The sequence below is a fragment of the Maribacter litoralis genome (assembly GCF_003075045.1).
GTDB classification, from domain to species: domain Bacteria; phylum Bacteroidota; class Bacteroidia; order Flavobacteriales; family Flavobacteriaceae; genus Maribacter; species Maribacter litoralis.
The window spans coordinates 1,262,638-1,377,980 of sequence record NZ_QCZD01000001.1 but is presented as its reverse complement, the minus strand read 5'-3'; the positions used below and the strand labels follow the sequence as shown (position 1 = coordinate 1,377,980).

104 protein-coding genes (2 of these 104 only partly in view) are annotated in these 115,343 nt (G+C 36.1%); 57 read left to right on the top strand and 47 right to left on the bottom strand.

Annotated features, from left to right (window positions below; all coding sequences use genetic code 11):
* The 7 genes from DCS95_RS06220 to DCS95_RS06190 all read left to right on the top strand — a co-directional run.
* Positions 1 to 4,158 carry the 3' portion of a hypothetical protein gene (locus DCS95_RS06220; RefSeq protein WP_116769908.1) on the top strand. It extends 2,655 nt beyond the left edge of the window, so the window shows 4,158 of its 6,813 coding nt (coding positions 2,656-6,813); the start codon falls outside the window, past its left edge; the stop codon is at positions 4,156 to 4,158.
* Positions 4,159 to 4,190: 32 nt separating this feature from the next.
* The gene (locus tag DCS95_RS06215; protein ID WP_244178397.1) at positions 4,191 to 6,212 is read left to right on the top strand and encodes a T9SS type B sorting domain-containing protein; all 2,022 of its coding nucleotides are present in this window, start codon (positions 4,191 to 4,193) and stop codon (positions 6,210 to 6,212) included.
* 5 nt (positions 6,213 to 6,217) lie between these two features.
* On the top strand, positions 6,218 to 7,171 hold the full coding sequence (locus DCS95_RS06210; RefSeq protein WP_116769907.1) for a PorP/SprF family type IX secretion system membrane protein: 954 nt from the start codon (positions 6,218 to 6,220) through the stop codon (positions 7,169 to 7,171).
* Between the two features lie 58 nt (positions 7,172 to 7,229).
* Complete coding sequence (idi, locus tag DCS95_RS06205; protein ID WP_116769906.1) at positions 7,230 to 7,757, top strand: isopentenyl-diphosphate Delta-isomerase; 528 nt, start codon at positions 7,230 to 7,232, stop codon at positions 7,755 to 7,757.
* A gap of 2 nt (positions 7,758 to 7,759) precedes the next feature.
* On the top strand, positions 7,760 to 8,167 hold the full coding sequence (locus tag DCS95_RS06200; RefSeq protein ID WP_116769905.1) for a 6-pyruvoyl trahydropterin synthase family protein: 408 nt from the start codon (positions 7,760 to 7,762) through the stop codon (positions 8,165 to 8,167).
* 74 nt (positions 8,168 to 8,241) lie between these two features.
* The gene (locus DCS95_RS06195; RefSeq protein WP_116770181.1) at positions 8,242 to 9,204 is read left to right on the top strand and encodes a type I phosphomannose isomerase catalytic subunit; all 963 of its coding nucleotides are present in this window, start codon (positions 8,242 to 8,244) and stop codon (positions 9,202 to 9,204) included.
* A gap of 57 nt (positions 9,205 to 9,261) precedes the next feature.
* Positions 9,262 to 9,534, top strand: coding sequence for a hypothetical protein (locus DCS95_RS06190; RefSeq protein ID WP_116769904.1), 273 nt, complete (start codon positions 9,262 to 9,264; stop codon positions 9,532 to 9,534).
* Positions 9,535 to 9,615: 81 nt separating this feature from the next.
* Here DCS95_RS06190 and DCS95_RS06185 read toward each other — a convergent pair whose 3' ends face one another.
* From DCS95_RS06185 to DCS95_RS06165, 5 genes are all read right to left on the bottom strand, one after another.
* Positions 9,616 to 10,311: a DUF4369 domain-containing protein gene (locus DCS95_RS06185; RefSeq protein WP_116769903.1), complete on the bottom strand. Its 696-nt coding sequence runs from the start codon at positions 10,309 to 10,311 to the stop codon at positions 9,616 to 9,618.
* 83 nt (positions 10,312 to 10,394) lie between these two features.
* Positions 10,395 to 11,669 carry a DUF819 family protein gene (locus DCS95_RS06180; RefSeq protein WP_116769902.1) on the bottom strand — a complete coding sequence of 425 codons (1,275 nt, stop codon included), beginning with the start codon at positions 11,667 to 11,669 and terminating at the stop codon, positions 10,395 to 10,397.
* A 27-nt stretch (positions 11,670 to 11,696) separates the two neighbouring features.
* Complete coding sequence (locus DCS95_RS06175) at positions 11,697 to 12,500, bottom strand: Cof-type HAD-IIB family hydrolase (RefSeq protein WP_116769901.1); 804 nt, start codon at positions 12,498 to 12,500, stop codon at positions 11,697 to 11,699.
* A gap of 1 nt (position 12,501) precedes the next feature.
* Positions 12,502 to 14,700: a DUF5916 domain-containing protein gene (locus tag DCS95_RS06170; protein WP_116770180.1), complete on the bottom strand. Its 2,199-nt coding sequence runs from the start codon at positions 14,698 to 14,700 to the stop codon at positions 12,502 to 12,504.
* Positions 14,701 to 14,817: 117 nt separating this feature from the next.
* Positions 14,818 to 17,079 (bottom strand): transglycosylase domain-containing protein, encoded by a 2,262-nt coding sequence (locus DCS95_RS06165; RefSeq protein ID WP_116770179.1) that lies wholly within the window; start codon positions 17,077 to 17,079, stop codon positions 14,818 to 14,820.
* Positions 17,080 to 17,167: 88 nt separating this feature from the next.
* Here DCS95_RS06165 and DCS95_RS06160 point away from each other — a divergent pair, with 88 nt between their 5' ends.
* Positions 17,168 to 17,941 carry a S1/P1 nuclease gene (locus tag DCS95_RS06160; protein ID WP_116769900.1) on the top strand — a complete coding sequence of 258 codons (774 nt, stop codon included), beginning with the start codon at positions 17,168 to 17,170 and terminating at the stop codon, positions 17,939 to 17,941.
* Positions 17,942 to 17,948: 7 nt separating this feature from the next.
* On the opposite strand, the gene DCS95_RS06155 is transcribed toward DCS95_RS06160, so the two are convergent.
* Entirely contained in the window at positions 17,949 to 18,227 is a 279-nt protein-coding gene (locus tag DCS95_RS06155) for a TIGR03643 family protein (RefSeq protein WP_116769899.1), read from the bottom strand.
* Positions 18,228 to 18,391: 164 nt separating this feature from the next.
* Complete coding sequence (locus DCS95_RS06150) at positions 18,392 to 19,264, bottom strand: AraC family transcriptional regulator (protein ID WP_058105794.1); 873 nt, start codon at positions 19,262 to 19,264, stop codon at positions 18,392 to 18,394.
* Positions 19,265 to 19,478: 214 nt separating this feature from the next.
* Between DCS95_RS06150 and DCS95_RS06145 the strand changes: the two genes are divergently transcribed.
* Complete coding sequence (locus DCS95_RS06145; protein WP_116769898.1) at positions 19,479 to 20,063, top strand: T9SS type A sorting domain-containing protein; 585 nt, start codon at positions 19,479 to 19,481, stop codon at positions 20,061 to 20,063.
* Between the two features lie 51 nt (positions 20,064 to 20,114).
* Here DCS95_RS06145 and DCS95_RS06140 read toward each other — a convergent pair whose 3' ends face one another.
* The 4 genes from DCS95_RS06140 to htpG all read right to left on the bottom strand — a co-directional run bounded on the left by DCS95_RS06140 (position 20,115) and on the right by htpG (position 25,044).
* Positions 20,115 to 20,474, bottom strand: a complete 360-nt coding sequence (locus tag DCS95_RS06140) for a DoxX family protein (RefSeq protein WP_116769897.1) — start codon at positions 20,472 to 20,474, stop codon at positions 20,115 to 20,117.
* Positions 20,475 to 20,476: 2 nt separating this feature from the next.
* Positions 20,477 to 22,270 (bottom strand): DUF885 domain-containing protein, encoded by a 1,794-nt coding sequence (locus DCS95_RS06135; protein ID WP_116769896.1) that lies wholly within the window; start codon positions 22,268 to 22,270, stop codon positions 20,477 to 20,479.
* Between the two features lie 16 nt (positions 22,271 to 22,286).
* Complete coding sequence (locus tag DCS95_RS06130; protein WP_116769895.1) at positions 22,287 to 22,922, bottom strand: MOSC domain-containing protein; 636 nt, start codon at positions 22,920 to 22,922, stop codon at positions 22,287 to 22,289.
* 232 nt (positions 22,923 to 23,154) lie between these two features.
* Entirely contained in the window at positions 23,155 to 25,044 is a 1,890-nt protein-coding gene (htpG, locus tag DCS95_RS06125; RefSeq protein ID WP_116769894.1) for a molecular chaperone HtpG, read from the bottom strand.
* A gap of 369 nt (positions 25,045 to 25,413) precedes the next feature.
* Between htpG and DCS95_RS06120 the strand changes: the two genes are divergently transcribed.
* The 4 genes from DCS95_RS06120 to DCS95_RS06105 all read left to right on the top strand — a co-directional run bounded on the left by DCS95_RS06120 (position 25,414) and on the right by DCS95_RS06105 (position 29,275).
* The gene (locus DCS95_RS06120; protein ID WP_116769893.1) at positions 25,414 to 26,067 is read left to right on the top strand and encodes a TetR family transcriptional regulator C-terminal domain-containing protein; all 654 of its coding nucleotides are present in this window, start codon (positions 25,414 to 25,416) and stop codon (positions 26,065 to 26,067) included.
* A gap of 15 nt (positions 26,068 to 26,082) precedes the next feature.
* The gene (locus tag DCS95_RS06115; RefSeq protein ID WP_116769892.1) at positions 26,083 to 27,393 is read left to right on the top strand and encodes an ABC1 kinase family protein; all 1,311 of its coding nucleotides are present in this window, start codon (positions 26,083 to 26,085) and stop codon (positions 27,391 to 27,393) included.
* Positions 27,394 to 27,505: 112 nt separating this feature from the next.
* A complete protein-coding gene (locus DCS95_RS06110) occupies positions 27,506 to 28,516 on the top strand; it encodes a 3-oxoacyl-ACP synthase III family protein (RefSeq protein WP_116769891.1) in 1,011 nt (336 codons plus the stop codon).
* Positions 28,517 to 28,915: 399 nt separating this feature from the next.
* Positions 28,916 to 29,275 (top strand): CoA-binding protein, encoded by a 360-nt coding sequence (locus tag DCS95_RS06105; RefSeq protein WP_116769890.1) that lies wholly within the window; start codon positions 28,916 to 28,918, stop codon positions 29,273 to 29,275.
* Here the strand turns inward: DCS95_RS06105 and DCS95_RS06100 are convergent.
* Positions 29,272 to 30,759 carry a sodium:solute symporter gene (locus tag DCS95_RS06100; protein ID WP_116769889.1) on the bottom strand — a complete coding sequence of 496 codons (1,488 nt, stop codon included), beginning with the start codon at positions 30,757 to 30,759 and terminating at the stop codon, positions 29,272 to 29,274. The genes DCS95_RS06105 and DCS95_RS06100 overlap by 4 nt on opposite strands.
* A 196-nt stretch (positions 30,760 to 30,955) precedes the next feature.
* On the opposite strand from DCS95_RS06100, the gene recR reads away from it, so the two are divergent.
* The 14 genes from recR to DCS95_RS06030 all read left to right on the top strand — a co-directional run bounded on the left by recR (position 30,956) and on the right by DCS95_RS06030 (position 42,352).
* The gene (gene recR, locus DCS95_RS06095; RefSeq protein ID WP_116769888.1) at positions 30,956 to 31,576 is read left to right on the top strand and encodes a recombination mediator RecR; all 621 of its coding nucleotides are present in this window, start codon (positions 30,956 to 30,958) and stop codon (positions 31,574 to 31,576) included.
* A 90-nt stretch (positions 31,577 to 31,666) separates the two neighbouring features.
* Positions 31,667 to 33,109 carry a dihydrolipoamide acetyltransferase family protein gene (locus DCS95_RS06090; protein WP_116769887.1) on the top strand — a complete coding sequence of 481 codons (1,443 nt, stop codon included), beginning with the start codon at positions 31,667 to 31,669 and terminating at the stop codon, positions 33,107 to 33,109.
* A 168-nt stretch (positions 33,110 to 33,277) separates the two neighbouring features.
* A complete protein-coding gene (locus tag DCS95_RS06085; protein WP_116769886.1) occupies positions 33,278 to 34,054 on the top strand; it encodes a 3'-5' exonuclease in 777 nt (258 codons plus the stop codon).
* Position 34,055: 1 nt separating this feature from the next.
* Positions 34,056 to 34,970 (top strand): carboxypeptidase-like regulatory domain-containing protein, encoded by a 915-nt coding sequence (locus DCS95_RS06080; RefSeq protein ID WP_116769885.1) that lies wholly within the window; start codon positions 34,056 to 34,058, stop codon positions 34,968 to 34,970.
* A gap of 6 nt (positions 34,971 to 34,976) precedes the next feature.
* Entirely contained in the window at positions 34,977 to 35,588 is a 612-nt protein-coding gene (locus tag DCS95_RS06075; protein WP_116769884.1) for a fumarylacetoacetate hydrolase family protein, read from the top strand.
* Positions 35,588 to 35,926, top strand: coding sequence for an Hpt domain-containing protein (locus DCS95_RS06070; RefSeq protein ID WP_116769883.1), 339 nt, complete (start codon positions 35,588 to 35,590; stop codon positions 35,924 to 35,926). The genes DCS95_RS06075 and DCS95_RS06070 overlap by 1 nt, the downstream gene beginning before the upstream one ends.
* Positions 35,926 to 37,176 (top strand): competence/damage-inducible protein A, encoded by a 1,251-nt coding sequence (locus DCS95_RS06065; RefSeq protein WP_116769882.1) that lies wholly within the window; start codon positions 35,926 to 35,928, stop codon positions 37,174 to 37,176. Before DCS95_RS06070 ends, DCS95_RS06065 begins: the two co-directional genes overlap by 1 nt.
* 69 nt (positions 37,177 to 37,245) lie before the next feature.
* Positions 37,246 to 37,485 carry a 50S ribosomal protein L28 gene (gene rpmB / locus DCS95_RS06060; RefSeq protein ID WP_036155860.1) on the top strand — a complete coding sequence of 80 codons (240 nt, stop codon included), beginning with the start codon at positions 37,246 to 37,248 and terminating at the stop codon, positions 37,483 to 37,485.
* 21 nt (positions 37,486 to 37,506) lie between these two features.
* Positions 37,507 to 37,689, top strand: a complete 183-nt coding sequence (gene rpmG / locus DCS95_RS06055; RefSeq protein ID WP_058105695.1) for a 50S ribosomal protein L33 — start codon at positions 37,507 to 37,509, stop codon at positions 37,687 to 37,689.
* A 36-nt stretch (positions 37,690 to 37,725) separates the two neighbouring features.
* Complete coding sequence (locus tag DCS95_RS06050; protein WP_071340023.1) at positions 37,726 to 37,878, top strand: DUF4295 domain-containing protein; 153 nt, start codon at positions 37,726 to 37,728, stop codon at positions 37,876 to 37,878.
* 86 nt (positions 37,879 to 37,964) lie between these two features.
* A complete protein-coding gene (ftsY, locus tag DCS95_RS06045; protein WP_116769881.1) occupies positions 37,965 to 38,921 on the top strand; it encodes a signal recognition particle-docking protein FtsY in 957 nt (318 codons plus the stop codon).
* 59 nt (positions 38,922 to 38,980) lie between these two features.
* Positions 38,981 to 39,805, top strand: coding sequence for a DUF2911 domain-containing protein (locus DCS95_RS06040; RefSeq protein ID WP_116769880.1), 825 nt, complete (start codon positions 38,981 to 38,983; stop codon positions 39,803 to 39,805).
* Positions 39,806 to 39,809: 4 nt separating this feature from the next.
* Positions 39,810 to 41,492, top strand: coding sequence for an amidase family protein (locus DCS95_RS06035; RefSeq protein WP_116769879.1), 1,683 nt, complete (start codon positions 39,810 to 39,812; stop codon positions 41,490 to 41,492).
* A 14-nt stretch (positions 41,493 to 41,506) separates the two neighbouring features.
* Positions 41,507 to 42,352: a metallophosphoesterase gene (locus tag DCS95_RS06030; RefSeq protein ID WP_116769878.1), complete on the top strand. Its 846-nt coding sequence runs from the start codon at positions 41,507 to 41,509 to the stop codon at positions 42,350 to 42,352.
* Positions 42,353 to 42,362: 10 nt separating this feature from the next.
* Here the strand turns inward: DCS95_RS06030 and DCS95_RS06025 are convergent, their stop codons facing one another.
* Positions 42,363 to 42,965 (bottom strand): nitroreductase family protein, encoded by a 603-nt coding sequence (locus DCS95_RS06025; protein ID WP_116769877.1) that lies wholly within the window; start codon positions 42,963 to 42,965, stop codon positions 42,363 to 42,365.
* Positions 42,966 to 43,043: 78 nt separating this feature from the next.
* Positions 43,044 to 44,165, bottom strand: a complete 1,122-nt coding sequence (locus DCS95_RS06020) for a serine hydrolase domain-containing protein (RefSeq protein ID WP_116769876.1) — start codon at positions 44,163 to 44,165, stop codon at positions 43,044 to 43,046.
* 117 nt (positions 44,166 to 44,282) lie between these two features.
* Between DCS95_RS06020 and rimO the strand changes: the two genes are divergently transcribed.
* Positions 44,283 to 45,584 carry a 30S ribosomal protein S12 methylthiotransferase RimO gene (gene rimO, locus DCS95_RS06015; protein WP_116769875.1) on the top strand — a complete coding sequence of 434 codons (1,302 nt, stop codon included), beginning with the start codon at positions 44,283 to 44,285 and terminating at the stop codon, positions 45,582 to 45,584.
* A gap of 7 nt (positions 45,585 to 45,591) precedes the next feature.
* On the opposite strand, the gene DCS95_RS06010 is transcribed toward rimO, so the two are convergent.
* The 4 genes from DCS95_RS06010 to DCS95_RS05995 form a co-directional block, all read right to left on the bottom strand.
* The gene (locus tag DCS95_RS06010) at positions 45,592 to 46,815 is read right to left on the bottom strand and encodes a DUF3999 family protein (protein ID WP_116769874.1); all 1,224 of its coding nucleotides are present in this window, start codon (positions 46,813 to 46,815) and stop codon (positions 45,592 to 45,594) included.
* Entirely contained in the window at positions 46,799 to 49,168 is a 2,370-nt protein-coding gene (locus DCS95_RS06005; RefSeq protein ID WP_116769873.1) for a DUF2339 domain-containing protein, read from the bottom strand. Before DCS95_RS06005 ends, DCS95_RS06010 begins: the two co-directional genes overlap by 17 nt.
* Before the next feature lie 154 nt (positions 49,169 to 49,322).
* Positions 49,323 to 49,517 carry a DUF4177 domain-containing protein gene (locus DCS95_RS06000; protein WP_116769872.1) on the bottom strand — a complete coding sequence of 65 codons (195 nt, stop codon included), beginning with the start codon at positions 49,515 to 49,517 and terminating at the stop codon, positions 49,323 to 49,325.
* An 8-nt stretch (positions 49,518 to 49,525) separates the two neighbouring features.
* Positions 49,526 to 51,979 (bottom strand): M14 family metallopeptidase, encoded by a 2,454-nt coding sequence (locus DCS95_RS05995; protein ID WP_116769871.1) that lies wholly within the window; start codon positions 51,977 to 51,979, stop codon positions 49,526 to 49,528.
* 173 nt (positions 51,980 to 52,152) lie between these two features.
* Between DCS95_RS05995 and bshC the strand changes: the two genes are divergently transcribed.
* Positions 52,153 to 53,757, top strand: a complete 1,605-nt coding sequence (gene bshC / locus DCS95_RS05990; protein WP_116769870.1) for a bacillithiol biosynthesis cysteine-adding enzyme BshC — start codon at positions 52,153 to 52,155, stop codon at positions 53,755 to 53,757.
* A 3-nt stretch (positions 53,758 to 53,760) separates the two neighbouring features.
* Positions 53,761 to 55,134, top strand: a complete 1,374-nt coding sequence (locus DCS95_RS05985; RefSeq protein WP_116769869.1) for an ArnT family glycosyltransferase — start codon at positions 53,761 to 53,763, stop codon at positions 55,132 to 55,134.
* On the opposite strand, the gene DCS95_RS05980 is transcribed toward DCS95_RS05985, so the two are convergent.
* Positions 55,131 to 55,676 (bottom strand): pyridoxamine 5'-phosphate oxidase family protein, encoded by a 546-nt coding sequence (locus DCS95_RS05980; RefSeq protein WP_116770178.1) that lies wholly within the window; start codon positions 55,674 to 55,676, stop codon positions 55,131 to 55,133. The two genes, DCS95_RS05985 and DCS95_RS05980, sit on opposite strands and share 4 nt — an antisense overlap.
* Before the next feature lie 373 nt (positions 55,677 to 56,049).
* On the bottom strand, positions 56,050 to 56,775 hold the full coding sequence (locus DCS95_RS05975) for an SIMPL domain-containing protein (RefSeq protein WP_116769868.1): 726 nt from the start codon (positions 56,773 to 56,775) through the stop codon (positions 56,050 to 56,052).
* 73 nt (positions 56,776 to 56,848) lie between these two features.
* Here DCS95_RS05975 and guaA point away from each other — a divergent pair, with 73 nt between their 5' ends.
* From guaA to DCS95_RS05955, 4 genes are read left to right on the top strand one after another with little or no spacing between them, the layout of a single operon-like run.
* On the top strand, positions 56,849 to 58,381 hold the full coding sequence (gene guaA, locus DCS95_RS05970) for a glutamine-hydrolyzing GMP synthase (RefSeq protein WP_116769867.1): 1,533 nt from the start codon (positions 56,849 to 56,851) through the stop codon (positions 58,379 to 58,381).
* Between the two features lies 1 nt (position 58,382).
* A complete protein-coding gene (locus tag DCS95_RS05965; protein ID WP_116769866.1) occupies positions 58,383 to 60,569 on the top strand; it encodes a LysM peptidoglycan-binding domain-containing protein in 2,187 nt (728 codons plus the stop codon).
* A 1-nt stretch (position 60,570) separates the two neighbouring features.
* Entirely contained in the window at positions 60,571 to 60,975 is a 405-nt protein-coding gene (locus DCS95_RS05960; RefSeq protein ID WP_116769865.1) for an OsmC family protein, read from the top strand.
* Entirely contained in the window at positions 60,963 to 61,496 is a 534-nt protein-coding gene (locus DCS95_RS05955) for a DUF922 domain-containing protein (RefSeq protein WP_244178396.1), read from the top strand. Before DCS95_RS05960 ends, DCS95_RS05955 begins: the two co-directional genes overlap by 13 nt.
* A gap of 62 nt (positions 61,497 to 61,558) precedes the next feature.
* Here the strand turns inward: DCS95_RS05955 and DCS95_RS05950 are convergent, their stop codons facing one another.
* The gene (locus DCS95_RS05950) at positions 61,559 to 62,428 is read right to left on the bottom strand and encodes a hydroxypyruvate isomerase family protein (RefSeq protein WP_116769864.1); all 870 of its coding nucleotides are present in this window, start codon (positions 62,426 to 62,428) and stop codon (positions 61,559 to 61,561) included.
* Positions 62,429 to 62,478: 50 nt separating this feature from the next.
* On the opposite strand from DCS95_RS05950, the gene DCS95_RS05945 reads away from it, so the two are divergent.
* From DCS95_RS05945 to yidC, 3 genes are all read left to right on the top strand, one after another.
* A complete protein-coding gene (locus DCS95_RS05945; protein WP_116769863.1) occupies positions 62,479 to 62,721 on the top strand; it encodes a DUF3820 family protein in 243 nt (80 codons plus the stop codon).
* A 50-nt stretch (positions 62,722 to 62,771) separates the two neighbouring features.
* Positions 62,772 to 64,388: a CTP synthase gene (locus DCS95_RS05940; RefSeq protein WP_116769862.1), complete on the top strand. Its 1,617-nt coding sequence runs from the start codon at positions 62,772 to 62,774 to the stop codon at positions 64,386 to 64,388.
* A gap of 90 nt (positions 64,389 to 64,478) precedes the next feature.
* Entirely contained in the window at positions 64,479 to 66,332 is a 1,854-nt protein-coding gene (yidC, locus tag DCS95_RS05935; RefSeq protein WP_116769861.1) for a membrane protein insertase YidC, read from the top strand.
* Between the two features lie 245 nt (positions 66,333 to 66,577).
* On the opposite strand, the gene DCS95_RS05930 is transcribed toward yidC, so the two are convergent.
* A complete protein-coding gene (locus tag DCS95_RS05930; protein WP_116769860.1) occupies positions 66,578 to 68,605 on the bottom strand; it encodes a fasciclin domain-containing protein in 2,028 nt (675 codons plus the stop codon).
* Between the two features lie 289 nt (positions 68,606 to 68,894).
* Between DCS95_RS05930 and mnmA the strand changes: the two genes are divergently transcribed.
* Positions 68,895 to 70,085: a tRNA 2-thiouridine(34) synthase MnmA gene (gene mnmA, locus DCS95_RS05925; protein ID WP_116769859.1), complete on the top strand. Its 1,191-nt coding sequence runs from the start codon at positions 68,895 to 68,897 to the stop codon at positions 70,083 to 70,085.
* Positions 70,086 to 70,241: 156 nt separating this feature from the next.
* Positions 70,242 to 71,183, top strand: coding sequence for an NAD(P)H-dependent flavin oxidoreductase (locus DCS95_RS05920; RefSeq protein WP_116769858.1), 942 nt, complete (start codon positions 70,242 to 70,244; stop codon positions 71,181 to 71,183).
* A gap of 1 nt (position 71,184) precedes the next feature.
* Here the strand turns inward: DCS95_RS05920 and DCS95_RS05915 are convergent, their stop codons facing one another.
* On the bottom strand, positions 71,185 to 74,616 hold the full coding sequence (locus tag DCS95_RS05915) for a HEAT repeat domain-containing protein (RefSeq protein ID WP_116769857.1): 3,432 nt from the start codon (positions 74,614 to 74,616) through the stop codon (positions 71,185 to 71,187).
* A 196-nt stretch (positions 74,617 to 74,812) separates the two neighbouring features.
* Between DCS95_RS05915 and DCS95_RS05910 the strand changes: the two genes are divergently transcribed.
* A complete protein-coding gene (locus tag DCS95_RS05910; RefSeq protein WP_116769856.1) occupies positions 74,813 to 75,748 on the top strand; it encodes a 3-keto-disaccharide hydrolase in 936 nt (311 codons plus the stop codon).
* Between the two features lie 52 nt (positions 75,749 to 75,800).
* On the opposite strand, the gene DCS95_RS05905 is transcribed toward DCS95_RS05910, so the two are convergent.
* The 4 genes from DCS95_RS05905 to DCS95_RS05890 all read right to left on the bottom strand — a co-directional run bounded on the left by DCS95_RS05905 (position 75,801) and on the right by DCS95_RS05890 (position 79,438).
* Positions 75,801 to 76,022, bottom strand: coding sequence for a putative signal transducing protein (locus DCS95_RS05905; RefSeq protein ID WP_116769855.1), 222 nt, complete (start codon positions 76,020 to 76,022; stop codon positions 75,801 to 75,803).
* A 7-nt stretch (positions 76,023 to 76,029) separates the two neighbouring features.
* The gene (locus DCS95_RS05900; RefSeq protein ID WP_116769854.1) at positions 76,030 to 77,124 is read right to left on the bottom strand and encodes a Gfo/Idh/MocA family protein; all 1,095 of its coding nucleotides are present in this window, start codon (positions 77,122 to 77,124) and stop codon (positions 76,030 to 76,032) included.
* Positions 77,125 to 77,133: 9 nt separating this feature from the next.
* Positions 77,134 to 78,507: a sensor histidine kinase gene (locus DCS95_RS05895; protein WP_116769853.1), complete on the bottom strand. Its 1,374-nt coding sequence runs from the start codon at positions 78,505 to 78,507 to the stop codon at positions 77,134 to 77,136.
* A 220-nt stretch (positions 78,508 to 78,727) separates the two neighbouring features.
* The gene (locus tag DCS95_RS05890; RefSeq protein WP_116769852.1) at positions 78,728 to 79,438 is read right to left on the bottom strand and encodes a pirin family protein; all 711 of its coding nucleotides are present in this window, start codon (positions 79,436 to 79,438) and stop codon (positions 78,728 to 78,730) included.
* 196 nt (positions 79,439 to 79,634) lie between these two features.
* Between DCS95_RS05890 and DCS95_RS05885 the strand changes: the two genes are divergently transcribed.
* Positions 79,635 to 80,093, top strand: coding sequence for a hypothetical protein (locus DCS95_RS05885; RefSeq protein WP_116769851.1), 459 nt, complete (start codon positions 79,635 to 79,637; stop codon positions 80,091 to 80,093).
* Between the two features lies 1 nt (position 80,094).
* Here DCS95_RS05885 and DCS95_RS05880 read toward each other — a convergent pair whose 3' ends face one another.
* Genes DCS95_RS05880 through DCS95_RS05855 form a run of 6 tightly spaced genes read right to left on the bottom strand, consistent with a single transcriptional unit; the run spans position 80,095 to position 86,257 of the window.
* Positions 80,095 to 81,429: a DUF58 domain-containing protein gene (locus tag DCS95_RS05880; RefSeq protein ID WP_116769850.1), complete on the bottom strand. Its 1,335-nt coding sequence runs from the start codon at positions 81,427 to 81,429 to the stop codon at positions 80,095 to 80,097.
* Between the two features lie 6 nt (positions 81,430 to 81,435).
* Positions 81,436 to 82,434: an AAA family ATPase gene (locus tag DCS95_RS05875; RefSeq protein ID WP_116769849.1), complete on the bottom strand. Its 999-nt coding sequence runs from the start codon at positions 82,432 to 82,434 to the stop codon at positions 81,436 to 81,438.
* On the bottom strand, positions 82,424 to 83,644 hold the full coding sequence (locus DCS95_RS05870) for a DUF4350 domain-containing protein (protein WP_116769848.1): 1,221 nt from the start codon (positions 83,642 to 83,644) through the stop codon (positions 82,424 to 82,426). The genes DCS95_RS05875 and DCS95_RS05870 overlap by 11 nt, the downstream gene beginning before the upstream one ends.
* Before the next feature lies 1 nt (position 83,645).
* Positions 83,646 to 84,368 (bottom strand): hypothetical protein, encoded by a 723-nt coding sequence (locus DCS95_RS05865; protein WP_164674130.1) that lies wholly within the window; start codon positions 84,366 to 84,368, stop codon positions 83,646 to 83,648.
* 1 nt (position 84,369) lies between these two features.
* The gene (locus tag DCS95_RS05860; RefSeq protein ID WP_116769846.1) at positions 84,370 to 85,308 is read right to left on the bottom strand and encodes a hypothetical protein; all 939 of its coding nucleotides are present in this window, start codon (positions 85,306 to 85,308) and stop codon (positions 84,370 to 84,372) included.
* Positions 85,271 to 86,257 carry a stage II sporulation protein M gene (locus DCS95_RS05855; protein ID WP_116769845.1) on the bottom strand — a complete coding sequence of 329 codons (987 nt, stop codon included), beginning with the start codon at positions 86,255 to 86,257 and terminating at the stop codon, positions 85,271 to 85,273. Before DCS95_RS05855 ends, DCS95_RS05860 begins: the two co-directional genes overlap by 38 nt.
* Before the next feature lie 33 nt (positions 86,258 to 86,290).
* Between DCS95_RS05855 and DCS95_RS05850 the strand changes: the two genes are divergently transcribed.
* Both DCS95_RS05850 and DCS95_RS05845 read left to right on the top strand, forming a co-directional pair.
* Positions 86,291 to 87,016, top strand: coding sequence for an RDD family protein (locus DCS95_RS05850; RefSeq protein ID WP_116769844.1), 726 nt, complete (start codon positions 86,291 to 86,293; stop codon positions 87,014 to 87,016).
* Positions 87,017 to 87,019: 3 nt separating this feature from the next.
* Positions 87,020 to 87,631, top strand: a complete 612-nt coding sequence (locus tag DCS95_RS05845) for a trimeric intracellular cation channel family protein (RefSeq protein WP_116769843.1) — start codon at positions 87,020 to 87,022, stop codon at positions 87,629 to 87,631.
* 18 nt (positions 87,632 to 87,649) lie between these two features.
* Here the strand turns inward: DCS95_RS05845 and DCS95_RS05840 are convergent, their stop codons facing one another.
* A complete protein-coding gene (locus DCS95_RS05840) occupies positions 87,650 to 88,369 on the bottom strand; it encodes a peptidylprolyl isomerase (protein WP_116769842.1) in 720 nt (239 codons plus the stop codon).
* Between DCS95_RS05840 and DCS95_RS05835 the strand changes: the two genes are divergently transcribed.
* Both DCS95_RS05835 and DCS95_RS05830 read left to right on the top strand, forming a co-directional pair.
* Positions 88,368 to 89,009 (top strand): NUDIX hydrolase, encoded by a 642-nt coding sequence (locus DCS95_RS05835; RefSeq protein WP_116769841.1) that lies wholly within the window; start codon positions 88,368 to 88,370, stop codon positions 89,007 to 89,009. The genes DCS95_RS05840 and DCS95_RS05835 overlap by 2 nt on opposite strands.
* A 26-nt stretch (positions 89,010 to 89,035) precedes the next feature.
* Positions 89,036 to 89,842, top strand: coding sequence for a lysophospholipid acyltransferase family protein (locus DCS95_RS05830; protein ID WP_116769840.1), 807 nt, complete (start codon positions 89,036 to 89,038; stop codon positions 89,840 to 89,842).
* On the opposite strand, the gene DCS95_RS05825 is transcribed toward DCS95_RS05830, so the two are convergent.
* The 3 genes from DCS95_RS05825 to DCS95_RS05815 form a co-directional block, all read right to left on the bottom strand.
* Positions 89,839 to 90,489 (bottom strand): hypothetical protein, encoded by a 651-nt coding sequence (locus DCS95_RS05825; protein ID WP_116769839.1) that lies wholly within the window; start codon positions 90,487 to 90,489, stop codon positions 89,839 to 89,841. The two genes, DCS95_RS05830 and DCS95_RS05825, sit on opposite strands and share 4 nt — an antisense overlap.
* A gap of 4 nt (positions 90,490 to 90,493) precedes the next feature.
* The gene (locus tag DCS95_RS05820) at positions 90,494 to 90,988 is read right to left on the bottom strand and encodes an RNA polymerase sigma factor (RefSeq protein WP_058105740.1); all 495 of its coding nucleotides are present in this window, start codon (positions 90,986 to 90,988) and stop codon (positions 90,494 to 90,496) included.
* A 124-nt stretch (positions 90,989 to 91,112) separates the two neighbouring features.
* A complete protein-coding gene (locus tag DCS95_RS05815; protein WP_425269154.1) occupies positions 91,113 to 92,489 on the bottom strand; it encodes an amidohydrolase in 1,377 nt (458 codons plus the stop codon).
* Positions 92,490 to 92,639: 150 nt separating this feature from the next.
* Here DCS95_RS05815 and DCS95_RS05810 point away from each other — a divergent pair, with 150 nt between their 5' ends.
* Positions 92,640 to 93,932, top strand: coding sequence for an NAD(P)/FAD-dependent oxidoreductase (locus tag DCS95_RS05810; protein WP_116769837.1), 1,293 nt, complete (start codon positions 92,640 to 92,642; stop codon positions 93,930 to 93,932).
* Between the two features lie 63 nt (positions 93,933 to 93,995).
* Here DCS95_RS05810 and xerD read toward each other — a convergent pair whose 3' ends face one another.
* Positions 93,996 to 94,898, bottom strand: a complete 903-nt coding sequence (gene xerD / locus DCS95_RS05805) for a site-specific tyrosine recombinase XerD (protein WP_116769836.1) — start codon at positions 94,896 to 94,898, stop codon at positions 93,996 to 93,998.
* 193 nt (positions 94,899 to 95,091) lie between these two features.
* Between xerD and DCS95_RS05800 the strand changes: the two genes are divergently transcribed.
* The 4 genes from DCS95_RS05800 (at position 95,092) to DCS95_RS05785 (ending at position 98,010) form a co-directional block, all read left to right on the top strand.
* Entirely contained in the window at positions 95,092 to 95,553 is a 462-nt protein-coding gene (locus DCS95_RS05800; RefSeq protein ID WP_116769835.1) for a hypothetical protein, read from the top strand.
* A 197-nt stretch (positions 95,554 to 95,750) separates the two neighbouring features.
* Positions 95,751 to 96,269 carry an outer membrane beta-barrel protein gene (locus tag DCS95_RS05795; RefSeq protein WP_116769834.1) on the top strand — a complete coding sequence of 173 codons (519 nt, stop codon included), beginning with the start codon at positions 95,751 to 95,753 and terminating at the stop codon, positions 96,267 to 96,269.
* 78 nt (positions 96,270 to 96,347) lie between these two features.
* Positions 96,348 to 96,764: a type II 3-dehydroquinate dehydratase gene (gene aroQ / locus DCS95_RS05790; protein ID WP_116769833.1), complete on the top strand. Its 417-nt coding sequence runs from the start codon at positions 96,348 to 96,350 to the stop codon at positions 96,762 to 96,764.
* A gap of 64 nt (positions 96,765 to 96,828) precedes the next feature.
* Positions 96,829 to 98,010 carry a PQQ-dependent sugar dehydrogenase gene (locus DCS95_RS05785; protein WP_116769832.1) on the top strand — a complete coding sequence of 394 codons (1,182 nt, stop codon included), beginning with the start codon at positions 96,829 to 96,831 and terminating at the stop codon, positions 98,008 to 98,010.
* Between the two features lie 2 nt (positions 98,011 to 98,012).
* Here the strand turns inward: DCS95_RS05785 and DCS95_RS05780 are convergent, their stop codons facing one another.
* From DCS95_RS05780 to DCS95_RS05765, 4 genes are all read right to left on the bottom strand, one after another.
* A complete protein-coding gene (locus DCS95_RS05780; RefSeq protein ID WP_116769831.1) occupies positions 98,013 to 98,300 on the bottom strand; it encodes a DUF3817 domain-containing protein in 288 nt (95 codons plus the stop codon).
* A 22-nt stretch (positions 98,301 to 98,322) separates the two neighbouring features.
* The gene (lpdA, locus tag DCS95_RS05775; protein WP_116769830.1) at positions 98,323 to 99,714 is read right to left on the bottom strand and encodes a dihydrolipoyl dehydrogenase; all 1,392 of its coding nucleotides are present in this window, start codon (positions 99,712 to 99,714) and stop codon (positions 98,323 to 98,325) included.
* A 200-nt stretch (positions 99,715 to 99,914) separates the two neighbouring features.
* Complete coding sequence (gene msrB, locus DCS95_RS05770; protein ID WP_116769829.1) at positions 99,915 to 100,412, bottom strand: peptide-methionine (R)-S-oxide reductase MsrB; 498 nt, start codon at positions 100,410 to 100,412, stop codon at positions 99,915 to 99,917.
* Positions 100,413 to 100,566: 154 nt separating this feature from the next.
* Positions 100,567 to 101,130 (bottom strand): collagen-like triple helix repeat-containing protein, encoded by a 564-nt coding sequence (locus DCS95_RS05765; protein ID WP_116769828.1) that lies wholly within the window; start codon positions 101,128 to 101,130, stop codon positions 100,567 to 100,569.
* Between the two features lie 172 nt (positions 101,131 to 101,302).
* Here DCS95_RS05765 and glgB point away from each other — a divergent pair, with 172 nt between their 5' ends.
* From glgB to DCS95_RS05745, 4 genes are all read left to right on the top strand, one after another.
* Positions 101,303 to 103,198, top strand: coding sequence for a 1,4-alpha-glucan branching protein GlgB (gene glgB / locus DCS95_RS05760; RefSeq protein ID WP_116769827.1), 1,896 nt, complete (start codon positions 101,303 to 101,305; stop codon positions 103,196 to 103,198).
* An 80-nt stretch (positions 103,199 to 103,278) separates the two neighbouring features.
* Complete coding sequence (locus DCS95_RS05755; protein WP_116769826.1) at positions 103,279 to 105,681, top strand: glycoside hydrolase family 31 protein; 2,403 nt, start codon at positions 103,279 to 103,281, stop codon at positions 105,679 to 105,681.
* Positions 105,682 to 105,718: 37 nt separating this feature from the next.
* Positions 105,719 to 106,528, top strand: a complete 810-nt coding sequence (locus tag DCS95_RS05750) for a M48 family metallopeptidase (RefSeq protein ID WP_116769825.1) — start codon at positions 105,719 to 105,721, stop codon at positions 106,526 to 106,528.
* A 59-nt stretch (positions 106,529 to 106,587) separates the two neighbouring features.
* The gene (locus tag DCS95_RS05745) at positions 106,588 to 107,919 is read left to right on the top strand and encodes an MFS transporter (protein WP_116769824.1); all 1,332 of its coding nucleotides are present in this window, start codon (positions 106,588 to 106,590) and stop codon (positions 107,917 to 107,919) included.
* A 46-nt stretch (positions 107,920 to 107,965) separates the two neighbouring features.
* Here the strand turns inward: DCS95_RS05745 and DCS95_RS05740 are convergent, their stop codons facing one another.
* From DCS95_RS05740 to DCS95_RS05725, 4 genes are read right to left on the bottom strand one after another with little or no spacing between them, the layout of a single operon-like run.
* Positions 107,966 to 108,691: a head GIN domain-containing protein gene (locus DCS95_RS05740; protein ID WP_116770176.1), complete on the bottom strand. Its 726-nt coding sequence runs from the start codon at positions 108,689 to 108,691 to the stop codon at positions 107,966 to 107,968.
* Positions 108,692 to 108,714: 23 nt separating this feature from the next.
* Complete coding sequence (locus DCS95_RS05735) at positions 108,715 to 109,806, bottom strand: DUF4097 family beta strand repeat-containing protein (protein WP_116769823.1); 1,092 nt, start codon at positions 109,804 to 109,806, stop codon at positions 108,715 to 108,717.
* The gene (locus DCS95_RS05730; RefSeq protein ID WP_116769822.1) at positions 109,787 to 110,350 is read right to left on the bottom strand and encodes a hypothetical protein; all 564 of its coding nucleotides are present in this window, start codon (positions 110,348 to 110,350) and stop codon (positions 109,787 to 109,789) included. The genes DCS95_RS05735 and DCS95_RS05730 overlap by 20 nt, the downstream gene beginning before the upstream one ends.
* Complete coding sequence (locus DCS95_RS05725) at positions 110,350 to 110,904, bottom strand: RNA polymerase sigma factor (RefSeq protein ID WP_116769821.1); 555 nt, start codon at positions 110,902 to 110,904, stop codon at positions 110,350 to 110,352. The genes DCS95_RS05730 and DCS95_RS05725 overlap by 1 nt, the downstream gene beginning before the upstream one ends.
* Before the next feature lie 263 nt (positions 110,905 to 111,167).
* Here DCS95_RS05725 and lon point away from each other — a divergent pair, with 263 nt between their 5' ends.
* Together lon and cmk are read left to right on the top strand one after the other, a co-directional pair.
* A complete protein-coding gene (gene lon, locus DCS95_RS05720; protein ID WP_116769820.1) occupies positions 111,168 to 113,618 on the top strand; it encodes an endopeptidase La in 2,451 nt (816 codons plus the stop codon).
* Positions 113,619 to 113,646: 28 nt separating this feature from the next.
* A complete protein-coding gene (gene cmk / locus DCS95_RS05715) occupies positions 113,647 to 114,342 on the top strand; it encodes a (d)CMP kinase (RefSeq protein WP_099192558.1) in 696 nt (231 codons plus the stop codon).
* Between the two features lie 48 nt (positions 114,343 to 114,390).
* Here the strand turns inward: cmk and DCS95_RS05710 are convergent, their stop codons facing one another.
* Positions 114,391 to 114,771, bottom strand: coding sequence for a LysM peptidoglycan-binding domain-containing protein (locus tag DCS95_RS05710; RefSeq protein ID WP_116769819.1), 381 nt, complete (start codon positions 114,769 to 114,771; stop codon positions 114,391 to 114,393).
* A gap of 264 nt (positions 114,772 to 115,035) precedes the next feature.
* Here DCS95_RS05710 and rpsA point away from each other — a divergent pair, with 264 nt between their 5' ends.
* Positions 115,036 to 115,343, top strand: the 5' portion of a protein-coding gene (gene rpsA / locus DCS95_RS05705; RefSeq protein ID WP_116769818.1) for a 30S ribosomal protein S1. It continues 1,528 nt past the right edge of the window; the window shows 308 of its 1,836 coding nt (coding positions 1-308); the start codon lies at positions 115,036 to 115,038; its stop codon lies off the right edge, out of view.

Here is a 115,343-nt window from a genome sequence, read left to right as displayed (position 1 = left end):
GATGTTGTAGGAGGTGCAAACGCAACTTTGAACGATGTTAGTTTAACAATTACCGATGATGCTGTCGATGCAGCAACGATAAATGCAGATGTAGCCGGTTCTGGTTTAGCCCAGAATGCAACAACGGGCGCATTGGAAGTAGATGAAGCGGCAATCGCCGATGGAACAATTTCATCTACGAATAGCACGATAGACATTACAGGTGGCGATGATTCGGTATTCAAGAATGTTACTTTGGATGTGGCCGATGATGCTATAACAAACGCAAAGATGGCAGATGATGCTATCACGACCACAGAAATATTAGATGGTACAATAGCAAGTTCAGATATTGCAGCGGATGCAGTAAATGCAGCGACCATAAATGCAGATATAGCCGGTTCTGGCTTAGCCCAGAATGCAACAACGGGCGCATTAGAAGTAGATGAAGCGGCAATCGCCGATGGAACAATTTCATCTACAAATAGCACGATAGATATTACAGGTGGCGATGATTCGGTATTCAAGGATGTAACCTTAGATGTAGCCGATGATGCCATCACTACGAATAAAATAGCTGCGGGTGCAGTGGAGACTTCCGATATTTCAGATGATGCCGTAGCCTTAGAAAAATTAGCTAATGGTACTGCCAACGGTCAAGTAATGCAATGGAACGGTACCGATTGGACCTTGGTAGACCTAGGTTCGGTAACGGTAACGGAAAATGATGGTATAATAGGAAATGAGGTGGTTGGTCCATCAAACGGAACATTGACATTATCAGGAGCAGGTTCTACTGTCGATCCATTAAGGTTAGCTGTTTCAGAGGATGGAATCACAACTAATGAAATCGCTCCAGGTGCAGTAGAAACAACAGATTTAGCTGATGCTGCAGTTAGTTTAGGTAAATTAGCAGACGGTAGTAATACTGGAGATTTAATCCAATGGAATGGAACAAGTTGGGAGTATGTAGCACCAAGTAGTTTAATACCAGCAACTACAGTGTCTAATGCAAGTACAGGTAATACAATATCAACAACAGTTGATGGCGTGACAGGAGCAGGAGTTCCAATAATTAATAGTAACGACCTTAGCTTAGATACTAATAATGATTTAATAAGCACGGTAAACGGAGAAGCATCAACAGCTTTAGATTTAACTCCGGCAATTCAAGCAAATCAAACAACCACTACTGTGGAAGCGGGTAGTGGTATTTCAGTTTCTTCTAGTATAACTGGTAATAATACAGCATATACAGTTACGAATGACGCCCCAGACCAAACAGTAAGTTTAGCAGATGGTGGAAATGGCAATGTAACAATAGGCGGAACATATCCGAACTTTACGATTGACGTACCAGATGCTACTGTCGATACCGATGATCAAGATTTAGGTTTAGGTACTAATGGAGTAGTGAATCAGAGTGTGGAAGTGACTATTACTGATGGTGCTGCAGCTTTGATCGATATCCGTGATGCGGATAATGACCCCAATAATGAAGACCAAACCGTAAGTGCCGGAACAGGCATCAGTGTAAACCAAGTGGGCGATGACTTTGCAGTAACGAATACGGCACCAGACCAAACAGTAAGTTTAGCAGATGGTGGAAACGGTAATGTAACAATAGGCGGAACATATCCGAACTTTACGATTGACGTACCAGATGCTACTGTCGATACCGATGATCAAGATTTAGGTTTAGGTACTAATGGAGTAGCGAATCAGAGTGTAGAGGTAACCATTACCGATGGTGCTGCAGCTTTGATCGATATCCGTGATGCGGATAATGACCCCAATAATGAAGACCAAACCGTAAGTGCCGGAACAGGCATTTCAGTTAGCCAAACTGGCGATGACTTTGCAGTAACGAATACGGCACCAGACCAAACGGTAAGTTTAGCAGATGGTGGAAACGGTAATGTAACAATAGGTGGAACTTATCCGAACTTTACGATCGACGTACCAGATGCAACGGTGGATACGAATACGGAATACACCGCAGGCGATGGCTTGAATTTAACTGGCACGGAGTTTAGCGCAGAAGTTAGTAGCACGGCGGGCAACGCCTTAAGTATAGATGCGAACGGACTTTATGTTTCCAATGTGGATAACGTTGATGATGCGGATAACGATCCAAACAATGAAGATCAGACGGTAAGTGCCGGTACAGGCATTTCAGTTAGTCAAAGTGGTGATGACTTTGCAGTAACCAATACGGCACCAGACCAAACAGTAAGTTTAGCAGATGGTGGAAACGGTAATGTAACAATAGGCGGAACATATCCGAACTTTACGATCGACGTACCAGATGCAACGGTGGATACGAATACGGAATACACCGCAGGCGATGGCTTGAATTTAACGGGCACGGAGTTTAGCGCAGAAGTTAGTAGCACGGCGGGCAATGCCTTAAGTATAGATGCGAACGGACTTTACGTTTCCAATGTGGATAACGTTGATGATGCGGATAACGATCCAAATAATGAAGATCAGACGGTAAGTGCCGGTACAGGCATTTCAGTTAGCCAAACTGGTGATGACTTTGCAGTAACCAATACGGCACCAGACCAAACAGTAAGTTTAGCAGATGGTGGAAACGGTAATGTAACAATAGGTGGAACATATCCGAACTTTACGATCGACGTACCAGATGCAACGGTAGATACGAATACGGAATACACCGCAGGCGATGGCTTGAATTTAACGGGCACGGAGTTTAGCGCAGAAGTTAGTAGCACGGCGGGCAATGCCTTAAGTATAGATGCGAACGGACTTTATGTTTCCAATGTGGATAACGTTGATGATGCTGATAATGATCCAAACAATGAAGATCAGACGGTAAGTGCCGGTACAGGCATTTCAGTTAGCCAAACTGGTGATGACTTTGCAGTAACCAATACGGCACCAGATCAAACGGTAGTGATATCGGATGGTGGAAACGGTAATGTAACAATAGGCGGAACATATCCGAACTTTACTATCGATGTACCAGATGCAACTGTTGATACGAATACGGAATATACCGCAGGCGATGGTTTAAATTTAACGGGAACGGAGTTTTCCGCGGACATCAGTACTACTGCAGGAAATGCGTTGAGTATAGATGCGAACGGACTTTATGTTTCTGACGTGGATAATGTTAACGATGCGGATTCAAGTGTAACGAACGAAATCAATACGGCATTCAATGTAGCCAGTGGTAACTTGAATATTACGGATAGCAACGGTACATTGTCGGTTCCGTTAAGTTCAATAGATACAGATACCGATGACCAGGATTTATCGAATACTGTTTTGACGGCGAATGAAAGTGTACGTATAGATATTACCGACGGTAACAGTACTACATTGGATATTCGTGATGCGGATTCAAGCGTAACAAATGAAATTAACACTGCTTTCAATGTAGCTAGTGGCAATTTGAACATAACAGACAGTAACGGAACATTGTCCGTACCGTTGAGTTCGATAGATACGGATACGGATGACCAGAACTTAACAAGTGCAGTAGTAACTGCAAATGAGAGTGTAGAGATTCAGATTAACGATGGTACGAATACAACGATAGACATTCGTGATGCCGATTCAAATGCATCGAACGAACTTCAGACAATAAGTAGGTCTGGAACCAATGTAATATTATCTAATGGAGGTGGTACAGTTTCTATAGCTGATAATGATAATAATCCAAATAATGAAATACAGACAATAACATCAACAGATGGTTCGGTAACAGTAACACAAACGGATATTAATTATAACTTATCTGTACCAACAGCAAATGGTGCAGAAACGATTGTTGAAGCTGCGCCAGACACTGACATTAGTGTAAGTGGTACAGGTACATCAGCTGATCCATATTTGATTGCCAATACAAGACCTGATATATTTTATCCGCCTTCTATAGAGGTAGATGTATCAACAACGGGTACTGGTAGAACAATAGATTTACATGCTGAGTATTTAGCACAATATGGTACTCCTGACGTACGTAGTGCAGGTGCTCCAGCAGCAATACCTACATATGCAAATACTGAATTATACTACTATGTTACTTATTTTGATGACACTGTTTTTGCCAATGTATCGGTTAGTGCAACGGGTATAATGACTTACGATGTCATAGCTGCACCAACTGATTATAACACATTGATTAACGTAGTATTCGTAGCACAATAATTAGCTAATTGAAGCTTAGATTCCAAATCGATTTGAAAAAAACACATATATATAAAACCATATTTCTCAGTATCGTTACTACGATACTGGGAGTGTTGGTATCTAACGCCCAGTTCTTACTGCAGGCACCTACCGATAGTGATCAAAATAACTTTCGTTGGTATGAAGCTTCAGACACGGCAACCGTACTCGGTACCGATTCTTTTTACGAAGTAACCCAACCGGGTATTTACTTTGCAACCTATGACGGTACCTTATGTGGCTCAAATGCAACAGGGTATTTTATTGTAACAGATTGTAATAATCCAGACAATGAAGTAACTATGGATATCACTTCTAACGTACCAAGCACAGCTTCGGTAAGTTGGAGTCCGCCATTACCAGGTGATCAATTAAGTCCCATGGTCATTGCTACCGATGCTGTCGTAAGATATACTGCACTGGTAACCAAAGCAGGTAACACGTTTAGTCTACCAAATTTTACAGTGGTTTGCTTACCACAGGCGGCAGATTTGGAAGATGACTTGGTAACTACAGATGAAGAAGTACCGGTTGTTGTTGATATTTATGCTAATGACGCAGATTTACCTGATGTTGGTGCTTTAACCATAACTGATCCTGCAAATGGTTCGGTATCAATTGACGATGCTGGTACACCTAACAATCCTATGGATGATATAGTAACCTATACTCCAGATCTAGATTTCAATGGTACGGACACTTTTGATTATACGATTTGTAATGCTTACGGAGATTGCAGTACGGCAACCGTAACTGTAGAAGTATTACCAATTTTAGATACTGATGATGATTCCATTGCAATTGATATCAATGCAATCACTGCAATAGATACATGGCAATTGAATGATAACGATTTACCTACAGATGGTACATTCAGTGTAACGCAACCAACCAATGGTTCGGTAACTGTTGATGATAATGGTACACCAAATGACCCATCTGATGATATTCCGACATACTTCCCGAATAATAATTATTTAGGAACAGATACTTTTGACTATACGGTTTGTGATACTGTAGGTAACTGTAGTACATCGACCATTACAATTATGGTAAACCCGTTAGGAGTAGATATGGATAGTGATGATGATGGTATCGTTGATAGCTTTGAAGATTTGAATTTAGATGGCGATAATGATCCTTCTACTGATCCAACGGATTCTGATGGTGACGGCTTCCCAGATTATTTAGATATCGATGCAGATGGTGACGGTATACCCGATAATGTTGAAGCTCAGGTAACTGCTGAGTATATACCGCCATCAGGGATCGATGCGAATACCAATGGTTTAGACGATGCGTATGAAGCTAATGGTTTAACTGGGTTGTTCCCAGTGGATACTGACGGAGATAACTTACCTGATTATCTAGATGAGGATAGTGATAATGATAATGTTCTTGATGCAATTGAAGCTCACGACCATGATCATGATGGTATTGCAGATGTTGTAGCCATTGGGTCAGATAAGGACAATGATGGATTAGATGATGGGTATGAAGGTGCAATTTCGGTTGATGTGGACGTCAATGATGAAATCGATGACCCTTACGTACAATTGCCAAATACCGATAGTGATGATGAATCTGATTATAGGGATACCGATGATGACGATGATGGTATTGAAACGCGCGATGAAGATTTAAATCTAAACGGGGATTATGTAGATGATGATACCGATGGTGATGGAATACCGAATTATTTAGATTCAGATTTAGGTCAATTAGAAGAAGAAATAGAAGTTTTCAACGTTATTACACCTAACGGTGATGGAATTCATGATGTTCTAAGAATAAACGGATTGGAAAACTATCCGAACAATACCTTGAAAATCTATAATAGATGGGGTGTGTCGGTTTACATGACCAAGGCATATAATACAGAAGGTAATGTCTTTGATGGTACATCGGAAGGTAGGGTAACCGTAGATGTTGATCGTAAATTACCGGTAGGTACATACTTCTATATTCTGGATTATGAACTGCCAAATGGAGAAATGGAAACACTTTCTGGTTACATATATATAAATAGATAATAACAATGCTTAAAGAATATATATACATAAATAAAGTACAATTGTTAAAGCAAGTGGTCACTTTTGTGGCACTTAGCTTTGGGGTATTTTGTTATGGCCAGCAAGACGCTCAATATACACAGTATATGTATAACACTATTAGTGTAAATCCTGCATATGCCGGTTCAAGAGGGCATATAAGTATTGGTGCATTGCATAGGTCTCAATGGGTAGGTCTAGATGGTGCACCTACCACGCAGACTTTTAATGCTCATTCGCCAATTGGTTATAGAGGTGTAGGCTTAGGTTTATCAATAGTTAATGATGAAATTGGTCCAACTTCCGAAACAAATTTTGATATCGATTTTTCTTATACTGTTTGGACATCTACCGAGGGTAGATTAAGTTTTGGTTTAAAAGCTAGTGCTAACTTATTGGATATTAGGTTTTTAGAATTAAATCAATATACAACAGATCCAACATTGCAGCAAGATATCGATAATAGGCTTTCACCTAATATTGGTGCTGGGGTCTACTATCATACGAACAAGTTTTATGTAGGCTTGTCCGTTCCTAGGTTCTTGGAGACCACACATTTTCAAGGGTCTAATTTATCTACTGCGAAAGAACAGATGAACCTTTATTTGATAACAGGTTATGTTTGGGATTTAAATGAGTTTTTGAAATTTAAACCCGCATTACTTACCAAAGTGGTTCAGGGAGCACCCTTACAGGTAGATTTATCAGCAAATTTTATGTTGAACGACAAATTTATTTTAGGTGCGGCCTACAGGTGGGATGCTGCTTTCAGTGGTATGGCAGGGTTCAATGTCTCCAATAAATTCTTGATTGGAATAGCCTACGATAAAGAAACGACCGAACTGGGTAATACAGCTTTTAACGATGGATCGTTCGAAGTTATTTTTAGGTATGATTTCATCTCTACTAAGAACAATTTAAAATCTCCACGTTTCTTCTAGACTTTTCTTTTTATATACATCATTACGTTAAATAAGTTAAACGCCTTATTTTTACGTTATGAAGGAAGAACAGGTAATTCTCGTAAATGAAAATAATGAGCAAATAGGTACAATGCCTAAAATGGAAGCCCATGAAAAGGCGCTTCTACATAGAGCTTTTTCTGTATTTATTGCGAATGATAACGGCGATATTATGTTGCAGCAACGTGCGGCATCTAAATATCACTCTCCCTTATTATGGACCAATACATGCTGTAGCCATCAACGTGTTGGGGAGTCTAATATTGAAGCCGGTAAAAGACGACTACAAGAAGAAATGGGGTTTCAAACAGAATTAAAAGAATTGTTTTCTTTTATCTACAAAGCACCTTTTGATAACGGATTAACCGAGCATGAGTATGATCATGTAATGTTAGGCACTTATAATGCCGAACCTAACATTAATAAAGATGAAGTAGAAGCATGGAAATGGATGTCTCCAGAAGCTGTAAAAGAGGATATTTCTAATAATCCGAATGCATATACAGCTTGGTTCAAAATAATCTTTGATAAATTTTACGAACATCTTTTTAATATGCCTGCATAGTTATGAAAGTAAAAGTAAGTAGAAAGGCGCATTTTAATGCAGCACATAGGTTATATAGAAAAGATTGGGAAGATTCTAAAAACAACGAAATTTTTGGAAAATGCAATAACCCCAATTTTCATGGACACAATTATGAGATGATAGTAAGTGTAACTGGAGAAATTGATCCAGAGACCGGTTTTGTCATGGATATGAAGGTGTTAAAAGATTTGATCAAAGTAGAGATTGAAGTTTATTTAGACCATAAGAACCTGAATATAGAGGTAGATGAATTTAAAAGTCTAAATCCTACTGCAGAAAATATTGCGGTCGTTATTTGGAAGAGACTACGACCACATATTCATAAAACAAATGAACTAGAAGTAGTGCTATATGAAACACCTAGAAATTATGTGACATTCTCTGGGTAGTCAAGTATTTATTTGTAAGAAAAATCTTTAAATTACGTTATTAATTCAATAGACCAACAAAAAAACAAGCAATGATACATCCATTAAAATTTAAACCCATTTTAAAAGAAAGACTTTGGGGAGGTACTAAATTAAAAGAGGTTTTTGGTAAACCTATTGAGAGTGATATTACCGGTGAAAGCTGGGAGTTATCTACTGTACCTGGCGATATTTCTGTGGTTGCCAATGGTAGTTTAGAGGGTAAATCTCTACAAGAGCTTATAGACTCCAATGCAGAAGAATTATTGGGGAAAAGTGTAGTTGAGCGCTTCGGAAAGGAATTTCCTATTTTAATAAAATTCATAGACGCCAAGCAAGATCTATCTATTCAGTTACACCCAAATGATGCATTGGCAAAAGAACGTCATAATTCGTTTGGTAAGACAGAGATGTGGTATATAATGGATGCAGACCCTAAGGCTGAGCTTATTGTAGGTTTCAATAAAGATGTTACCAAAGAAGAATATGCTGAAAGTGTTGCTAATGATACCCTGCTTGATCTTCTTAATTATGAGCAAGTTAAAGAAGGTGATACATTCTTTATTAACACCGGTAAAATACATGCGATTGGAGCAGGGGTGATGTTGGCGGAAATTCAACAAACTTCTGATGTTACTTATCGTGTTTTCGATTTCAATAGAAAAGACAAAGAAGGTAATTTGCGCGAGTTACATACAGATCTGGCCCTTGATGCCGTTGATTATGAAAAGAAAGATGATTTCATAGTTTCTTATGACAAAACTAAGAATGAAGTAAATACAATGGTAGATTGCCCGTATTTTAAAACCAACTTCATAGAGTTAACCGAAAATTTAGATTTAGATACGGCGCAAAGAGATTCTTTTACCATTTACATGTGTGTTGGTGGTGAAGCTAAGATTAGTACTGCTGAAGGAGAAGTGTCAATAAAAAGTGGAGAAACAGCATTATTGCCGGCATCTACACAAAAAATATCTTTACAATCAACAGGAGCTAAATTACTTGAGGTTACTATTTAGGCTGTAATTAACAATACGGCAAATCAAAAATTGTACTTTTGTAAAAAATAATTAGAAATGGCAAGTATTAAAAATTTAAAGAAAGACATAAATAATGTTCTTGGTGGTATAATAGAAGGTGTTGATATAGTTGAAGCAGCTAACGGTACAGCTACATATTCAAAAGAGGGTTTGGCAATTATTGACGAAGTTTTTGTAACCTTTGATGAGCTTATCGCTAAAATCAACAAAAATGATGTTGAGAATAAAAAAGCGCATTTCAAAGAAGTTAGAAATGATTTGGAAACCAAAGCAACTAAATTGGTAGAAGACTTAAACAATTTAGCTTAAGTCAAGATTTCTTTAAAAAAATAAAAAGCATCCTAAATATTTAGGATGCTTTTTTAGTTGTACCAATTTGGTAAGTTTTAATTAATCCTTCCCAAGAAGCGAAGCTAGTTCTTTACCATATTTAGATGCTGCAACCTCTGGCGATAATACACTGTAAATAGAATCTAAATACTTTGTATTGGCGTCTGGTATTTCCTTTAACGCAACATAAGGCGCTATATAAGAAGATTTGTTGTTTAGAGCATAATTGATGGCAAATGCATAACCACGTTGTAAATTTCTATTACTGATATTTTCTAAGGAGTCAATACTAATTTGACTGACGTCACCATTGGCTTGTGCGGCCTTCATCATAATCTCAATATTCCTCTTATTGATGCCAGACATGGTTTCTCTGTATTCCTCAAGTTTTTCTTGGGTTTCTGAACCCGAAATTTTTGCAGTGGTATCAAACGTGTTCCAATCTGAATTTATGGTCATGGTACCTGGTTCTGCAAAAAAGGTAATGCGATCATTGATATCGTTGTTATCTTTCTTATCTAAATACAGATAAAATATCTCGGGACTCGTTAATTTGGTTTTGAAAGAAAAATTGCCGTCTCCGTTTATAGCAACGGAATCTACAGTAATCAAAACCGAATCAGGTACATGCTGTAAGTAAAGCGTTCCTTTTTTTAGACCCTTTATTTTACCATTTACAATTAACGTCTCCTCAGCGTTATCTCCACATGAACTCAATGCCAATAATGCGGCAACAACTAATAATATTTTCTTCATTCTTATAATTTAGGGCGCAAATATCTATAAAATTTGATAATTAAGAACGCCCACTTTTTAATTTGTTAGTAACTATAATCGAATTATAAACTTGATGCCACTTCCATTAAATATGCACAGAGCAATGCACCGCCTGTACCCACTACGTAGCCTAATACTGCCAATAGCACACCAACAGAGGTCAGCGAAGGGTGAAATTCAGCAGCAACTACCGGAGCAGAAGCAGCACCGCCAACATTGGCTTGGCTACCTACCGCTAAAAAGAAGTACGGAGCTTTTATGAGTTTGGCAACCAATATCATTAACCCGGCATGTATGGTGATCCAAATAAAGCCAACCGCAATTAATCCGGGATTTTCAAGCACTTTTCCTAAATCCATTTTCATACCTATGGTTGCAACCAGTATATAAATGAACATTCCTCCAATTTTACTGGCTCCCGCTCCCTCATAATTTTTCGCTTTCGTAAAAGACAGGGCTATGCCTAAACCGGTAGCAATGACCACCATCCAGAAAAACCCGGAACCTAGGAAAGATAGAAAGCTCTTTTGATCACTTACAGCATCAAAACTACTCGTTAAATATGTACTCATGTAATCCCCAAAGAAATGTGCGATCCCCACTGCGGTGAACGCTAATGCGAGCATGATCATATAATCGTTCAAAGTGGGTACACGGGTTATTTTCTCTGTAAACTCCGTCACCTTTACTTTTAAGGTTTCAATGGCTGAAGTATCTGCTTTTAACCAGGCATCTATTTTTTTTGTTTTGCCCACTCCCAATAATACAATGGCCATCCATACATTGGCAACTACGATATCGATCAATACCATACCACCATATTTTTCTGGGTTGTATTGAAAAATTTCTAGCATAGCTGCTTGGTTCGCCCCGCCACCGATCCAACTTCCGGCAATTGTAGATAAGCCTCTCCAAATGGCATCGAAATCATTTCCGCCAACGGTATCGGGTGAAAATATAGAAACGATAAGAATAGCAATGGGTCCACCAATAATAATACCTGCACTCCCTGTCAAAAACATAACAATAGCTTTGGAGCCGAGGTTTGATATTGCCTTTATATCAATACTTAAGGTCATAAGCACCAAGGCTGCTGGCAGTAGATATCTACTTGCCATAAAGTATAGGTTAGAGATTTCATCAGAAACGATACCTGTACTTGTCAATATAGCTGGTAGTAAGTAACACATAAGTACAGCTGGGACAATGGAGTAAAATTTGCTCCAGAATCCTGTTTTAATGCTAGAGGTGTAAAAGATGAAACCTAAACAAAGTGCCAATAGTCCAAAAACTACGGTGTCATTTGTTATTAAGGGTTGTACAAATAGATAGGGCATAGAATTATAGGTAAGATTCAAATATAGTTAATTCACCAAGTTTTCTGCAATGAAATGGGCTACGCCATCGTCGGTATTTTTTAAGGTAATATAATTTGAGATGGCTTTTACTTCGTCTCTTGCATTGGCAACGGCTACACCACAACCAACATTTGCAAGCATATCAATATCATTATAATTATCGCCAAAGGCTATTACCTCTTCTAAGGTGGTATCATTTTGCAATAGAAGTTGAATGGCAGACAGTTTTGAAACCTCTTTTGGAGCAATTTCAATAAGGGTATCGTTGGAACGGTATAGGTTGAGCACATCATCAAATTTATCCTTAAGAACTGGCATTAATGTATCTGCACTTTCTTTTGTGCACATGAGCATAATTTTGTGTGCACCTACTTCTCTTTTCTCCCAATTGGCTAAGGTACTTTCGGCATCTTGAAATATGGGTGTTGACTTAGTATATTTCATCTCTTTCTCTACACGTAAGCTTGATTTGGGTACATACCATTCATTATTAAAATATAAACCCAGGTCAGCTTCTAAGCCTTTGCATAGGCTATAACATTCTTTTAATATAGGAACAGGGATGAATACCGATGTAAGTTCGGTGTCACCGGATAAAACCAAAGCTCCATTATAGCATATTATAGGCTGATCGGTAATACCTAAACTTTCTTGTATATAACGCATACCACTCGGCATTCTTGCCGATACAAGAATAACCTTGGTTTCATTTTTTATTTTATTGATTTGTTCGATCGCAAATTTTGAAACATCGCTTTTAGAAGATAACAAGGTACCGTCTAAATCTGAACAGAGAATTTTATACTTCATTTTAAATATTTAACCAGTAGGTTAGTTTTAAGTTTATAGATCGATATTTGGGTTCAAACGAATTAACAAAGTAATTGTCATTGTATACTATAAACAAATCGGACAATGGGGCAAAACGCCACTGCAGTCTTGAATTAAAACCTAAATTATCTCTCTGATTGCTATATTGTACCAGTGTTGACCAAAATATAGATTTGCTAAAGGTAACATCTATTTTAGGACTTATCAGCCAAATATCTGTACTGGAATATGGTTGTGGCAGTGAAATTTTATCATAATTCATAGCTAAGGATAAGAAGACTTTTGGTTGAAACCTCAAGAACATTTCTGCACCTAAAGAAAATCTATCTCCATTAAAGAAGCTGCCAATGGTAGGTTCGATACTAAAGGCAAATCTTTTTCTACTATCAGATTGATATTCCAATGAAACAAAATTATAATGGTAGCCCAGCAGGCCCGGTAATGGTAGTGCATCATCTAAATTAGTCGGGTCGAATTCTTCAAATAGATAGGTGTATGAGTGTGTAAAAGATACATTGATTTCCGATTGGTCGTTGAATTTAGATTCCCACGCACCCATTAAATCATAGTCTGTATGTAAAAAATCATTTTGAGGGCTCCAGGTAAGAACAGGGAAAAATTGAAAGCTATGACTTTGTAAAGCGCTATCCTCTGGCCAGAAAACACGCTCAACCATTGTCGCGGTCTTAAAAATATCCGTTCTTCGAATAAAACCAAGGTCTGATCTAAAATCTTCACCTATATAGACTACGTCTTCAAAAAAGTTCCAGTTTCTAGAATTATATTGCATAAATGCCCCGGAAGAAAGATTTGCTTTACCTGCATTGTGCGCAAAAGATTTATGAAGATAAAATTTACCGTTCCAAATGTTATTGTCCGATATTAAATTGTAGTCAATACCGGCAACCCTATTGTAGCGATCTTCCGCATCTTGAAACTCGTAATCTTTAAATGTTTGTCTGTTGATAAAGAACATACCAATATTTGAACGCCCAAAAATATTTTGCTGCAAGGCCAGCATGGTGTTGTTGTTAGAGGCTATATTTTCATCGAGGTCTTCAGCAGTCTGTAGGTTTAGAAACCCCAATCTAAGGTCATTGGTTACTTTTCCACTTAACCGTACTCCGCCAATAATTTTATTTTCAATGGTATTATCGGCTGTGTCCTTAGCTATACCTATGCGTCTAGAGAAAAACGGATTAGCATCTCTGCCACCACCAAAACTGCCAAATAAATCGCTATTGTCAATGAAGAACTGTCTTTTTTCAGGGAGGGAAACTTCAAAACGCGTTAGGTTCGTAATCTGGTCATCGACTTCTACTTGAGAAAAATCTGGGTTTATGGTGACATCTAAATTCATACTATTGCCAATAGCAATTTTGGCATCACCGCCAACGTTTACTTTAGTATTTGAATCATCAAGTTCAAAATCTTTTTGAGATCCCATATTTACGTATGGTATTACAGTGAGCGGAGTTCTGTATTTACCCAATGGCTGTTCAAATATCATGTCGCCCATAAAAGTAAGCCCGTAAATATTCTGATTTTGAGGAATGTTTATCCAGGTGCTGTTCTCATTAGATTGGGTATCAAACCTATAACTGTTGAATCGCCATTTTGTCTCACCTTCTTTAAACTTAAAAGCAGTTAGGGGAATAACCATTTCAGAAGTATAGTAATCGTCGTAAATTTTAGAATCTCCTCGCCACTTAACGTCCCAAGAAATGGTAAATCCGTTAAGGTTTAGACCACCTCCCGAAACAAGACCTTCACGACGCACACCATAAGGATTGATACCAAATAAAAATGCATTGTTACCGTCATTGAACGTATCGAAAAGTAAGGTAATGTTATCACTGTTTCCAGCTCTAAAATCGCGCTTTAAAGATTGAATGGAATAGTCTTTACCAGCAGTGTAAATGGTTATGCCTATATATAAGTTCTTGTCGTCATAGAGCATTTTAATTTCTGACTGCTTTTTAGATTGTACGGTATCTAAGGGGAAGTATTGCCAAAATTTATCTGCTTTATCCGCATCGGTCCAAATAGGTTCGTCAAGAATACCATCTGGCACTATGGCTGTAGTTATTTTTTTTACAACAAAAGATTTATTGATGGTTTGGGCATTTAAAACAATGCAAAAAAGCATAAGTACAAGAGTACTTAGATATTTGGTCATTTTGGTAAAAGTTTGGTAGTCAACCAAATTTAGGTTTTTGTTTGTTAAAAAAGTTGTACTTCTGGAATAAAAACACAAAATATTTAACTAAAAAGGAATTTAAAAACCGTAATTATTTTACCCTTTAAACTTTTTACTCTTCTTTTTATTTGGATTTTTAAAGAGACGTTTAAAGAATCCGTCACGTTTTACAGGCTCACAATTTAAGGCTTCTTGTACTGCTGCAGATGGTGTTGAAAAGGTAGCTTTTGTGTAGCTATCAAACTGTTTATCTTTATTCAGTTCTTTCATCCATAGTCCAAATAGGGGAAGGGCGGCGTTGGCTCCTTGTCCTATGCTTGTATTGCTAAATCCAATTTCATGTTGATCAAGACCTACCCAGGTTATATGTACCAGTTTAGGATTAAGTGCTACAAACCAAGCATCTTTATTATTTTGGGTAGTACCGGTTTTACCCGCAATATCATTTTTGAGTCCGTATGTATTTCTAAGTCTCGCAGCTGTACCACTGTTCACGGTAGATTTCATCATTTCAATCATTATTTGAGCAGTTTCTTTTGAAAATGCCTCTTTCTCGTTCAATTTGGATTCAAACTCCACTAAAACCGAGTCTTTATGATTGGAAATACTTTTTATCAAATTTGGTTTTATATGCTTACCATAATTGGCATAACTGGTGTAAGCCTGTGCTAAATCAATAATATTTAATTCGCCCGTACCAAGTGCAATAGAAGCTTCTTTAGGTAACTCACCTTCAATGCCCATTTTTTTCGCCATTTGAAGAACGTTATCAATACCTGCCTTTTCTAAAACTTTTACGGCAATGGTATTGATCGAGTTGCTAAGCCCTTCTTCCATAGAATAGTTGAGGTAGGCTTCATCCTTATCACCAGAATTAGATGGCGACCACCCTTTTAAATTATCGTATTCTATTTCTTCTGCAGAGAAATAGGTGCAGGGAGAAACGCCCTGATCTACGGCAGTAGTATAAACTATGGGTTTAAAGGTAGAACCAACTTGACGTTTACTTTGAGAAATGTGATCGTATTTGTATTGTTCAAAATTGATGCCGCCTACCCAAACTAAGATATTCCCGTTTGTTGGGTCTACAGCTAAGGAACCCGTATTTAAAAATTTGGTATAGTGCCGAATACTGTCCATGGTACTTGCCATTTGTTCTTCGTCACCTTCCCAAGATTTTAAAGTTCTTAACTGTTTGTCATTAGTAAGGCTATCAATAATTTGTTTGTGCGATAGCCCTGCTTTTTGTAATCTTTTATATAACGGAGTTCGCTTGGCTATTTTCTCCATTAATTTTTTATCCTTTAACCAAGGAGCGTTGTTACCATAACTTTTTTCAAAAGAGCCTTGAAGCTTTGTCATGTGATCGATCATAACTTCTTCGGCCAATTGCTGCATCTTATAGTTTAGGGTAGTGTAAATTTTGAGTCCCGAGGTGTAAATATTGTAGTCCGTATCTCCGTCATTTTGCTCAGCGATCCATCTTAACATCTCCTTTCTAACCTCTTCCCTAAAATAAGGGGCTATACCAGCATTGTAATCAAATTCTCGATAGTCAAGATTTAGACCTTCTTGAGAAAATTTAGTTACCTGTTCTTCAGTAATAAAGTCATTGTTGTACATGGCTCGTAAAACCAAATTACGTCTGCCTAAACTTTTTTCTGGGAATATTCTTGGGTTATACCCATACGTAGCTTTTAACATACCTACCAAAGTGGCGGCTTGCGGTGCAGAAATATCTTTGGTTCTGGTATTGAAAAATTTTAGTGCGGCACTCTCTATGCCAAAGGTATTATCGCCAAATGAAACCGTATTAAGGTAGTTGGTTATAATTTCATCTTTGGTAAAAATTTTTTCCAACCTTTTGGCAATGATCATTTCTTTGATCTTATTGACAACTATATTGGTTTTATTTCTTTCTTTTCTTGGGTACAGGTTTTTAGCCAACTGCTGTGTTAGTGTACTACCACCGCCCGAAGAGTTATCTCCTAAAAGTATGGTTTTAAAACCTACACGAACAAGACTTCTAATGTCAATACCAGAGTGTTCGTAGAATCGTTCGTCTTCAATGGCGACTAAGGCATGAATTAAATGCTCAGGAAAATCCTCGTAAGCCACCGGTTGCCTATCATATAAATAATATTTACCGATCAGTACACTATCTGCGGTAAAAACTTCTGATGCCATTTGATACTGAAAGTTGGAAAGCTCCTTTTTAGAAGGAATTTTTCCCCATAGTCCAATATTAACACTACCGATAAATAGTATAAACAGCGCAAAAAGACCCAGAATACCCAAACCTATTTTTTTAAGTATTCCTTTTTTTCTGAATGTTTTACTAGACTTCTTTTTCATCATTGTTGCAAGTTCTAATATAAATTTAATCTTACCAAGTTTTAACAATACCTTAAATTTCGATGTGCTATTTTTGGGCAAAATTTCAACAATGAAGAACATTCTTTTTTTATTGGTATTGGCTACAAATATCACATTTGCCAACGATATGTTTTGGTCTAAAACTGGTCATAGGGTAGTGGGTGAAGTTGCCGAGCAACATTTGACCAAGAAAGCAAAAAAAGCGATCAACGATTTATTGGGAGGCGAAAGTTTAGCTGCCGTTGCCAATTTTGGAGATGAAATAAAATCTGACCGTACCTATCGTAAATTTAGCGCTTGGCATTACGTAAATATTCCTTTCGGTAAAACTTATGATGAAATAGAGAAAAGTGAGTACGGAGATCTTGTACAAGGGGTAAATACATGTATAGAAGTAATAAAAGATAAAAATAGTAGCAAAGAGGATAAAGCTTTTTACCTTAAATTTTTGGTGCACTTAATAGGTGATTTACACCAGCCAATGCATGTTGGTAGGGCAGAAGATAAAGGAGGTAATGATATACAGTTGCAGTGGTTTGGTAACGGAACCAATTTGCATAGGGTATGGGATTCTAATATGATAGATGAAAACGGAATGAGTTTTACCGAGCTGGCGACCGAGTATCCTAAAATGTCTAAGGAGCAAGTAAAATTTCTACAGAGCGGTACTTTGCTTGATTGGGTCGAGGAATCTCATATGTTGGCAGAGAAAGTATATGCCTCAGTTGAGGTTGGTGAAAAATTAAGCTACCGTTATAGTTATGATTGGTGGCATACTGTAGAAGATCAGTTACAGAAGGGCGGCGTAAGGTTGGCTGCGGTTTTGAACGATACTTTTAAGTAATTTACAATTATCGCTTAGATATTTTATTGCCGGTAATTTGTCGCTGTCTTGAACATCTAAATCGGTCTGTGTCACCTGATCGCAGTTTGGCATGTTTTGTAGCACGGCCTTGTACAGGTTTACGCCACATTCTAAAACTGCTGGGTTTTATTTCTCGACGCATAACTTCAATGGTTTCTTGTTCGCTAATACCAAATTGAAAAGTAATGGCCTCAAAGGGTGTTCGATCTTCCCATGCCATTTCGATTATACGGTCTAACTCTCTTTCTGTAAATTCTTTATTCATAGCTTGATAAAGGTACTACATGATATTATAAAGTAGAAATTTGTTCGTATTTTATTGTAGCTCAAACAAAGTGATAGGACAGGATAAAAAAACAAATCCGGATAATGTATGAAAACACCATCCGGAAGCTGTAAAATTTTGATACTATATATAAGGTATAAAACTTACACCAAAACATTCTTTAATTCATTTCTATATTCAGACGGATTTTGCCCCGTAAATGCTTTGAACGATTTATTAAAATGAGAAAAGTTATTGAATCCGCATTCAAAACACACTTCGGTTATACTTAAAGGCTTTTCGGCCAAAAGTTTAGAAGCATGCACCAATCGATATTCATTTACAAATTGTACAAAGGTTTTATTGGTGATCTTCTTAAAGTATCTACAGAAAGATGGTATGGTCATACTGACCATTGAAGAAATTTGCTCTAGGGTAATTTCTTCCCTAAAGTTATTCTTTACAAAATTGAAAACGATATTTATACGGTCGTTGTCCTTAACATCTGTTGCAAAAGAGAATCCTTCTGCGTTCAACAAACGCATATCGTCAGAATTTCCGAGGTCGTTCAATATATTAAGAATGGATAGTAAGCGTTGAAAGTCTGTTTGATATTCTAGTACTTCCATTTTATCACCAATCTTTCTTTTTGTTTTACCAGAGAAGGCAATACCACCACTTGCGCTGTTGAATAGTTTTTCAATTTTCTTCATTTCTGGAATCTTAAAAAAATCTGTTCCAAGAAAATCGGTTTTCATTTGTACAACGGTTTCACTGGTATTACCGGTAAGGGCATCGGTAAACCCGCAATGTGGCAAATTACTACCTATTAATATAAGGTCTCCATTTGTATAATAAGATACATGACTACCAATTTGTCTTTTTCCAGAACCGCCATTAACGTATACCAGTTCTAGTTCTGGGTGGTAATGCCACAGGTTATTGCGGTTAATTCTATTCTCATCAAACTTTTGGTAAGTAAATGAATGGCCAAAATCGGGCTTTATGGCTTCAAATGTAGGTTTATGTTTTACCATGATAACTAGTGTTTGTAATATAAAATTAAACATCAAGATTTAGATGTTCTTTGCAAAATTAACTAAAATATGTGTAATCTTAACATAGGGGTAATAACGAGTATGTAAGTAGGTTAAAATAGAACATAAATTGGGAAAATATGATGTAGTAAGAGCTTTATAACGGCTGTATGTTTGTAGTGTAAATTATAATGAACCCGTAAAATAATTTATTATGAAAAACCTAGTAAAATTCACAACAGTTGTTGCCTTTATGTTCGCTACAGTAGCAGGCATGGCAAGAGAGCCAAAGTTAAACCTATTATCTGCAGGAAAAGCCAAGAGTGTGGTTTTAACGATGGATGCATCTTCTAACGGTGTACAGGTTAAGTTAATGGATTCTGATTTAAATGTAATTTATTCAGAGAAAATGGCACAGGGTCATTTTAGCAAGAAGTTAAATTTAAAAGATTTGACAGATGGTGTATACTTTCTATCTGCCGATGATAACATGACAAAATATTCATATACTATTGTTTTAGATAACAATGATGTGAAAATCGTAGAGTCTGATGAAGATATCAAGCCTTTCTTTAGAAAGACCGATAACATGATCTTCATGAACTATTTAAACTTAGACAAGTCTAAATTATCTATAAAGATATACGATACAGAAAGTAGAACAGTATTTACACAAGAAGTAGCAGACGAAATGATCGTTGAAAAAGCTTTCAATTTCGCAGATGCTTTCCCAGGTACTTACACGGTAACAGTGAAGTCAGGTGGTAAAACATATACTGAAGAGTTTGTTGTTAATTAAGTTGATTTAAGTTGATTAAGAAGGGGACGGGAGCGTCCCCTTTTTTGTTTTCTATAATTTCAAATAGGAATATGCCCAGTACATAAGGGCAAATTGTAGCGGTAATCTTAGTAGCAATAGCCACTTAGGGAAACCCGCACTTGCTTTTTCACTTGACAACATGTAAAAGTGTACTAATAAAAACACTGCCAACATAGCTATAATACCATAAATAGATAAGTTTTTCGTCTCTTTGAAAAACAACCCGACACCTAAGGCAACTTCGGCAATACCACTAAGTAGAACCAATGGCTTATGAAAAGGTAGGTAGCGTGGCATTATCCTTAAATAAACCTTAGGTTTTAAAAAATGCATAAAGCCGGCAAAAATGTAGATTGCCCCCATTACATATAAATGCCAAGGATATATCATGGTTATGCCTTAGTATTTGCTGAAATCCAATTCATGATTTTCTCTTCAAGAAGCGCTAACGGAACACAGCCAACTTCTAAAACCTTTTCATGAAAAACCTTTATGTCAAAATCTTTGCCCAAGTTAGCTTCCGCTTTAGCTCTAAGCTCCATAATTTTAAGTTGCCCTATTTTATAGGATAAGGCTTGACCAGGGTTTGCCATATATCTCTCTATTTCAGCTGTAATACTAGCTTCAGATTCTGCCTCGTTATCTAAGGAATACTGAATTGCTTTTTCCCTAGACCATCCTTTTGAGTGTAAACCGGTATCAACAACCAAACGAACCGCACGATGCATTTCTGCACCAAGCATACCAAAATATTGATATGGGTCGGTGTAAAGTCCTAATTCTTTACCTAAAGATTCGGTATATAATGCCCAACCTTCACCATAGGCACTATACCAAAGGGTCTTTCTAAACTGTGGTAAACTTTCATTTTCTTGTGTTAATGAAATTTGAAAGTGGTGACCTGGTATGGCTTCATGTAAAAACAGATCTTCATCGGAGTAAGTGTTGTACGACGTTACGTCTGGTATAGGCACATAAAAAATACCAGGTCTTGTACCGTCTAAAGAGCCAGGGTTGTATTCTGCACTGGCAGAGGCTTCCCTAAATGCTTCGGTACGTCTAACCTCAAACGGAGTTTTAGGCTGTTTGCTGAACAAGGCGTTTACCTTTGGCATCATTTTTTTATGGATGTCGTTAAAATTTTCAATAACCTGTTGCGGTTCAGTAAAAGGCATTAATTCTTTTTTAGTACGTACTTCGTTGAAAAAAGCTTTTAAATCGCCTTTAAAGCCTACCTCTTTTTTAACGCTTTCCATTTCTGCACTAATTCTGGCAACTTCTTTTAAACCAATTTCATGAATTTCATCGGCTGTTAAGTTTGTTGTTGTGTACAGTTTAATCTGATGTGCATAAAATGCATCACCATCAGGTATTCCTTGTATACCACTAGTTTCTCTACCCGCATTCATATATTCGGTAGCCATGAAATCATGTAATTCTTTATAGGCAGGTATTATTTTGTTATTGATGATGTCGGTATAAACTTCAGTAAGCCTTAGTTTGTCAGATTCAGAAAAATCTGCTGGAAAGTTTTTAATTGGAGAATAAAATAAGTTGTTTTCTAACTTGGCATCTGCAACACTGGCCAACTGTGGTAAAACTTTTTTGATCAGTGATTTGGGTAATACATTTTTTGCCTTTATACCTGCTTGCATTTTGGTTTTAGCAGTACGAAGCCAAACGACATAATCTTCTAAACGCTTGCTCCAATTAACATAATCGTCGGTGGTTTTAAATGGTTGAGCACTGGTTCCGCCAGCTAATTGCCCCATCATTAAATTCATCGACCACATTTGATCTACAGGAGTGTAATTTTCAAAAGCAAGACCCTCTAAATTTATTTCACATTCCCATTTTAGAATAGCTTTTGACATTTGCTCACTTTCAGAAAGTTTTGCGTTATCAAATTTTTCTGCTCTCTCTAAATACATTTCATAATAGTTGACCAATTCTTTTTTATAAGCTTCCGATAAAAAATTGGGCAAAGTGTCATTGTACCTGTTATCTCCTTGAAAAGTAGCAGCTAGCGGATTCAATTTTAATCCGTCATCATAATAATGAGCCAATAGGGTTATAAACCCTACATTATGAATGGTTGGGTTCGTAGAAACCTCTCCGTTCGTTTTCAATTGTGCTTGGGTATGTAGCCCAGTAATCAAGGCAAATGCTATAAATATCTTTTTCATTAAAAGTGTATTAAAATTAAGATAGGTATTTCTTGAACCTGTCCTTTTTATATTGAGGTACAGCTTCGTTGGTCATGAACAGTTCAAGCAAATCTTGTGATTTATTTTTTGCGAACATTAGTTCATAAAATTGTTGTGTGGTAAAGGTATTTTGAGATTGTTCTACTAGTGTTATGTTATCACCCGAAACAACATGACCTTCTTCCAGTATTTTGACATAAGTACCGGGGTGATTATGATCAATAAATTCTTTTAATATTTTTTGTGTTCCAAATCTTATACCAAGTTTATAGCAAGGCTCACGTGGTTGAGAAACTTGTACAAGGGCTTTTCCAATTTTGTAAATGTCCCCAACTCGTATTTTAGATTCATCAAGTCCTTCTACGGTTAAATTTTCACCGAACATGCCCCAATCCCATTTCAAATCTGGATAAAGATTTTTCCAGTAATCATAGTAATCGGCAGAAAAAAGGTAGCATGCTTTATTGGTTCCTCCATGATGAACACGGTCTATGATGGTATCATCTTTTACATCATTTTCGGTTAAAAATAAACCTGTTGATGTAGGGTATTTAAAGATACCGGTTTGCTCTTCAGCACCGTTCCATTCAAAAGTAACCGGGTCTCCTAAATTCGTAGAAATCACCTTCATGCGGTGAAGATAAAAAAAGCACTAGTATTTATAGTAAAAGGTTTACCTAAAGTTGACCAAACTGTTATTAAATTGGTTGAAATTAGGTTGTATAAATGGGGTACTAGTGATTTTCTTTCAAATTATTGACAAATTCTTAAAAGGTTGTTGGTATTATGATGTTGGTATTAATAAAAGAAGAACCACTACATTTTTTGAAGTGGCTCTTCTAAAAAATTATAGGAAAAGGAACTTACTTCACCATCTCGTAGCTACGCTTAATAAACTCGGTTAACGCTTTACCTTTAAGTAAGCCTTTAGATAACTTCGCCAAATCTAATGACTGATTGATCAATCGCTCTTTTTTCTTTGCTGTCTTTGTGTTTAGAAACTCACTAACCAATGGGTGGTTTGTATTAACGATTAGGTTGTACATTTCTGGCATAGCACCCATACCGAACATACCACCGCCACCGCCGGTCTGTTGCATTTCTTTCATACGACGCATAAACTCAGGCTCGGTAATGGTAAACGGAGAAGAGTCGCTGTCCATTGCTTCTAACTGAACGGTGAAGCTTTTATCTGTAATAGCTTCTTCCAATTCTTTTTTCAAAGTCTCTTTTTCTTCATCAGATAGTTTAGAAATTTGGGTTTCCTCTTTCTGTATCAACTTATCTATATGGTCTGCATCTACACGAGCAAATGATATGTTCTCTTTAGAGCCTTCCAACTTTTGCATTAAGTGACCAATAATTGGTGAGTCTAATAACAGCACTTCATAACCTTTAGCCTTGGCTGTTTCAATGTAGCTGTGCTGTGCCTCTTTATCAGATGCATAGAGAATTATAGTTTTTCCGTCTTTATCTGTCTGCGTTTCCTTAATTTTTTCCAGTAACTCGTCATAAGTAAAGTAAGCACCGTCTACGGTAGGGTATAGTGCAAACTTATCTGCTTTGTCAAAGAATTTATCTTCAGAAAGCATACCGTACTCGATCACGATTTTAATATCGTTCCATTTAGCTTCAAAATCTTCTCTGTTGTTCTTGAATAAAGAATTTAGTTTATCGGCAACTTTTCTGGTGATATAAGACGAAATTTTCTTTACCGCACCATCTGCCTGTAAGTACGAACGAGAAACGTTCAAAGGAATATCTGGTGAATCTATAACACCACGTAACATAGTCAAGAATTCTGGTACAATACCTTCAACGTTATCTGTTACGAAAACTTGATTTTGGTATAATTGAATCTTGTCTTTTTGAACATTTAAGTCGTTCGTTAACTTAGGGAAATACAAAATACCCGTTAAGTTAAAAGGATAGTCAACATTTAAATGAATGTTGAATAATGGCTCTTCAAACTGCATTGGGTAAAGTTCTCTATAGAATTCTTGGTAATCCTTAGCTTCTAATTCGGCAGGTTGCTTTGTCCACGCCGGGTTAGGGTTGTTGATGATGTTGTCTACCTCTTTTGTAGGAGCAGGATCCTCTTCTTTAGCATCTTCTGGTTTAGGCAAAGTTTCAGTCTTCATTCCAAATTTGATCGGAATAGGCATGAACTTGTTATACTTACTTAATAACTCGTTTATTTTACCATCTTCTAAAAATTCGGTAGAATCATCTGCGATATGTAGTATAATTTCGGTTCCTCGCGTTTCTTTTTCCGCTGGCTCCATAACAAACTCAGGAGAACCGTCACAAGACCAATGTACCGCTGGTTCATCTTTATAACTCTTTGTAATGATCTCTACTTTATGGGCAACCATAAATGCAGAATAGAAACCTAGACCAAAATGACCAATGATACCAGAGTCTTTTGCAGAGTCTTCATATTTGTTCAAAAACTCTTCAGCCCCTGAAAAGGCTACCTCATTAATATATTTTTTTACTTCTTCCTCTGTCATACCAAGACCTTGGTCAATGATATGTAGTTTCTTACCTTCCTTATCTGTTTTAACTTCTATGATAGGGTTGCCATACTCAACTTTGGCTTCACCTATTGTGGTAAGGTGCTTTAATTTTAGGGTTGCATCTGTTGCGTTAGAAATTAATTCTCTAAGAAAAATTTCATGATCACTGTATAAAAATTTCTTGATCAGTGGAAAAATGTTGTCTACCGACACATTAATTTTACCTGTTGCCATTTTTTATATGTTTTATGCCACATTCAGTGTGGCCATTGTTAATTATTAGTTGTCTGCGTAAAAACAAAAAAAATACCATAGTAGGTTAGAGTGACAAACTGACAGTAATATAGGCGTAAAAGTTTAACAAATATTTTTGTTTAATAATAATGATAAAAAGTTAAACATAATGTATATTTGTATTGTGATTATGAAGAATTGCTATGAAAAAGAATTTCAAGCATAATCACTTGTTGATTATTTATTGGTTAGGTTGTTTAGAAACGTGCTATCGCCCGATAGCACGTTTTTATTAAATAAAAGCTAATGTTTTATAAAAACTTCTAACTATTATATCTGCATCGTACCTTTTAATAAAATATATTAGATATGCCTGCTAAAGCTAAAAAAGTAACTAAAGATTCTATTATTACCATGTTTATGGATTATGTGTTAGAGCATGAGCAGTTTCCTAAAACGGTATATAAATTCTGTAAGGAAAATGCTATTAAAGAGTCCGATTTTTATTTGTACTTCGGTTCTATCGAAACTTTAAAAAAGGGAATATGGAATGTCTTTTATGAGAATACAGTCAATGTTATTCATAAAAATGCAGAATACAACGGCTTTACCAATAGAGATAAAATGCTCACATTCTTTTATACTTTTTTTGAGGTTTTGACTTTAAATAGAAGTTATGTATTGTTCGTAATGGAATATTCAAATAGTCCATTAAAGAATTTAGAACAGTTAAAAGGACTTAGAAAAAATGTGAAGGATTTTGCCAAAGGTTTAATCTCTGACGGTAATCAGGAAAAGAATTTAAAGATAACAAAACATAATCCGCAATTGTTTTCAGAAGGGGCTTGGTTGCAGACGTTGTTTTTATTGAATTTTTGGAAGTCAGATGAGTCTGCTTCATTTGAAAAAACAGATGTAGCCATTGAAAAATCGGTCAATACCATTTTTGATGTATTTGATAATACGCCATTAGAAAATATTTTAGATTTCGGAAAGTTTCTGTACAAAGAAAAATTTGCCTAACCTAAGCTAAAGGCTATGAAGACCCTTGATAAAATACCTACAGGAAAAATAGAACGTGCCAGTAAATTGGTGAAAACCGGTGCTAAAATAGGAGGTAATTATGCCAAATATTTCGGCAAAAAAATTATCAATCCAGAAACTACAAAAGACGAACTGAACGAAGATAATGCCGCAGATATTTATGACGGCTTAAAATCTTTGAAAGGTAGTGCATTGAAAGTAGCTCAAATGTTGAGCATGGAAAAGAACCTGCTACCCAATGCCTATGTAGAGAAGTTTTCGTTATCACAATTTTCAGTTCCCCCTTTATCTGCACCCTTGGTAAGAAAAACATTTAAGAAATACCTAGATAAATACCCTGAAGAAGTTTTTGATACTTTCGATAAAGACTCCATAAATGCAGCAAGTATTGGGCAGGTACATAGGGCTACAAAAAATGGAAAAACGTTAGCGGTTAAAATTCAATACCCAGGTGTGGCGCAAAGTATAAGTAGCGATTTGGCTATAGTGAAGCCAATTGCTATTCGAATGTTCAATCTACAAGGAAAGGATTCTGACAAATATTTTAAAGAAGTTGAGAATAAACTCGTAGAAGAGACAGATTATGTTTTGGAGGTTGCGCAAAGTAAAGAAATTACAGAAGCGTGCAGGGTGATACCTAATATTAATTTTCCCCAGTATTATACAGACTTGTCCAGCGAAAGTATTATTACCATGGATTGGATGTCAGGTAAGCACCTTAGTGAGTTTACCAAGACCAACTTTTCACAAGAAACCGGAAATAAGCTGGGGCAAGCCTTATGGGATTTTTATATGTTTCAAATCCATGGACTTAAAAAAGTACACGCAGATCCACATCCGGGCAATTTTTTGGTAAATGATGCCGATGAGCTTATTGCCATTGATTTTGGATGTATAAAAGAAGTGCCCGATAGTTTCTATGTGCCTTATTTTGAATTGGCAAAACCTGAAAATATTTCCAACGATAAAATATTTACCGAAAAGTTATATCAATTGGAAATATTAATGCCAACGGATAGTGCTGAAGAAATTTTATTTTTTAAAACGATATTTCACCAATTGTTAAGTTTGTTTACATCACCTTTTCACAAAGAGGAATTCAATTTTGGTGATGAGGTTTTCTGGGGTAAAATTGCAGATTTGGGAGAACAGTTTTCTTCAGATAAGCAAATAAGAAAAATGAACGGTAACAGGGGGTCGAAGCATTTTTTATATATGAACCGTACCTTTTTTGGACTATACAATCTACTACACGATCTAAGGGCAAATATAAAAGTCAATAATTTCAAGCAATACCTAAGCTGATTACTAACTATCTTATTGTCAGTGTTTGTTACATTTTTAAGGTGAATTCTTAATTGTTGTTTATATTGCAACACTAATTCTTCCTGAAGTTTATCAGGATTAAAAAATTACTATGTATAATTCAAAAATAATTGGCTTAGGTCATTATGTACCTGAAAATGTGGTGACGAATGACGATTTGTCTAAGGTTATGGATACAAACGATGCTTGGATCCAAGAAAGAACCGGTATCAAAGAAAGAAGACATGTAGTTAAGGGAGATGGTGATACTACAACTACAATGGGTGTAAAGGCGGCGAAGGTTGCCATAGAAAGAGCGGGTATAGATAAAGATGATATTGATTTTATCGTCTTTGCCACTTTAAGTCCTGATTACTATTTTCCTGGTCCGGGTGTTTTAGTGCAAAGAGATTTAGGAATTAAGACCGTAGGAGCATTAGACGTACGTAACCAGTGTTCAGGTTTCGTATATGCAGTATCAATAGCAGACCAATATATAAAAACTGGCATGTACAAAAATGTACTGGTCATTGGTTCAGAACTGCACTCTCATGGTTTGGATATGACAACGAGGGGTAGAAGCGTATCTGTAATTTTCGGAGATGGTGCAGGTGCAGCCGTACTTACCAGAGAAGAAGACACAACTAAAGGTATTTTGTCTACACATTTACATTCAGAAGGTCAGCATGCAGAAGAACTTTCGTTGATAGCGCCAGGTATGGGTAATAGATGGGTTACCGATATTATGGAAGATAACGATCCTAATGATGAGTCTTACTTTCCGTACATGAACGGACAGTTTGTGTTCAAGAATGCTGTGGTGCGTTTCAGTGAGGTTATAGTAGAAGGTCTAGAAAAGAATAAATTGAATGCAACAGATATTGATCTTTTAGTGCCGCACCAAGCTAACTTGAGAATATCTCAGTTTATTCAAAAGAAATTTCAGTTAAACGATGACCAAGTTTTCAATAATATTATGAAATATGGTAATACTACTGCTGCATCTATTCCTATTGCACTTACAGAGGCATGGGAAGCAGGTAAGGTGAAAAGTGGCGATTTAGTAGTATTGGCTGCATTTGGTAGTGGTTTTACCTGGGGCAGTGTCATCATAAGATGGTAAAATAAAGCACCCATAGATTATTGCTATGGGTGCTATATAGTTTTACCTAATAAGAAAAAACCAACCAATCTTCAATATTAAATATCACTATACATAGTAATAGACGTATTTAACTTTCAATTGTTACTAAAGGTGAGCAATTCTATTGGGCTAAATTATAGGTTAGGATAAAAATAAATTTTTTAGAGGTAAGCTTTAAAAGAAGAAACCCGGACATTCCAAAATAAATTGGAAGCCGGGCTTCAAATGCTGATAGGCTATACTAAACACTAACCATTAACTATAAACATATAGCGTTACCAACAATATTTTTATACTCGTAAGAGTATTTAACTTTACTAATAGACGAAATATTGCCTAAATAGTTACATATATGTATACTTTTAACATTTTTTTATTATGAAAAAGACCCTGGTATTCGGTGCCTCCTTAAAACCAAATCGATATAGCAATTTAGCAATACATAGACTGGTAGATTCGGGGGTGGAAACCTTAGCTTTTGGATTAAGAGAAGGAAAGGTTTCAGGAGTCAATATCAGTAATAAGTTAGACAAAATTAATGATATTCATACAATAACCCTATATATTAACCCAAAAAGACAAGAAGAATATTATAATAAAATTGTTTCCCTAGCTCCTAAAAGGGTCATTTTTAACCCGGGAACAGAAAACCCTGAGTTATATAATATATTGAAAAACAATAACATAGATGTTGAAGTTGCTTGTACGCTAGTCCTTTTGAGTACCGGTCAATATTAAGCAATGTCACCAATACTTGGTGATGTATTTTTCTTACGAATTAACCATAATCCTACAAAGGTTAGTAGTCCGTTTAATGGTAAAAGTTCGTAGCCAAATACGTAGCCACCTAAATATTCAACCGGTAATTTTGCCAAAAGTAAAATAATGGACACGCAAACCAGGGCAACTACCCAAACGTATTTGTCTTTTACTTGATGTTTTGTGAAAATCCCGAAAGAGAACAGACCTAATAATGGCCCATAAGTATAAGATGCTACGGTAAGTAAGCCGTCTATAACATTTCTATCCAGAATATATTTAAATGATATTACCACAATTATTAGCAGTACGCTCATGCCAATATGTGTAAATCTACGAGTCTTTTTGGCAACTGATTCCGGTTTCTTTTCGGTGTTCAGAAAATCTACACAAAAAGAGGTGGTCAGTGAGGTAAGTGCGCTATCTGCGCTACTATACGCCGCTGCAATTAGCCCTAACATAAAAGTAACGGCAACCGTAATGCCCAAACCGCTGTTTAATGCAATTTCAGGGAACAATAAATCAGACTTTGGCGTACCGTCCATAAGCGGTATGGCAATATTATAGGCATCTGCATAGATAAAAAGTAATGCTCCTAGAAGCATGAATACGAAAGTTACAATAACTAGAACAATGCTAAAACTGACCATGTTCTTTTGCGCTTCACCCAAGTTTCTGCAGGTAAGATTTTTTTGCATCATATCTTGATCAAGTCCGGTCATACAAATAGTAATGAACATACCGCCGAGAAAAGATTTTAATAAATGATTTTTAGAAGATAAATCGTCAGTAAAAAAGGTCTTGCTGTATTGCCCTAATTCCGGGGAATTTAAAAACTCGATAAATGTCCAATCCATTTTATCCAGAATAAAGTAAATGGAAAGACCTACCGAAATCAACATAAATAGCGTTTGTAAGGTATCTGTCCAAACGATTGTTTTTATTCCTCCTTTAAAAGTATAGATCCAAATAAGCAGTATAGAAAGAATAACCGTTATTTCAAAAGGAACGTTCCAAGCATCAAAAACAAACTGTTGAAGTACAATTGCTACCAAGAATAACCTAAAAGCAGCGCCAAGAACTCTAGAGATGAAAAATGAAACAGCACCTACCTTGTAACTCACAAAGCCGAATCTATTATCTAAGTATTCATAAATAGAAGTTACATTATGTTTGTAGTATATAGGAAGAAGTATAAAAGCGGTAACCAAGTATCCCAGAAAATATCCAAAAACCACCTGCAGATAGCTAAACTGTGAAGTTTCTACCCAGCCAGGCACAGAGATAAAGGTTACACCAGATAGTGAAGCGCCTATCATACCAAAAGCCACCAAGTACCATGGAGATTGCTTTCCGGCTTTAAAAAAATCTTCGTTAGAATCGTTTCTCCCTGTAAAATAAGAAATGATCAAGAGTAATACGAAATAACCCGAAATAAGCAATAGAATGTGCGAGGCGTTCATGAATTCTAATTTGCCGGCAAATTACAAAAAGTTAAAAGACGAATTATCAAGAGGTGCTATCTTAAAGCGAATGGGCTATCTTAAAATTTTTAAAAGCAGACCATTGATAAGGTATATATGGTAGTATGTTAAATTTTAAGAAAACTATACCATACCCTTAATAAGTTTAATCGTAAATTTATGGCCATATTTAACTATGGATTTTTCGTCTAAATTATTGGAAAATGCAGTATACGAGGTCTCGCAATTACCGGGTATTGGTAAGCGTACGGCTTTACGTTTGGTGCTTCATTTATTAAAACAGCCAGAACAGCGAACCAATAATTTGGCTACATCACTAGTAGATTTAAGAAGTAAAATACAGTTTTGTGAAAACTGTCATAATATATCCGATACGGCACTGTGCGAAATTTGCGCCAATGCGAAAAGAGATGATTCTCTGGTATGTGTTGTAGAGGATATTAGAGATGTAATGGCTATAGAAAATACCGGGCAATTTAGAGGTAAGTATCATGTACTTGGCGGTAAAATATCACCAATGGAAGGTGTAGGGCCTCAAAATTTGAAAATTGGAAGCTTGGTAGATAAAGTAAAGAGCGGCGTAATAAAGGAGCTTATTTTTGCGTTGAGTTCTACCATGGAGGGTGATACCACTAATTTTTATATTTTTAGACAGATAGAAGGTCTTGATGTTAAAACTTCTACAATTGCAAGAGGTATAGCGGTTGGTGATGAACTGGAATATGCAGATGAGGTAACCTTGGGGAGGAGTATTTTGAACAGAGTGCCTTTTGAAGGTTCGCTACGGCAAGATTAACTCTTGATTTTTAGTTAAGTATCAATAAAAAGGTATTTATTTTATTATTTTTGTAAATATTGCAAACAAAACAAGCATTAAATTATCGATATGTCAAAATTTGAATTGAAACTACCACGAATGGGAGAGAGTGTTGCAGAAGCAACATTAACGTCATGGTTGAAAGAGGTAGGTGATACGATTGAGATGGACGAGCCCATTTTCGAAATTGCAACAGATAAGGTTGACAGTGAAGTGCCTAGCGAGGTAGATGGCGTTTTAATTGAAAAATGTTTTAATGTTGATGATGTTGTAGAAGTTGGGCAAACCGTAGCTATAATTCAGGTTGGTGATGATGTTGATGTTACTGAACCTGAGCAAACGGTAAAAGATGTTGAAGAAGAGGAAGAACCTGTACTGCAAGAAATGGTCTCTGCTGCTGAATCTGCAGTTATGCATGCCAGAGCACAAACATCGGTAGCGCAATTGAACGGAACTTCGGATCGCTTTTATTCTCCATTGGTAAAGAATATAGCGAGACAAGAAGGTATTTCTTTTGATGAATTGGAGACGATTACAGGAACCGGAAAGGACGGAAGGGTTACAAAAGATGATATTTTAAACTATGTAAAAAAAGGAGGTAGTACCTCGGTAGAAAAAACCACGGCACCAGAAACTGCGGCTGTTCAAGAACGTGAAGCCGTATCGAAAAAAGTGGCTACACCAGAAAAGGTAGCTGCCCCTGTAAAAGAAGAAGCACCGGCACCTTCTGTTTCTGCAAAGGCGGCACCTGCTGCTGCAAAAGAAGCGCCAGTTCAAGAAAAACCTAAAACACAGATTACTCGTGGAGATGAAGTAATACCAATGACGAGAATGGGCAAGCTAATTGCCAAGCATATGACGGATAGTGTTTCAACATCTGCACATGTACAAAGTTTTATTGAGGTAGACGTAACAAATATTGTTACTTGGAGAAATAAAATAAAAGACGTTTTCTTCAAAAGGGAAGGTGAGAAATTTACGTACACGCCAATTTTTATGGAAGCTGTTGCCAAGGCTTTGAAGAAATATCCTATGATGAATATATCGGTAGACGGTGATAGCGTAATTAAAAAGAAAAATATTAATATAGGTATGGCAGCTGCCTTACCAGATGGTAATTTAATTGTTCCGGTGATAAAAAACGCAGATCAATTGAACCTTACCGGGTTGGCTAAGGTCGTAAATGATTTAGCTGATCGCTCTAGAAATAATGCTTTAAAGCCCGATGAGGTTCAAGGTGGTACATATACGGTTACTAACGTAGGTACATTTGGTAGTGTTTTTGGAACTCCAATAATCAACCAGCCTCAAGTAGGTATTTTAGCATTGGGCGCAATTAGAAAAATACCGTCGGTAATAGAAACGGCAGAAGGAGATGTAATAGCCGTTCGTAGTAAAATGTATTTGTCCCATAGTTATGACCATAGGGTGGTTAACGGTGCGCTAGGTAGCATGTTCGCTAAAGCGGTAGCTGATTATCTAGAGAATTGGGATGTGAATAGAGAAGTATAAGTATTTAAATTTTAAAATTAATAGCGCCCCGTTATACTCTTATAGCGGGGCGTTTTGTTATTTAGAATGTTGACTTATATAGAGTTATGTCTTTAAATAAAAATTTATCAATGCTAACTTTATGTGCCTAAAAAACGAAAAGGTATATTTGTTAAAAGTAGAACTCGTATGGAATTAAAGCTTACCAGACCCATTTGTTTCTTTGACTTGGAGACAACAGGTGTAAATGTGGCAAAAGATCGTATTGTTGAAATTGCAATATTAAAAGTATACCCTAATGGAAATAAGGAGAGTAAAACATGGCTGGTTAATCCGGAAATGACAATTCCCGAAGAGGTTATTGCCGTTCATGGTATTACAAATGAAAAAGTGGCTAATGAGCCAACATTTAAAGAGCTATCCAAAGAAATATATAAAATGATCAAGGATAGCGACCTTGGTGGTTTTAATTCAGATAGGTTTGATATTCCTTTGCTTGCAGAAGAGCTATTGCGGGCAGGCATTGATTTTGATATGAAAAACACGGTATCCGTTGATGTGCAGACCATTTTTCATAAAATGGAAAAACGTACCCTAGAAGCTGCTTATAAGTTCTATTGTGATAAAGACCTTACCGATGCACATAGTGCGGCAGCAGATACCAATGCTACATATGAAGTATTGCTCTCGCAATTGGACAGGTATCCCGATTTAGAGAATAATATTAAAAAATTATCGGAGTTTTCAAGAAGAAAGCAATCGGTAGATTTCGCAGGTTTTATTGCGTTAGATGAAAATGGGGAAGAAATATTTGCATTTGGTAAGCATAAGGGCAAAAAAGTACATGACGTATTAGAAAATGAACCGGGCTATTTTGGTTGGATGTTGAATGCAGATTTTCCGTTATATACCAAAAAAATACTCACGCAAATCAAGTTAAGTAAGCTAAATAACAAGCTGAGTTGATATGCGTACCCTTGTCGTAATTTTTTTATTTGTCTTTTGTGCTGGTCACGCTCAAGAGGTGTTGGTTGAAGGACATGTATTGGACGAAAAATCAAAAACCCCAGTACCTTATGCTAATGTTAGTTTTTTAAAAACCCTAAAGGGAACATCTAGTGATGAAGAGGGGTATTTTTATATTGATGTTCCAGAATCTTATTTAGAACGGCAAGTACATATTTCTGCACTAGGTTTTAAAGACACTATTGTACCAGCTAAGATTATTTCTCAAAAGAAAAAAATACATCTTAAAGAAGAAACTTTTGAACTAGAGGAAGTAGTTGTGTCACAAAGCTTAGGAGACTCACAGGTATTGAACCCGGTAAGTTCTTATAGTATAAAAAGTGGATTTTCATCGGCTGAGACACCTTGGGTGTTGGCATTGTATTTTCCTAATCTGGGTGCGGCCAAAAAATTTATAGAGAAAATAACCATACATGTTCAGCAGAATAGTAAATTTAAAAGAGCATCGTCCAAGTTTAGGCTACGTGTATATGATGTGGATAAGGAAACACGAAAACCAACCCACGATCTAATTCGCAAAAGTATTATTTTAGAGAGTTCTGCAACAGAGGATTTTGTTTCAATTGATCTCTCTAGTATGAATATTAAAATGCCAAATGAAGGAGTCTATATTGGTTTAGAGTGGTTGTTTTTACCATATAATTGGTATACAAATACCTACAAACATGCTATTACGAATAAAAAAGTGATTGAAGATAGGTTTGCGCCTACATTTGCTGCAGTATATCAAAAGAACCAAAATTTTAAAACAATGGTTTATGGTATGGGGGAATGGAGTGATTTTGCGATTAAAGCTCCAGGTAACAATGAGAATTTAATACCGGCGGTAAGTTTAAAATTGTCTAAGAAAAGATAAATTGATATGAAGATTATATGCATAGGCAGAAATTATACTGCACATATTAATGAACTTGAAAATGAAAAACCAGAAGAACCGGTTGTTTTTATAAAACCAGATTCATCGGTATTGCCAAAACAACAGGATTTTTATATTCCAGAATTTTCAAATGATGTGCATTATGAAGTTGAGGTTTTGGTGAAAATAAAGAAAGTAGGGAAGCATATCAGTAAAGAGTTTGCTCCAACATACTACGATGAAGTTGGGTTGGGTATTGATTTTACGGCAAGAGATTTACAATCTAAACTAAAGGAAAAAGGTTTGCCTTGGGAAAAAGCTAAAGGTTTTGATGGCGCTGCCGTTATAGGTGAGTGGTTACCAAAAAAGGATTTTAAAGATATTAATGACTTGAATTTTAAGTTGGTAAAAAATAATGAGATAGTTCAAGAAGGTAATACTAGTTTAATGCTTTGGAAGATTGATGAAATTATTGCCTATGTTTCAACATTCTTTATGTTGAAAAAAGGCGATATTATTTTTACAGGAACTCCTGCCGGTGTTGGCAAAATAAGTCCAAATGACTATCTTTCGGGGAGTTTGGAAGATAAAGAACTTTTTACCTTAAAAATTAAATAATGATTTATAACCTTGATAAGATTAATGAGATGGCAGAAGGAGATCAGGATTTTATAAATTCTGTTATTTCTGTTTTTTTGGAAGAAGTACCCGAGGATTTAGAAGCCTTAGAAAATGCATTGCAAGCCAAAGACCACGACCAAGTATACAAACTTGCCCATAAAATTAAACCTAATGTAGATTTATTGGGTATGGAGCAAACACGAGCTATAGCTTTAGAAATTGAGACATTAGGTAAGCAAGAGGCAAATATGACAGAGATAGAAACAAAGTTTCCTTTGCTAAAGACCGACATCAATCAAGTTGTGGCAGAATTAAAAAATGACTTCCATTTATAATGCTTGCAGAAATTATTACTATTGGCGATGAGATTCTCATTGGTCAAGTTATTGATACCAATTCGGCATTTATAGGAAAAGAGCTTAATAAAATTGGTATTTCGGTATATCAAATAACATCGATACAAGATGAGCGTGTTCATATGTTGAACGCATTTAAAGAAGCATCTGAGCGTGTGGATGTTGTAATAATCACCGGTGGACTTGGTCCAACAAAAGATGATATCACCAAACATACATTATGTGAGTTTTTCAATGATGAACTTATTGAGAACAAACAAGTTTTGGCGCATGTTGAAGAGCTTTTTGCAAAATATATAAGTAATACACCAATTTCCGATATTAATAGAATGCAAGCTTTGGTGCCTAGTAAGGCCGAGGTTTTGCATAATGCCAACGGTACCGCACCCGGTATGTTGATGAGAAAAGGAGAGGTAACATTTGTGTCGTTGCCGGGAGTACCTTTTGAGATGAAGTATTTATTGAAATCATCGGTAATACCCAAGTTGGTAAACTATTACAAGCGACCACATATAATGCATAGAACAATTGTAACCTATGGTATGGGTGAAAGTGCTATTGCAAAACGAATAGAAGCATGGGAAAATGCATTGCCTTCTAATATAAAGTTGGCATATTTACCCAGTTTAGGTAAAGTTAGGCTTCGTTTATCTGGTAAATCGGTCGACTATGACGAGTTGGTCACCGCAATGAATCTACAGAGCGAAAAGCTGTTTCCGTTGATTGAGGATATTGTATATGGTTTAGAAGATGATCAAAGTCTAGAAGAAATAGTAGCTAAATTGTTGATCGATAAAAATTTGACGCTTTCTACGGCTGAAAGTTTTACAGGTGGTATGATCGCAGAGAAACTAACTTCGTTACCTGGGGCATCTGGCTATTTTAAGGGGAGTGTGGTCAGTTATGCTACAGAAGCCAAAATAAATGTATTAAAAGTTCCGGCAGAATTGGTCGATAAACATTCAGTCGTAAGTGCAGAAGTTGCGACCGCAATGGCAAAAGGAGCCAAAAAACTAATGAAAACCGATTTCGCAATTGCAACTACTGGTAATGCCGGACCAACAAAAGGAGACTCAAATGCAGAGGTGGGAACGGTATTTATTGCAGTGGAAGGACCAACATCACAATTTGTACAAGAATTTCAAATGGGAAGCACAAGAGAACGCGTTGTGGAAAAGTCTGTAAATAAGGCATTTGAGCTGCTTCAAAAAGAAATTTTAAAAATGTGAACTTTATTGTTGTTGGAACGATAAAAAAGATATAAATTTGCACCCTGTTTAAAAGAAAAAGTCAGCACGATGTCAAAAGTTTGTGAAATTACGGGAAAGAAGGCGATGTTTGGAAACAATGTTTCGTTTTCAATTAATAAGACAAGAAGAAGATTTGATGTAAATCTTTCTAAGAAGCGTTTTTACATTCCAGAAGAAGACCGTTGGATAACACTTAAAGTTTCTACAAGAGCTTTAAAGAGTATCAATAAGAAAGGTATATCTGCTGTTTTAAAAGAAGCAAAAGCAAAAGGATTCGTAATTAAGTAATCTGGAAAATAGAGCGTTAAGATGGCAAAGAAAGGCAATAGAATACAAGTTATATTAGAGTGTACTGAGCACAAAGAATCTGGTCAACCAGGTACTTCAAGATACATCACTACTAAGAACAAGAAGAATACTCCTGAGAGATTGGAAATTAAAAAATTCAATCCTATTCTTAAGAGAATGACCGTTCATAAAGAAATTAAATAGATTTTCATTTTAGAGGATCACAAAAAAATATAAGTCATGGCTAAGAAGACCGTAGCAAGTTTACAGACAAGTTCTAAAAGATTGACAAAAGCTATAAAAATGGTTAAGTCACCAAAATCGGGTGCTTACGTTTTTGTTGAGCAAGTAATGCCACCAGAATTGGTAGATGCTTGGATAGCTAAGAAATAAGAATTATAACTTTTAGTAGTTATTGAGCCCCTTTCCTACGAAAGGGGCTTTTTAATTTTTATATTTGAACAACTATTTGATGAACAATGAGCTTATTTAAAAAAATATTTTCTTCCCAGAAAAAAGAAACCTTGGATAAAGGTTTGGAAAAAACCAAAACCAGCTTTTTTTCTAAATTAGGTAAAGCGGTAGCCGGTAAGTCAAAAGTAGATGATGATGTATTGGATAATCTTGAAGAAGTACTGGTGTCTTCAGATGTAGGTGTAGATACTACTTTAAAGATTATAGAAAGAATAGAAGCTAGGGTAGCACGTGATAAATATGTTGGTACAGATGAATTAAATGCAATTCTAAGAGCTGAAATTGCAGGGCTTTTATCTGAAACCAATGATGGTGATGTTTCCGATATTCAAATACCAAAAGATAAAAAGCCGTATGTAATTATGGTTGTAGGGGTAAACGGTGTAGGTAAGACTACTACTATTGGTAAGTTGGCACATCGTTTCAAAAATCAAGGATTAAAAGTTGTTCTTGGTGCAGCAGATACTTTTAGAGCTGCAGCAATTGATCAATTGCAGGTTTGGGCAGACCGCGTAGATGTTCCTATTGTAAAACAACAAATGGGCAGTGATCCAGCTTCTGTCGCCTTTGATACCCTTAGTTCTGCCGTAACTCAAGATGCAGACGTTGTAATTATAGATACTGCTGGGCGTTTGCATAACAAGGTGAATCTAATGAACGAATTGACCAAGGTTAAACGTGTTATGCAAAAAGTAGTGGAAGAAACTCCGCATGAGGTATTATTGGTTTTAGATGGTTCTACCGGTCAAAATGCCTTTGAACAAGCTAAACAGTTTACTAAAGCCACTGAGGTAACAGCTTTGGCGATTACCAAATTAGATGGTACGGCAAAAGGTGGTGTGGTAATCGGTATTTCCGATCAATTTAAAATTCCGGTAAAGTATATAGGTGTAGGTGAAGGTATTGAAGATTTACAGGCGTTTAATAAACACGAGTTTGTAGATTCATTCTTTAAAATCTAAAGTTGAGATATTTATACTGCATACTTTCTTTTTTTATATGTAGTTTGAGTTGGGGGCAAATGCTGCACCCAAAAGCTAGTCCTTTTTCTAAGTTAGAGCAAGATGTAGGGCTTTCAAAAATAACGGTTGAGTATTCAAGACCATCTGCAAAAGGTCGTACATTGTTCGGTAATCTACCCAATGGAGAACCTGGCTTAGTGCCTTATGGTCGTATTTGGCGCGTTGGTGCAAACGAATCTACCAAAATTACATTTAGTAACGATGTATTGGTTGGTGGGTATCCCTTAGCAAAAGGTACTTATGCGCTTTATGCGTTTCCAGAAGAGAAGTTATGGGTAATTGTATTTCATAAAAACACCTCGCATTGGGGAGATGGTAGGGATAATTATAATGCAGACGAAGATGCACTTCGAATTACTGTTGAACCTTCAACAATATCTGGTTTTCAAGAAAGTTTTATGATATCGTTCGATGATATAGACCATAACGGAACATATATGAAATGGAACTGGGGTACTACTCAAATTTCTATTCCCATTCATTTTGATACCAAAGCAATTATGGCCGTTCAAATAGCTGAAAAACTTTCAACTTCCCCTACGGCACAAACATATTATGAGATTGCTAGATATTATCAAGAGCAGAATATAAACCGTGCAGAGGCATTAACGTTCGTTGATAAAGCTATTGAATTAGGTGGAGATACATATTACTTTCATAGAGTTCGTTCTTTAATTTTAGCGGATTTAAAAAATTATGAAGAAGCAATACGTGCGGCTAAAATTTCTATGAAGTTAGCGGAGAAGGAGGGTAAAGATGAATTTGTACGTCTAAACAAAAATAATATTGATCGTTGGATAACAACTATAACAATTAAAAACTAGGGTTATGAAAAAGCTTCTTTTGTTATTGGCACTTGTAATGTTGGGTGCTTGTAAGACCGATCAAGATGTAAAAAAGAAAGATGAAGTTATTCTTTGGACTTCCTATAACGATTCCTTGGAAGTAGCAGGTAATGCTGACCATAGTAATAGTCGTATGCGGTACAAATTGATTCAATCTAAAGTACTTGATAAAAATGAAGTTTTTAGACCGTTATATGATGAAGTTTCTAAAATGACCGAATCTGAATATCAGAAATTGCTACCAATGATTTTGGAGCAAGATATCTTTGTTATTAGAAATCATATCAAAGAAGGTAGGCTAACTTATGAGAATCTGGTATTGTTTTATTTATATCGTATTTATAAGTATGAACTCAATAATTCTACCACCTTAAATACCGTAATTGCCCTAAATAAAGAGGTGTTGAAGCAAGCACGTGTATTGGATGAGCAAAATGAAATGGGTGTAGCTACGCAAATGCAACATCCAATTTATGGAATGCCAATATTATTGAAAGATAATATAAATGCTATGGGCATGAAAACAACAGCAGGGTCAATTGCTCTAAAGGATAATAAAACTGAAGATTCATTTATAGTACAGCAGCTAAAAAAGAATGGAGCCTTAATATTGGGCAAAGTGAATTTAAGCGAATGGGCATATTTTTTATGTTCAGGATGCCCGGTAGGTTATAGTGCGTATGGTGGGCAGACACTTAATCCATATGGTCGAAGAATTTTTGAGACAGGTGGTTCCAGTTCTGGCAGTGGTACGGCGGTTACGGCTAATTATGCGGTTGCGGCAGTTGGTACGGAAACATCAGGGTCTATTTTATCACCTAGCAGCCAGAATTCGGTTGTGGGCTTAAAGCCTACCATAGGGCTGTTGAGTAGATCGGGGATTGTACCGATATCGAGTACTTTAGATACACCGGGACCTATGACTAAAAATGTAAAGGACAATGCAATACTACTGTCGGCTATGTTGGGTTATGATGAATTTGATAATGCTTCATTGAAAGAAAACTACCCGGGTATTTTATCCGCTGGTTTACATCCAGAACCTTTTAATGAAATAAGATTAGGAGCTATTAAGGAGCTTATAGATTCCGATAGTATTTATAGAAATACCGTAAAAAGCCTTCAAGAACAAGGTGCTACCATAATAGAAATAGTGCCACCTGAGGTTCGTATGGAAGGATTCTTGAGTATTCTAAATATTGATATGCTCAACGATTTACCGGTGTATTTGAAGCAGAATACAGATACTAATTTTGTAAAGATTGCATCAATTGAGGATGCAGTGGCATTTAACTCTGCAGATTCATTAATTAGAATTCCGTACGGTCAAGCCTTGTTCAATGGAATACTTTCAGATACTACGACTGCAGCAGAGCTGAATGAAATAAAGTCAAATCTAGAAAAAAATGGCCGTGCTTTCTTTGATACAGCAATGGACAAGCATAAACTAGATGCCGTATTGTCCATAAATAATTATCATGCAGGTTATGCCGCGGTCGCCAAATATCCAGCACTTACCATACCTATGGGATATAAATTATCTGGAGAGCCAATTAGTCTTACCTTTATAGGAAAGCAATTCTCAGAAGCCAAATTATTGAGAATAGGTAAGGCATATGAGGAAAAATTTCCGAATAGGGTTATGCCCGAAGACTATGCAAACTAAAGTAATCTTGTAGTATGAAAAGAAGAGGTTTTATAAAAAGAACTTTTCGTTGGGGTGCAGGATTCGGTTTATTGGTCGGTTTATATAGTTGGCAAATAGAACCTTTTTGGTTGAGGTTTGTTCAGATTAAAATGCCTTTGAAAAATTTGCCAGATGCTCTAGTAGGTAAAACATTAATGCAGATCAGTGATGTTCATATAGGTAATGCTTTCGACTATCAATATATTATAGAATCGTTTCAAGAAGCACAAAAGTTGAATCCAGATTTTGTAGTGTATACTGGTGACTATGTAACGTATGAAAATGATGAGCAGATCGTTCAGTTAAAAGAGGTGCTGCAATATGTGGTTAAGGGTACTCTGGGTACTGTAGGTATTCTTGGAAATCATGATTACGGTATTGACTTTGTTGAAGAGCCTGTGGCTAAGATAATTACCGAATGTTTGGAAGATGTTGGGGTTACCATGCTAAGAAACGATGCAGTAGAAATACACGGACTTAATTTTTTAGGGATGGATGATTTTTGGGGAAGTAATTTTTATCCCTTGAAAGCTACTGAACAGTATAAGCCAGAGATGGCAAACATAACCTTATGTCATAATCCGGATGTTTGCGATCTTCCCGTATGGAACAATTTTGAAGGGTGGATACTGTCTGGACATACACATGGCGGACAAGTTAAGCCTCCTTTTTTACCTGCCCCGTTACTGCCTGTAAAAAATAAAAATTACGATGCAGGTATTAAGAAATTGGATGAGGGAAGAACACTTTATATTAATAGTGCTTTAGGGTGCCTACGTCAGGTACGTTTAAATGTAAGACCGGAAATTACATTATTTGAGCTAACGAAAGAGGTGTAATTAACTTTTACTAGTCAATGGATTGAATTATAGTATCAATAGGTAATCTAGATTTTCCAATTAAACTAGGTTGATTGCTATCTTCATTGTCTCGGTACCCAATGGCGACAGAAAATAGAACTTTGTGGTCTTTAATTTTTAGAATGTCCTTATACTTTTCAGGTTCAATACCTTCCATAGGTGTAGAATCTATTTCCATAGATGCACAAGCAGCTAAAAAGAATCCCAGCGTTATGTATACTTGGTGTGTTAGCCAAGTAATGGTTTTTTCTTTAGGTTGTTCTTTAATGAATTGTCGGTAAAAATTAACTGAACCTTGGGGTAAATTTGCTTCTACATGACGTTCAAATTCTTCTAGATTTTCTTGAACACTAAATACTATAAGATGACTGGCATCCTTAATTTTAGGAGCATTGAAAAAAGAGGCATCTGCCAATGCATCTTTCGTTTCTTTATTTGAAACAAATGTAAACAGCCAAGGTTGACTGTTTATAGAAGAAGGACTTAATTTTAAAATTTGTTTTAAATCTTCAATTTGCTTTTGCGAAATTCGCTTTGTAGCATCAAACTTTTTAGTTGTATACCTATTCTCTGCGATGCTTCTAAAATCCATCCTGTAATTTTATACAAAAATAAGCATAGTAATTGCTAAGTCTAAAGAAGAAACCAATTTGTAAGTGAAAAAGTATGGTTATTCTATAATAATATTAATTAACTCCCATAATTCGTTATCAAAACTTGAAGGTCCTAAAAGTTCTTCATTACTGGCTCCGCCCATTCGAACAACAACCAAATCTAGACTGGGCACCATGTAAAGTTTTTGGTCGTTTAATCCAAGTCCGGCATAAAGGTCATCCGGGGCATTTGGTATAAGGCTACCTGTGTATTCTGTTTCAGAACTTGGTAGTCTATAAGTGTTCTTTCCGTTTAACCAATAAAGGTATCCGTATGCCGGATTAAGATTTTGAGAGGTATTGGTCATGGCGTTAAAATAACTTTGGTCAGAAAGAATTGATGTTCCATTCCAATTACCTTCGTTCAAATTAAGAATGCCAAAGCGTGCCATACTTCTTGCAGTACTAAAAAATACATTATTGTAACCAATTTTTATGAACAAGCCTTGCATACCAATTGGTTCTTTGATTTTTTCAGAAAAGTAAGCGTTAAAATCTGTTTCGGTAGCATTTGCAATTACATCATCTAATAATGTATATGGTCCGTTATGATAGTACCAAAATGTACTAGGGTCATTTAGGTATGTTAGACACTCTGGATCAGTGCAAAAAATATCATCAACCGTATAATCCAAACCAGTTGTCATCGTCAACTGATTTTCAATAGTAATATTCAATTCTTGTTCAATGGGCATAGTAGACCATCCTTCACCTAAATAAGAAGAAGTAGGGTCGGTAATATTCAAATAATTTTCCTCTTGAGCAATACCCGTTAACATAGATGTCAAATTTTTTCCTGCAGAATTCCATGCATGATTGTCATCTGACTTAAAATCACCAAAATATTTTTCAATTACAATTCTGCCATCTTTTAAAATGATAAAGGCATCGGTGTTATTATTTTCCAAAAAGAAGTACAAATTGCTAACTTCATCTTCGTTCCAACCTAAACTTTCCATAGTTAGTGTTTTCCATTCGTCAGTTCTTGAAATAGGAGGGAAATAAGTTTCGGTGGGTATCGGTGATACTGCCGGTGGTGTTTCACTTTTATCAGTTTCTGATGAAGGTTCAGAATCGCTCGAACATGAAACTAAAATTGTAGAAAGTATTATTAGGCTGAAATATTGGGAGAATTTCATGATTAATTTAAGATTTGGGTATTGATAAACCGCAATCCATTAAAGATTACAAGTAAATTTGTCCATATCTAACGTTTTTAAATACCCAAATCGTATTTTTGCACCCCAATTTATATTATGAGGACAAAATCCCTTAAGAAGAACAAAATCAACGTAGTAACACTAGGTTGTTCAAAGAATGTTTATGATTCTGAAGTACTCATGGGCCAGTTGAAGGCAAATGACAAAGAAGTTGTGCATGAAGAAGAAGGAAACATCGTAGTAATTAATACATGTGGCTTTATTGCAAATGCAAAAGAAGAGAGTGTTAATACCATTTTAGAATATGTTCAAAAGAAAGAAGTAGGAGCGGTAGATAAGGTTTTTGTTACCGGTTGTTTAAGTGAGCGTTATAAGCCAGATCTGCAAAAGGAGATTCCTAATGTAGACGAATATTTTGGTACAAGTGAATTGCCCGGACTTTTAAAAGCTTTGGGAGCAGATTATAAGCATGAGTTGATAGGGGAGCGATTGACCACTACACCAAAAAATTATGCTTACTTAAAAATTGCCGAAGGTTGTGATAGACCGTGTTCATTCTGTGCAATTCCTTTAATGAGAGGTAAGCATAAGAGTACTCCGATTGAAGAATTGGTTACCGAGGCAGAAAAACTTGCCGGTAAAGGGGTTAAAGAATTAATTTTAATTGCCCAAGATCTTACATATTATGGTTTAGATCTTTATAAGAAAAGAAATCTTGCCGAGCTTTTAGAAGCTTTGGTAAAAGTGGAGGGTATTGAATGGATTCGTTTACATTATGCATTTCCAACAGGTTTCCCAATGGATGTATTGGATGTTATGAACAAGGAGCCAAAGGTTTGTAACTATTTAGATATTCCGCTACAACATATATCCGACAGAATATTAAAAAGTATGCGACGTGGTACTACAGAAGCTAAAACGACCAAACTAATTAAAGAGTTTAGGGCCGCTGTACCAGAAATGACGATAAGAACAACATTGATTGTTGGATACCCTGGTGAAACTGAAGAAGATTTCGAAATTCTTAAGAACTGGGTAATAGCAATGCGTTTTGAGCGTTTGGGATGTTTTACATACAGTCATGAAGAAAATACACATGCCTATACCTTGGTCGACGATGTACCTGAAGAGGTGAAACAAGAGCGTGCAAATATCATCATGGAAATTCAGTCCCAAATTTCTTGGGAATTAAACCAACATAAAGTAGGAGAAACGTTTAGGTGTATAATTGATCGTAAAGAGGGCAATTACTTTATTGGAAGAACTGAATTTGATTCGCCCGATGTTGATAATGAGGTTCTAATAGATGCTACAAAGCATTATGTAAAGCAAGGGGAGTTTGTAAATGTAAAGATTACAGAAGCCGCAGATTTTGATTTATACGGTGAACCGGTATAACTTTTTATTAAAGTTCTTTTTTCATCATACCGATAGTAAAGTATCCTAAAGTTGCAATAACAATGGCGATAATAACCCACAACCACCATTTGTTTTCAAATAGAGGGCTAGTATTTTCGATTTGGGGTTGAGGTATTTCAACTACATTTCCAAAATCTAACTTAGTGATATGTTTAGGTAATGAAATTGTGGTTTTTGAGATATCGTAATCGGGGAAATTGGCATTTGGTTTATCGTATACTAGAAAATAACTAGCCGGTTCTGTAATACGTGTTGTCAACGTATGTATATAGCCCTTCAGTTTTACATCGGAAATTTTTAGGGGTTGATTGTCATTATTTAAGATGATTACACGTAGCTTCTGGGCAAGTGTACCAGGTAATTGAAAGCAAGCTTCTTCCCTTGAAGAAAGGGTCTTTGTCGCTAAAGGTTTGTAATTATAAAAGTAACCTTTATCGGTCTTTACACTGTCTGCCATATACTGAATGGAGATAGGTCTGTAATAATCAATTTTATTATTTACGGTTAATTCTAACAAGTTTATAGGTACTCGATTTTCTAAATCTATATCTATAATGGTCTTTTTGTCTTCTTTGGATATACTAAAATCGCGTACACCATAATCTCTATAGGTTGCGGCCTTATTTGCTTTTTTTAAAATGTTTACTGATGTGAGATTCGGTTTTTCAGTGCTTTTAATCAATACCCTGTAATATTTATAATTGGTATCAGGGAATTTTAATGTGGTAAACGAATAGTCGGTTTGGTCATTATTAATGGACAGAATACGATAATCTTCTAAAATGGTAAACCACTGTTTTAAGTATTGACTTCCTTCTAATGTAACCATCCAATTAAAGTTTGGATCCTCAATGTTTAAGAAAATCTCATTGATAGTTTCTTTTTTAGGTAATTCATAAGTATAGAAATAACCTTTAGCATTATTTACGCTGTTAAATAGGTTAAATGAAATTTTAGAATTTGCATTTTTGGCCTTTGACACTTTATGAAGATATGGTGCTTCAATGGTATCGGAAGCAGTAATTCCATACACACGAATATCACTCATGTTTCTATTTACATCTTTAAATACAATGTTCGGTATTTCAATATTGTGCCATAGACTATCTATACCTTTCAATTCTATTTTTTTTGAATAAGTATCCATCTGTCCAAAACAGAAAGAGGTTATCAAAATAAAAAGTATGTATAAGCTATTCTTTGGTTTCATCTGAAATAATGTTTTTGTATTTGTTATACAGGAATGAGATAATCAATAATAATATTCCAAGAGAAACGAATACGATTGTTTTAGAGATAGTGTTTAATGAAGAAATATCATAGAAGAACAACTTAATGAGGGTAAGTGAGAAAAGAATAATAGCACCAATACGTAAGTATTTCTTCTTTTTCCAAATACCCAATGCGATAAGTAGCAAAGCATATACGCCCCAAAGAATACTGAGTCCTAATTTGTATGATTGATTTGATCCTGCAATATCCATCAAATTGAGCAATTCGCTACTTGTTACCCAAATGATAGAGATATGCAATAAAATTTCAAAGGGAATTTTGTAATTGATTTTTAGTTGCTGATTCTGTGCTATTTTGTAAATAGTGAATAGCAAGAATGAAAAAACGGCAAATGAAATATAGCGGATGTATATGTTATAAGCTCCTACGTTATAATATTCCGCTAGCTCTTGTGAGATATAATTTTCACGTAATTCACTTAATATATAAAGTCCGTTCGTTAAAAAAATAAATGTGGCTAATAGTGCTGCGGTTATCGTAACAATACCTAAAGTCTTATTTTTTATTTTAAATCTGTTGATAAGACCTAAGGAGCCTATAAATATCATTGTATATAATATGAGCCAAATAGATTCAAAATCCTTAATGTTATAATTGTATTCTGGATAATTACCAGCCGAGCTATCAATATCAACTTTTGATGCTTGGTAGGTATTGCTCCAGTACTGTTCTATTTCAAGATATATAGAAAAGTATAATGTGCTTAAGAACAAAACAGGAATACCGATTGACATTATTTTTTGTACTACAGATTTTTGGTCCAGACCAAATTTTACCTGAATCCAATTCATAAAGCCAAATGCCGAGGCACATAGTATTGAAGTTAAAAAAGTGGTGTTTGCAATAACGCTCCATTCATTCGACGACATACGCCAAGAGTAACTTTCTCCCCAATCCATCGTTAGACTAAAAAATGCCAACCCGGCCATGATATACGAAAGGTATTCGTAAAAGCCTACCTTTTTAGTGCGACCTATCCAAAAAAGAAGTGCGGCTTCAAAGGCCCAGATCAAGGTTACCCAATTACCGTCTAATTGTACGGGTACGGCTATGGTGATAAAAGTAAGCACAAAACCAGCGGTTAAGAAGAACAGCTTTCTGTCTGCCAATTTTCTTTTAAAAATAATGACGGTAATTGCAAAATGAATCAATGCATTAAATACCGTAAAAAGACCTAAGTAATTTTCTCCCCCTTCATACTCGTATAGCCAGGCGATTCCAAAACCATAAAAAATAAAGGAGTTCAGCATAATCAAAACAATATCCCCAACTTGAAATTTGTCGGTTTTAATCAGTTTGAACGCCAAGAATGTTGCGTAAAATATTGTAAAAAAGAGTGCTAAAAAGGTAACTCCTATATTCAGTTTTGGAGCGCTGAACGAGTAACTATTTTCAACATACCAAAAGCTATAAATAAGCCAAGTGAATGCGAAAGAAACATAGTACAGCGATTTCCAATATTTCTTGAGGGATATCACTAATATTCCAATATTGATCAATGCGATATAACCGAACAAGATGGTAACATTTCCAGAATTGTTACTTAATAAAAATGGCACCGCGTAAGCTCCAACTAAACCTATATGGGCAATTACCGATTTATTATAATTGAGTGCTGCTACTACCCCAAAAACAGTACATAAGAGCATAATTCCAAACGCAACCAACTGCGGAAAAAGTGCATAGAGGTCATAAGCTGCAAATGTTATAAAATATAATATCGCCAAAGCCCCACTAACGAGAACGGCACTATAGCTTTCATATTTGGCTTTTAGTTTAAATCCGAATCCTAACAAACCTAAACCTACCAAATACCCTAGTATAATTCTGGTAAGCGGACTAATTAAATTATTTTCAATGGAGTATTTAGCACCTATAACAACTCCTATTACCGTAATTAAAATTCCAATTTTATTGATAAGGTTTTCACCAATAAATTTCTCAAGATTGGATTTGCCCTTTGGCTTGATTATGTTCTTTTCAATAGTAGTTTTAGCTTCCTCTTTAGCTATTGTAGGTTCAGCAATTGAAGAAATTGATTTTTTTATGGTATCCGTTGTTGGGGCATTTGCAAGTTCTTTATTAGAACTTTCTTTATGTTCTGTACTTGGCTCGGTAAGAGGTTCATTGAATTTTATTGACTGGGTGTTTCTAAGAATTTGAATATCCCTACGTAATTCATTTACCTCAATATTGAAATCCTGCTGCTTTTTCAGCAAGATATCAAGTTTTTGCACTAATGCATTTATTTGGTCTTGGTCGTTAGCCATATGCGTTGGTTTTTGCCTTAAATATTAAGGTCTTCTATTTAAACGTAAAAGAAGCGAATTTGTTGGCAACTGTACGGGAGTGCAATTAAATGAATATCCCTAAAACAAATTTAATCGTTTTAGGGATATTTAAATGTGATGGTTTTGCTATGCGTTACTTTTCAAAATATAAATAAATATACATGGCGGCACCAAAATTAGAGGTATCGGTAGAGGTTAATCTCCAGCCATCTTTGGCATATGCATCTAACTTTTCTTGAATTTCTTTGTTAGATGATTTTGCGATATGATACTTATCGAATGTAAGTTTAGAGTAGTAAATAAGAGTTTCAACTTTATATTGCTTCATAATATCTTCTATTTAACCATGAATAAAGCGTTTGCAAAAAATAGTTTTCCATTTTCCCAGAAACCTCTAAATAAAGGGTTGTCTACCATGTAAATAACCTGACCACGACCCATTTGCTCAGTACCGTAAATTAGGGTTTCGGCAATTTTTTTCTTTGCTTCGCTACCTGCGAATCCAGATACCGGTTCGTTATTGCCTTTGCTTAAATACACTGCGCTACCACTTTCTAAGTAATTATAAGAACGTGCTCCTAGTTTTAATGTGAAATAGGTGTCGTCGTAACCATAAGCTAACGGATTTGTATTATCGACAGTTGCTTTAAAAATAGCACCGGTTATAGCAGATTTAATTTGTTCTCTTTCAGAAACTTCAAAAGACTCGATCGTAGTAGAAGAATCTTTTTCCATTTCTTTTTCAGAAAGTTTAAAATCTTCGTCTTTAGCTGTAATGCCATCAATGGCACCACCCATGGCAATTAACTTTCCGCCTCGCTTTACCCAGTCTTTTATTTTCTCTTTAGTATAAGAATTTAAAAAGCTGTTGTAACCACGGCCATCTGGTAATATTAAAATATCATATTTAGAAAGGTCTACACGCCCAAAATAACCTTCATCAAGCACAGAAATGGGGTAATCTAATTGTTGTTCAAAAAAGTTCCATATTTCTCCAAAACGTAAGGTTGAGGTTGGTTCTCCAGAAAGTACGGCAATTTTTAATTTTTGAATGACATCTACATAACCAGAGCCAAAATCCTTTCCGCTTTCTACAAACCCTGTATTGGTTGAAATTACATTTTTAGAATTATTGATCGATGCATTTTTAAGAATGTCATTGAAATCTTTTAAATGCTTATTATCACTTTTGGTTATGATCAGTGTACCACGTTCATGAGAAATACCGTCTAAGGTAAAAGGCTTATGGGCGTAACGTACCCGTACATTGTTTCTTAATAGCTCTGCCAAGAATTTGGCATCTTTCATACTGTTCCAGTCCGCTAAATAGGCATAGCTATTCTCCATCAAAACTCCGTATTCAGTTCCGTTGTGAGGGGGATAGGTTTTACTGACAGTACTTTCAGAAGCAAGAGCATCTAAACCGTATGCATAAGGTAAAGACCATGCGGTGATATCGTAAGTAACCGAATCGCTTAATTTCGCAGAAGGCTCAAATAGAACTTTAACCAATGTACTTTTTGGCTGGTTGGTAGAAATTACCAAACTTTTTTCGGTACTTTTTATTGTTCCAGTTTTACCTGTGTTATAGTTGTACCCTTTAACCGTTGCGTTCGTACCTGCTTGGAATTCAATTTCATGCTTGTTCAATAAATCTGCCAAGGCTTCAATTTTATCAGGATTACCATTTAGAACATAGCTATTGTACTTGTAGTCTTTGTTCAAATAGAATTTCTTGAATTCGTCGTTAAGTTTAGCAACGTTATTAGCGGCTACTTCAACGGTAGATAAACCTGTAGTGTGGTGATGTGCAATTCTATCTTTTAGTGTAAGGGTATCGCCAATGCTGGTAATTATGCCTAAACCGGCACGACCACTGCCACCTTGTTCGTAAGTCATACCTATTCCTCCATTATAGGTTGGGTACGTGTCACCATAACTTGGGTATAAAAGATCAAATACTTCTTTTGTAAAATAGAACCATCCGTTTTCATCAAAATATTTAGCATGATTCTTTCCAATGGTTTCTTGAAATTCTCTTTGAAAATCGGTAATTACCTCATGAAAAGGTTCCGCAGCCGGAGCAAAGAAATATGGATTATCAACTCCTTGCTCATGAAAATCTACATGTACGTGAGGCAGCCATTTATTAAATTGCTTTAAGCGTTGCTGACTTTCTACTTGTGTTAACCACGCCCAATCTCTGTTTAAGTCGAACATATAATGGTTGCTACGACCGCTCCACCAATTTTCATGATGTTCCTTGCTTTGAGGGTCAACTTGGTTGGGAGCGTTTTTAAATTGGTTATACCAGTTTACATAACGATCTCGCCCATCAGGGTTGATACATGGGTCTATTAAAACCACAATGTCTTCTAAATATTCACTTTTACTAGTGAACAAGTCGTAAATTGTTTGCATTGAAGCTTCGGTACTTACGCTTTCATTACCATGTACGTTATAGCTAAGCCAAACAATAGCTTTATTTGGAGACCCTTCGCCGTTTAAACCTTTCATATGCTCTTCCCTAATTTGCTTTAGGTTTTGCATGTTTTCCTCTGTAGAAATGGTTGCCAAAATCAATGGTCTACGTTCGTTGGTCTTACCGTATTCAATAAGATTCATACGGTTTGGTTCGGCTTCTGCCAAATATTGATAGTAATCTACGACTTCATGGTGTCTAGTAAATTGTGTGCCTAATTCATAGCCTAAAAACTCTGAAGGTGATTTTAATTGCGCCAAGCCCAAAATCGGAATAAGGAGCAAAGCAATGCGTAAAGTTAGTTTCATATAGGTTTGTTTGTATTCTGAGTCAGCCAAATCTATTAAATTAAATGCAATTTGTATCTGATCTCATCTGTAATTCGCCGAGTAAATAGGTATTTAGCGGTATCGGTAATTAACTTATATTTAGGAAATGTAAAACGAAAGGGTTTTATATTTACCAAGATTTTACTTTTTATATGGATATTGACTGTTTGCCCATAGCAAAAACGGGCTATTTTTCGAAACTGATTTGCGATTATATTGCCGCTGATAACGATCTTAAACCATTGTATAATCGATTTCCCGATGTAGAAGGTTTTAAAGGTCAAATAGAAGAAAAGGGTAAATATTTTACTCAAGCACAAAGAGATGTACTGTACAATGCTTTGACCGTTCAGTATCAGAAAACAGATACCTCTAAAAAAACTACGGCAAACATTGAGCTATTAAAAGAGGAAAATACCTTTACCATAGTTACGGGCCATCAATTGAACTTATTTACTGGTCCGTTATATTTTCTGTACAAGATTATCTCCACGATCAATTTGACCGAACAATTAAAGAAAGAATATCCAGAAAATAACTTTGTGCCTATTTATTGGATGGCAACCGAAGACCATGATTTTGAGGAGATCAATTATTTTAATTTCAAGGGATTAAAATTTCAATGGAATAAGGATGCTTCAGGTGCTGTAGGGCATTTACCTACGGAAGGATTAGATGAAGTTTTTAACTTGTTTTCGAAAACAATAGGGGACAGTAAAAACGCAAATGTTTTAAAGCGACTTTTTGAAAGTGCCTATTTAAAACATGATAACCTTACGGAAGCTACCCGTTACTTGGCTAATGAGATCTTTAAAGATTATGGGTTGGTCATTGTTGATGGAGATGATGTTAACTTGAAAAAGTTGTTAGTACCGTACATGAAGAAAGACATTTTTGAACAAACGGCGTTCGAAAAAGTGTCGGATACTATTCAAAAAATAGAGCAAATATCTTCTGATTATCCGGTACAGGTAAACCCTAGAGAAATAAATTACTTCTATTTAAAAGAAGGAATTCGCGAGCGTATAATAGAGAGTAAGGGTGCCTACGTGGTAAATGATACTTTAATTTCTTTTGCGAAAGATGAGTTGATCGATGAGATGGAAAATTTTCCTGAAAGATTTTCTCCGAATGTAATTGCCAGACCTTTATACCAAGAGGTTATTTTACCCAATCTTTGCTATATAGGCGGTGGTGGTGAAATTGCATATTGGCTAGAATTGAAGTCGGCTTTTGAAGCTATGGATGTTCCTTTTCCAATATTATTGGTAAGAAATTCTGCTGTGATCATCACTGAAAAGCAAGCCGACAAATTAGAGCGAATGAATATATCTAAGACTGATATGTTTTTAAAGCAGAACAGCTTGATCAATAAAAAAATTAGAGAGATTTCTAATATCGATATAGATTTTTCTCCGCAGAAAAAATTACTGGAAGAGCAGTTTAAAGAGATGTATGTGCTTGCTGAAAAGACAGACAAATCTTTTTTAGGTGCCGTTAAGGCTCAGGAAGTAAAACAGAAAAAAGGATTGGATGCCTTGGAGAAAAGATTGCTACAGGCACAAAAAAGAAAGCTGAAAGACCATGTAGTTCGTATGACCGAGCTTCAAAATGAAATTTTTCCGAACCAATCGTTACAAGAACGCCAGTTGAATTTTTCCGAGTTTTATTTAGCATACGGCGAAGATTTGATTCCCATGCTTTTTGAAGCTTTACAACCTTTAGAATTAAGTTTTACCGTTATTACCCAAAAGTAGATTATGGGCAAGACCGTATCTCTAAATAAGATTACCGTACTTGCCATTGTATCTTTTTTAGCCATTTCCCTAATAACTTTTTTTAAAAGTGCTTTAGAACTTGAGGATGCAGAACAGGCGTATTATTCACAGTGGTTACGTTGGGGTTATGACGATCAACCTCCACTTTATACGTGGTTTCAGTACATCTTAAATATTATTTTTGGTACGGCTAAGCTATCTTTTTCGCTGTTAAGAGGGGCGCTGTTCGCTAGTACTTTGCTCTTGATATATCGGTTTTCAAAAGAAAGGATTAAAGACATTGATAAAGCTAATCTATCGGTGTTAATATTGGTTTTGGTGCCCGTATATATCGATTTTACATTCCGTAGATTATCGCATACCAGTTTATTGTGTTTGTGTATTGTTGCTTCATATTATTGTATCCAACTTTTATTACAACGTAAGTCGCTATTAAACTATTTGCTATTTGGTGTAGTAGTAAGTATTGGCATTATGTCTAAATACAACTATGCATTTTTTTTGGTGACATTTGCTCTTGTTTTCTTATGGGATAAAGAATTGCGAAATGTGGTGTTAAATATGAAAATGCTGATTTCGTTCTTACCAACCATAGTGATTGTTAGCCCACATTTGTATTGGTTGTTAGGACCAGACGGATTTCAATCTTTTTTAGAATCGAGTATTCAAGAAAAAATTGGGGCAGAGACAGAAAGCAAAGAATTTTCATTACTAACAATAGCTATTTATTTGAAAGGGGTTTTTGCATTGTCTTTTCCTATTGTTGCGTTGCTCATATTAGGTGTGCTTTTGAAGAAAATATCCTTCAATAAAAATAAATTGCATTGGTTCTCTAAAATGTTCTTCATGCAATTATTGGTGTTGGGTATATTTTTTCTTGTATTTCAAAGTCAGAAAGTTGAAACAAGGTGGTTGCTTCCATTGTTTATTCCGTTTGTTGTTTTGCTTTTCGAAACAGTGAGTTTTAAGAATAACCGAAAGATGGTTAACGTTGGGTATATCGTTTTTTTAGCCGTTATTCTATTGCAAACATTGAGAACACCGGCAGAGAAATTATTGAATATACAATCATCTGTACATTTCGGATTTGAGCCAATTGCAAATAAGCTGGTTAGGGATTATGAGGAGTATCAATGGGTATTGCCAAATGTGACTTATGCAGGTAATGTACGATTGTTACATTCAGATAGAACGATATTTTCGGCGGACGATTATTCCTTGAAAGATTCAGAATCGATTTCTAAAAAGCGCATTGAAGTAACCATTCATCCATCCGAAGAAAACAATAGAACTCCTGTTGATAGTCTAATTAATTTTGGTAAGGATATGGAAAACCTATATTTCTATACAGATTAAGGAACCAGAAATTCCCCATTCCAAGAATTGTCTATTTTTTCGAATAAAGCCCTAATATGGTTGGGTCGTTTTAGTTTTAAATATTCAATTTTTGTGGGTACTACATCTATTATACAGAAATAATTCTCCTTCTCGATATATGTTACATAATCGGGATTTTTGATTGGGCTACCGGGGCTTGAGTTGGTGATGTAGTCTTTTTTGCTATTGGGTTGAATAGTTAGCCATGTTGAAATCAATCTATCTTTATCGGTAACAACTATTGCTGATCCTTCTATTTTTAATTGTAACATTTTTTCAGGATGATATAAAAGAAAGCTTACCTGATCGTTAGTGTTAATATGGTTTATTTTCTGGGTGCGGCTATCGGTATAAATAGATAAGCGTAAATTTTCACTCACTTCACGAAGAACTACGGTGCGTAATCTTGCTACGGTTTCATCGCCTACGGTTGCCATGGTAATGAACCTAAAAGGGTGACCGTGTTCTGTAACTCCCTTTTTAATTTCACTGTTTAACTCGTCAAAAAATGAATTGATCATACCGATAATATATTTAAATGTAAAAATAAATGAAAAAGTGGGTAGGGTAATTGTTTTGTTGGTTGTTATAAAAGTAATAGCTGTGAAAAAGAAATTGATTATGGTCAATTTTTAGCTTTTGGTTTAATTTGGTTTAATTTGGTTTTTGATTTATTTAAAAGCTCGGGGTGGTTTCCGAGCTTTTTTAGTTTGTATGTGTAAGGCTTTGAGAAAAAGAGCGACAAAGTATTTGAATACAAATTGCTATGAAAAAGATCTTTGATGTATTCGGTTTGATATTTGATTGATGAAAAAGCCCGGTTGATTCCCGGGCTTTTATATTGTATATTGTTATTTTTCAGATCGGTATATGTAATTGATCAAAGTAGTACTGTTACTTTACTTTGTATTCTAAGCGCATGGTAATTGAGGCGGTCTTGTTTTTAGAAGAGGTGTTATAGGCGCCTCCCCAGCTATAATCTTCACCAGAATTTTGACCGGTTATTTGAAAAACACCCATGTTGGCAGAAACTAAATCCCCTAAATTACTACCTGCATTTTCAGCAATTTTTTCGGCACGTATTCTTGCATCTTCGGTCGCTTTTGAAATCATTTCTATTTTAAGGTCTGCTAATTTTGTGTAATAATATCTTGGGGGAGAGGAGTTAAATTGCACCCCTTTATTCAGTAGTTCGGTAATTTCTCTAGAAACACCTTCAATTAAAGCAACATCTTCAGATTCTATTTTTAAGGTTTGTATCAATTGGTAACCTTTAAAAATACTACCCACGTAATTGCCATTTTCATATTGGTTGTCGCGCATTTCTGAAGTCTGAACACTATTGAAAATAATACTATTGGGGTCAATACCCTTAGATGTTAAATATTCGCGAACAATCTCCTTATCTTGGTTTAATTGATCAAAGGCGGTTTTTAAATTGGTACTATTTGTAGAAAATTGACCTTCCCAGACAATGAGGTCCGAGGTAAAATTTTCATTTCCCAATCCCGTTACAGAGATCATTTGAGGCGGGTTTGCCCTTTGTATATAAGCGTTACCTAAAAAATATGCAGCGATAACTATTGCAGCTCCAAAAATAATTGCACTAATGTGTTTCATGAAAAATATTTAAATCGAGTCTAAATATATTAAAAGATACTTTTCAAGAACGGTCAATTTGCTATTTTTGCCCATGCAAAATAAAGTCCTTATACTAGATTTTGGTTCACAGTACACCCAATTGATTGGAAGACGCGTACGTGAGCTGAATATTTTCTCCGAGATTAAACCTTATAATAAATTACCAAAAGACCTTTCTGAGTATAAAGCGGTGATCCTTTCTGGCTCTCCTTTATCGGTAAGGGGTGAAGATGCCGTACATCCGGATCTTTCTGAAATTAGAGGTAAAAAACCTTTATTGGGTGTTTGTTATGGCGCGCAATATTTGGCACACTTTAATGGTGGTAGTGTAGAAAAATCGAATACTAGAGAATATGGTCGTGCAAACCTTAGTTTTGTAAAGGATAGCGAACCATTTTTCGATAAAGTAGTAGCGGGTAGCCAAGTATGGATGAGCCATGCGGATACCATTAAACATTTACCCGAAGATACTGTTCTTTTGGCGAGTACGCACGATGTTGAAAATGCCGCTTTTAAGTTTAAGGGCGAAGAAACCTATGCTATACAATTTCACCCAGAAGTATATCATTCTACAGATGGAAAACAGGTGTTGGAAAACTTTTTGGTGAATATTGCCGGAATGGAACAAACTTGGACTCCCGACGCATTTGTTGATAAAACGGTTACGGAATTAAAAGAAAAGATTGGCGATGAAAAAGTGATCTTAGGTTTATCGGGCGGTGTAGATTCTTCTGTTGCTGCCGTTTTGTTGCATAAAGCTATCGGTAAAAACCTGCACTGTATATTCGTAAACAACGGACTTTTGAGAAAGAACGAGTTTTCCGATGTATTAAGGCAGTATGAGGGTATGGGGTTAAATGTAAAAGGAGTGGATGCTTCGGCACGCTTTTTGGATGATTTAGCCGGAGAGAGCGATCCAGAAGCTAAAAGAAAAACTATAGGTAGAGTATTTATCGAAGTTTTTGATGATGAATCTCATTTGGTAGAAAATGCAAAATGGTTGGCACAGGGCACCATTTATCCCGATGTTATAGAATCAGTATCAGCAACCGGTGGCCCGTCGCAGACTATTAAGAGTCATCATAATGTTGGTGGTTTGCCAGATTTTATGAAATTGAAAGTGGTTGAGCCTTTAAAAATGTTATTTAAAGATGAGGTAAGAAGAGTTGGTGCTAGCTTGGGTATAGATAAGGCGTTATTGGGAAGACATCCTTTTCCAGGTCCTGGTTTGGCAATACGTATTCTAGGTGATATTACACCAGAAAAAGTGGCTATTTTGCAAGAAGTGGATGCTATTTTTATCGATGGATTAAAGAAATGGGGCTTATACGATAAAGTATGGCAAGCAGGAGCCATGTTGTTGCCTGTTAATAGTGTAGGTGTAATGGGAGATGAACGTACCTACGAAAAATGTGTGGCACTTAGAGCAGTGGAAAGTACTGATGGTATGACTGCCGACTGGGTTAATTTACCATATGAGTTTTTACAAAAAACATCAAATGATATCATTAATAAAGTCCCTGGCGTAAATCGTGTCGTATATGATATAAGTTCTAAGCCGCCAGCAACAATAGAATGGGAATAATATGAAATATATATTTAATCAAGTTTACACTATATGTGCATTTTGCATTTTGGTCTCTTGTACCGCAATGGCTCAAAAGTTTGATACACATGCAGTAAAAAGGGGAGAAACCTTAGAAAGTATTTCTAAATTATATGGGGTTTCTACCGAAAGTATTTTACAGTATAATAAAGAGATAAAAGCCGGTCAAGATTTAAGACCAAATACCATATTGGTGGTACCTGGTTCTTCGGTAGTATCAAAGCCAGCTAATAGCTCTACTAATAATACTACGGTATCTGATCAAGAATCGGTAACTTCAAGAGAGCCTATAGGTTTTACCGAGCATCGTGTAAAGAAAAGAGAGACCATTTTTGGAATTACTCAAATGTATAATATTACCGAAGATGAACTAAAAAAATATAATCCGGTATTATATGCCTCACCACTTCAAAAAAAGATGGATTTGCGTATACCTAAGTATGCGGCACCCAAGGAAGAAGATTTGGGTATAAATGAAGATGATTTTGAGAAGTACACTGTTGCTGCTAAAGAGACCAGATGGAGTATTGCCCACAAATACGGTATTACCATTGATAGCATGTTGGTTTTAAATCCTGGTTTATCTAAAAGCGATAGTTATTTGTCTGAGGGGTATGAATTATTGATGCCTAAAATTGCCGGTAGTACGGTAAAGAATCAAGTTACTCAGTTATATACATCTTATACGGTACCTGCTAAAATGAACTTCTATCGCTTAGAAAAGGAGTTCGGGGTAAAATCGGACGAAATTGTACGCCTTAATCCAGAAATTACTGAACGCGGCGGATTAAAAGAAGGTATGGTGATCCGTATTCCTGAGCAAAGAGTGGAAACAGGTGAGATTAATACGGATAATTATATCTTCTACGAGGTTAAACCAAAGCAAAATGAGTTTAGATTGACTAGAAAATTCGGCATGACCTGGGCAGAATTGACTCAGTTGAATCCAGATTTAAAAGATGGGCTAAAAGCAGGTATGATTTTAAAATTGCCAAAAGATAAAGTTGGCGATTTTGAGGTAAAAAATGCTTTGGTATTGGATAAGGTGAATCTATTGGACAGTATCAATGTAGCTGTAAAACCAAAATTATTGTTCATGTTGCCTTTTAGGTTGGATAAGGTGAATTTATCAGATAAGGAAAACGCTGAAAAAACCATAGATTCAAGACGTGATATGACCATTAGTTTAGGGCTATATTCCGGTGCATTGGTGGCTATAGATTCTTTAAATTCCTTAGGGGTTTCGGTAGATGTAAAAACTGTTGATAATCAATTGAGTTTAGCTAAGACCAAAGAGATTTTACAAGGCGAGCAGTTAGGTGGTTACAGCGCTGTTTTCGGTCCTTTAGATGTGCCTTCGTTAAAAGAGACTGCCGTTCAGGCATCGAGGTTTAATGTTCCTGTATTGGCGCCGGTTACTGCAAATAGTGATATCGGTTTAGAGAATGTATTCTATTCTTATACAGATGAAGAAGTATTATGGAAGCATATGTTGGATTATGTAGAGAATACCCATGAAGATGAAACACTTTTGGTTATTGCTGATGAAAACAATAAAAAGGAAAAAGATGCTATTCTAGAGCGTTTTCCAAATGCAAAAGTGGTGGTTGTAAAAGAAGAAGAGAAAAATATTGGTATTAATAGGGATAAGTTGCAGACCTTACTTTCTGATCAAGTTCCTAATTGGGTTTTTGTAGAATCGGATAATTATAAGTTGATAGCCAGTGTGGTCTCTATATTGAACTCTTTTAACAATACGGCTTTTGATCCGTTATTGGGCAAGGATAAAGTTAGTGTGCGTATGTTTACTACTGACATGAATCCTGCATTTGAAAATGATGTGATATCCAATACTCATTTATCAAATTTGAAATTCACATATCCTTCGGTGAATAAGGCGGTTGCCAATAGTTCTTTTGTAGATAACTATAGAAAGCGTTTTGGTGATGATCCTAATAAATATGCGGTAAGAGGTTTTGACCTTACCTATGATTTGTTGTTGAAACTGGCTTATAAAAACAATTTATTGGACGTTTCTAGATTTATTGGAGAAACGGAATATAATGGTAACAAATTCAATTATCAGAGAAAGGGAATTGCCGGTTACTACAACCAATCATCTTATATTATGATGATGGACGATTTAAGAATTAAAACAATAGAATAGCATGACATCTAAAGTAACGTACAACGGAGAGTTGAGAACAGAATGTGTTCACTTAAAATCTAACGATTCATTCGTTACCGATGCTCCAGTAGATAACAACGGATTAGGGCAGGCATTTTCTCCTACTGATACGGTCGCTACAGGTTTGGCAAGTTGTATGTTGACTATGATGGGTATAAAGGCAAATGGTCTGGACGTTGATTTAAAAGGAACTACGGCATCCGTTACTAAGCATATGGCTGCTTCTCCTAGAAGAATTGCCAAAATAGAAGTTGAGGTGCATTTGCCGCAGCAGGTTTCAGAAAAGGATAGAAAGATTTTGGTGCACACGGCAAATACTTGCCCTGTGCACTATAGTCTGCATCCGGATATTGAAAAAGTAATCACCTACCATTGGGACCTTTAAGAAATACATACTATTTATTCCTTTTATTGATTACGTTCGGCATAGTAGCTGTTCATGGTCAAGAAGAAGTGGAATGGTCTCCAGATTTTAGATTTACTTGGAATGATTTCAAAGGTAAGGTACCTGCTGGTTCAGGTGCTGCAGCCACTACCGCAAGCGGTATCAGTTATGATTTCTCCACATACTACGAACATGGTGAGATGAAGGTTGATTTCAATGTCTACGCCTATTTTTACCCAACAAAATCATGGTACAAGCCAGATATTAGTAACGATGTAACCTTATTACATGAGCAATTGCATTTTGATATTACAGAGCTTTATGCACGTAAACTCAGGGAAAAATTGGATAATGCTACTTTTACCGATAACATTAAGGAAGAAGTTCGTAAAATGTATAAAGCAACAATTCGGCAATTGAACGATTTTCAGAATAAGTATGATTCCGAAACCAATTACTCGAGAAATTTGCCGGTTCAAGAACGGTGGGTGAAAGAAATAGGGGAGGCACTTAAAAAATAAAATAGTCATTAAAAAAGCACCTTGTATTAAGGTGCTTTTTTAATGTAAGTAACTAGTTGTAATTAAATATCACAAATGGTTACTCCTTGCTTTAAGGCATCAATTTTATTTTTCCAGCTTGGTACAAATTCTTGAGCAACATGACCTTTATAGCCGGTTTTTAGAATTGCTTTCATTACCGCAGGATAGAAAATTTCTTGGGTTTCATCAATTTCATGTCTGCCTGGGTTACCACCTGTGTGATAATGTCCGTAATATTGATGGTAGTTTTCAATATTTCTAATGATATCGCCTTCCATTATTTGCATGTGGTAGATATCGTATAAAAGTTTAAAATGTTCCGATCCAATTGCTTCGCAAAGAGATACGCCCCATTCAGAAGTATCGCACATATAATCTTTGTGGTCAACTTTACTGTTTAACAGTTCCATTTGCAGCACAACGCCATGTTTTTCGGCTAATGGCATTAATTTTTTTAGACCGGTAGCACAATTTCGTAAACCTACAAGATCATCCATACCGTTTCGATTTCCGCTAAAGCAAATAAGATTGGTGTATCCTGCCTCTGCTACCAATGGTATTACACGTTCGTAATCTGCAATAAGTTCATCGTGCAAAGAGAGGTCGTTGAATCCCTTTTCAATACCCATTCCTGCGCCCCAGCACATCGATGCGTGTATGTTGTATTTTTTTAAAAGTGGAAACTCATCCGGTCCTACTAAATCTATAGATCTAATGTCCAGTTCTACTAAATTTTTAAGAAAATCTTCAAAAGGGATGCTTCCGTAGCACCAATAACAAACACTATGGTTTATATTGTACTTAAGTTTCGCCGTGGTTTCAGTTTTTTTATTGCTTGCCACTGCGGTAGAGGTGGTTAAGAAACCAACAGATGCAGCTGCTGAGGTTCCTATAAAACTTCTTCTTTTCATGTTGTTTTTGAGTTGTTGATTTTTTAAAGATAATTTTTTTAGAATTAAAAATGGAAATAAATCCTGATAGGGAAAAATTAATAGAACTAGCGCATTATAGAATGCCATTTGGTAAGTATAAAGGAAGGTATCTTGTAGATTTACCAGAGCCATATTTGGTGTGGTTTCAACAAAAGGGTTTTCCTGATGGTAAATTAGGAGATTTGTTGCGATCTATGCTAGAAATCAAAACAAACAGCTTAGAATCGATAATTCGAAAAATACAAAAACATTTTCCTAAGGAAACCCGTTAAGTTCTATCCTCAATTTGTAACTTTGTCTCCCGTAACATAGAATTCGATACATGGCACAAACCAAATACATCTTCGTTACGGGAGGCGTTACTTCTTCGTTAGGAAAAGGCATTATTGCTGCATCTTTGGCGAAATTACTGCAATCTCGCGGATACAAAACTACCATTCAAAAACTGGATCCATACATTAATGTTGATCCAGGAACCCTAAACCCTTACGAGCATGGCGAATGTTATGTAACCGATGATGGTGCAGAAACAGATTTAGATCTTGGTCACTATGAGCGTTTTTTAAACGTTCGTACTTCACAGGCAAACAATGTAACTACTGGAAGAATTTACCAAAGCGTAATTGAAAAAGAACGTAGAGGAGAATTTTTGGGCAAGACCGTACAAGTAGTACCTCATATAACAAATGAAATAAAAGAGCGTGTTCAAGTATTGGGCAATAGTGGCGAATATGATATTGTTATTACCGAAATTGGTGGTACGGTAGGTGATATTGAATCGTTGCCATACATTGAAGCGGTTCGTCAACTTCTTTGGGAACTTGGAGATAACAATGCTATTGTTATTCATTTAACTTTGGTACCCTATTTATCAGCTGCAGGTGAATTAAAGACCAAACCTACACAACACTCTGTAAAAACATTGATGGAAAGCGGTATAAAAGCCGATATTTTGGTATGTAGAACAGAGCACGAAATTTCCAATGATATAAGGGAAAAATTGGCACTTTTTTGTAATGTAAAGCGTGAAGCGGTTATACAAAGTATAGATGCATCTACCATTTATGATGTGCCTTTGTTAATGCAAGAAGAAGGTTTAGATACCGTAACCTTACAAAAATTGGCATTGCCTAATACCGTAGAGCCAGATTTAGGTCGTTGGAACGAGTTTTTGGCTAGGCATAAAAATCCTAAAGATGAGGTTACCATTGGTTTGGTAGGAAAATATGTAGAATTACAAGATTCATATAAATCGATATTGGAGGCATTTATTCATGCAGGTGCCGCCAACGAAGTTAAAGTCAAAGTAAAATCTGTTCATTCTGAATATATTACCGCAGATAATTATAAGAACAAACTAAAAGGATTGGATGCTATTTTAGTAGCGCCAGGTTTTGGTGAGCGTGGTATAGAAGGTAAAGTAAAAGCCGTTGAATATGCCCGTGTAATGAACATTCCGTTTTTGGGGATTTGTTTGGGTATGCAAATGGCGGTAATTGAGTATGCACGCAATGTTTTAAAACTTGACAAAGCAAACTCGACCGAAATGGATGAAAATACACCAGATCCTGTAATCAGTATTATGGAAGAACAGAAAACCATTACCGATAAAGGAGGTACAATGCGTTTAGGTGCTTGGGATTGCGACTTAAAAGATGGTAGTTTGGTTAAAGAAATGTATAATGGAGCTTCTCAAATATCTGAGCGTCACCGTCATAGATATGAATTTAACAATGCCTATTTAGAGCAATTGGAAAGCGCCGGACTTTTGGCAACAGGTTTCAACAAGGAGACTAATTTGGTTGAAATTGTGGAGTTAAAAGATCACCCGTGGTTTATTGGCGTGCAATATCACCCAGAATACAAAAGTACCGTTGCTAACCCGCATCCGTTATTTGTAGGCTTGGTAAAGGCGGCTTTAGACCATAAAAAGGCATAAAGTAATGCCACATTGGCATAAACTTCATATTTGGGCATATATTTGCAATCTTAAAAACTCAAAATATTCCCAATTAATTAGAAACACCACATGGAAGAAAAGAAATTTGATGTACAATCCATCATAGGCTTTGTGCTTATTTTTGGAATACTCATCTTCATGTTTTACCAAAATAGACCTACTCCAGAAGAGTTGGCTGCTGAAAAGGCAAAACAAGAGCAAGTAGAAGCTGCAAAGGCATCTGAGAATACAGAAACAGAGGCAGTTGATAACAACGTGTCACAGTTAGATTTACAGGATTCTACTGCAGTTGCCAATTACCAAGGTAAATTGGGTGCTTTTGGATTTACAAAACCATCAAACGATATCACCACCTTAGAGAACGATGTTCTTTTATTGAAAATAAGTAATAAGGGCGGACAGATCGTAGAAGCGAAAATGAAACAATTCGTAACCTATGATTCTGTACCGGTATATTTGGTGAAAGATGGTAACGCTTCTTTTGGATTGGATTTCTCTACATCTGATAATAGGGTTTTGAATACTGCTGATCTGTATTTTGAACCTGCTATGACCAATGATAATGGTAATCAGGTTTTGTCGTTGAAAGCAAAAACATCAAACAATCAATACTTGGAGTATAGGTATGTAATGAAGCCAAATGATTATTTGGTTGATTTTATGATCAAATCTAAAGGATTGGATAATGTTATAAGTACAAGTAAACCGGTAACCTTAGATTGGAAATTAAAAGGGATACGTCACTCTAAAAGTATTCAGTACGAGAATAGGTATACACGTTTAACTTATAATCACGAAGATGGTAAAATCAGTAAACTATCTGAAGGAAGTGATGATGAAGAAACTGAAGAAGATGTAAAGTGGATTTCGTACAGACAACACTTCTTCTCTAGTATATTGGCTGCAGATGAGCCTTTTAAAAGTGGAGATTTAACTTCAGTTAACTTAGTTGAGGAGGAAAGCAGAACTTTTGGCTTTACAAAAGAATACGCTTCAGCTTTACCCGTTGAATTGGAAGGCGGAGAAATTTCAAAAGATTTACATTGGTATTTTGGTCCAACGGATGTTGATACACTTTCAAAATATGAAGATTTAGGTTTAGACGATTCCATTCCTTTTGGTTGGGGTATTTTCGGTTGGATCAACCGTTATGTGTTTACACCATTTTATGGTCTTTTAAGTACTTATTTCCCTTATGGTATCGCTATTGTTATCATGACGATTTTAGTCCGTTTGGCAATGTCACCGGTAACTTATAAGTCGTACTTATCGCAGGCGAAAATGAAGGTGTTAAAACCTGAAATAACCGAGTTGGGTGAGAAGTATAAGGATAATGCTATGAAAAAGCAGCAAGAAACAATGAAGCTGTATGGTAAAGCTGGTGTAAGCCCCATGAGCGGTTGTATACCTGCGGTCATACAAATGCCGATATTCTATGCGCTTTTCATGTTTTTCCCTACATCGTTCGCGTTGCGCCAGAAATCATTTTTATGGGCAGATGACCTTTCTTCTTTTGATACCATCTATCAATTTCCAGAAGGATTCTCTATACCGTTTTATGGTGACCATGTAAGTTTGTTTCCAATTTTGGCATCGATAGCAATATTCTTTTACATGAATATGACTACGGGTCAAAATATGCCAACACAGCCAGGTATGCCCAACATGAAATTTATCATGTACTTAATGCCGTTTATGATGTTGTTTTTCTTCAACAACTATGCGAGTGGTTTGAGTTTGTATTATTTTGTATCTAACTTAATTACAATAGGAATCATGTTGGTGATAAAGAATGTGATCATAGATAATGATAAGATTCATGCTCAGATACAAGAGAATAAAAAGAAACCTAAAAAAGAGAATAAGTTTCAAAAGAAAATGCGCGAAATGATGGAGCAAGCAGAAGCGCAAAAGAAAAAATAAATCTTTTTGAATTTTATATTATAAGAAAAGCCCTTTCATTTTTGAAAGGGCTTTTGCCATTAAATAGAGTTGGTTTGGTAAGATTTGGGATGATAAAGATGTAATTAATTTAAGGTTCAATAAAAAGTTAGTTGTCAAGGGTGGCTAATTGTATGTTAAAGGGGTCAATGCTGATGTTAGTAATTTTAAGGCATAAAAAAACCTTCCGGATTATAGGAAGGTTTTTAAAACTTGAACTTAATTTATTACAATGCATCAAGAGCAGCTTGTGGTAACAGAACTTTGTTGATGACATGAACAACACCGTTGCTTGCTTCCACGTCTGCAATAACCACGGTAGCATTGTCTTCGCTGGCATCTTCAACATGTACCGTACCGTCTTCCTTAATATTGATGCCTACATTTTCTCCTTGAAAAGTAGTAATTGACTGTCCGTCGCTCAGGTCTGCCGCATTGGCAGCGGTATTGGCGACAACATGGTAGGTAAGAATGGTGACCAATAGTTCTTTCTCTGCTTCTGTATCGAAATCAGCAAGACTATTGTAGTCTTCGCCTAAAGCATCTAAAAGAGCTACAAAAGCAGCATTGGTCGGGGCGAATACAGTAAATGGTCCATCACCGCTCAAGGTTTCTACCAAGCCTGCGTCCGCTTGTACAAGTGCATCTACCAATAGGCTCAAATCATCAGTTTCAACTGCGATTTCAACTATAGTTTTCATGTTCATGGCGGCTAGCATATCTAACACTTCTTGAGGTAAAATTACTTTGTCTATAACATGAACTACACCGTTGCTTGCCTCTACATCTGCTAAAGCTACATTGGCGTTGATCTCTGTGGCGTCCATAATTTCAACACCATTGTCAGATAAAACTATGGTTATATTTTCTCCTTGAAAAGTTTCGATGGCTTGCCCATTGTTTAAATCAGTGGAGAACGCTGCGGTGCCGGCAATAACATGATATGTCAATACCTTTGTCAACAATGCTTTTTCCTCGTCTGTATCAAAATCGGCAAGACTATTGAAATTATCACCCAAGGTGTCAAGTAAATCTGCGAATGCAGCGTTTGTTGGTGCAAATACCGTAAAAGGTCCGTCACCATTCAGTGTACCCACTAAGCCTGCATCTGCTTGAATTAGTGCATCTACCAACAAGCTTAGGTCATCTGTGGCAATGGCTGTATCGACAATAGTTTTTAATTGCATGTTCATTACAAAATCTATAGCCGTTTGTGGTAACAATACCTTGTCTATTGTATGGGCGATACCGTTAGAAGCCATAATGTCTACTCCGGTAATGTTCGCATCTATATCAGAAGCATCACCGATTACAAAAGTATCTTCAGAAGTAATAACCTCTATACTATTATCCGCTAAGGCAGTAGTAACCGGTCCAGCTGATAAATCTGTAGAAGCTACCTCTGCTGTAATAACATGATATAGCAAAATGTCTTTCAGCAAAGCAATTTCTTCAGTTGTATCAAAATCATCAAGGCTATTGTATTCATCACCTAATATATCCAGTAGAGCAACGAAAGCATCGTCAGTAGGAGCGAAGACTGTAAATGGACCGTCTGAACTTAAAGTAGTAACAAGGTCGGCTTTTATAATTGCTGCTTCTAAAAGGGAAAGAGGCTCTGTAGCTACAACAATATCTACTAAAGTGCCATTTTCCATTTCGTCATCTTCATCGTTTAAAGCATCGATGATAGCTTGGGGCAGTAAAACTTTGTCAATAACATGTACTACACCATTACTTGCCTCTACATCGGCAATTACCACTTTGGCATCGATTTCCGTAGCGTCATCGATATAAACGTCTCCATCAATATTAATGGTTAAATCTTCGCCTTGTACGGTAGTAACCATCATGCCATTGGTTAAATCGGTAGAACTTGCAGCAACACCTGCAACAACATGGTAAGTTAAAATAGTAGTCAATATTTCTCTTTCTTCATCGGTATCAAAGTCAGATAAAGAATCAAAATCATCAAGTTGGTTCAATAAAGAGGTAAATGCATCATTAGTGGGAGCGAAAACGGTAAAAGGACCATCGGAACTTAGTGTTCCAATTAAATCTGTACCCTCAGAATTGTCTGCAGTGGTTAAAGCTGATACAAGTGAAGATAAAGCATCTTCGGCTTGAGCAGTTTCAACTATGGTAATATCATTTGACTGTATTATATCACCATCATCGTCATCACTACATGACAATGAAATCAATACAATGAACAGTATCGGTAAAAAGTTGAGTAAGCGATTCATTTTTTTCATAACTGTGTTTTTAGGAATGTTTAATTAAATTTAAGATAAGTAAAACATAAATTAATTGATTAATTGTTATTTAAGTGCATTTAAAAGTACATTATATTAATTTTGTTTAATTAATTTTTAAAAAAGTTTAACAAAATATTTTTAATTAAAAAAGATTCAGTAGCTATTCTATCTGTTGGACTTCAAACTTTTTACATATTCTCATTAAATGAATATTGGGTACGCATAAATTGAAAAAAACTGACTTTGTAATGAAATTTTGTAATTTTGTTGCGACCAAGATGTAGAGATGAAAAAAGTAGTAATAGGACTTTCTGGAGGAGTAGATTCAAGTGTAGCGGCATACTTGTTAAAAGAGCAAGGATATGATGTTATTGGCTTGTTTATGAAGAATTGGCATGATGATTCGGTAACGATATCTGAAGAGTGCCCATGGTTAGAGGATAGTAATGATGCATTGATCGTAGCGGAGAAATTGGGTATACCGTTTCAAACCGTGGATTTAAGTGCCGAGTATAAAGAACGTATTGTTGATTATATGTTCAAGGAATATGAGATGGGCCGTACTCCAAACCCTGATGTATTATGTAATAGGGAAATCAAATTTGATGTCTTTATGAAAATAGCCATGCAATTAGGGGCAGATTATGTAGCTACAGGTCATTATTGTAGAAAAGGTACTTTGCAAAATGAAGATGGTTCTGAAACCTATCAGTTATTGGCAGGAAAAGATGGTAATAAAGACCAATCTTATTTCTTATGTCAACTTTCGCAAGAGCAATTATCTAAAACTCTATTTCCAATAGGCGAATTGACTAAACCGCAGGTAAGGGAAATTGCGGCAAAAATGAATTTGATCACTGCAGATAAAAAAGATTCTCAAGGTCTCTGTTTTATAGGTAAAGTAAGACTGCCCGAATTTTTGCAACAACAGTTGAAGCCAAAGACAGGTAAAATTGTTGAGGTGCCTGCCGGCTTTGATGTATATGAGAGAGCTACTCCCAATTTTAATGATAAAAAATCTGAACTGGCATATTATGCCGAAAAACCGGTGTATCATTTATCCGATGGTAAAATAGTTGGTGAGCATCAGGGTGCACATTATTTTACAAAAGGGCAGCGCAAAGGGTTACATGTAGGCGGTACAAAAGAACCTTTATTTGTAATAGATACCGATGTTAACGAAAATATCATTTATACGGGTCAAGGTAAATCTCACCCAGGTTTATATAGAAGAACATTATTTGTAAAGGACGAAGAGATCCATTGGGTACGTGAAGATCTGGCATTGAATATTGATGAGAAACTAACAGTGAAAGCGCGTATTAGGTACCGTCAAGAATTACAGGATGCTACTATTTATAGGGTTGAAGGTGGAATGTATGTAGACTTCGAAGAAATGCAGTCCGCAATAACAGAAGGTCAATTTGTGGCGTGGTATTTAGAAGATGATTTAATAGGTTCTGGGGTAATTTCTTAACCATCATTTTACATTTTAAAGGGTATAATAGTATCTTTAGAAAGTAACTTAAATCTCAATTATCGAGATTTAAGTTTACTACACTTAGATTATTATCTAATTCAACTGTTCATTACAATGCCTTGCTGAAATTCATCAAGGTAAGTCCTATAAAACATGCAAAATAGAATTACAGAACTTTTCAAGATAGAATTTCCTATTATTCAAGGAGGAATGATTTGGACCAGCGGCTGGCGGCTTGCCAGTGCTGTATCTAATGCTGGTGGTTTAGGTATAATTGGAGCCGGTAGCATGTATCCTGATGTTTTACGAGAGCATATTCAAAAATGTAAAAAAGCTACTACTAAGCCTTTTGGGGTTAATATTCCTATGTTGTATCCTGACCTTGACAAATTGATGGATATTATTATTGAGGAGGATGTGAAAATTGTATTTACATCAGCAGGAAATCCTAAAACGTGGACATCCTTTTTAAAGGAAAAAGGAATTACCGTTGTACATGTAGTCAGTAGCTTAAAATTTGCATTGAAAGCGCAGGAAGCAGGTGTAGATGCAATTGTAGCAGAAGGCTTTGAAGCGGGCGGGCATAATGGACGAGATGAAACTACAACCATGGTTTTGATTCCTGCGGTGAAAGAACATATTCAAATACCTTTAATAGCAGCGGGTGGTATAGCTAACGGTAAAGCGATGCTCGCAGCAATGGTTTTAGGTGCAGACGGCGTGCAGGTTGGTAGCAGGTTTGTTGCTAGCGAAGAAGCATCTAACCACATGAACTTTAAACAGGTAGTCGTTGATGCGAAAGAAGGAGCTACGCATTTAACATTAAAAGAACTGGCACCTGTTCGGTTGGTGAAGAATACATTTTACAACAAAGTACAACAAGCATACGCTGAAGGAGCGACTACCGAAGAATTAAAGGCTTTATTAGGTAGAGGTCGCGCCAAAAAAGGCATGTTTTTAGGTGATTTGGAAGATGGCGAGTTAGAAATAGGTCAGGTATCGGCTTTGATACATGATATAAAACCAGCAGGCGAAATTGTTAATGATATTATGAGTGAATTTAATAAGAGGAAAGCAGAACTTTCCTCTTTGTAGATTACACTTCTTTATCTTCTCCTTCAATAATCCGCTTTTTATTCTTTAAAGAGGATAGATATTGAATGAGGTCGCGAAGTTCTCTTCTTGATATCATACGCCCCATTGCTGGCATTGCCGACATAGAGTTTTCTCTTTTGGCAATTCTCATTAAGGGTATTTCCAATGGCTCGGCCTCAGAAGTTCTCAATAAAATTTCCTTATCGTTTTCTTCGATAAGAACACCTTTTACCTCTTGTCCGTCTTTCAAGGTAATGGTTACGGTGCCATAACCAGGAGCAAGTCTTACGCTTGGTTCAATAAGGGCTTCCAGTATTTGTTGTCTGTTTAAGATATTACCAATATTATCCAATGCCGGACCAACTTCACCACCAGAACCATTTACTGCATGGCAACGTACACATTGCGCGGTAGGGTTGTTATTAAAGACAGATCTACCTGCCCACCAGTTACCACCGTAAAGTGTTTCTTGAAAAGAATCGGCTGAATACCCCGCTCTTTTAAGTTTCTCCAATTGTGCGATCAATGACGGATTTTCGGTAGCTTTCACCGCTTCCATAAGATCTAATAAAATACCTTGTTTTAACTGGTCTTTACTAGCCTTGTCAATTAAATTGGTCAATAGGGCATTACTGTTTTCGTCAGGTAGGTCGCCTAGAACATCTAACATTCTTTGTTGTTCGGATATTGAGCCGCGCTTAAAAATCGGCTCTACAATGTTGGGTAGTTTCTCTTTTGGAATGTTCAATTGCGCTAAAAGCCCCACAGCGGCAGTTCTTACTTCTTCATTGCTATCTTGCATACCAATAGACATGGCAGCTTCCATTTTATGGTATTGCAATTGACCAAGTGTATTTAATACCGTTGCACGCACCTCTGGCGATTTGTTCGATTTAAAAATATAGAACAATTCATCATTATAATCGGTTATACCTACGGCACTTAAGGTTTTGGCAATACCAATTAAAATTTCTGGTTGACGTTCCTTAAGAAATGCTGGAATGTCTTTTTTAATTTTGTCCTCTAACTGACTGTTTTCCCTAACAATTTCACCACGGTATCTGCCATCTACACGATCTAAAAGAGATGGGTTGTTCCATGTGCCCAAGGCAGCAAGAGCCTCGCCACGTAAATTACTTGAAACACCTTTTCGTTTCGCGAAATTGATTAGCATTTCTAGCTGATCTTCACCACCAACGCGCAATGCTGCATTTATTGCTCTTCGCAACAAAGGTTCAGAAGTAAATCTCTCATCGTTAAGTGTTGCTGCCAATGCGGGTAAAGCCGTTTCAATTGAAAGGTCGTCATTAATGGCACGGGCAGTTTCCGTTACAATATATTCATCTTGATCAGATAAGAATATTGAAATTTTTGGTTCTTGTAGTTTTCTGAGCACTAAAACTGCAGCTATACGTAAACTTCTATTTTCACTATTGGCCAATGCAAGTAACGGTTCGGCATTGCCAATTCTTGAAAGCGCTAAAACTGCAGCATGTCTCAAATAAAGATCTTGGTCATTATTTGCTTCGATCATCGCTAATAAAGGCTCAACGGCATTTTCATATTTTAATCTTCCCAATGCTTGGGCGGCAAAGAACTTTACTCTATCATTTTCATGGGAGGTTAATGATACTAAAGTATCTGCTGCTTTCTCGTATCTTAAATCACCCAGCACCTTCACACTTTGTGCTATAATTTCGGGGTCATCGTCGTTTAATAGTTGAAGCAATGGTTCTGCATCATCTTTATCATTAGCCGCGATTTGACCAATGCCCCAAATTGCATGTATGCGGGCAAATTGGTTTTCTTCTTCCGTAAGGGCTTTTTCTAACGCTCTAAAGCCCCAAAATGTTCTATTGGCAAGTTCAAATTGAGCTTTTTGGCGAATTCTCATGTCGCTGTAGGACAATAAAGATACCAAACTATCGGTTTTTTGGTCTTCATAATCAAGCGTCATTAATTGTTGGGTTTTCAACCGTTCCTGTTCTAGATCATTGTTTTCTTCGGTAACGTCTAATTTCCAAACTCTACCGTAATCTTTGCTTCCCCAGCCATTTACCCAATCGGCAAGGTATAATGCTCCGTCTGGTCCAAAATCAATACCCGTAGGTAACACTCCCGATAAAATTGATTCATCGGTATTCAGTTCAAAAGAAGCACCTTTAGGTTTTAGATCAAAAGACCAAATATGTGATCTACTTGGGTCACCTACGAACTCGACTAAAAAGAATTTATCTTGCCATTTTTTACCCAATGCCGTGCCTGGGTTATATCTCATTCCTGTTGGTCCGTTATGAAAATTTTGAATAGGTGGCATAATATATGCGGCCTGGCCATCCCAACGAGGAGTAAAAAGTTTTTCATCCATCCATACATTATAGCCGTTGTTTTTTGGATCGGTATACTTTCCATATTGCCAGTTTGCTCGCCATCCGGCATCAGATCCTTCTACAATATGAACCAAGCGTTCACTTTCTCCTTTGTGGTCTCCGTCATTATCCGATGAAATAATATTTCCGTAAGCATCAAAAACAAATTCATGGGTATTACGCAACCCGTGGGCAAAAACTTCAAAATCGGTACCATCAGGATTACTTCTTACGATAATACCTTCGTTCGGATATTTGTGGTTTTCACCATCGACAGTGGTAATATTTGCGCCAATATCACCAATACCCCAATATATTTTACCATCTGGACCTTCAATGGCGCCAGACATGCCATGACCGCTAAAACCGATATGAACGGCAAAACCATCGGCAATGCTTGTTTTCTCATCCAAAATTTTATCTCCGTTAGTGTCCGTCAATCGGTACATACCAGGACCGATACCAACAAAAACATCTTCGTCGCGGACTAAAAGAGCACCCGCTTGATCGTTAATTTCATCATTAAAATCATTCATGATTTGTGTTGAAATATCGGCGATGCCATCGTTATCTGTATCTTGTAACATCCAAATTTCATCTTTTTCTACGGCAAGATCATGCCAATCATGAATGCTATCGTTGTTTAGATCAGGAAACCACTCATTTTCCTTACTAAGTTCAGGAGCAAAGGTTTTGTGTAGAAAGGCCCTTCTGTCTTCAACTGATTCTAGAGCAATGGATTCCGTCATCCAATCTCTATGTCCGCGAATATCAAATTCAGAGTTTTTATTTCTGTTGGAACGCGTTATATATACATTGCCTTCATCATCAATATCCATGGCAATAGGATCTGGTGCCAAAGAATCTGAAGCCCATAAGCTAAGTTCTAGTCCGTCTGCTACTTTAGCGGTAATTGTTTCTCGGGCAAGTTTTGCCATTTCAATGAGGTCAGTACTATCCTGCTCAATAGTCAGTGGTATTTCAATAGGTTTTTTGTTTACACATGATGCACAGAAAAATAATAGGGAAGCTATCCCAAAAAGGAATTTTTTAAAAATTGTCATTGTTGTTTGGTTGAATAATATTTTAAAAGTAGCGAATAATGTAGATAATCAAGAAAGAAATTGAATTCTAGTTAAATTATTAACCATATATGGTATAGATTTATCAATTTGGCATTTGGGCATAATTTAATTGAATGTTAAGAAAGGGAGTTTAAAAGTTACTTTATATTTGATTACTTATCAAACCAATATTTATATGAATACTATTAAAACAGCTGCCTTCATCTTTTTGATGGCTTTTAATTTAACTTTATTACAGGGGCAAGAAGGTCACCCATTAGAAGGTAAATGGAATTTGACCATAGATCAAGAAGGCGAAAAATTACCCTCTTGGTTAGAAATTCGCCACTCGGGTACCAATACCTTGATAGGTAGATTTACGTATGCATTCGGTAGTGCTAGACCAGTTGCGGAGATTGAAAAACATGGAGATTTATTTTCTTTTGAAATACCACCGCAATGGGAGCCAGGTGCTTCTGATATGGAGTTTGAAGGAAAAATATTTGGAGAAGGATTGGAGGGCACCATGATTTATGTGGATGGTAAAACCTATAATTGGACAGCGACAAAGTCACCAAAATTACCTTATTATGAAAAAGCAAAAGAAGGTAAGACGGTCAAATTATTCAATGGTAAAAACCTAAAGGGTTGGATAATTAAACCAGGTAATCAATGGACGGTAATAGATGGTATATTAACAAGCTCTAAGTCTGGTGTTAATTTAGTTTCAGAAGAGAAGTTCAAGGATTTTAAATTACAAGCAGAATTTAGATATCCCAAAGGTAGTAATAGCGGTCTGTATTTAAGAGGTCGTTACGAGGTACAAATAGCTGATAATATAGGTTTAGAACCATCTTCGATTTATTTTGGAGGTATCTACGGATTGTTGACACCAAACGAAAACGCTGCCAAGCAAGCAGGGGAGTGGCAATCGTATGATATTACATTGATTGGAAGAAGGGTTACTATTGTTGCCAACGGTAAAACCATTATCTCTAATCAAAATATAGAAGCAATGACCGGCGGAGCCTTGGATAATAATGAGGCTGAAGCAGGACCAATAATGATACAAGGAGACCACGGGCCGGTAGAGTTTAGAAAACTAGAAATTACACCTTTGAGCAAAGGGTAGATTTTGAAAACATATCAATTAAAAAAGCCTCCTGATAAGGAGGCTTTTAATTTTAATTATTGTGTTGAGCAATAATACTTAAAGCTTTGTTTTCTTCATCTTTATGGACATATATTTCAATTAATTCAGGTAAAGGAGAACCGAAACCTGCCAGTCTTGCAGATGCTGTTTCATCTTTAAGAATAGGTTCAATGTTATTATCTTTTAAAGCAAGCTCTATTCTTTGAGCTTCTATTTTATTACCACCGAATACTTTTGTATAATTTGTGTTCATTAATAGTTTAATTTAATTGTATTGTTTTTCCGTTTTTTGCACTGTTTATGGCAGATTGAAGAATTAACATTGTTATCATATTATTCTCAAGCGAGTAAACATTGTATGGCTCTAATTTAAGGCTGCCATTAATGACTGCGGCAAAAACTGCAAACGGGTCATTATAAGGTTCTTTGCGCTCACCTAATAGAAATGTTTCTTCGGTATAATCGCTGTACCCTTTTGACAACCGAAGTCTCAACTGAGTAGGGTTATCGGAATATATAGCGCCTTTAGTGCCATAGAGCTCCATGTCTTTTCTACCTATTGGCCAGTTCCATGAGGGCTCTAAAATTGCCATCTCATTATCATAAGTAAGAATAATAGTGGCATCATCATCAACTTTTGGATTGTTTTCTTTTTGTAATTGTTGTGTTACCGCAGTAACTGTATTAGGTTTTTTGCCTTTCGTGATCCAGGTCATAAGGTTGGCGCCATAGCAACCGAAATCTGTAATTGCTCCACCACCATTTAACTGTGGGTCGGTCAACCATTCTAAGAATTCATTGGGTACCCCAATTTTTTTAGGTCCTTTGTGACCATCCCTAATAATTACTTTTCTTAATTCACCTATATCTCCTTGCCGGTACATACTGATCGCTTTTACGTTGGTTTCGTACCAAGAAGTTTCGTAATTGGTCAACACATGTATATTGTGTTTATCCGCTAGTGTTTTAATTTGCTGGGCTTCATCATAAGTGGTTGCTAAGGGTTTTTCTACCATTACATGAATTCCTTTTGGGGCACAGGCTTGTACTACTTGTAAATGGTCTTTAATATTGCCAAAGGCGGCAACTGCATCCGGAGAAATATTTTGTAACATTTCATCCATAGAATTAAAAACGATATCCATAGAGAAGCCAAATTCATCTGAAAGTTTTTTTGCCAGTTTTTGGTTAGGTTCAACAATACCAATCATATTAATATCCGTATTAGATTCCCTGCTTAATATCCAACCAACGTGACCATGGGTCAACCCAGCTACTACTAATTTTAGAGGTGGGTCTTGTGCCCTAAGAGTGCTTATAAAAAGCAGCGATAAGAGTGCAATTATCTTCTTCATGAATAATTATTAAGTTGGGTTGGCAAGTTGTTTGTCTGTTGTAGTTTGCTCTAATAAATTGGTGCTAATAGTGAAATAGAAGGTGCTACCCTTATTCTCTTCAGAAGTGACCCAAATTTTACCTAAATGATGATCTACAATTTTTTTACTGCCGTAGAGTCCAATTCCAGAACCTTCGAATTTAGATTGATTGTGTAATTTATGAAAGGCATTAAAAACTTTTTCTAACTGCTCCGCAGGAATTCCAATTCCGTTATCGGCAACACTAAAAAGATAATCGTTTTTTCTTTTTTCTGATGTTATTGTAATAACAGGATTATTAGTTGAGGTTTTAAATTTTAGAGCATTATGAACCAAATTCTGGAACAGCATTCTTATATCACTTGGTCTTGCAATTAGGGTAGGTAAATCTCCATAATTAATGGTAGCACTGGTTTCTTTAATTTTTTCAGATAAATCATCTAGTACCAACTGTAAAATTTCAGTAATATTCACGGGTTCCATACCACTGGAGTTACCTATTTCTGCGTACTTCAATAGCCCTTCAACCAAATTGGTAAGCCTTGTGGAACTGCCTTGTAAATGTTTAAGGTAACTACTGAAATTTGAATAATTTGAAACCGCATGCTGTTGTTCCAATTCATTTGCAATAAGGTTTATATTGTTTAAAGGACCGCGTAAATCATGGGTGACTATAAACGTAAACTCTTCAATATGGGTGTTCTTAAGTTTTAATTCATTGTTCAGAACCTCAAGTTTTTTGTTCTGACTCTTTAAATCGTCTTGCGCTTTTTGAAGGTTTAACTCACTTTCTTTTAAGGCTTCGATATGATTTTCCAAATCGGAAGTGTAAGCCCTTGTTTTATTTTGATCATACATTCTAAAGGTTAGTGAAAGCCAGCCTAAACAGGCTAAAAATGCAAAAACTTCATCGAAAGGGACATCAATAGTGCCCAAAATCGGACCATATTTAGTAATGTAAATAGTAGGGAGAATAAACGCCAGTATATCAAAAGTGATGATAATATTTCTTAACCTAGGATTTTTTCGATAGCCTATAAATGCCAGAAACCCCATAGTAGCAAAAGCAACTGCTTGCCCGAAAAACCCACCAATTAAAAAAATGAGCGACATAAAAATTAACGGTGGCAATAGGGTCATATATATTCTAGTTGCCTGTCTATACTTTAATCGGTTTAAAATAAAACCTATACCAAATACCACGGCAACAATGAAGGCGAGTAATTGCTCTATATATGAATGAAATAGTAAGGTATAAATGAAAACGACAAAAGTGAAAATAGAAGATATTATGGTAATCAAACCAAATTCGTCTGTAAGGTCCCTATTTTTAATATTCTGTTTTTTTGAGGTCGTATTCAATTGTAAAAAGGTATTGGGATTTTTAAATAAGTAATTGGAGGTCTAAATGTAAAATAACCTACAAGTGAAAATAATTTATCTGCATATTTAGTTAGCAATCAACTCGTAAAACACTTTCAAAAGGATAAGGTAAAACGAACTAAATTCCATTTAAATATAAGCAAGTAGTTTAATAAATAACAGAACATGTCGAAATATGGTAATGAATTTTGCCTTATACCTAAGTCATTGGTATTTCCATGACTAATATATCCACCTTGCTATTTGCTTTGAATGAAACTTCTTTTGTTTCCCAAAGTCCTAAGCCGTCTCGTGAATTTAATTTCTTCCCATTTACTTCTACTTGTCCATCAAGAACAAAAACGTATACTCCGTTTCTGTCATTTTTTAAAGTATATGAGTCTGTTATGCCATTATCATAATTTGCAAGGTGAAACCATGCATTTTGGTGAATCCATACACCGGAATCATCTTGATTAGGAGATAAAATTTGATACAGGCTGTTTTTAGTTTTAACATCTGCAATTGAAATTTGATCATAGCGTGGAGTCACGTTCTGTTCATTGGGTATAACCCAAATTTGCAGAAATTTTACCTCGTTTTCTTGGCTTTTATTGTATTCGCTATGAGAAATACCTGTGCCGGCACTCATAACCTGTATGTCTCCAGCTTTTATTACCGTAGAGTTCCCCATATCATCCATATGTTTAAGGTCACCTTCTAAAGGAATGGAAATGATTTCCATATTTTTATGGGGGTGGGTTCCAAAACCACGACCTTTAGCTACGGTATCATCATTTAGTACCCTTAAAGTTCCAAAATTAATTCGTTGAGCATCATAATAATTACCAAAACTAAAGCTGTGGTAAGAATTTAACCAACCGAAATCGGTGTGTCCTCTAGTGTTGGATTTGTGATATATCGTTTTCATCTTTATATTTTTTTATCTTGATTTGTAGTCGAATTTTATGGCTGAACATTACTTTGGTTTAGCTAGTAAAATACAGCATTGCCCCTTATAAATGAGGTTTTAATTCATATAAAGAGTTTGTTGATGCTATAAAGTAACTACATAATTTAATTTACTTAAGTACGTTATAGAAATAAAAATTCCCTTTTCCCCTAATATGAAAATTATTATTTTATTTTTCGCTTTTATCCTAAGTATTAATATAAATGCTCAAGATCCCGGTGATGCTGCTAAGCATATCGGTGCCGGAGTTGTCATTGGTGTGGCCGGAGGGTATGCTGCGCACAAAATATCAAACGGACAACGTGGTTGGAAATGGGCAGGTGCAGTAGGTAGTAGTTTAGCTGCCGGTCTTGCAAAAGAAGCAATTTACGATCAGTCTAAAGGTTATGAATGGGAAACTAAAGATGTACTGTATACTACTTTAGGCGGAGTTCTTGCAGGTATGGCGATAGATATACTAACCGATAATAGTAGAAGAAGAAGCGGTGGCGGTAGAAGCTGTGGCTGTTTGGTTGCCCAACTTGATGCACATAAAGTTCAATTACCCAAATTTGTAAAAAACGGTACGGGCGATATCACTTCTGAGTTACAGGCCGCATATCTTCTTGAATAGACTATATAAGACCTTTTGCCTTTATCTCTAAATACTTGTTTATAGTATTGATGGTTAAATCTTCTGGCTTGGTCAGTATGGTCTGTATGCCATACTTTTTAAGTTCGTTGACCACCAATTGTTTTTCATAAATAAATTTTTCTGCAATTGCCTGTTCAAAAACTTCTAATGTATTGTTAGGTTTATCCTTTGCATATGATACCAGTTCTGAGTTCTCAAAGAATATTACAACCAATAAATGATGTTTGGCTATAGCTTGCAAATATGGGAGTTGACGATGAAGAGCGTCTAAAGTTTCGAAATTGGTATATAACAACAAAAGACTTCTTTGAGGTAGGTTCCTTTTTACGTCTATGTACAATCTACTAAAATCACTCTCAACAAAATTTGTTTTAAGGTTGTAGAGTGTCTCCAATATGAGATTCATTTGCGAGCTTCTACGTTCAGCGACAACCCTATTTTCTATTTTATTGCTAAAAGAGAATAAACCCACCTTATCATTTTTTTTCAGAGCTATGCTGCTAATGACTAGAGTGGCATTTATGGCATAATCTAGCAGACTAAGTGAGTTAAAAGGCATTTTCATAACCCTGCCTTTATCTATTACGGAATAAATAGGTTGCGATTTTTCATCTTGAAATTGATTGACCATTAACTGACCTCTTTTTGCGGTCGCCTTCCAATTTATGTTTCTAATATCATCACCTTGTATATAGTCTTTGATCTGTTCAAACTCCATCGTATGACCAATACGCCGAATTTTTTTTATACCGAATTCCAGTAAGCGGTTACTAAATGCTAAAAGATCGTATTTACGAAGTTGTAAAAAAGAGGGGTAAACCGGAACTTCCTTACCCTCATCAAAAGTATATTTTTTAGACAATAGACCAATTGGCGATATGGCGAATACATTTAAATTTCCAAAACTATAAACGCCTCTTTCTACAGGTCTTACAGTATAGGTGTATAATTTTTGTTCTCCAGGTTTTAATAAGCTCTTAAAGTTGAAATCTCTCTTTTGAAACTGAAAAGGAAGTTCATCTATGATATTTATTTGACTAGGAAATAAATACTGATTGGTAACTTCTATTTTAATGGCATTTTCATCACCATTAGAAAGTTTATCGGTAACAATTCTTTTCGCAATAATCTGTCCTTTGGATAAAAAAAGTAAAATTACATCTACAATTAAAAGGGCTAAAAAGAGATAAAAAAGTAGTTTAGGAATATATGCGATATTTTCAAAAATATAGGATACTAGAAAACACAAGACGATTCCCGATAAAACCAGAAAAAATCTTTTTTGTAGAAATATATTTTTAAAAACCTTTTTCACGGAATTCTATCTTGGAATTTCTATAGTTTGAATCAAATCTTTAATCATTTTTTCTGCCGTATAGCCTTCCATTTCACGTTCTGGGGTCAGAATAATTCTATGGCATAATATTGGTGCTACAACCTTTTTGATATCATCTGGGGTAATAAAATCCCTTCCATTGATAGCGGCTACGGCTTTAGATGCATCTAGAATGGCAATAGAGGCTCTAGGTGACGCCCCTAGGTAAAGATTGGCATTTGTTCTGGTATTGTTGACGATGGCGGCGATGTATTTTATTAAATTATCTTCTACAACAATATCCTTAATGACCTGTTGGTAAGAAGCAATTTGTTCTGCCGAAAGAATAGTGTCTATGAGCGATTCAACATTGTTATTTTTTTGCTGATGTTTGTTTTCTAGTATCTGTACTTCTTCTTCCAAAGTAGGGTAGTGAACCTTTATTTTAAACAGAAAACGATCTAATTGAGCTTCGGGCAGTCTATATGTGCCTTCTTGTTCAACGGGGTTTTGTGTGGCAAAAACCAAAAATGGCGGTTGCATGTCAAATGCATTGCCATCAATGGTAATTTGACGTTCTGCCATAGCTTCAAAAAGAGCTGCCTGTGTTTTTGCTGGAGCTCTATTAATTTCATCTATCAAAATGATATTGGAAAAAATAGGTCCTTTTTTGAATTCAAATTCAGATGTTTTTACATTGAAAATAGATGTTCCAAGAATATCGCTCGGCATTAGATCCGGGGTAAACTGTATTCTACTAAAATCTACGTTCATGGTTTTTGCCAATAGTTTTGCGGTAACGGTTTTGGCAACACCTGGCACGCCTTCAATAAGCGAGTGGCCATTGGCTAAAATGGAAACGATCAAAAGTTCGATCATTTCTTGCTGACCTATAATGACTTTGCCCAATTCGGTTTTGACCTTGGCTACGGAATCTTGAAGTTTGGTAAGATCAATCCTAGAATTGAATGCTACCTGTTGTTCGTCTTGTGTATTATCTTCCATAAGATTGTTTAAATGTGTTTATTTTCTTGGCAAGGATTATAGCATCTTGCTCAGAATGTAAAGGTTTATTTTTGAGACTTAAAATCAATTCAAAAAGGTCTTTGGTTTCCTCTATAGATTTACCTGCTTTAGCACTTACTTGGGCTATGAATTTTTCATCTAGCACAGTAGTGTTAACGTAGAACCGGTTTCTAATATGCGTAAGGAAATAGGTGATTTTTTTATGGTTAAGATTGGTGTAATCCTTTTTTTGATGATATAAAGAACCCACGGTTTTGGCAAATTCAACCGAAGAATTTTCTAATGGTTTAATTACCGGTATAATGCGTTGTTCTCTTTTGGCCTTAAAAATAACAAAGAGTAATAAACCGGTTATGGTAAGGTAATAACTCCATTTTAATGCAGGTTGATTTAATACGAATCGCATTGGTGAGGTAATTACTTTTCGTCCAGATTTTTTATAATCGTCCCATATTAGTGCTCTGTCCTGTAAATACGAGAAACTTTGACTACTGTAATCTATATTGTCACTCAATAAATAATAGTTTGTGTATGCGGCGGGCAAGGAGTTGATGATAAAATTCCCTTTACCAAAAGTGGTTTTAATAAAGTTAGGTCTTATTTTTATTTCCTGTGGTTTATTATTTAATAAGGTAGAGCTTTTAACATGTATATGACCTAATAACTCTGTATTCAAAGTATCAATACTGGTCAAATATGCTGGGTTGACCCCTCTTTCAAAATAGAACTCTGGGTGCTTAAATTTTTTATTTGTAAATGTAACCTTAATGGAATCTTCTTTTATATCATATTGCTGGTCTATGGTAATATTTAAAGTATCTGCGAGCTTTCCGGTAAGGTTGCTAGTGGCTATGAATACCTGATTACCTTCACTTACAAAATTTAAAATTTGATTTGTTTCCTGTTCATCTAAATAAATGAAATCATTGATTAAAATATAATTTGTGGCTTTTAAAGAATCCCTTTCAACTAGCACATCGTAAATACTTCGGTCTGCCGTTTCTATTTCGCTACTAGGAAAAATAGCGGTCAGCTCGTTGAAAAGTACGTAACACCCAAATGGAATTTTTGCTGTCATCGTGTAAGATGGACTCCAATTAATGGGTCTTGGACGTACTATTTCTGTTACGATGATACCAATAAGTACCGCAATCAAAAGTCCGAGTATTATTTTAGAACGCTTTCCCAAGTTACGATTGAATTAGTTTGTTGATCTCGTCAAAATCTAAGACCGACAAATTGTACTTATTACCATCAATGGCTTGTTCTCCATACCATATATAATCATATAGATATGCTATTTTTTTAAAACCTAGTTTTAACTGTGGTTGTTCAATCTCATTTAAATAGTCGGTATTGGTCTTATCAAAGTGCCAATCGATAATATCTTTTTTTGATAGTTTTTGAAGTGTTAGCAAAAACTGATAACGCACCGCTAGTCTATAGTCTTTTTTGGAAACGGCATCGTTTAATAATTTACTTATATCAACACCTTCAATATGTTCTTCGGTTAGGTTGATATCGTTCAATGTTTTTGCCTTAGTTTGAAAAAGTGCGCTAAAATTTTCATTGATGAGAAATTTAACGATGAGGTAAATGGCTAAAATGCCAAGTAAAATATAAATAAGATACTCTAAAAGTTGAAGTACATTTGGAGGCAATGTGATACCGAATACCTCAAACAAACCTTCACCAACCCAGTTTAAAAATCGTGCTAGTAAATTTTGCGATTCTCCCGTTTTATAGGTGTAATTAAATTCATCGCCAGTATACTTCTTTGTGAGGTCTTCCTCAATGTCTCTGTATACCAAAACAGATGATGTATCGGTTTTAACGATACTATCCGTTTTAAGTTGAGCAAATGAACCAAAGGTCATCAACAAAAAGAAAATATAAGTAAATGTTAGCCTCAAATTAATCGTTTTGTCCTATTTGTTCAATTTTTGCCCTAGTGTTTTCATTATATGTTTTTTCATGTAAGGCATAATATAAAATGCCATTGATAAATTGAGAAAGGCATTGCCCGTATACTGCTATAATCAAGAAAATCGATAACCCTAAAGTGTACACAATTGTTGAAACAATAGAGTTTGTATAATCTACATCGTTCTCTACAACATGAAAAGTATACACCCCTATTATAATACCGGGTATAATTAAAGCGACCATTAATAACAGACCCAACAGTAAACCTAAAATAAAGTTTACACCAATAGATTTCCAAAAACTACCTGTTACCAGTTTCCAACCTTCTCCTAACGCTTCGGTAACTCCTTTCTTATTTGCCAGCATATCAAAAAAAGAAACACCCACCCATGCCGTTAAAAAGAATTGAACAATATATTGGGCAAAAAAGCCCAATAGCGGAATAATGGCTAAAATTACTGCGATAATAAAATATACCATGTAAATAGGTATTAGTAATAGAACAAATAGCAGAACATTTCCAAATTGACTTTTAGCGTACTGCCAAACATCTTTTTTGTCCACGTTAGAATCTTTGGTTTCTACATATTTGATCATATAACTAGTCGAAAGAGAATAATTCAAAAAGGCAACGCCTAAAAAAATAACAAAGAATAAAAACCCTCCTATACCCAGGTAAATAAAATATTCTTGTTCATTGCCTATATTTTCGGCAAACGGACTTTGCCCAGATTCTTGTGCGATCATGCCTATAAAACCAGATACCAATAAATAGCTGGTTATTAAAAGTCCTATTAAGAAAATACCATTGTAGCTTATAAAAACATTGGTAAAATTTTTAATATTCTGTTTAAAAAAATCGAAATAGACAGAGATTATTCCTCCAAATTCACGGTTGACCTTTAACGGTATGTAATTGTTTTTCATGTTTGGTATTAAATAATATGGGGTATGCTATGTAATAAAATATAATCAAGAATAATGATGCACCAATTATTAGAAATGCCAACCAATTGGGCATATTGGTATACCGTGTAATAAAGCCTTCAATAAATCCGGCAATGATAAAAAATGGTATGGTACTAACCACAACTTTAAGTCCGTCTTTTGCGCCCTTCATAAAAGATAATCGCCTAGCGTATGTTTTGGGGAAAAGAATACTATTTCCCATAATCAACCCTGCACATCCAGCGATAATGATTACAGAAATTTCTATGGTACCATGTAACCAAATTTGCTTATTAGCTTCAAAGAAGACTCCTTTTGTATAAAAAAATGTAATAAATGCACCAAGCATAACTCCGTTCGTAAACAAAATGTATGCGGTACCAATACTGGTTATTACCCCAAAGGCAAAAGCTAAAAACGCAACTCTAATATTATTTATGGTAATACCTAAAAAAGATCCTATTTCGCTGCCACCCTTATAGATTGCTGCGGGGTCTCCGTTAGCAATATTGTTTAGAGTTTCGTTTACATAGGCATCGCCTAAAATTAGCCTTACAAAGGTAGCATCGTTAATAGCGGATAAAGCACCAATGGCAGAAGCTATGATAAAAATTAAAAAAGCAAAGCCCAAGGTTTTATGGTACTGTCTAAAAAATAAGGGGAATTCGGTAATCCAAAAACTTAGAATACGATTTTTACTTTCTTTTTTGTTCTTGTAGATTTTTTGGTGTGCAATAGAAGCAAGTTCGTTCAAATACAATAAAGTCTTACTTTCTGCGTAATACGTTTGCGCGTATGCCAGATCATTGGTCAATTGAATATAACCATTGGCAAGTTCATCTGGATCTGTTGAAGCACCTAGGTTAATAGCTTTTTCAAAAGCTATCCATTTTTCCTTATTTTGCTTTACAAAAGCAGCTTCGCGCATAAACTATATTTACCTTGTTAAATTTAAGATTAAATGAATAACCTTCAAATCAATACAACGCAAAATGTTAACCTTAATTATACTATTGTTAGTATTGGTGAAAGAATTGTGGCATTTTTTATTGATGCATTTATACTGTATCTCTATTTTATCTTGGTAAATTTCGTAGGCGATGCCATAGGATATATTTATACAGATGGTTGGACACAGAGAGGTCTGGTAGCCTTAATTTCTTTACCGGCAATGTTTTATACGCTTTTAATGCATATCATTTTTAATGGTAGAACCGTTGGTAAAATGCTTATGAAAATGCGAGTGGTAAAGGTTGATGGCTCACCAGTACATTGGAGCAATTATTTAATAAGATGGATGTTAAGATTGGTTGATATTTGGATTTTTTTAGGGTCGATAGGTATACTGACCATTTTGTTTTCCGAGAAAAAACAAAGATTAGGTGATGCAGCGGCAGGCACAGTAGTTATTAGTACCAAAAATAAAACAAAGGTTACCCATACTATTTTAGAAGATGTAGAAGATGCCTACGTGCCTCAATTTATGAATGTTACTTTGCTGACCGATAAAGATGTTAGACTCATTAAAGAAACTTTTGGTATTGCTAAAAAGAGTAATGACTTTAAAACTTTAAAGGCGCTTAGGGATAAAGTGGAAAGTATCTTGCAGACCAACTCAGAATTGTACGATATTGCGTACTTAGATACGGTTTTAAAAGACTATAATTACTTTACGCAAAAGATATAGCCAATGTTTTATTACATTATTGATATTTTAGGTACCATTGCCTTTGCCATTTCTGGGGTATTGGTAGCCATGGATAAAAGGTTGGATGTATTCGGTGTTCTGATCATTGCATTTGTAACCGCGGTAGGTGGAGGAACTTTGCGTGATTTGTTGATAGGGATTAAACCTGTAGGATGGCTAAATGCACCAGTACATTTACTCGTTATTGTAGCTACGGTTTTGCTGGCGATATTTTTTGTGAAGCAGCTTAAATACGTTAGAAAATCACTTTTTTTATTCGATACCATAGGTATAGGCTTATACACCATGGTAGGTGTCGAAAAAGGTTTGGCAGCAGAATTATTACCTGTAATGTGTATTGCCCTAGGTACTATTACTGCCTGTTTTGGTGGTGTAATTAGAGATATACTCTGTAATGAGATCCCGGTAATTTTTAGAAAGGAAATTTATGCCACTGTATGTATACTAGGTGGTTTGGTGTATTTTGTGTTGATTCAATTTCCTATTAATGATACCATAGCATACTCTATGGCCATTATCACCATAATAATTATGCGTGTTCTGGCGGTACGTTTTAAAATTTCACTCCCCAATATTTATAAAGGCAGAACTTAGAATTTAGACCGATAATAATTATTCTATTACTTCAGCTTTTTCAATGTAAACATTTCTCATTGGCCAATCTCCTTTTTCAACGGGTACATTATTGATTTTGTCAACCACATCCATACCTTCAATAACTCTGCCAAAAGGCGTGTAATTATCATCTAAATGGTAAGATCCAGGGTCGGTAACGACAATGAAAAATTCATATGGCGATGCCAGTTTATGGGGGTTGTCCATTTCACTACTGGGCATTGAAATGGTGCCTCTATGATGTTTATGGCCTTTTCTAGTATCCGGTGGTAATAAATAACGACCAATTTTTAATCTTTTTCTTGCGGTTTTCGCATCATCCGAATTTCCTCCTTGAATAATAAAGTTTTTAACTACTCTATGAAATTGGGTTTTATCAAAATAGCCCTGCTCGGTAAGGTATATGAAATTTGCTCTATGATAAGGTACATTTTCATAAAGCTCCACAGTAAAACTTCCTAAACCAGTTGTAATTTTAACCTTATTGGCGGTCAATGTTTTCTCGTAATTGAAAAAGAAATCGATTGCATTGTCCTCGTCAAGTTCAAAATTTTCCTCCTCTTCATTTTCAACAACTTTTTTTTCCTTAATTTTTGTGGAGTCTGGCTTCGACTCTTTTTCTGTAGTTGTACTATCAACTTTCTTAGAAGTATCTTTGCAGCTCGCCAATGCAAAAATTGCTAAGAATAAAAAAGTATAGAATTTTAGTAAACGCATGAATTTTAAATTTTTTGAACAACGAATATCAAAAATAAAGGATCTACCGCTACCGGGAGAAGCTTCGCAGTATAAAATGGCACCAGAAAGCCGTTTAGACGAGTTACAGCGTATTAATGTGGCAAAGAAAAATCCTAGAAAGGCAGGGGTAATGGCTTTGTTCTATCCAACACAGGGTATGGGTACAAACTTGCTGTTGATTTTGCGTAAGACATATAAAGGCGTACATTCTAATCAAGTTGCTTTTCCTGGTGGAAAAGCGGAACTGACCGATGACGGACTTTTAACAACGGCATTGCGCGAAACGTATGAAGAGGTTGGGGTAGCACCAAAAGACATTACTGTAGTCAAGGAAATATCAGAAATATTTATACCGCCCAGTAATTTTATAGTGCAACCATTTATTGGGTTATATAGAAACCCAAAGCCATTTGTAAAACAAGATTCTGAAGTTGAATTGATTCTAGAAGTGCCGGTGTCGGATTTCTTGGATGATGCATTGGTCGTTTCCAAAAAAATGACAACATCTTACGCTGTTGATATAGAAGTACCTGCCTTTGAATTAAACGGTTACATTGTATGGGGAGCTACGGCGATGATGTTGAATGAGATTAAAGAGTTATTAAAGCAGGTGTTGTAAGGCATATTTATTTATTTTAGCATTCTATGGGATTATTTGATAAAAACCCTTTTGGGCATAACTTATTCATTAAAAAATGGCTGATTCGTATTTTGGCCGTGCTATCGCATCAACGATATAAGCGCTTCAATACGTTAGAAATAGAGGGGTCTGATGTAATTAGAAGTTTACCCGATAAAAACGTATTGTTCGTTAGTAACCATCAAACATACTTTGCAGATGTAGTAGCAATGTTCCATGTTTTTAATGCAAGTTTAAGTGGTCGTGAAGATTCTATTAAAAACTTGGGGTATATATGGCAGCCAAAGTTGAATATGTATTATGTAGCCGCTGCCGAGACCATGAGAAAAAGTCTTTTGACCAAGATTATGGCCTATGCAGGATCGGTGAGCGTTGAGCGTACTTGGCGATCAGAAGGTAAAGACGTCAAGAGACAAGTTAAAATGAGCGATATTTCTAGTATTGGTAAAGCTCTCAACGACGGATGGGTTATTACTTTTCCACAGGGAACTACCACGCCTTGGAAACCTTTACGTAAAGGTACCGCCCATATCATTAAGAAATATAAACCGGTTGTAGTACCTGTTGTTATTGACGGATTTAGACGTTCTTTTGATAAAAAGGGACTTCGCGTTAAAAAGAAAGGCATATTACAATCTATGGTTATCAAAGAACCATTGGATATAGATTATGAAAATGAATCTACAGAATCCATTATAGAAAAGCTGGAATATGCTATTGAACAGCACCCATCGTTCTTAAAAGTTATCTCTAAGAAAGATTTGTTAGATATTGAAGAAGAGAACAAACAACGTAAATGGAAGCCTTCTTAAATAGTTAGATTACGTAATTCACTGTAATTCTGTTTTAGTTTTCTAAGTAAGAGTCCGTAAAGCAGAAAATAAATTCCGCCCATTATCAAGGTTAAGATAACTCCAAAAATACCTATGGACATCATAATGGTAATTTTCAACTTTTCAGGGGAAATGTTGGCAAGGCTATCTTTTAACTCTGGGAAAGCGTTAACAATGTTATCATTTAGATAGACACCTATTACCATTATAATTATGGTAACCATTATCATGGATAATGAAAAAATAACGTAATACTTAACCGTTTTTCTGGTCTTAATTATTTTCTTCATCAAGTTTTTAGAATTATCCAAAACGGAAATTTCCTTAAATCTTTTATAAAACTGAAAAATAAAATAGAAGGCTATTAAATAGGTGAAGCCAGAAAGTATCACCAAATATTTAGAGACCCCTATATTGTCATAAATTTCCATTCCCTCACGCATTGATGGTAAAAGATATAGTAGGTGCGGAACGGTAAATTCCAATATACTGATAATAAGAATCCACCTAACTATAGAGGAAGATTTCTTCCAAATCATTTTATGTATCTCGTCATAGCTTAGTTTAGGAACATCAAATTCCTTCTTTTGCCAGTCTTTCTTTAATAATTCCAGTTCATCCGTCATACGCCTATGGATTCAAAATGGTTCTTAATTTTGTTTTGATACGGTTCATTTTAACCCGTGCATTTACTTCTGAAATACCCAATGTTTCAGAAATTTCGGTATAATTTTTATCTTCTAGATATAAAAATACCAAAGCCTTGTCAACATCATTTAATTGCTTTACTGCTTTGTACATCAGTTTTAATTGCAATTCTTCGGTTTCGTCATATTCGTCGGCCTTAATTTTAAAAATTACAGATTCATAGTCGGCCGTATCAATTCTTCTTTTTTGTTTTCTATATAACGTAATAGCAGTGTTCAATGCTACCCGATACATCCAAGTACTAAATTTTGCATCGCCTCTAAACTTAGGGTATGCTTTCCATAATTGAATAGTAATTTCTTGAAACAAGTCGTTGTGAGAATCGCGGTCATTTGTATACAGGGTACACACTTTATGGACAATGTTTTGATTGTCCTGTAGCTCGGTCACAAATTTGTGTTCAAGTTCTTTATTCACTCTTGGTTGGCTGTTCTTACGATGTTAGTCTACAAAAAGTTCTATTTGTTACAATATACCTTATAAAGACATAAAAAAAGTGCCATGTTATACCATGGCACCTTTAAATCTATGAAATAAAAAATTATTTTCTATAATCAAGAGCAGGAGCTCTATCGCCTAAAAGCGGAATATACTCAAAATCTGCACCTCTCTTTTCAATGAACTCTTCTTTTGCTGTTTCAACCAGTTTTTTATCCTTGAATAGGTCTATTGCGGTTTTCGTTAGGGTTTTTGCAGCGACCATCATCCCTTTTCTACCAATGGAAGTTCCACCTGCGGCAACCGCTTGCCAGCTATGGGCAGGTGTGCCAGGAACCCACGTAGCTGTACCAAAACCTACTGTAGGTACCGTAAAGCTAACATCGCCAACATCCGTAGAACCGTAAGCTCTAGCTTCAGTTTTATAAGGCTGAATATCTTTTGCAGTTGCCAAGTCGGCTTTTTCTTGACCTAAAGTAACCGCAATTTTGTCTGCAAATGCTTTTTCTTCATCGGTATATTCAATACCGCCGACTTCAGAAAGGTTATCGTGCATTAATTTTTGTAGTGTTAGGTTGGGTAACAATTCATGGGTGCCACCGATCATCTCATAATCCATAGTAGTGCCTGTGCCCAAAGCTGCACCTTCTGCCGCTTTTACCATTCTGTCAAAAATATCGATAACAACATCACGTCGGTTATGACGTGCATAGTAGTATACCTCTGCAAAATCGGGAACTACGTTGGGTGCTTTTCCACCGGCCGTAATTACGTAGTGAATTCTTGCCTCTTGCGGTATGTGCTCGCGCATCATATTGATCATTAGATTCATAGCTTCTACTCCGTCTAAAGCTGAACGTCCTTTCTCGGGAGAACCGGCTGCATGGGCAGAAATGCCGTAGAATCTAAATTTTGCCGATTTGTTGGCCAAGGCAGCACCTGCGCTGGCCGCATTTTGAGACCCAGGGTGCCAGTGGAGCGCTATATCGACATCATTGAACAGACCCTCGCGAACCATATACACTTTGCCCGATCCACCTTCTTCGGCCGGTGTGCCATAAAATCGAATGGTACCTTTTGACTTGTTGGCCTCTAACCATTCTTTTGTTGAAATTGCTGCCGCTGTAGAGGCAGTACCAAATAAGTGATGCCCACATGCATGACCAGCAGCTGCTCCGGCAGATTCTTTCTCGGCGACTGCTTTTTGAGATAAACCCGGTAAAGCATCATACTCGCCCAAAATGGCAATAACGGGGCTGCCGCTGCCGTATTCCGCTACAAAAGCAGTTGGTATACCTGCAACTCCGGTTTTAATTGTAAACCCTGCATTTTTTAAAGTTTGTTGTAACAGCGATGAGCTCTTTTCTTCTTGGTATCCCATTTCTGCGAATTCCCAAATATTTTGAGCTATATTTCCATATTCGTCACTTTTTTGCTCTAATTTTTTAAGAATATCTTTTTCGCTCTTTTGAGCATTCATCGATAAAACTGAAGTACCTAGTACTGCCAGTAAAATAAGGGTTTTACGCATATTGGTTTTTGTTTGAGTTAGAGTTTAAAGATACTAAAAACACATTATTATTTTAAAGTAGAAATCCATTTGTTTAATTTTGTGATTAAGTAAAATACTATGAACATACCACTCTCGAGCTATCCTAGAATTGTAATTATAGGTGGTGGTTTTGGCGGAGTTTCTCTAGCTAAAAAACTAAGTAAACAAGAAGTACAAGTTGTACTTATAGATAAGAACAATTACCATACCTTTCAACCTCTTTTATATCAGGTGTCTACAGGCGGTTTAGAGCCCGATTCTATTGCTTACCCACTGCGTAAAGTGTTAATCGGGTATGATAATTTTTATTTTCGTCTGGCGGAAGTAAAGCATATAGATGCTGCAAGTAAAAAGGTGAATACTTCTATTGGTGATATTACTTACGATTATCTTGTGGTAGCAACGGGATCAGAAACTAATTTCTTTGGTAATGCAGAGATCGAGAAGCATGCCGTCGCAATGAAATCGATACCGCAATCATTGAATCTTCGTAGTCTAATCTTAGAAAATTTTGAACAAGCGTTGCTTACCGATGTTTATCATGAGCGAGATGCTTTAATGAATTTTGTAATTGTAGGAGGCGGACCAACAGGTGTGGAGCTTGCAGGTGCCTTGGCTGAAATTAAGAAAGGTATTTTACCAAAAGACTACCCAGATTTAGATACGAGGAGAGCCCAAATTAATTTGGTACAGGGTGGCGATTGTTTATTGCCCGGTTTTAGTCCGCAGGCATCAAAAAAAGCAGAAGACTTTTTAGAGAAGCTGGGAGTTCAGGTTTGGAAAGGCGTTCGTGTAACCGGTTATAATGGAAAAACGGTAAGTACTCTGACCGATTTAAAATTCGATTCTGCCGCAGTAGTATGGGCTGCAGGTGTAAAAGGAGCAGGTATTAAAGGATTGGATGGTGAAGGTGTTATTGCAGGTGGTAACAGGGTTAATGTCAACGAGTTCAATCAAGTTATTGGGCATCCAGAGATATTTGCTATTGGCGATATAGCTTGCATGGCAACCGAAGATAATCCTCGTGGGCATCCTATGGTAGCGCAACCAGCCATTCAACAGGGGAAATTATTGGGCGAAAATTTAGTTAGGCTAATTGATAATAAGCCATTGAAACCTTTTGTATATAATGATAAAGGCAGCATGGCCACTATTGGTCGTAATAAAGCAGTTTGCGATATAAAGAAATTTAGGTTTCAAGGTGTGTTTGCCTGGTTTGTTTGGATGTTCGTACACTTGTTTTTCCTTATAGGTTTCAGAAATAGAATGGTCGTTTTTATTAATTGGGTTTATAATTATATCAGGTTTGATCGTGAGGCACGATTGATTATTCGCCCGTATAATAGAGATTACAGTCAGTTTAAAGATTAGATTGTTATTAACCAATATTCTGAAATTATAATGACGCCGACTATGTAACGGAGTAAAGTATTTTTAATGATTTGTTCTAGGGTGATACGTATTCATAACCTCTGCTAAGTGCGAACGGTCTACATGCATATAAATTTCTGTAGTAGTGATACTCTCGTGACCCAGCATTTGCTGTATAGCTCTAAGATCGGCACCGTTTTCAAGTAAATGTGTAGCAAAGGAATGTCTAAAGGTATGCGGACTAATATTTTTTTGTAAACCGATGGAGACCGCTAAATTCTTTACAATAGTAAATATCATTGCTCTGGTAAGTTGTTTGCCACGTCGGTTAAGAAAAAGGATATCTTGAAAACCTTCTTGAATATTTAAATGTACCCTAATTTCGTTTCTATAAATATCAATGTATTTTTTGTTTACCTTGCTTATGGGTACAAATCTTTGTTTATCTCCCTTACCGGTAACTTTAATAAAATCTTCCTCAAAAAATAGGTCAGATATTTTTAAGCCTATAAGTTCAGAAACTCTTAGGCCGCAACCATATAATGTCTCTAGCATCGCTCTGTTTCTTTCTCCTTCAGGTGTGCTTAGGTCAATTGCATTTATTAAATTATCTATTTCAGTTTCAGAAAGGGTATCGGGTAGTTTACGTCCTATTTTTGGCGATTCGATTAAATCTAACGGATTGTCTTTTCGGTAGTCCTCAAAAATTAAATAGCCAAAAAAACTTTTTAAACCAGATATGATTCGTGCCTGTGATCTGGGGTTGACCACTTTGGCAATCTCATATATAAATTGTTGAACTGTAAGTTTATCTATTTTAATAGGGGAAGTGTTGATGTCGTTCGACTCTAGAAACGACATAAGTTTTTCAATATCCCTAGTATAACTTAAAATCGAATTTTTAGATAGTCCACGTTCCAGTTTAAGGTAAGTCGTGTAATCTTTCAGGGCATGTTTCCAATTCATTGCTTAAAGATAAAGAATACATTAATTCTGTAGTGAATATTGTATAAATGGTAGAAATACTGGTTTTTTGGTAGATGAATTTATTTGTTAAATTTCTACTTTTACAGTGTTAAACTTAAACATGGGCGAATAGTCAAATGTCCAATTAAAACAATCAATCTTTTATTAAATCAAGTACATTAAAAACAACAAAATGAAAAAACTATTATTTTTAGTAGCAGCGGTATTTTTAGGTTCAAACATTTCTAATGCGCAATCAGATTACACATTTGCAGCTGGTTTGGGCTTAGATTTATTTTCGGGGGCAACCTTGGTTGGTCCAAGTGCTAAGTACTTCTTTGCGGAAGAGCATGCAGGTCAGGCAGAAGTTATGTTTGAAACGGGGTTGACAACAATAACTGCGCTTTATGAGTATCATGGTGCTTTTTCTGGCGCAGATGGTTTGCAGTGGTTTGCCGGTGGGGGCCCGTCAATTTTATTCATTAGGGATTTTAGTACTGAAATAGCCTTAAGACCCGTAGTTGGTTTAGATTACAAAATTAATGATGTACCATTGGCGTTTTCTTTTGATTGGAGACCGTTCATAGGTCTTGGTGATATTCTTGGAAATGAAGTAGGTGCTTTTGGTATCGGTGTTAGGTATGTAATTGAGTAAAAACTTTAATGTTTGAATATTAAAAAGGGAAGCTGTGCTTCCCTTTTTTTGTGCGTTAGTAGATGGTTTCTGTTTATTTGAGATTTATGAAACCTTTCTAAAAGTACCATGTACAACTATTTTACGGGTATTCACAACAAAGATGCCTTTTAGCTTGGTCTTACCTTTATTTTTGGGATGAATAAACCAACCAACCTATGAACAAATTAGTTACATTTTTAATAGTGTCATTTTTTTCAATCGGAATTTTTGCTCAAGAAGGGTTCAAATTCGGTATACAGGCAGGCTTGCCAATAGATGATTATAATGAAGCGGTAAGTGTTGTGCTCGGTGCAGATTTCTCATATATGTATCCGTTAGGTGAAGTTGTAGATATAGGTCCTGCGGTAGGTTATATTCACGGTTTTGCCGAAACATTTCAAACTACAATTGTAAGGGAAGAACAACAAGCTGTACAATTTATGCCCTTATCGGCAGGTGTTCGTTTTTGGACATCAAATTATTTTTCTTTTGGCGGTAATGTTGGTTATGCCGTTGGTATTAATGATGGTAACGAAGGTGGATTATATTATAGACCTACACTTGCCTATTTAATGAGTTCTAGTGTTGAGGTAAATGTGTCTTACACAGGTATAGATATCGATGAAACTACTTGGTCTACTTTTACGTTGGGCATCGTTTTCAATTTTGAACCTAAATATAGAACGCGTCGTTAATCGCGCTATTGAATTAAGCATTTATACACTTATGTAATTTCTTATTAATTGTTAAGTAACATTCGTTATTTTTGATATATGAAAATTATCATAATTAACGGTCCTAACTTAAATCTTTTGGGTAAGAGAGAACCAGAGGTATACGGTTCTCAAACCTTTGAAGACTACTTTTCAAAACTACAGTTCAAGTTTAAAGATGTTGAATTGGAGTATTTTCAATCTAACATAGAAGGTGAGCTTATTTCTAAAATTCAGGAAACCGGTTTTAGTTATGATGGTATTGTGCTTAATGCTGCAGCATACACCCACACTTCGGTAGGTATTGGTGATGCGGTAAAAGCAGTAGAAACTCCCGTAATAGAGGTTCATATTTCTAATACCCATAAACGGGAGGAGTTTAGGCATGTTTCTTACATATCTCCTGCAGCTAGTGGTATAATTTTAGGCTTCGGTTTAAAAAGTTATGACTTGGCCATTGAAAGTTTTTTATTTTAACTCAATAAAATTTTTAACATCTAGTTTTTATCCATTTTCGTAAATAACAACAAAACACGTTGTTATGAAAAGAATTGCATTTTTAGTATTGGGTATTGCTTCGTTACTATATATTTCTTGTAGCGATGAAGATGATTTAGCACTGACTCCAAACCCAAATGCACCTATCGATTCCGTGGGTGTAGTGACGGTTACCAATGCTTTTTCAAATTTAGGTTTTTCCAACCCTTTAGATCTACAGTCTCCAAGTGATACTAGCAACAGACTTTTTGTAGTTGAAAAAGATGGTGTTATTAAAGTATTCAATAATGATGCTGATGTTGAAGAGGTAACAACTTTTTTGGATATTTCAAATAAAACTGCAACAGCAAGTGAATTAGGGTTGTTGGGTTTGGCTTTTCATCCTGATTACAACACCAACGGTTTTTTATATGTCACCTATACGCCAAGTGAACAATTGGCAGTGGTGTCTCGCTTTAAAGTTTCTGAAACCGATGTTAATATGGTCGATACATCTAGTGAAACTGTTTTATTGGAAATTCCGCAGCCTGCAACCAATCATAATGGTGGACAGTTGGCTTTTGGTCCGGATGGTTATTTATACATAGCATCTGGTGATGGAGGTGGCTCTGGTGACCCCGACGGTAATGCACAGAATTTAGAAAATCTTTTGGGTAAAATACTACGAATAGATGTTAATACGACCAATGCCGGATTGAACTATGCTATTCCTACAGATAATCCGTTTGTAGACGTTGATAATGCCAGAGGAGAAATTTATGCCTACGGATTAAGAAACCCATGGAGATTTAGTTTTGATACATCTACCAATACTATTTGGGCTGGTGACGTTGGTCAAGGAGAGAAAGAAGAAATTAATCTTATCGAAAAAGGAGGAAACTACGGTTGGAATATTCTTGAAGGGACATCATGCTACCTTGAAGAAGATTGTGATACTACGAATACAATTGCACCCCTTTATGAATATGGGCATGAAGAAAATGATAGGTCTGTTACCGGCGGTTATGTGTATAGGGGAAACAACTTACTGTCATTACAAGGCTTGTATGTGTATGGAGATTTTGTCTCAGGCAGAATCTGGGCTTTAGATGATAGCGGTAACAATACATTGATTATAGATACCGATTTAGCTATTTCATCATTTGGTATCGATGCTGATAATGAGTTGTATATATGTTCTTTTGATGGTAATATTTATCAGCTAACAACTGAAATAGAAGAATAAACTTAAGCGTTATCTTCGGATCTTAAATATTTTTCTTCAACGTAGAATGTTGCAAAGGGTAGAAGTGAGGCTATACCGAAAATAAAAACTTTTTTAAATGACCATTTGTGGGTAAAGCCAACTATAAGCGTAAGTGCTATAAAGGCGATAAAAAGTACTCCGTGAGCGAAGCCAACGTATTTATTGGGTTCTGGTATTTCTGCCCAATATTTTAATGGCATGGTTACCCCGAACAACGCCAAATAGGAGATTCCTTCTAAAATTGCCGTTGCTCGAAATAATTTTAACATGCTATATATTATTTAATCTAAATTATAAATGAATAACCTCATCATAAGCTGCTGCAACTGCTTCCATAACAGCTTCACTCATGGTTGGGTGTGGGTGTATTGCTTTTAATACTTCATGACCTGTAGTTTCCAATTTACGACCAAGAACGGCTTCAGCGATCATATCTGTTACACCTGCACCGATCATATGGCAACCTAACCACTCACCGTACTTGGCATCAAATATTACCTTTACGAATCCGTCAGATGCACCCGATGCTTTTGCCTTGCCACTTGCTGAGAAAGGAAATTTACCGACTTTAATGTCAAAACCTTGTTCTTTGGCCTGCTTTTCGGTCAAACCAACAGAGGCAACCTCAGGAGAGCAATAGGTACAACCAGGTATATTTCCATAATCCAATGGCTCAACATGCATATCCGCTAATTTTTCAACACACAAAATACCTTCTGCAGATGCAACGTGTGCAAGTGCAGGTCCTGGTGTAACATCACCAATGGCATAGTATCCAGGTATATTGGTTTGGTAATAATCATTTACCAAAATTTTATCACGGTCAGTTGCGATACCAACATCTTCCAATCCTATATTTTCTATATTAGTTTTAATACCTACGGCAGAAAGAACGATATCGGCTTCAAGAACTTTTTCTCCTTTAGCCGTTTTAACGGTAGCCTTAACGCCATCTCCAGAAGTATCAACCGAAGTAACTTCTGCAGAGGTCATTACCTTAACACCTGCTTTTTTGAAACTTCTTTCCAATTGTTTAGATACGTCTTCATCTTCAACGGGTACAATATTTGGCAGGTATTCAACAACGGTAACCTCGGTTCCCATTGAGTTGTAGAAATAAGCAAACTCAATACCGATAGCACCACTACCAACCACGATCATTTTCTTTGGTTGTTTGTCCAAGGTCATGGCCTCTCTATACCCGATAATTTTCTTGCCATCTTGTGGTAAACTAGGTAACTCACGACTTCTAGCACCTGTTGCAATGATAATATTGCTAGCGCTGTATTCAGTTGTAGAACCATCTTCGGCTTTTACGGAAACTTTCTTTCCGGCCTTTAGAGTACCGTAACCTTTTATAACTTCAATTTTGTTCTTCTTCATTAAGAATTGAACACCTTTGCTCATTCCGTCGGCAACACCACGGCTTCTTTTTACCACAGCATCAAAATCCTTATCAGCACCTTTCACTTTTAAACCGTAATCTTCTGCATGTTGCAAGTATTGGAATACCTGTGCAGATTTCAATAAGGCTTTAGTAGGTATACAACCCCAATTTAAGCAAACGCCCCCTAGACTTTCTTTTTCTATAATGGCAGTCTTAAAACCTAATTGTGCAGCCCTAATAGCGGTAACATATCCACCTGGACCACTACCTAAAACGATAATATCGAAAGTGCTCATATTTTGATTTTTTGTAGTTTTAATTGAGGTGCAAAAATACAAAACCTTTATCAAATTATTTGTAGGTTTTTAAAATATGACCTTTAATCTGAAATTGTGATATTTTACTAAGGTAGCTTTAGTATTTAGTATAAGGGTTTTAGAAACATAAAAGAGGTCTAAAAGACCTCTTTTATTTGTGAAACGTTACTTGGTAATAGTTATCCGGCAGGTACAAAATCTAAAGCAACACCATTTATACAATGACGTAAACCTGTAGGATCTGGTCCGTCTTCAAAAACATGACCTAAATGGCCGCCACAAGTAGCACAATGTTCTTCTGTTCTTTTGTATCCAATTTTGTAATCTACATCATAAGCAACATTGCCTTTGATCTCTTCGTAAAAACTTGGCCATCCGGTACCTGAATCAAACTTTGTATAACTTTTAAATAACGGGGTTGCGCAAGCGGCACAAACATACGTTCCTTCTTCTTTATTCTTTAAAAGGTCACTGGTAAAAGGGTTTTCTGTGGCCGCTTCACGAAGCACGTAATATTCGGCATCGCTCAATTCTTTTTTCCATTCGCTGTTACTTTTTTGAACGGGAAATTCTTTTTTTTCTTTACTTATCTCGGTAGTGCTCATCTCTTTCTTTTGAGAATTACCCTTGCAGCTTACAAATAGTATTAAAAGTGCCAATGCAAAATTTAGTTTCATATTATTTTTTTTAGTTCTGTCGATGATTTTAAGTATTCCTTTCAAAGTATGCTATTTACGAGACTTTTTGGGTTAAGGTTTTAATAAAGTACAAAAAAAGCCTCTGATTTTAAAATCAAAGGCTTTTGCTTAAATAGGTCAATTCTTAAGGGTGTTATTCTATTGTGACTTTCTCAATATTTTCTTCGCTTACGCCTAAATGTGCCATTACGGAATTAATGTTAGAAGTATCTAATTTGCCAGTGGTAGATTCAGCTGGTAATACGGCAATTCTAAATACTTGGTCATCTGTATCTCCGGGCTGTAAGGTAGATAGGTCAAAATCTGACTCTAAAAATATACTTACGTCAAAAAATGTATAATCATAATTATATTGAAGTAGCCCTTGGTCTAAAATTCTGGTTTGAGGCATCAATCTCCAAATATCCACAGGTTCACCATTGCTATCTTCGGTTTCTTCCCAGAGCATATATACTAGTACCACATCGGTCTCAAAAACTTCTATAGTCTGAGGAAATTCATAAAAGATAGAGTAATCATTATCTAAGTTGAAAGTTCCTTGTATATCAACTACTTGTCCTAATATATTAATTCCATCTTCTCCGTCTGCACCATCCGCCCCATCGAAACCGTCAAATCCTTGAGGTCCTTGTGGTCCTTCACAAGAGATAAAAAAAAGAGTTGCAAGTGCTCCTAGAAATAAATTTAATTTTTTCATAATGTTATAATTTTTGGTTTGAGTTTTTATTTTGAATTGTTATTTCAAAAAGCGTTCCATTTTTGGTATTTAAATATTTAAATCGGATATTAACTGCTATATTTTCAACAAAAAAGAAATGAAGTCGACCGTCTTTAAAAGATGATTAGCTTTACCCAAATAAACACGCTATATGCCAAACGTACAAGTTCACTCATTATTTACAGATTTTGATATCAATCTTTTTAAGGGAGGGAAGCATTATCGACTGTATGATAAGCTTGGTTCACATATTGTAGAAGTTGACGGTGAAAAAGGAACTTATTTTGCTGTTTGGGCACCTTCGGCAAAAGCAGTGTCGGTCGTTGGTAATTTTAATATGTGGAATGCAGAAGAGCATCGATTAAACGTGCGCTGGGATTCTAGCGGAATTTGGGAAGGTTTTATTCCCAATATTGGAAAAGGCGAGATTTACAAATACAAAATACAGTCTAGCAACAATGATATTTGGACAGAAAAAGCAGACCCTTTTGCTAGATTTTGTGAGCACCCACCAAATACGGCCTCTATTATTTGGACAGCTGAACATGATTGGAAAGATGATGCTTGGATGGGCTACAGAAAGGATAAAAACGGTTTGGATAAACCCTATTCCGTATATGAAGTTCATTTAGGATCTTGGAAAAAAAGTGCCGATAATAAATTTTTGACCTATAAGGAATTTGCAAAAGACCTGGTGGAATATGTAAAGGAAATGGGGTTTACCCATGTGGAGTTCATGCCGGTTATGGAATACCCTTATGACCCATCTTGGGGCTATCAGCTAACAGGTTATTTTGCGCCAACATCTAGATTTGGCTCACCAGAAGAATTTAAAATGTTGATAGATACCTTTCATCAAAATGATATTGGTGTAATTTTAGATTGGGTGCCATCACATTTTCCCGAAGATGCACATGGTCTAGGTTTTTTTGATGGTTCTCACTTATATGAACATCCAGACAGAAGAAAAGGATATCATACCGATTGGAAAAGCTTGATCTTTAACTATGGTAGAAATGAGGTTAGGGCTTTTTTGATAAGTAATGCCTTGTTTTGGTTGGATCAATTTCATGTAGATGGTCTACGCGTAGATGCTGTTGCTTCTATGTTATATTTAGATTATTCGAGAGAAGAAGGCGAATGGGAGCCAAACATTTATGGCAACAACGAGAATTTAGAGGCAATGTCTTTTATTCGTGAGTTAAATGAAGCTGTTTATACCTCTTTTGAAGGTGTGCAGACTATTGCTGAAGAATCTACGGCATTTACGGGAGTGTCAAAACCCGTTGCACATGGTGGTTTGGGTTTTGGTATGAAATGGATGATGGGCTGGATGCATGATACCTTGCAGTTTTTTAAAAAGGAGCCTATTTATAGAAAGCACCATCAAAATGATCTTACTTTTAGTATGACCTATGCTTTTACCGAAAATTTTATGCTTCCTTTTTCTCATGATGAGGTAGTTTATGGTAAGCAGTCTTTGGTCTATAGAATGCCGGGAGATGAGTGGCAGAAATTCGCTAATTTAAGATTGTTATTTGGTTATATGTTTACCCACCCAGGTACAAACTTAATGTTTATGGGAGGTGAATTTGGCCAGACCTCAGAATGGAATTTTCAGCAAAGTTTAGATTGGCATTTATTGCAGTACGATGTTCATAAGGGTGTACAAGATTTTGTGAAGGATTTAAATCATTTATATAAGAATTCACCAGGGTTGTACGAAAAGCAATTTAGTCCAGAAGGTTTTCAATGGATAGATTACGGTGATCATGAAAACTCTGTATTAACCTATGTGCGTAAGGGGCATGATGAAGAGAACGATTTGGTAATTGCATGTAATTTTACCCCTGTGCCACGTGAAAATTATAGAATAGGAAATCCTAAAAAGGGGAAATTAAAAGAAATTTTAAACAGTGATCATACCAAGTATGGTGGCGGTGGTAATTTAAATGAGAAGATAGCTTCTTCTACCAAACCAGCGCACGGTCATAAAAAGTCTATCGTAATAACGATACCACCTTTAGGAATCGTCATTTTGAAATAAACATAGTAAGTTGTCGTTTAATTAAATCCAATTGTAAGAATTTCTGATTTACCGACTGTTTAGCTAATAATTTAGAATTCATGATAACAAATACAGAGCTTGAATATAAAGGCAATTTATATCCAAACCACATCGTTGAATTTGCACAGGATACTGATAAGTTCTACTTCACAACAGATAACGGCGTAGTATTACAAATAACAATTCTAAGAGGTAGTATCATACGTTTTAGGTATGCTACCAATTATAATTTTGAACCAGACTTTTCTTATGCCATAGACCCTGAAGCAACTATGGGCTACAGTAAACTAGAAGTAGTTGAGAATGATACGGAATATATTATTTCAACGGCACGGTTAAATGTATTGGTCGATAAGAAAACGCTTCGTACCCAAATTTCTGATTTAGACGGTACTATTATCAATGAAGATGAATTAGGGTTTCACTGGGAGGAAAACTATGAGTATGGTGGTAATACGGTAAAGATGAGTAAGATTACTCAATCGGGCGAAAGTTTTTACGGTATGGGCGATAAGGCCATGCATAGCAATTTAAAAGGCAAGAGAGTAGAAAATTGGGTAACAGATCAATTTGCCTATGCAAAAGAGCAGGATCCCTTGTATAAGGCCATTCCCTTTTATGTTGGGTTAAATAAAGGTATAGCCTACGGTATATATTTTGACAATAGTTTTAAAACAGGTTTCGATTTCTCTCAAGAACGTAGAAATATTACCAGTTTTTGGGCAGAGGGCGGCGAAATGAATTATTATTTCATTTTTGGTCCAGATATGCCCAAGGTTGTAAGTTCATATTCTAGCCTTACCGGTACGCCAGAATTGCCACCTATGTGGGCATTAGGCTTTCATCAATCTAAATGGAGTTATTATCCAGAAAGTAACGTAAAGGAAATTGCCAGCGAATTTAGAAAATTGCAAATTCCTTGTGATGCTATTTATTTGGATATAGATTACATGGATGGGTTTAGATGTTTTACCTGGGATAAAAATCATTTTCCCGATCCAAAACGAATGATTCAAGAGCTTGAGGAAGACGGTTTCAAGACCGTGGTAATGATTGATCCGGGTATTAAGGTTGATCGAGACTATTGGATATACAATGAAGCGCTTGAGAACGGTTATTTCTGTAAAAGAGGAGATGGTCCATTAATGCACGGTAAGGTATGGCCGGGAGAATGTAATTTTCCGGATTTTACAAACCCCAAAGTACGCGAATGGTGGGCAGAATTATATAAAGAATTCATGTCAGACTTAGGAGTGCACGCAGTTTGGAACGATATGAACGAACCTGCCGTTATGGAGGTGCCATCCAAAACAGCTCCTTTAGATACTAGACATAATTATGATGGTCACCCATGTACCCACAGAAAGGCCCACAATGTGTATGGAATGCAAATGGTAAGGGCAACTTATGAAGGAGTTAAAAAGTATGTGTACCCCAAAAGACCATTTGTAATTACAAGAGCTGCGTTTTCAGGTACGCAGAGATATTCTTCAACGTGGACGGGAGATAACGTTGCCACATGGGAGCATTTATGGATCGCCAATGTACAAGTGCAGCGTATGTGCTTAAGCGGTTATTCTTTTGTAGGCTCAGATATAGGTGGATTTGCCGAGCAGCCCGATGGCGAATTATTTGCGAGATGGGTACAGTTGGGTATTTTTCATCCCTTTTGTAGAGTACATTCTAGTGGTGATCATGGAGATCAAGAACCTTGGTCGTTCGGTTCTGAAATTACGGATATCGTTCGAAAATTTGTAGAACTGCGTTATCAATTATTACCTTATCTATATACAATGTTCTACAAGTATACCAAAGAGAACATACCAATGGTACAGTCTTTGGTCTTTTTTGATCAAGAGGATAATCAAACTCATTTTAGAACCGATGAGTTTATTTTTGGCGATAAAATATTAGTCTGCCCAATACAAGAGCCTAATGCACAAGGACGTAGAATGTACGTGCCTAGAGGTGAATGGTACGATTTTTGGACTAATGAGTATGTAGAGGGTGGTAAAGAAAAATGGGTTGCGGCAGCATTGGATATGATTCCAATTTTTGTAAAGGCAGGCTCCATTATACCAAAATATCCTGTACAGCAATATGTGGGCGAGAAGAAAATTGAAGAACTTGTGTTAGATGTCTATTATAAGGAAGGAACTGAAACTTCAGAGGTTTATGAAGATGCCAATAATGGTTATGATTATAAAAAGGGAAGATATTCGTTAAGTAATTATAAGCTGATCGGTAAAGATAATTCCTTGGTCATTCAGTTGTTCAAAGACGGTACTTTTAATACTGAGTATGAAAAAATGAGGCTAAATTTTCACGGTCTTCCGTTTGAAATAGATAGTGTTAAGATAGATAATGAAGAAATACCCCTACACACTGTTAGCAGTAATGAAAGTAATGATTTGCTAATAGACAAAAACTTTACCTTATTGCATTTATCAGGAAAAGAATAACTTTGTAATATTCAACCATTAACTAAAATGAATAAAAATGAAAAAACTAGTATTAATAATATTCGTCTTTTTAGGCGTATCTGCATGCAAGGTTAATCCCTTTACGGGGCAAAAAACTTTGAACTTTTATCCTAATAGTCAGGTGTTTCCATCTGCCTTTGCCCAGTACGATCAATTTCTAACGGAGAATAACGTAGTTACCGGTACGGAAGATGCCCAAATGATAACAAGGGTAGGACAAAGAATATCTTCTGCAGCTGAGCGTTGGTTGACCGCAAATGGTCACCCTGGGTACTTGCAAGATTATGCTTGGGAGTATAATTTGGTAAAAGATGAAACTGTAAATGCTTGGTGTATGCCAGGTGGTAAAATTGTTTTTTATACCGGTATATTGCCAATTACCCAAACTGAAACGGGTGTTGCCGTAGTAATGGGGCATGAGGTGGCACACGCTTTAGCTGATCACGGAGCTCAGCGTATGAGTGCCGGTACACTGCAACAATTGGGTGCTGTAGCCGGTAATGTTGCTATTAAAAACGAACAGACTTTAGGTATTTTCAACCAGGCTTACGGTGTTGGTACGCAATATTTGGGTATGCTTCCATTTAGTAGAAGTCATGAGACAGAAGCGGATAGAATAGGTTTGCAGATTATGGCTATAGCGGGTTATGATCCTTATGAAGCTGCAGAATTATGGAAAAGAATGAAGGCAAATAGTGGTGGTGAGTCGCCACCGGAGTTTATGAGTACGCACCCATCTAATGACACGAGAATTAATAATCTTACGGCATGGGCGCCAGATGCAGCAGCCGAAGCCGCAAAATTTGGGGTAACCAGTTTTAAATAAAGATTTAAGAATATTGTATATTGAAGCCGTTCAGAAATGAACGGCTTTTATTTTTATATATGGGAAAGACACTAGTTTTAAAAGGTAGTAGAAAATTGTTGAATGCTTGGGCCTTTTACGACTGGGCAAATTCCGTTTATAGCTTGGTTATCTCATCTGCCATTTTTCCTATATTTTACGGAGCACTCTTTAGAATTGCAGGTATTGAAAAAGTGACCATCTTTGGAGGGCAAATTGCAAGAGCTCCATTAATTAGTTACACTACATCATTGGCTTTTGTATTTATCGCCATAATAACACCTTTAATTTCAGGAGTTGCAGATTACCTAGGTAATAAAAAGGTGTTCATGAAATTCTTCTGCTATTTAGGCGGTTTTTCTTGTATAGGGCTGTACTGGTTTTCTCTAGAGAATATATACATAGGCTTGGTGTGTTACTTTTTTGGCCTCGTGGGATTTTGGGTAAGTTTTGCCATTAATAACTCATACTTGCCAGATGTTGCATTTCCAAAACAGCAAGATGCTATTAGCGCAAAAGGATTTACACTTGGGTATATTGGTAGTGTTGTTCTTTTGGTGTTTAATTTGGCGATGGTAATGAAGCCGGATTTTTTTGGGATAACCACAGATGAAGCTGGTGCGGCAGAAATAAAAGCGATGAAATATTCGTTTGTAACCGTAGGTATTTGGTGGATCGTTTTTGCACAATACAGTTTCTATTATTTGCCACAGGGTTATAAAAAAGAAGGGGAGCGTACCAATATCGTTTTAAATGGTTTTAGGGAATTAAAACAGGTATGGCATCAGTTGGGCGAGCAGGTTAAACTGAAAAGATATTTAGGTGCATTTTTTGTATATAGCATGGCGGTACAGACCGTAATGTTGATAGCCACTTATTTTGGAGAGGAAGAAATAGCTTGGGGTACCGACTCAGAAAGAACAACAGGGTTGATCATTAGTATTTTGGTTATTCAACTGGTAGCAATATTAGGTGCTACGGTTACGGCAAGGGCATCAGAAAAATTTGGGAACATTAAAACTTTGATCGTTGTAAACGCTCTTTGGGTAGCAATCTGTATTTATGCCTATTTTGTGATTACACCAACCGATTTTTATATTGCGGCAGGTTGTGTAGGCTTGGTTATGGGCGGTATACAAGCATTGTCTAGGTCTACGTATTCTAAGTTTTTACCGAATACTACAGATACCACATCGTTCTTTAGTTTTTACGATGTAGCTGAAAAAATAGGAATTATTATCGGAACCTTTTTATACGGGGCTATTGCTCAAAAAACAGGTAGTATGAGGAGTTCGATAATCTTTTTGGGTGTTTTTTTTCTAATAGGGATGATTTTACTTGTGCGCGTACGAGAATCAAAAAAGCCCCTTTAAAAGAGGCTTGGTTGAATTGATTGTTCGCTATTTTGATCTTATGTTTTTATCCTTTTGAAATGTCGCCGGAACCAGAGGTTTTTGTATTTACTTTTTCAGGATTACCTCTATAGGAAATATCGCCGGAACCAGAAACCCTTGCCTTTAAAGATTTATTGGCGGTTACCTGTATATCTGCAGATCCAGAAATAGTAGCATTTACATTATCTGCTTCTAGATCATAGGCTTCAATGTCTCCACTGCCCGAAATGGTGGCTTCAAAATCTGTAGTGCTTCCGGTTAGTGAAATATCACCAGAACCGGACATTGTTGCTGAAATGGATCTGGTATCAATATCTAAAGTAATATCACCTGATCCAGACATGGCAGTGCTAAATTTATCTGATTTAATTTTTGTTTTGCCTACGATATCTCCTGATCCGGACATTGCAACAGAACTAATAGATTCTACAGGTACGGTAATATGAATTCCAGATTTCCAGTTGCTTGATTTTAGGTTTACGCCTTTTTCCGTTTTAATTACTAGTTTTCCATCTTTTACCTCGGTGATGATATATTCTAGAAGATTTTCTTCGCCTTTTAAGGTGATCTCTCCTTCGCTGCCAGCAACCAGGTCAACATCAAACCAGCCCGAAACAGCTACTCCGTCATAATCACCTGTATTTCTTTCAATAGTAACATTGTTACCATTTCCTTTAATGGTCTTTCCCCACTGCGCTGAACAAGATAGGGAGATGAACCCTGCGAATAATAGTACACTTAATTTTTTCATGATTTTCATTTTTAATTGATTGATTATTTTTTACTAAAGCTTATGCCGCCATAGTCACTTGACAGCGTTATTTTATTGCCACTTCCTTTAGAGCCATAAAACCCTTCATAGTGCTTGTCGGAAGATTTTTCTGTGCTGATGTTAATGGTAAAATCGTCTTTTCCGCTTACGCCAGCGTAACTCGTAGAGATATCGAAATCGAAGTGATAGGCACTGTTGTATCCAATTTTAACTCCTGTATAATCCGTTCTAATTTCTACATCGCCAGCATCTGCTGCAAGTTCGTCAATTCTAATAGATCCATAATCTGCAGTAATGGAAACGTCACCATGCACTTCACCTAGCTTAACCGTTATGTAATCGCCATTGCCATCTATGCTCTGTAGTTCTTCAACATCCATATTACCATAATCACTGGTATAATTCAAGTTGCCCATTTTATGAATACTGGCATTGGTATAATCTGCATTGATGTGGAGGTCGCCTGCTTTTTCAATGGTAAAGCCAGAGTAATCTGCTCTAATTTCTCCACTATTGATAAAACCAATGGTAGATTTTGAGGTATAATCAAAGTTTAAGCGGTTATTACGCCCCCTAAGTTCACCAAGTTCTAACCTACCATAATCGCAATTTATTTTTGCATGCCCATCTATTCTGTCCAAGATAATATTTCCGTAATCATTACTTAGGTCCACATTATTCTTAACAGGAACTTTGATGGTGTAATTGATCTGCATGTTCACATTATTGTTATTTCCCCAGCTCCATCCCCAGCCATTATTGCTTTTGTTGAAAATAGTTTTTGCATAGACTTTTTCGTTGTTAGCTTCAAAATCAACAGAAATTTCATCTAATTTTTTTTGAACCTTGTCCTCGTTGTTGCCGTTGGTCTTTATGTGTACCTCAATGACCACTCTATTCTCGTTCCAAGAAGTAATATTCAGATTGCCGTAAGAGTTGTCTATTTTTAGTAGAGCGTTGGCACTTACGTTAAATTCTTTTTTAATGGTCTTTTCTCGGGTATGCTTGCCGTCAAAAGAGGTTTCGTTCGCGCTTGCTACAGTTGTAAAAGCTAAAAGTAGCAACCAAGTATATTTATATAGTAAAGTTTTCATCATTTGATTTTTTTATTGATTTAATATTCTCAATCTGTATCATTACCTCGTTTAAAAGGTCAATTCTTGTTTGGAAATTTGTGATCATAGCACTTAATATTAATTTGCTATTGCCACCATTTAATAGGTCTTGTTCCATTTTGGTATAGTTCAATTGAAGCTTTTTCAATTGCGCCATGGTATCGTTGATAATTTTTTCTGTTTCCGGTGATTTTTCTGAATTTAGTTCCTTTACCTGCTCTTCGATTAAGTTTGCGAAATAGAACTGTGTTTTAGAAGCTTCGGGAGAAATCTCGGCAACCTTTTCTTCAATACTTGTTGCTGTATTAAATTGCGATAGCCCTACCGATAATAAAATGGCAATCGATGCTGCGACCGAAAGAAAAAGCAACCAATTATTCTTTTTCTTCGGTGCAAGTGTTGCCACACCTTTAGACGCGTTCAATTTATCTAAAAACCGTTGTTCGTGCCCGCTAGTGGGTTCAGCATAATCCATTTTGTCCTGTAGCTTATTAAAAAGCTCGTCAATAGTATCTTTCTTCATTAAACTGCGAGTGTTAATTTCTTTCTTAAACTTTCTTTTGCTCGTGAAACGGTAGTTCTGCAATTGGCATAACTAATGTTCATTATTTCACTAATTTCATCATAATCGAACCCTTCAATTAGATGTAAGGTCAAAGAAATTCTGTAGTTGTCTTTTAAATCTTTCATGGTTTCCATCACTTTTTGAGCCTTTAGTTCTGTAAACACATGGTCAGATGCAATTCCGTCATTATCTTCGACCTTGTACAATACTTCATCTAAAGCAACTTCGTTTTTTTTCTGTTGCTTTCTATATTGATGTATACTGTTATTGATAACAATACGCTTTAACCAGGATCCAAAAGTTACTTCCCCTTTAAAAGTATGCAGTTTCGTAAATGCGCTTAGAAACGATTCTTGCATAATGTCTTCTGCTTGGGCAGTGTCTTTTACAATTCTGAGAGATGTATTGTACATGGCCTTGTAATACCTGTTGTACACTTCTAGCTGTGCACTCTGTTTACCGGCTAAGCACAATTGCACTAGCTCATCAATATGTTCTCTTTGTTGGCTCAAAAAGTGATTGGTTTATTGAAAGATGAACCAAATTACAGTTTGTTACAGTTTGATGGAAATAATTTTTAATGAATCAATATGTTATAAAGGGAGTATTATTTAAAATGATTTTTTTCAGTTGGCACAAGAATTGAATTAGATAATAGCAAATGAAAGTGCAAAAAGCTGTATTTGACTGATTTTCATGGTTTTTATGGCAATTATGTATAATTTATAAAAACAAAATTCTGTTGTTTTAATGACAGAATGACCGATATATGAGTATGGGAGATTCTAAATTTTCAAATTTTGACAATATGTCCTTACAAGGAATAGACCAAGATTCTGAGCTAATACCATTGTTGACTCCTGAAGACGAGGAGCAAATGAACAGTGAGACCTTACCGGAAACCTTGCCGATATTGCCTTTAAGGAATACAGTACTTTTTCCTGGTGTAGTAATTCCTATTACAGCGGGTAGAGATAAAAGTATCCATTTAATTAAAGATGCGAACAATGGTTCTAAGGTTATAGGTGTTGTTTCCCAAAAAGATGAGGAAACGGAAAACCCCGATGTAAAGGATATCAATACCTTGGGTACCGTAGCCAAAATTTTACGAGTGCTTCAAATGCCAGATGGTAATACTACGGTAATCATACAGGGTAAAAAGCGTTTTGAAATTGCTGAGGTCTTAACTAAGAAACCTTACATAACGGCAACGGTAAGAGAAACGGAAGAGGTAAGACCAGAAAAGAACGATAAAGAGTTTTTGGCAATTATTGAGTCTATTAAAGAACTGGCCTTAAAAATAATTAGGGATAACCCTAATATACCAAGCGAAGCATCTTTTGCTATTAAGAATATTCAAAGCAATTCTTTCCTAATCAATTTTGTTTCATCTAATTTGAATCTAGATGTAAAGGCGAAGCAAGATTTATTAGAAATAGGAAGTCTTCAAGAAAGGGCATTGGCAACATTGAAATATATGAATGTTGAAATGCAAAAACTTGAGCTAAAGAACGATATACAGTCTAAGGTTAGAAATGACCTTGATCAGCAACAGAGAGAGTATTTCTTGCATCAGCAGATGAAAACCATTCAAGAAGAATTGGGCGGGGTTTCTTATGATGAGGAACTTGAGGAGATGAAGGAAAAGTCCAAGAAAAAGAAATGGGGCAAGAAGGAAAAAGAGCACTTTGAAAAAGAGCTTTCCAAAATGAAAAGAATGAACCCGCAAGTAGCGGAATATTCCATTCAAAGGAATTACTTGGATTTATTGTTGGATTTACCTTGGAAAGACTATTCCAAAGATAAATTCGATTTAAAAAGGGCTGAAAGAATTTTAGACCGTGACCATTATGGTTTAGAAGATGTTAAAAAAAGGATCATAGAGTATTTGGCGGTGTTGAAACTTCGTAATGATATGAAGTCTCCAATACTTTGTCTGTACGGACCGCCAGGGGTAGGTAAAACTTCATTAGGTAAATCTATTGCTGAGGCTTTAGGTAGAGAGTACGTTAGAATGTCTTTAGGTGGTCTTAGGGATGAAGCAGAAATAAGAGGACACCGTAAGACATACATTGGTGCCATGCCAGGTAGAATTATTCAAAGCCTTAAAAAAGCTGGTAAATCAAATCCTGTTTTTATTTTAGATGAGATAGATAAGTTATCTAACAGTAATCAAGGAGATCCTTCTTCTGCAATGCTTGAGGTGTTAGATCCAGAGCAGAATAGTGACTTCCATGATAACTTTTTGGAATTAGGATATGATTTATCTAAGGTTATGTTCGTGGCTACCGCGAACAACTTGGGTAGCATTCAGCCGGCACTTAGAGACCGTATGGAAATTATCCACGTAAGTGGTTACACTATTGAGGAAAAGGTAGAAATCGCTAAAAAGCACCTATTGCCAAAACAATTAACCGAACATGGTTTGGATGCTAGTCATCTAAAAATAGGCAAGCCACAATTAGAAAAGATTGTGGAGGGTTATACAAGGGAATCTGGAGTACGTTCCTTGGAAAAACAAATAGCCAAAATGGTACGTTATGCAGCTAAATCTATTGCTACCGAAGAAGAGTATGATATTAAAGTAAGTAATGAAGATATCATAGAGGTATTGGGCTCGCCGAAACTACAGCGAGACAAATATGAAAATAATGAAGTAGCGGGTGTTGTTACAGGGTTGGCCTGGACCAGTGTTGGTGGAGATATATTATTTATTGAATCTATCCTGTCCAAAGGTAAAGGTACAATGAGCATTACCGGTAACCTTGGTAAGGTGATGAAAGAGTCTGCTACCATTGCAATGGAGTATATAAAATCTAATGCCGATCGTTTTGGAATAGATGCCTCTGTTTTTGAAAAATACAATGTGCATATTCACGTACCGGAAGGAGCTACACCTAAAGATGGTCCAAGTGCGGGTATTACCATGTTGACCTCTTTAGTGTCTTTGTTTACGCAAAAACGTATTAAAAAGAGCTTGGCAATGACCGGTGAGATTACATTGCGAGGTAAGGTGTTGCCAGTGGGTGGAATTAAAGAGAAGATTCTTGCTGCTAAAAGAGCGAAAATTAAAGAGATCATTCTTTGTGCCGATAATGAACGTGATATTAAGGAGATTAAAGAGTCTTACTTAAAAGGATTGACTTTCCATTACGTAAAAGAAATGTCTGAGGTAATTGATATTGCCATAACTGATGTTAAAGTAAAGAACGCTAAGGAGCTATAACTTAGCTTTTCTTTATATTTTTGGGAAGATGAAAAAAATCACCATTGCAATCGACGGGTTTTCCTCAACAGGAAAGAGCACATTGGCAAAGCAATTAGCCAAAAAATTACATTATATATATGTAGATACAGGGGCAATGTATCGTGCGGTAACGTTGTTTGCCATGAGGTCTGGTTTTGTGGAGTCCGGTAAGGTAGATGAAGAGGCACTAGAGCAAAAACTAGATGCTATTGAATTGAAATTTGAGTTTAATTCAAATCTTGGCTATGCCGAAATGTTTTTAAACGGTGAAAATGTTGAGAAGGAAATACGCACCATGCCAGTTTCAAAGAATGTAAGTCAAGTTGCGGTCTTGGAAGCGGTACGGAAAAAATTAGTGGCCATGCAGCAAGCTATGGGTATTGATAAAGGTATAGTTATGGACGGTAGGGATATTGGCACTGTAGTATTTCCAGATGCAGAACTTAAAATCTTTATGACCGCATCACCAGAGAAAAGAGCTGTTAGAAGATATAAGGAATTGTTAGATAGGGGAGAGAACGTTGTTTATGAAGATATCTTAGAAAATGTTCAGAAGCGAGATTATATAGACAGCAATCGTGCAATTTCGCCCTTGAAGAAAGCAGAAGATGCCATTGAATTTGACAATAGCGATTTAGGATTAGAGGATCAGTTTCAAAGAATCTATGAACATTCGCTTCGAGTTATAGAAAAGCAAGGATAAAAAAAGAGGTTAGCAATGCTAACCTCTTTTACTTTTATAGTATTTGGACTATTTGTTAGGAATAACCAATACTTGATCAGGATGAATTACATCAGGATTTTTTAAGATATTAGTGTTCGCCTCAAAAATAGCATTGTATTTCATTGGGTCACCGTAGTAGTGCTTAGCAATTTTACTTAAAGATTCTCCACTTTTTACAACGTGTCTGTGATAAACAGAATCATCTCCTACGGTAATATTCGCTTTTATATCAGAAGGGCTTTCACCGCCAATTGCCTTAATTTTGTCCCAAATTAGGTCTTTTTCATAAGGAGTCGCAGCTTGTCCTTTTACTTTAAGAACATCGCCTTCAACAGTAACGTTACCGTCTTTTATACCTAATTGCTCACCAAGATCTAAAACGCCTTGGTATTTTGCTTTAACACTCATAATTATACTTTTTTAATGGTTATTATAATGCTTCTAAGATAAGCATATTTAAGGTATTCCATTCTAAAATCGTGCCATATTCTTTAGTTGGATGATATATAATTAGTTGTGTTGTCTAATTTAAATAAAATGCTTATTTTTGCACACCTTTTTGGCAAGGCAATCAAGAGAAAAAGGGATTAGATAAACAAAACGATATAACTACTTTCATAGTCGTTGCTTAAATCTTGATAAGATTATGGAATACAAATTATTGATCAGCAAATGGCTGAAGAAAAAACAAACGCAGAGGTAGAAACTACTACCGAAGCAACACAACAAGCTGTAGAGACTCCACAGCAAGATCCGCAAGAATTTTTAGAGAACTTTAACTGGGAAAAATACGAGCAAGGTATTGAGCGTGTAGACGATTCTAAGTTAAAGGAATTTGAAGATTTAGTAGCTGAAAATTTCGTTGATACTGCAGATGAGGAAGTAGTAGAGGGGAAAGTAGTTTATATTACCGATAGAGAAGCTATCATTGATATCAACGCAAAATCTGAAGGTGTAATTTCGTTGAACGAATTTCGTTA

What these genes read in the sequence shown, in the direction of transcription:
- DCS95_RS06210 (WP_116769907.1), top strand. Translation starts at nt 6,218, where the DNA reads ATGCTTAAAGAATATATATACATAAATAAAGTACAATTGTTAAAGCAA.
- idi (WP_116769906.1), top strand. Translation starts at nt 7,230, where the DNA reads ATGAAGGAAGAACAGGTAATTCTCGTAAATGAAAATAATGAGCAAATA.
- DCS95_RS06200 (WP_116769905.1), top strand. Translation starts at nt 7,760, where the DNA reads ATGAAAGTAAAAGTAAGTAGAAAGGCGCATTTTAATGCAGCACATAGG.
- DCS95_RS06190 (WP_116769904.1), top strand. Translation starts at nt 9,262, where the DNA reads ATGGCAAGTATTAAAAATTTAAAGAAAGACATAAATAATGTTCTTGGT.
- DCS95_RS06185 (WP_116769903.1), bottom strand. Translation starts at nt 10,311, where the DNA reads ATGAAGAAAATATTATTAGTTGTTGCCGCATTATTGGCATTGAGTTCA.
- DCS95_RS06180 (WP_116769902.1), bottom strand. Translation starts at nt 11,669, where the DNA reads ATGCCCTATCTATTTGTACAACCCTTAATAACAAATGACACCGTAGTT.
- DCS95_RS06175 (WP_116769901.1), bottom strand. Translation starts at nt 12,500, where the DNA reads ATGAAGTATAAAATTCTCTGTTCAGATTTAGACGGTACCTTGTTATCT.
- DCS95_RS06170 (WP_116770180.1), bottom strand. Translation starts at nt 14,700, where the DNA reads ATGACCAAATATCTAAGTACTCTTGTACTTATGCTTTTTTGCATTGTT.
- DCS95_RS06165 (WP_116770179.1), bottom strand. Translation starts at nt 17,079, where the DNA reads ATGATGAAAAAGAAGTCTAGTAAAACATTCAGAAAAAAAGGAATACTT.
- DCS95_RS06160 (WP_116769900.1), top strand. Translation starts at nt 17,168, where the DNA reads ATGAAGAACATTCTTTTTTTATTGGTATTGGCTACAAATATCACATTT.
- DCS95_RS06155 (WP_116769899.1), bottom strand. Translation starts at nt 18,227, where the DNA reads ATGAATAAAGAATTTACAGAAAGAGAGTTAGACCGTATAATCGAAATG.
- DCS95_RS06150 (WP_058105794.1), bottom strand. Translation starts at nt 19,264, where the DNA reads ATGGTAAAACATAAACCTACATTTGAAGCCATAAAGCCCGATTTTGGC.
- DCS95_RS06145 (WP_116769898.1), top strand. Translation starts at nt 19,479, where the DNA reads ATGAAAAACCTAGTAAAATTCACAACAGTTGTTGCCTTTATGTTCGCT.
- DCS95_RS06140 (WP_116769897.1), bottom strand. Translation starts at nt 20,474, where the DNA reads ATGATATATCCTTGGCATTTATATGTAATGGGGGCAATCTACATTTTT.
- DCS95_RS06135 (WP_116769896.1), bottom strand. Translation starts at nt 22,270, where the DNA reads ATGAAAAAGATATTTATAGCATTTGCCTTGATTACTGGGCTACATACC.
- DCS95_RS06130 (WP_116769895.1), bottom strand. Translation starts at nt 22,922, where the DNA reads ATGAAGGTGATTTCTACGAATTTAGGAGACCCGGTTACTTTTGAATGG.
- htpG (WP_116769894.1), bottom strand. Translation starts at nt 25,044, where the DNA reads ATGGCAACAGGTAAAATTAATGTGTCGGTAGACAACATTTTTCCACTG.
- DCS95_RS06120 (WP_116769893.1), top strand. Translation starts at nt 25,414, where the DNA reads ATGCCTGCTAAAGCTAAAAAAGTAACTAAAGATTCTATTATTACCATG.
- DCS95_RS06115 (WP_116769892.1), top strand. Translation starts at nt 26,083, where the DNA reads ATGAAGACCCTTGATAAAATACCTACAGGAAAAATAGAACGTGCCAGT.
- DCS95_RS06110 (WP_116769891.1), top strand. Translation starts at nt 27,506, where the DNA reads ATGTATAATTCAAAAATAATTGGCTTAGGTCATTATGTACCTGAAAAT.
- DCS95_RS06105 (WP_116769890.1), top strand. Translation starts at nt 28,916, where the DNA reads ATGAAAAAGACCCTGGTATTCGGTGCCTCCTTAAAACCAAATCGATAT.
- DCS95_RS06100 (WP_116769889.1), bottom strand. Translation starts at nt 30,759, where the DNA reads ATGAACGCCTCGCACATTCTATTGCTTATTTCGGGTTATTTCGTATTA.
- recR (WP_116769888.1), top strand. Translation starts at nt 30,956, where the DNA reads ATGGATTTTTCGTCTAAATTATTGGAAAATGCAGTATACGAGGTCTCG.
- DCS95_RS06090 (WP_116769887.1), top strand. Translation starts at nt 31,667, where the DNA reads ATGTCAAAATTTGAATTGAAACTACCACGAATGGGAGAGAGTGTTGCA.
- DCS95_RS06085 (WP_116769886.1), top strand. Translation starts at nt 33,278, where the DNA reads ATGGAATTAAAGCTTACCAGACCCATTTGTTTCTTTGACTTGGAGACA.
- DCS95_RS06080 (WP_116769885.1), top strand. Translation starts at nt 34,056, where the DNA reads ATGCGTACCCTTGTCGTAATTTTTTTATTTGTCTTTTGTGCTGGTCAC.
- DCS95_RS06075 (WP_116769884.1), top strand. Translation starts at nt 34,977, where the DNA reads ATGAAGATTATATGCATAGGCAGAAATTATACTGCACATATTAATGAA.
- DCS95_RS06070 (WP_116769883.1), top strand. Translation starts at nt 35,588, where the DNA reads ATGATTTATAACCTTGATAAGATTAATGAGATGGCAGAAGGAGATCAG.
- DCS95_RS06065 (WP_116769882.1), top strand. Translation starts at nt 35,926, where the DNA reads ATGCTTGCAGAAATTATTACTATTGGCGATGAGATTCTCATTGGTCAA.
- rpmB (WP_036155860.1), top strand. Translation starts at nt 37,246, where the DNA reads ATGTCAAAAGTTTGTGAAATTACGGGAAAGAAGGCGATGTTTGGAAAC.
- rpmG (WP_058105695.1), top strand. Translation starts at nt 37,507, where the DNA reads ATGGCAAAGAAAGGCAATAGAATACAAGTTATATTAGAGTGTACTGAG.
- DCS95_RS06050 (WP_071340023.1), top strand. Translation starts at nt 37,726, where the DNA reads ATGGCTAAGAAGACCGTAGCAAGTTTACAGACAAGTTCTAAAAGATTG.
- ftsY (WP_116769881.1), top strand. Translation starts at nt 37,965, where the DNA reads ATGAGCTTATTTAAAAAAATATTTTCTTCCCAGAAAAAAGAAACCTTG.
- DCS95_RS06040 (WP_116769880.1), top strand. Translation starts at nt 38,981, where the DNA reads ATGCTGCACCCAAAAGCTAGTCCTTTTTCTAAGTTAGAGCAAGATGTA.
- DCS95_RS06035 (WP_116769879.1), top strand. Translation starts at nt 39,810, where the DNA reads ATGAAAAAGCTTCTTTTGTTATTGGCACTTGTAATGTTGGGTGCTTGT.
- DCS95_RS06030 (WP_116769878.1), top strand. Translation starts at nt 41,507, where the DNA reads ATGAAAAGAAGAGGTTTTATAAAAAGAACTTTTCGTTGGGGTGCAGGA.
- DCS95_RS06025 (WP_116769877.1), bottom strand. Translation starts at nt 42,965, where the DNA reads ATGGATTTTAGAAGCATCGCAGAGAATAGGTATACAACTAAAAAGTTT.
- DCS95_RS06020 (WP_116769876.1), bottom strand. Translation starts at nt 44,165, where the DNA reads ATGAAATTCTCCCAATATTTCAGCCTAATAATACTTTCTACAATTTTA.
- rimO (WP_116769875.1), top strand. Translation starts at nt 44,283, where the DNA reads ATGAGGACAAAATCCCTTAAGAAGAACAAAATCAACGTAGTAACACTA.
- DCS95_RS06010 (WP_116769874.1), bottom strand. Translation starts at nt 46,815, where the DNA reads ATGAAACCAAAGAATAGCTTATACATACTTTTTATTTTGATAACCTCT.
- DCS95_RS06005 (WP_116769873.1), bottom strand. Translation starts at nt 49,168, where the DNA reads ATGGCTAACGACCAAGACCAAATAAATGCATTAGTGCAAAAACTTGAT.
- DCS95_RS06000 (WP_116769872.1), bottom strand. Translation starts at nt 49,517, where the DNA reads ATGAAGCAATATAAAGTTGAAACTCTTATTTACTACTCTAAACTTACA.
- DCS95_RS05995 (WP_116769871.1), bottom strand. Translation starts at nt 51,979, where the DNA reads ATGAAACTAACTTTACGCATTGCTTTGCTCCTTATTCCGATTTTGGGC.
- bshC (WP_116769870.1), top strand. Translation starts at nt 52,153, where the DNA reads ATGGATATTGACTGTTTGCCCATAGCAAAAACGGGCTATTTTTCGAAA.
- DCS95_RS05985 (WP_116769869.1), top strand. Translation starts at nt 53,761, where the DNA reads ATGGGCAAGACCGTATCTCTAAATAAGATTACCGTACTTGCCATTGTA.
- DCS95_RS05980 (WP_116770178.1), bottom strand. Translation starts at nt 55,676, where the DNA reads ATGATCAATTCATTTTTTGACGAGTTAAACAGTGAAATTAAAAAGGGA.
- DCS95_RS05975 (WP_116769868.1), bottom strand. Translation starts at nt 56,775, where the DNA reads ATGAAACACATTAGTGCAATTATTTTTGGAGCTGCAATAGTTATCGCT.
- guaA (WP_116769867.1), top strand. Translation starts at nt 56,849, where the DNA reads ATGCAAAATAAAGTCCTTATACTAGATTTTGGTTCACAGTACACCCAA.
- DCS95_RS05965 (WP_116769866.1), top strand. Translation starts at nt 58,383, where the DNA reads ATGAAATATATATTTAATCAAGTTTACACTATATGTGCATTTTGCATT.
- DCS95_RS05960 (WP_116769865.1), top strand. Translation starts at nt 60,571, where the DNA reads ATGACATCTAAAGTAACGTACAACGGAGAGTTGAGAACAGAATGTGTT.
- DCS95_RS05950 (WP_116769864.1), bottom strand. Translation starts at nt 62,428, where the DNA reads ATGAAAAGAAGAAGTTTTATAGGAACCTCAGCAGCTGCATCTGTTGGT.
- DCS95_RS05945 (WP_116769863.1), top strand. Translation starts at nt 62,479, where the DNA reads ATGGAAATAAATCCTGATAGGGAAAAATTAATAGAACTAGCGCATTAT.
- DCS95_RS05940 (WP_116769862.1), top strand. Translation starts at nt 62,772, where the DNA reads ATGGCACAAACCAAATACATCTTCGTTACGGGAGGCGTTACTTCTTCG.
- yidC (WP_116769861.1), top strand. Translation starts at nt 64,479, where the DNA reads ATGGAAGAAAAGAAATTTGATGTACAATCCATCATAGGCTTTGTGCTT.
- DCS95_RS05930 (WP_116769860.1), bottom strand. Translation starts at nt 68,605, where the DNA reads ATGAAAAAAATGAATCGCTTACTCAACTTTTTACCGATACTGTTCATT.
- mnmA (WP_116769859.1), top strand. Translation starts at nt 68,895, where the DNA reads ATGAAAAAAGTAGTAATAGGACTTTCTGGAGGAGTAGATTCAAGTGTA.
- DCS95_RS05920 (WP_116769858.1), top strand. Translation starts at nt 70,242, where the DNA reads ATGCAAAATAGAATTACAGAACTTTTCAAGATAGAATTTCCTATTATT.
- DCS95_RS05915 (WP_116769857.1), bottom strand. Translation starts at nt 74,616, where the DNA reads ATGACAATTTTTAAAAAATTCCTTTTTGGGATAGCTTCCCTATTATTT.
- DCS95_RS05910 (WP_116769856.1), top strand. Translation starts at nt 74,813, where the DNA reads ATGAATACTATTAAAACAGCTGCCTTCATCTTTTTGATGGCTTTTAAT.
- DCS95_RS05905 (WP_116769855.1), bottom strand. Translation starts at nt 76,022, where the DNA reads ATGAACACAAATTATACAAAAGTATTCGGTGGTAATAAAATAGAAGCT.
- DCS95_RS05900 (WP_116769854.1), bottom strand. Translation starts at nt 77,124, where the DNA reads ATGAAGAAGATAATTGCACTCTTATCGCTGCTTTTTATAAGCACTCTT.
- DCS95_RS05890 (WP_116769852.1), bottom strand. Translation starts at nt 79,438, where the DNA reads ATGAAAACGATATATCACAAATCCAACACTAGAGGACACACCGATTTC.
- DCS95_RS05885 (WP_116769851.1), top strand. Translation starts at nt 79,635, where the DNA reads ATGAAAATTATTATTTTATTTTTCGCTTTTATCCTAAGTATTAATATA.
- DCS95_RS05875 (WP_116769849.1), bottom strand. Translation starts at nt 82,434, where the DNA reads ATGGAAGATAATACACAAGACGAACAACAGGTAGCATTCAATTCTAGG.
- DCS95_RS05860 (WP_116769846.1), bottom strand. Translation starts at nt 85,308, where the DNA reads ATGAAAAACAATTACATACCGTTAAAGGTCAACCGTGAATTTGGAGGA.
- DCS95_RS05855 (WP_116769845.1), bottom strand. Translation starts at nt 86,257, where the DNA reads ATGCGCGAAGCTGCTTTTGTAAAGCAAAATAAGGAAAAATGGATAGCT.
- DCS95_RS05850 (WP_116769844.1), top strand. Translation starts at nt 86,291, where the DNA reads ATGAATAACCTTCAAATCAATACAACGCAAAATGTTAACCTTAATTAT.
- DCS95_RS05845 (WP_116769843.1), top strand. Translation starts at nt 87,020, where the DNA reads ATGTTTTATTACATTATTGATATTTTAGGTACCATTGCCTTTGCCATT.
- DCS95_RS05835 (WP_116769841.1), top strand. Translation starts at nt 88,368, where the DNA reads ATGAATTTTAAATTTTTTGAACAACGAATATCAAAAATAAAGGATCTA.
- DCS95_RS05840 (WP_116769842.1), bottom strand. Translation starts at nt 88,369, where the DNA reads ATGCGTTTACTAAAATTCTATACTTTTTTATTCTTAGCAATTTTTGCA.
- DCS95_RS05830 (WP_116769840.1), top strand. Translation starts at nt 89,036, where the DNA reads ATGGGATTATTTGATAAAAACCCTTTTGGGCATAACTTATTCATTAAA.
- DCS95_RS05825 (WP_116769839.1), bottom strand. Translation starts at nt 90,489, where the DNA reads ATGACGGATGAACTGGAATTATTAAAGAAAGACTGGCAAAAGAAGGAA.
- DCS95_RS05815 (WP_425269154.1), bottom strand. Translation starts at nt 92,489, where the DNA reads ATGAATGCTCAAAAGAGCGAAAAAGATATTCTTAAAAAATTAGAGCAA.
- DCS95_RS05810 (WP_116769837.1), top strand. Translation starts at nt 92,640, where the DNA reads ATGAACATACCACTCTCGAGCTATCCTAGAATTGTAATTATAGGTGGT.
- xerD (WP_116769836.1), bottom strand. Translation starts at nt 94,898, where the DNA reads ATGAATTGGAAACATGCCCTGAAAGATTACACGACTTACCTTAAACTG.
- DCS95_RS05800 (WP_116769835.1), top strand. Translation starts at nt 95,092, where the DNA reads ATGAAAAAACTATTATTTTTAGTAGCAGCGGTATTTTTAGGTTCAAAC.
- DCS95_RS05795 (WP_116769834.1), top strand. Translation starts at nt 95,751, where the DNA reads ATGAACAAATTAGTTACATTTTTAATAGTGTCATTTTTTTCAATCGGA.
- aroQ (WP_116769833.1), top strand. Translation starts at nt 96,348, where the DNA reads ATGAAAATTATCATAATTAACGGTCCTAACTTAAATCTTTTGGGTAAG.
- DCS95_RS05785 (WP_116769832.1), top strand. Translation starts at nt 96,829, where the DNA reads ATGAAAAGAATTGCATTTTTAGTATTGGGTATTGCTTCGTTACTATAT.
- DCS95_RS05780 (WP_116769831.1), bottom strand. Translation starts at nt 98,300, where the DNA reads ATGTTAAAATTATTTCGAGCAACGGCAATTTTAGAAGGAATCTCCTAT.
- lpdA (WP_116769830.1), bottom strand. Translation starts at nt 99,714, where the DNA reads ATGAGCACTTTCGATATTATCGTTTTAGGTAGTGGTCCAGGTGGATAT.
- msrB (WP_116769829.1), bottom strand. Translation starts at nt 100,412, where the DNA reads ATGAAACTAAATTTTGCATTGGCACTTTTAATACTATTTGTAAGCTGC.
- DCS95_RS05765 (WP_116769828.1), bottom strand. Translation starts at nt 101,130, where the DNA reads ATGAAAAAATTAAATTTATTTCTAGGAGCACTTGCAACTCTTTTTTTT.
- glgB (WP_116769827.1), top strand. Translation starts at nt 101,303, where the DNA reads ATGCCAAACGTACAAGTTCACTCATTATTTACAGATTTTGATATCAAT.
- DCS95_RS05755 (WP_116769826.1), top strand. Translation starts at nt 103,279, where the DNA reads ATGATAACAAATACAGAGCTTGAATATAAAGGCAATTTATATCCAAAC.
- DCS95_RS05750 (WP_116769825.1), top strand. Translation starts at nt 105,719, where the DNA reads ATGAAAAAACTAGTATTAATAATATTCGTCTTTTTAGGCGTATCTGCA.
- DCS95_RS05745 (WP_116769824.1), top strand. Translation starts at nt 106,588, where the DNA reads ATGGGAAAGACACTAGTTTTAAAAGGTAGTAGAAAATTGTTGAATGCT.
- DCS95_RS05740 (WP_116770176.1), bottom strand. Translation starts at nt 108,691, where the DNA reads ATGAAAAAATTAAGTGTACTATTATTCGCAGGGTTCATCTCCCTATCT.
- DCS95_RS05735 (WP_116769823.1), bottom strand. Translation starts at nt 109,806, where the DNA reads ATGAAAACTTTACTATATAAATATACTTGGTTGCTACTTTTAGCTTTT.
- DCS95_RS05730 (WP_116769822.1), bottom strand. Translation starts at nt 110,350, where the DNA reads ATGAAGAAAGATACTATTGACGAGCTTTTTAATAAGCTACAGGACAAA.
- lon (WP_116769820.1), top strand. Translation starts at nt 111,168, where the DNA reads ATGGGAGATTCTAAATTTTCAAATTTTGACAATATGTCCTTACAAGGA.
- cmk (WP_099192558.1), top strand. Translation starts at nt 113,647, where the DNA reads ATGAAAAAAATCACCATTGCAATCGACGGGTTTTCCTCAACAGGAAAG.
- DCS95_RS05710 (WP_116769819.1), bottom strand. Translation starts at nt 114,771, where the DNA reads ATGAGTGTTAAAGCAAAATACCAAGGCGTTTTAGATCTTGGTGAGCAA.